Below are 97,799 nucleotides of genomic sequence, written 5' to 3'. Positions count from 1 at the left end.
TGTTCTATAGAATCTATAAAACTCAATTAGAATGGATTTTAACCAATTAATGTTAATGTATACTTTAAACTGATAACTTGTATCTTGTTGTTTACGTATTTTTGCACAACATTTTAACTAGTTTGCTTTGGATAATATTGGTACCACATACAAAAGAGAAGAATTTTTAAATACTATTTCTCATGGTTTAGGAATTATTCTTGGTATTATTGGATTTTTCTTTCTTGTTTTTAAGAATTCTAATAAAAGTGATTATGCTCTGTTTTCAATAATAGTTTATACTTTTTCAATTTTATTATTATATACAGCCTCAACATTATATCATAATGCAACATTACCAGCTATTAAATCTAAATTTAGAATTTTAGATCATATAAGCATTTATTTTTTAATTGCGGGTACGTATACTCCTGTAGCTTTAATAATACTATTAAATGGAAAAGGATGGATGATTTTTACTATTGTATGGGTGATTACGCTCTTAGGAACTATACTAAAGTTATTTTTTACTGGAAAATATGAATTTATATCATTAGCACTGTATTTGATAATGGGGTGGTTAATTATTTTTGATTTTCAAAATTTACTAAAATCCACTTCTGACTTAGGTATTAATTTATTGATGCTTGGTGGCTTCTGTTATACATTTGGAATTATTTTTTATGCAATAAAAAAAATACCTTATAATCATTTTATATGGCATCTTTTTGTTTTAGCAGGTTCAATTTGCCACTGGTTATTTATTTATATTGATGTTGTTTAATCAATTAGCATATCTTCAAAATCATAAAAAAAAGCTTCAAATTTCAGCATTGTTTCATTTAAGAAAATCATAGTTTCCTGCCAAGTGTTTTTGTTATGTATTGATACACCGTCAATGCTAATGTATAAACGTGAGATATCTCTTTGATTATCTAAATAAACATATTCTTGATATGTAACGTTAGCAATATAATCAGTTTCTAAAACAGATTTTAAAGAGGTTAGTTTATCCCATAATTCTATTCTTTTTTCTAAATTTTTATTTTCTATATCCATTGAAACCATTGCTTGAGACTTATCAAAATGAAACTTAAAAGAAAAGTCTTTAATTTTTGTATTGTATAATATCCATTTTCTTGGAAAAGATTTTCCAAAAGATATCCAAAAATCCTGGCGTAATTTTTTTGCTTCTTCTTTACTATACATTTATAAATAATATGCGATAAGTATTCCTATTATAATTACTAACAGTTTTCTTAAATTGAACTTATGACCTTCAGAACTTTCAAATAATATTACAGTTGAGATATGCAAAAATACACCAACAGCTACGGCTGTTAATTCGTTATAATATTTTGATATTATTTCAGTACTAGATGAAAGGTAAGTACCTAAAGGTGTCATTATTGAAAATAGCGATATAAAAAACACTGCTTTTTTTAACCCTAATTTAGATCCCAATAAAAAAATACTTAATATTATTGCAATAGGTATTTTATGTACCAATATGCCGTACAATATAGAGTGGTCATGATCTGCTGGTACGCCTTCTAATAGGGAATGGATAGAAAGGCTAATAAATAATAGCCAAGGGAAGTCATTATTTTCTTTATTAACATGTACATGCCCGTGTTCAGCACCCTTAGAGAAAAATTCTAAAAATATCTGCAAAAGTATTCCGAGCATTATAAATATACCTATAGTTTTAGGCTCATTATTTTTATAAATCTCTGGAAATAACTCAAATATAGTTAATGACAATAAAAAGGCACCACTAAAAGCTAATAGTAGTTTAAAACCCTCTTTGTTTTTTGGTTTTGTGATGTAAACAAATGCAAAGCTTAATAGCACAGCAAGTATTGGTAATAGATAAGTCATGCTTGTTTTTAGGTTTATAATAAATAGTAACCTTAAGGCGTAAAATTAATGTATTTTTGCCGTATTGTTTTAGATACTTATGGATAATAATTTTAAAATGGTCGCTAAGACCATGTTTGGCTTTGAAGAAATTTTAGCAAAAGAGTTGCGTAAATTGGGCGGAATGAACATTGAGCAAGGTGTACGTAGTGTTAGTTTTGAAGGAGATACCGGATTTATGTACAAGGCAAATTTATGTTTACGTACTGCTATTAAAATAGTAAAGCCAATACATTCATTTAATGTTTTAAACGAAGATGATTTATATAATAAAATTTATGCTTTTGACTGGTCTGAGTATTTATCACCGGACACCACGTTCGCGATAGATACTACAATAAACTCTGAAAATTTTACGCATTCATTATATGTGTCTCAAAAAGTAAAGGACGCTATTGTAGATAAATTTAGAGATACTGATGGAGAAAGACCTAATGTAGATATTAAATTTCCAGATATTAGAATTAATATACATATTCAAAAAGACCATTGTAACGTAGCTTTAGATACATCAGGAAGATCATTACATCAAAGAGGTTATAAAACTGCTACCAATATAGCTCCGATAAATGAAGTTTTAGCGGCAGGTATTTTATTGCTTAGTGGTTGGGACGGTCAGTCAGATTTTTTAGACCCTATGTGTGGTAGTGGTACGTTGTTAATTGAAGCAGCAATGATTGCTTGTAATATTCCTGTAAACATAAACCGAAAAGAGTTTGCTTTTGAAAAATGGCCAGATTATGATGAGGAACTATTTGAAAAAATAGTGGATAGTTGTTTAAATAAAACTAGAGAGTTTCATTTTAAAATTGCAGGCTATGATAAAGCGCCTTCAGCAATTAGAAAAGCCCAAGATAACATTGATAATGCTAATTTAGCGGAATATATAAAAGTTGGTCAATTCAATTTCTTTGAGACAGAAAAGTCTATGGAGAATCACCTTCATATTGTATTTAATCCTCCATATGGTGAGCGTTTAAATATTGAGATGGAAGAGTTTTATAAGAATATTGGTGATACATTAAAACAACATTATCCTGGTACTGATGCTTGGTTAATCACGTCAAATTTAGAAGCTTTGAAATTTGTAGGGTTAAGACCTTCAAGAAAAATAAAAGTATTTAATAGCCATTTAGAATCAAGGTTCGTGAAATACAATATTTATTCAGGAAGTAAAAAAGCAAAGTATAATAAAGAACAGTAGATTATGTCATTAAAATATAAAGCTTTATTGTATAATTTTTTAGGCTATGCAATTCTTTTTATTCTTATACGATTTTTTGTTGTAGACTATTTCGCATTAAATCATTTTGTAAAACTTATGATTGCTGCTATTGTGGCAACTTTATTAGCACCAAAATTTGCTGTAGTAAAAGCAAAAGAAGGTTCTAAGCTTGTAATGAAATGGATTTTTGTAAAAGGATTTAAAGAAATGTAGATTAGTTTTGAGGAGGACCACCTTCACTATTTTCTTTTCTTTCTTTATCTCCTTCATCAACATATTTCTCTCTAACTTTTTTCTTTTTTTTGTACAGAGGAATAAGGTATGAGACCGTATAATTGTAACTAGCTCCAAATATAGTATTGTCTGTAACTTTATTAAAACCAGGTATCCATAAGTTAGGGAAATCATCATCTTCTTTGTTACTAACTAAAGCACCAATTCTAACGCTTGCCCCTAAGTAAATATTAGCAAATAACTCGACTTTTGCTCCCATAACAACTTCTAACCAAACAGCGCTACGACCATCAAATTCTTGTGCAGTTGTAATGCTTCCACTTGCATAATCATCAGGATAAAAATACCTGTTTGAACTATATATACTATACTCGTTTAATGTTTGACTAAAACTACTAACTCCAATTCTACCACCTAAGTTTATGATATTAGTCATACCAAACCAATTTTCATAGGTATTGTAATCTACACCTGCTTTAATATAGCTACCAGAGGTGGTGAAATTATACGTGTCTTCTTCAGTTGTTTTTTTTTCATTACCTAATTCAGCAGCCAAATATAAGTTTTGCGATATCCGATAATCACCAACAATCTCTAAACCGGTATAGTTATCATCTAATGATGTTGTAAGTATTTTACTTAAATCAATACCAACTCGAACACCATAAGCTTCAGTTTTCTGTATTGTGTCTTTGGGGCTTACATCTATAGGTCCACTTTGTGCATTAGCAAAAAATGCAATACATAAAAAGGCTATACTAAAGGTATATTTTAACATGGGTGTCATCTTCGTTTTCAATAGTTGTAACTTCAACATCAATTTGTTCTATCCAATTGTCATCATCTTCTGTTAGTGTAGCAATTAAATTATTATAGTAAACTACATAACCACATGCTCTTGATATATATACTTCTTCAGTGGCATAATCAAATGTAACTATATCTTCATTTATATTAGTACCATCATCATCAGAGATTGAAAAGCTATACATTGTTGATAATTCTGTAATTTTTAAAGGAATTTCAATGGAATCAGTATCCACGTTAGCAATAGTATCGCCATAAACTCCATCTGATGATAAAGATCTTACTACTAAATTTGATGGCTCTTCCTCATCATCTTGATCGTCAAAATCATAAAATCCAATAATTAATAACGGGGTATCTCCGTCGACACAAATGTCATCTTTTTCACAAGAATTAAATGCGAAAAAGATAAAAACCATTACAACAATATATTTAAGCTTATCCATATTGAAATTTCTCTTTTAAATAATTTATCGTTTTTCTAAAAGCACAACATTTTCTACGTGATGTGTTTGCGGAAACATATCAACGGCTTGCGTTTTTGTAATTTTGTAATGCTCATTCATTAACTCTAAATCACGGGCTTGAGTTGCGCTGTTACAACTTACATAAACTACTTTTTTAGGTGAAATCTCTAATATTTGAGCAACTACATCTTTATGCATACCATCTCTAGGAGGATCGGTAATAATTATTTCAGGTGTACCATGTTCTTGTATAAACGAAGGTTTAAAAATATTTTTCATATCACCTGCAAAAAATGTAGCATTACTTATATTATTAGCAACAGCATTTGCTTTAGCATCTTCAATAGCTTCGGGAACAGCTTCAATACCCACAACTTTTTTTGCTTTTTTTGAAATAAATTGAGCTATAGTACCTGTACCAGTATATAAATCATATACCAACTCTTCTCCAGTTAAACCGGCAAAATCTCTGGTGATTTTGTATAATTCGTAAGCTTGTTTAGAATTTGTTTGGTAGAATGACTTTGCATTTATTTTAAATTTGAGTCCTTCCATTTCTTCAAAAATATGATCTCTGCCGGCAAAACAAATAATATCTTGATCGTAAATAGTGTCATTCTTTTTTGAATTTATTACATACAATAAAGCAGTTATTTCTGGGAATTTTTCTTTAAGATGATTTAATAGCAACTCTCTCTTTTCAACATTATTTTCAAAGAACTGAACTAAAACCATTATTTCACCTGTTGATGATGTTCTAATCATCATGGTGCGCAATAATCCGTGCTGGTTTCTTGGGTTAAAGAAAGTTAAACCGTTTTTTAAAGCAAAATCTTTAGTTTCTAAACGAATAGCATTAGATGGGTCTTCTTGTAAATGGCATTTTTTTACATCTAAAATTTTATCCCACATACCAGGGATATGAAAACCTAATGCGTTTCTATCATAAATTTCATCGGTAGATTGTATTTCTTCTAATGTGAGCCATCTGCTATCAGAAAAAGAAAATTCCATTTTATTACGGTAAAAGTACTGCTCTTTAGAACCTAAAATTGGTGTGATTTCAGGCAATTCTAAATGTCCTATTCTTCGTAAATTATTTTCTACTTCTTTTTGTTTATAAAAAAGTTGGTGATCATAACCCATATCTTGCCATTTACACCCGCCACAAACACCAAAATGTTGGCAAACAGGATCAACTCTTTTATCAGATAAAGAGTGGAATTTTATAGCAGTTCCTTCAAAATAGGCTTTACGCTTTTTTGTTGTTTGAACATCAACAACGTCACCAGGTACAGTGTTATTTAAAAAAATCACACGGCCATCAGGAGCTTTACCTATGGTTTTCCCTTTCGCACCAGCATCTACAACGGCTACATTCTCAAAAACCGTTCTTGTTTTTTTTCTACGCATAACGCAAAAATAAGTCGTTTTTAATTAATTAGCTCTAAGTTTAATACTTTATAAAGGATATTTAAGGTTTTATAATAGGTTTTCTGAGTTCCAAAAAACTTTAATTTCCTATTAATATTTTGTAATTTTACAGCTCTACAAGGATGATTTCTCTCCCACGCTGAATTTTCGAATCTTCGGAAGGATAAAGGTACAGAAGGAATTGCTAAAGTTTTATTTAAAAAAATTATTATCATGTCAGTTTTAGAAAAAATGACTTCTGAAGATGCAATTGCGTTAGAGGACAAACACGGTGCTCATAATTATCATCCATTACCTGTAGTTTTAAGCAAAGGTGAAGGTGTTTATGTATGGGATGTAGAGGGGAAAAGATATTATGATTTTCTATCTGCTTATTCAGCAGTCAACCAAGGACATTGTCATCCCAAAATTGTTGGAGCAATGATGGAGCAAGCACAAACGCTTACTTTAACATCAAGAGCTTTTTATAATGATGTTTTGGGTGGTTATGAAAAATATGCTACTGAAACTTTTGGTTTTGATAAGTTATTACCTATGAATACAGGTGCTGAAGCTGTTGAGACAGCTTTAAAAATTTGTAGAAAATGGGCATATGAGAAGAAAGGAATACATGAAAATGAAGCTGAAATAGTTGTTTGTGAAAATAACTTTCATGGGCGTACTACTACTATTATTTCTTTTTCAAATGATCCTGTGGCGCGTAAAAATTTTGGTCCTTATACAAACGGATTTATAAAAATTGAATACGATAATTTACAAGCATTAGAAAAGGTTTTAAAAAGTAATACTAATATTGCTGGGTTTTTAGTAGAACCAATACAGGGTGAAGCGGGTGTTTATGTACCTACTGAGGGGTATTTAAAATCAGCAAAAGAACTTTGTGAAAAATATAATGTACTTTTTATAGCCGATGAAGTTCAAACTGGTATTGCAAGAACGGGTAAAATGTTAGCGGTTGATCATGAAAATGTAAAGCCAGATATTTTGATTTTAGGGAAAGCTTTATCAGGTGGTGCTTATCCAGTTTCAGCAGTGTTAGCTGATGATGCTATTATGGGGGTAATTAAACCAGGAAATCATGGTAGTACCTTTGGCGGTAACCCAATAGCGGCTAAAGTTGCTATAGCAGCATTAGAAGTTGTAAAAAATGAAAATTTAGCAGAAAACGCTAATGTGTTAGGAGAATTGTTTAGATCAGAATTAAACAAATTTATACCTACTTCAAATTTAGTAAATGCGGTTAGAGGTAAAGGTTTGCTAAACGCAATTTTAATTAATGATATAGAAGAAAGCTCAACTGCTTGGGATATTTGTATGGCATTAAAAGAGAATGGATTATTAGCAAAACCTACTCATGGTAATATTATTAGGTTTGCTCCACCATTAGTAATGACTGAAAAACAATTGTTAGAATGTGTTTCTATAATCACAGAAACAATACAACAGTTTGAAAAATAATACTTCAATTTAATAAAAATAAAAAATCCCCAAAGAATTTCTTTGGGGATTTTTGTTATACTGATTACTGAATTTGACAACCTTGTAAAGCAAATAATGCAATAAGGTATGCTATAATTGCACCAAAATATATTATAAAAAATAATAAGTACATAGCTGCAATTCCAATTCCTATATATGATAGAATTCTTCCTGTTTTTATATTATCATATCCTGAATATTCTCCGGGATTTAAATTGAAAATGCTTTCTGCTTTTTTCGCTTTAGATAATCCAATAAAACCTAAAATAGCTCCAAATGGTCCACAACAAAATAAAGTAATTACAATTGATAGAATCCCTAATGTTAGTGCATTACTTGCTTCGGGTAAACTTTTATTCATGTTATTGTTGTTGCATTTCTTCGGCCCACTCCATAATTCTTTGTTGCATTTCAGCATCTTTTCCAGTTACTTTCATATAAATATACGTACCAACCAATATTAAACTTAAAACTATACTAATAATTGAAATTATTTTAGCAGTTTTTACTGTTCCAAAATTTGAATATTCTTCTGGGCTTTCGTTGTATAAGTCAGTGTCTTGTTTTACTAAATAGAGTGCAATTCCAGCAAGAATTAATCCTCCAAATCCATTACTGCAACAACAACCAATAAATGATATGATTGAAAGTGTAATTGCAGCTGTTGCTTTTGGTAATTTTTGTTCCATAATTTTAAAGGTTTAGTTATATAAATTTTAATAGGTAATTAACGAGTATTAGTGATATAGTGATAATAGCGGTGCTATTAATTATAATATTAGCATGCTTTGCAGTATAAAAAAAGTTGAATATTAAAAAGCCGAAAAGAAATAGTAAGCTGTAAATTGCAGGGTACATTTTAAAGGCAGCAATGAATTCACCATGCAGAATAAGAGCTAAAGAGCGTTGAATACCACAACCAGGGCAATCAATACCAAAAGTTTGTTTGCTAAAACAAGGCAACATAAACTCTTCTAAATCTACTATAACTGCAACAAATCGCATTTTTTATTCAATTTGAATTTAATTCATGAAAAATACTACTAATTTTAACCAATGAAAATAAAACAAATCATTTATTTTATTCTAATTGTTGTTGGAACATTAACTGTTGTATTTGGGCCACGTTATATGGTTAAAGAATATGCTCTTGCTATAGGTATTGTTTTTTTAATGTTTGGCATATATAGTGTAACAACAACTTATGGGGATAAAAATAGCGAAGAGACAGATTTTGAAGAATGAATTTTAAAGTAGGAGATAGAGTAGAGGCTTTAGATGATACGTTAATCGGTATTGTAGCGTCTATTGACGGAAAAATAATTACTATGGAAAGTGATGATGGCTTTCTATTGAAATACGAACCTGCTGAGCTTATAAAAGTTGAAAGTGATACTATTAGTGTGTCAAATTTTGAGATTGCAAAAATTAAATCAGAAAAAGAACTTCCTAAAAAAAGAAATAAACCTGTTGTTAAAGCTAAAGATAGAAATGCACCAAAAATGGAAGTTGATTTGCATATTCATCACCTAATAAAATCACAAAGAGGTATGTCAAACTATGATATGCTTAATATTCAATTAGATACAGCAAAAAGACAATTAGATTTTGCAATATCAAAAAAAATACAAAAAATAGTTTTTATTCACGGTGTGGGTGAAGGTGTTTTAAAAGAGGAGCTTCGCTATTTATTTGGCCGATACGACAATGTAAAAAGCTATGATGCTGACTATCAGAAATACGGACTAGGTGCTACTGAAGTTTATATTTACCAGAACTATTAAATTTCGGTATAAACAGTTCCGAAATTATCAAGACTTAAGTCGGTAATTCTTTCTCCTTCATCAGTTTCAAAAGTTGAGCTCGTTATCTCAATAAAATGCTCATAAGTATCACTTTCTGTTTCGGATAGTATTGTAGTAATTGTAATACTTGCAGCACTAGCAACAATTTCAGTAGTTACAAGAGGTGTTGAAGGGGTGAGATCATCACAAAAATAATCACTATCTAAGCTATCATCATATATTCTATAAGTTAATGTGGTATCTGTATCATCTGTAATTTCAAATGACTGTTCACCTGCCTCATTTGTTAATACATCTTCATCTAATGTCAAAATAAGCACTTCGTATTCATCGTCATCATCATTAATTTTAAATAAAAGATTAGTTTCTGTAGGGTCTATAATATTATCATCATCACAAGATTCAAGCTCAAAACCATTAAATTCTATAGTATCAATAGTTAAATCTCCGTCATCACATGAAAATAATAAAACTAATAGTGCAGTAAAAAACAGTTTATTCATCTAAAATAATATTTAATAAAATAAAAATACTAAGTTGTTTTATGTGAACTAGTATTAAGTTTCAAATTTACATGATTTAACTTCAATTCTCCTAGAGCTTTAAGTCCAATTTGTGAAATTAGTCCTTATTTTCTTTTAAATTTGCTTTTTTATATTTTTTACAATTATGCGAAAAGTTTATTTAGATAATGCAGCTACAACACAGATAAGACCATCTGTAATAGAAAAAATGCAAGAAGCATTAGCTCATAATTATGGTAATCCATCATCTACACATAGTTTTGGTCGTACTGTAAAAACAGCTATTGAAACTACTAGAAAAACTATTGCGAAATTTTTGAACGCACACCCTTCTGAAATTATTTTTACTTCAGGAGGTACTGAGGCTGATAACATGATTTTAAGATGTTCTGTTAGAGATTTAGGTGTAAAAACAATTATTACATCAAAAATAGAACACCATGCAGTTTTACATACTGTTGAAGAGTTGGAGAAAGAATACGGAATTACGGTTTCGTACGTGAATTTAGACAGTTTTGGTAACCCTGACATTACTCATTTAAAAGAGTTGTTGCAACAAGATGATTCTAAAAAGTTAGTGAGTTTAATGCATGTTAATAATGAAGTAGGCAATATTATTGATATTAATGCTTTTGCTGATTTATGTAAAAATAATAATGCTTTTTTTCATTCAGATACAATACAGTCACTTGGTCATTATAATATAGATGTACAAGAGACCAAAGCAGATTTTTTAACTGCAGCTGCACATAAATTTCATGGTCCAAAAGGGATTGGTTTCGCATATATTAGAAGAAATACAGGCTTGAAACCTTTAATATTTGGAGGACAACAAGAACGTGGTTTTAGAGCAGGAACTGAAAGTTACCATAATATTGTTGGTTTAGAGGAAGCATTTGTAACTGCGTATGAAAATCTTGAAAAAGAGAGTGCTTACATATTAGAAATGAAACAGTATTTTATTAAGCAATTGAAAAATACATTTTCAGATGTTGCTTTTAATGGTCATTCTGCAGACCCTGATAAAAGTACATATACTTTAGTAAACGTCAGGTTACCTTTTGATGAGCAAAAATCTTTAATGCTGTTATTTCAATTAGATATTAAGGGTATTGCATGTTCAAAAGGTAGTGCTTGTCAATCAGGTAGTGATTTAGGTTCACACGTTTTGAGTCAAATACTAACACCTGATGAAATGAAAAAACCATCTGTACGTTTTTCATTTTCGCATTACACTACTAAAGAAGAATTGGATTATGTAATAAATGAACTTAAATTATTTGCAGAAAATTAAAACTAACTAGTTTTCTTTTCTGTTTTTAATACGTTCAGTATCATATGGGAATTTTTTAGTAGCAAGTTTCATCATTCTACTAATTAAATCTTGTGTGTTTTTACCTGTTTTTTTTGTGATTTTCTTTTCGTAACGCCATAATAATTTACCAGAATTACCATCACTAATTTTTATAGCAATACGTCCATAATCAGCATCACCAGTAATGTAATCTAAAAAGCTAAATTCTGTAGGTATGCCATCAGATAATAAAATATTTAAATCAGTCGTACCACTAACTACACCATCAACACCTAGTACATTACATAGTTCTTTTACGCTGTAAATATCAATATTTTCATACGTAATATTGTTTTTGGCTAAAATAGCATTGGTGTTTTTTGTATTCTGAAAATCTACAGTAAACTTCTTTTTCTTCTTGTTTGGCAGTGAAAAGTATTTTTCAAGAGCGTCTTGTACTGCATAGCCTTCTTTTTGTTCTAATGCTTTTTTTTCAGCTTTAGAAAGTGTCTCAGTCAAATCTAAATGCGTTAAAAAAGGCAATATTGCTAACTCTTTATGATTTTGAGAAAGGTTATCGAATTTTGGACTTTCATATATGTTTTTTTGAGCAAATGATAATTGAATACTCAAGAACAATAAGATGGTTACTATTTTTTTCATTTTACTATATTCTAAAATCGCATTTGGATTTTTAAATTCACTAATCGGCTTGTTAAATAATTAGGCACTGCAAATTGCTGGTCACTATTTATATCTCTAACCCATGTATTGGTGATGGAGTTTTGAGTGTTAAATAGGTTAAAAATTTCAAAACCTCCAGAGAGTTCTTTAAAACCATTTAACCAAATAATTTTAGTTGCTTTTTTATTTTCGCTTACAAAAGTATATGAAATTCCTAAATCTGCCCGCTTATAATCTCTTAATCTGTTATTAAAAATGTATGGATCTGCATAATTTGGTGATCCGCCGGGTACACCAGTGTTGTAGACCAAGTTTAAGTACATTTTTACATCAGGAATTGTAGGAATATAGTCTTGAAACAAAATTCCGAATTTTAAACGTTGGTCTGTTGGTCGGGCAATGTAACCGCGATTGTTACTATTTTCTTCTGTTTTTAAATAACCAATACTAATCCATGATTCTGTTCCAGGAACAAAAGCACCATTCAGTCTAAAATCCGCACCATAGGCATAACCTACAGCATTGTTGTTAGCTACATATCGTATTCGTACATCTTCAACGGTGTAGGTGTTTACATTTGTCAAGTTTTTGTAATAAATGTCACTTGTTAGTTTAAACGGACCGTCCCAAAGTTGAAAACTGTATTCATTGCTTAATACTGCATGAAAAGCTTTTTGTGCTTCAACGTTTGTATTTACAACACCTTTAAAATCTCTTAATTCTCTGTAAAAAGGAGGTTGATGGTAAATACCAGTGGCAATTTTAAAAAGCATGTCTTTTTCCCAATTAGGTTTTATGGCAAACTGAGCTCTAGGGCTTAGAATAACGTGAGAATTTGAGTCAGTATTATTTTTTACACTCCAATATTGACTTCGAATACCAAAATTGAAATAAACTTCACTTGACTTCCATTGGGTCTGTTTACTATATTGTATAAAGCCACTTAAGCGATTTGTAGTAACATAATTTGTAGCAAAAATGCTTTCTAGGGCTTCAATAGGCGTATCGAAAGGTTCTTCAGGTTGGTTGTTTGTGAAAATCTCATCACTTGGGCGAACAAAATATCCAATAGAATCTAAAAACTCTGACTCGCGTATTTGATCACGAATATCTTCGTAAGAATATTTTATACCCCATTCAAAAGCGTCTTCATTTTTATCAAATTCACCTTTATGTTCAAGGTTAAATATTAAAGCATCTAAGGTATTTCTGGCTCTGTTGAACTGTGTACCTAATTGAGTAGTGTTGCTACTTTCTTGTGAAATTGGGTCAATATCGCTAAGTTGATATTGTGAAACTACATCAGAGCGTTCTTCTTCAACAGTATGATAAAGTGAAGGTATTAGTTTTAAAACTAAATTATCATTTACAAAATAGCTTGCTTTAAAAGCACCTAGTGCAGTATTAAAACTATTATTTTCTTGTCCGGCGTAGTAGATTGAAATTGTTTTTGGGTTGTTAATAGTTCCAAAATTTGTAGTTCTAGTGTTAGGTTCATTTTTATAATTATTAAGCGCAATGTTCCCTAAAAAACTAAGATGGAATTTTTTTGAAAATTGATAGGTTTCATAAGTTTGAAAATCAACAATTTCAGGTTTTACTGTGGTTTGAGTTTCTTGGCTGTTAATTAATAGACTATTGTTTCGGTACCTAATTCCTGAAATTGAGCTTAATTTTTTGTTTTTACTTAAGGCTTCAACTGTTGTGCTTGCTTGTATTAAGCTGGCATTTATTTGGACACCGAAAGAGCTGGGTTTTTTGTAATTAACATCTAAAACTGAAGATAATTTATCTCCGTATTTAGCTTGAAATCCTCCAGAGGAAAATTTCACGTTTTCTACCATATCGCTATTTACAAAGCTTAAACTTTCTTGCTGTCCTGATCTTACCAAAAAAGGACGGTAAACTTCAATTTCATTTACATAAACAAGGTTTTCATCAAAATTACCACCACGAACATTGTATTGTGTGCTTAGTTCGTTTGAAGATGATACGCCAGGTAATAACTTTAAAATGTTTTCAACACCGGCATTAGCTCCAGGGATTTTTCTTATAATTTCAGGTTTAATGTTTAAGATACCTGTAGTGGCTTTTTCTCCGGTTGCAGTAACAGTAATACCATCAATTTGAGTGACATCAACTTTTAAAACAGGGTTAAATTCAAAAGTCTCATTAGAGTTTAAAATGATGTTTTTTAAAATAATGTTTTCGTACCCAACGTGTGAAAAAGCAATAGTTACTTCTTCATCGGCAGTAATTTGAAGTAAATAAAAACCATTTTCATCTGTTGTGGTGCCCGATAATTTAGAACTAATATTTGTGTTTGAAACAGGGTTGTTGTCAACATCAATAACTACACCAGTTATTACAGCATTTTGTGCTATTATAAAAGTGGGCAATAGTAAAAACAATAATAGTTTAATACATTTCAAGTTTTATTTTCTAAAGAATGTGCTTTTAAAAGTAGTGCTATTTCCAACATTATCAGTAACTATAACTTCTAAATTGCACTCTTTTTGGTCTAAAATTAAATTGTCAAAATTATAGGTAATCGTATTTTTTTTTGGTTCATATTCCATTAAAATCCATTTACCATTTAATGTAGCGCTGTACGTATCAATACCACTCAAATCATCAGTAATTCTTAAGCTTAAATAGTTGTAATTACTTAGCCATTTTTTGTCTTTAAAGTTTTTTGCTACTACTTTAGGTGCTATGGTATCTTTTGCAAGTGTATATGTACCTAAATCACGTGTTCTAGTTGAAAATGAATTACCTCTTTTGTAGGTTGATCTAAAGCTTGGTCTTAATTTATAATCTAAGCGCGCAATAAACATTTGCTTTAAATCATCAGAAGCGTATTTTTTAGTATCGAAAGTAATCGTAAAGTTTTGATGCGCAGGTACTGTGCTATTATGAATCATAACAGTATCTTTTCCTTTTTTTAGGTCAATATAAAAGTTTTCATAAAAAGTATTAGCTGGAAAGTACACTTGTGCGCCATCTAAATTGTAGGTATTTGGTTTTCTAGCAACCAAATAATTCTCAGTTTTTTCACCTTCTTTTTTAATTTTTAAAACTTCTTTTTTGCCTTCCACAGGAATAACAACTTTGGTTACATTGTCTTTAAAATCTTTCATCAAGATTTCAACATTATAACTAAGTCCTTCACTTACATCAATTTTACCATCATTGTATACCTTTTTGTAAATGCTCATGTTATTTCGAGGTGTTTTAAATAAGCGCTGAATACGTCTACGGTATTTTCCAAAATAAGAATAATCAATTAAAGTGTTTATATATCTTGTTTCACTAAAAGAAAAAGACTCAAGATTGTATTTTGTATATGTTTTTCCATTTACAATTTGCTCTACTGAATACAAACCATTTTGGTTTGCGGCCATATCTTGTCGATCAAAAGAATTAATTCCAAAACCAATAGTTCCTGTAGCATTTACTTTTTCAGCTAAATAAGAGCCATCAGCTTGTCTTGAAAACTTAAGCTCTGTGCGTAATTTACTTTGGTTGGCCTCACTTTCTTCTCCTAAAGGGTAAACAAAAAGATTAGACAAAACAGGATCTGTAGCATCACGAACATCATATCCGTATAACAAAGGATTTGTTGGTTTTTCAGAAACACTACTACGAATCTCAAAATGCAAGTGCGGGCCAGAAGAACCGCCAGTATTACCTGTGTAAGCTAATAATTCACCTTTTTCAAGTTTCAGTTCTCCAAAGTCAGGAAAAACCTCTATTTCGTATGATTTTTTAGCATATTGTTTTTTGTTAATATACGCTTCTATTTTAGGAGAGAATTTTTGCAAATGTCCATAAACCGATGTGTAGCCATTAGGGTGAGCAACGTAAATAACTTTACCATAACCCCAAAGTGATACTTTTATTCTTGTTACAGTTCCATCAGCAATAGCATAAGCTTTTAAACCTTCTCTTTGCTGTGTTTTAATATCAATACCAGAATGGAAGTGGTTACTTCTAAGCTCACCGAAGGTTCCAGCCAGTACAATAGGAATATCTAATGGAGACCTAAAGTAATCTTGCGGATATTTTTCTTGTGCTGTAGTTGCTGTTAGATATAAAAATAATAAACCAATGATGGTTGCTCTCATAATTGTAAATACTTGTTGCTACGAAAGTAATTAATAGATGTTAAAAGATAAAAACAATAGTACTCTAAATAAATTTTAAGTACCATATAATTGTAATTAAATTGAAAAACAGCAAATTAAAATAATATTGAAAAAAGAATTGGGAAGTCTTAATATGTGTGTTAACTTTGTGTAAAATGCATTTTGCGTTGCATATGAGTGAATTGGTAGAAATAGTAGATTCTTTAGAAAATAAAGTAAGTAAGCTTTTGCATAGAATAGAACTTTTGCAAAACGCTAATACTAAGTTAGAAGAAGAACTTACCATTGTAAAAAATGGAAAAAATGAAGCTAAGAATTCACTTTTGGTTTGGGAAGAAAAATATAATTCTCTTAAACTAGCAAGCGCTATGCTGGGTAGTGATTCGAATAAAACAGAAGCTAAGCTTAAAATAAATACATTAATTAGAGAATTGGACTATTGTATAGCTCAGTTATCTGAATAATAGTTTGCCATAAGAATGTCTGAAAAACTTAAAATAAAACTTTCAATTGCTGACAGAGTTTATCCATTAACGATAGATCCGAGTCAAGAAGAAGGTTTGCGCAAAGCTGCGAAAAATATTGAACAGCTAGCAAAAAATTTTGAGCAGAATTATGCGGTAAGAGATAAACAAGATGTATTGGCTATGTGCGCTTTACAATTTGCATCAAAAATTGAGCAAAAAAGTATTGAGCAATTAGAAGATACCACTGAAGTTACTGCTAAATTAAAGGCATTGGAACAGTTGGTAAGTGAAAAGCTAAGTGTAAAGTAAAAATACGTTCATTAAAATAAATTAAGTTACTGCCCACATTGGTAATTATTTTTGACAAACTCAACGTTAAATTGTTTAAAAAGGGTGAGTTTAAATTGTAAAAGCAGGCCTTGTAATACAATAGGATCCTTGAGCAATTTGTTAGCCCTAAACCTGTTATTTTGGAGTTTGTACAAAACTCGATCCAATGTGGGTTTTTTTATATAAATAGTTTTAAAATTATGGATAGTTCAACAATAGGAATATTAGCGGCAATCGTAGGCTTAGTAATAGGTTTTGTGATTGCTAAAGTAATGGAAAAAGGGAAAGCCTCTAAAACCATATTAAACGCACAACAAGAAGCAGACAATCTACTTAAAGGCGCAAAAGTAGAAGGTGAAAACATAAAGAAAGATAAAATTCTTCAGGCAAAAGAAAAGTTTTTAGAATTAAAAGCAGAGCACGAAAAAGTAATTACTAGTAAGGATAAAAAAATTGCTGAATCTGAAAAGAGAACAAGGGATAAGGAATCACAAGTTGGTAGTGAATTAGCACGAACAAAAAAGCTTGGTGCTCAGTTAGAAGAAAAAATAAAAGATGCTGAACACAAGAGTGATTATCTTGAGAAAAAGCAATCGGAAATAAATAAGTTGCACAAAAATCAAGTGCAACAATTAGAAGTTATTTCAGGTTTATCTGCAGATGAAGCTAAAACTCAGTTATTAGAGTCTTTAAAAGAGACCGCAAAGTCTGATGCTATGTCATATATGCAAACGACAATGGAAGAGGCTAAACTTACTGCGCAACAAGAGGCTAAAAAAATTATTATAAATACTATTCAACGTATTGGAACAGAAGAAGCAGTTGAAAATTGTGTTTCTGTTTTTAATTTGGAGTCTGATGATGTTAAAGGTAGAATTATTGGTCGTGAAGGTAGAAATATTAGAGCTTTAGAATCTGCAACAGGAGTAGAAATTGTTGTTGATGATACGCCAGAAGCAATTATACTTTCTTGTTTTGACTCTGTTCGTAGAGAAGTAGCGCGTTTGTCATTACACAAATTAGTTACTGACGGTAGAATTCACCCAGCAAGAATTGAAGAGATTGTTAAAAAGACAGAGAAGCAAATTGAACAAGAAATTGTTGAAATTGGTAAGCGTACAATAATCGATTTAGGTATTCATGGTTTACATCCTGAATTAATTAGAGCTGTTGGTAGAATGAAGTATAGATCTTCGTACGGTCAAAACTTATTACAACACTCTAGAGAAGTTGCAAAATTATGTGGCGTTATGGCTGCTGAACTTGGTTTAAATACTAAGATGGCTAAAAGAGCTGGTCTATTGCATGATATTGGTAAAGTGCCAAATACAGAAGCAGAAATGGAAACTCCGCATGCTATTTTAGGTATGCAATGGGCTGAGAAGTTTGGTGAAAAACCAGATGTATGTAATGCGATTGGTGCTCACCACGATGAAATAGAAATGAAAAACTTAATAGCACCAATTGTACAGGTTTGTGATGCTATTAGTGGTGCAAGACCAGGTGCAAGACGTCAAGTATTAGATTCATACATACAACGTTTAAAAGATTTAGAAGAAGTAGCTTTTGGTTTTCAAGGGGTGCAAAAAGCTTATGCAATACAAGCAGGTAGAGAGTTACGTGTAATTGTAGAAAGTGAAAAAGTTAATGATGATAAGGCAGCGGAATTATCTTTTGAAATTTCACAGAAAATACAAACTGATATGACCTATCCTGGTCAGGTAAAAGTTACTGTAATTAGAGAAACTAGAGCTGTGAATGTAGCGAAGTAATCATCTAATTGATTATAAATAATAAAGCCGAACTTATTTGAGTTCGGCTTTATTATTTTTTAAATTGTAGATTAGTTTAATCAACCATGAATAAGGCATTGGCAAAAAACAATTTTCCATTTTCCCAGAAACCTCTGAATATTGGGTTGTCAACCATATAAATTACTTTTCCTCTTCCGATTCTTTCTACACCAAAAACAAGTGTTTCGTTTATCATTTTTTGAGCTTCACTACCCGCAAAGCCAGAAACAGGAGTTATGTTGTTCTCTAAATAAACTACATTACCAGTTTCTAAATACTCATAAGCGTCATTACCAAGTTTTAGTGTAAAATACTCCTGGTTGTAGCCGTAAGCTAAAGGATTGGTGTTGTCAACTTTAGTTTTAAATATAGCGCCGGTAATTAATTTTTTAATTCCTTCACGTTCAGATTCTTCATAAGTGGTAAATTTATCAGTGTCTGTAGCATCTTTTTCTCCTTTTTTTGAGCTTATAGAAAAACCCTTTTTGCCTTCTAAAGCTTTAATTGCACCGCCCATAGCAATTAATTTACCTCCATTAGCAACCCATTTTTGCAAATCTGTAGCTTTTTCTTTATTTAAAAAACTATTGTAGCGTCCGTTAGGCAAAACAAGTACATCATACTTGCTCAAATCATATAAATTAATATGGTCAGCTTCTAAAACTGTTACTGGGTAATTTAATTGTTGTTCAAAAAAATGCCAAACTTCACCAAATTGTAATGTACGTGTTGGAGCTCCAGTTAAAATAGCAATTTTATTTCTTTTGACTGTATGCACTGAACTAGATCCAAAATCATCACCATAATCAACAAAACCTGTTGAGGTAGGCTGCAAGTATTTAGTATGTTTATTTGTTGTGTTAGTTAACTTTTGAATAAAGTTTTTTGTATGTCTATTATCAGATTTAGTGATAATTAAACTTCCTTCTTTAAATTTTTCTCCACCAATACCGAATGATTTTTGAGAGAAACGAACTTTAATATTTTGTTGTAATAAATCAGCTAAAAAGCGAGCATCATTCATGCTATTCCAACTTGTCACATAAGCATAAGTATTTTCTGAAATAACATTATCAAATTCGTCTTTTTCTGACGTTAGGTTGTTGCTTATTTTACTTTCGGATGCTATAGTGTTTAATCCGTATGCATATGGTAGCGACCAAGCAGTAATATCATACGTAAGTGAATCACTCAGCTTTGCACTAGGTTCAAATAAAACTTTAACCAAGGTACCTTTGGGTTGATCGGTTGAAACCACTAAAGCATCAGTTTTATATTTATGAGATTTTATTTTGTTAGAAGCATAATCTAAACCTTTTACAGTAATAGGTTTTGTCCACCCGTATTTAACCTCGTGTTGATCTAATAATTTAGTTAATGTTTCTAAATTATTTATGTTACCGTTTAACACATAACTTTTGTATTTAAATTCTTTGTTATTATAGAATTTTTCAAATTCGGCATTTAGTTTTTCTGTGTTTTTTGCGGCAACTTCAATTGTTGAAATTCCAGTAGTAAAATGGTGATCAATTCTGTCTTTCAGAGTTAAAGTATCTCCTTTTTGAGTAAGTACGCCTAAACCCGCTCTTCCACTACCACCTTGTTCGTAGGTCATACCTATTGCCCCGTTGTACAAAGGGTAGGTGTCGCCATAACTTGGGTATAGTAAATCAAAAACCTCTTTGGTGAAATAATACCATCCGTTTCTATCAAAATAACTTGCATGATTTTTACCTATAGTGACTTGAAAATCGCGTTGAAAATCTGTAATTACTTCATGGTAAGGTTCTGCTGCAGGTGCAAAATAATAAGGGGCTTCAATACCTTGTTCATGAAAATCTACATGAATATGTGGCATCCATTTATTGTACACTTTAATACGTTGTTGACTTTCTATTTGAGTAAGCCATGCCCAATCTCTATTTAAATCAAACATGTAATGGTTTGGCCTTCCATTTAACCAAGGCTCATTATGTTCAATGCTTTTTTGATCGGCATTATAAGTTGCGTTTTTATTTTGGTAATACCAATTCACGTAGCGGTCACGTCCATCAGGGTTTAAGCATGGATCAATAATAATAAGAGTATTATCTAACAAAGCTTTTTGGTTAGTTAATAGCTCATAAATTGTTTTCATTGATGCTTCGGTACTTACACTTTCATTACCGTGAACATTATAACTTAGCCAAACAATTGCTTCTTCTGAACTCCCTTCGCCAATTATACTTTTTAAATGTGATTCACGAATATTTTCTAAGTTGCTTATATTTTTACTAGTTGAAATATAAGTAACGAATAAAGGTCTTTTTTCATTGGTTTCACCGTAAAATTCAATTTTTACTTGGTCAGGAACTTCATTGGCTAAATATTTGTAATAATCTACAACTTTGTGATGTCTTGTAAATTCAGTTCCTAGTTCATAGCCTAAAAAATCAGATGGAGATTGTATGCTTTGACTTTGAATTATGTTGTAAGAAATTAGAATTAAAGCGACTAAAATTTTTTTCATTTAGGAAATTGTTTGGATTTAATCAAAGCTAAGAATAAAAACAGAAAGTCGTATAATGCAATATTTATATTTATTTCGGCTTTAGATATCACAACTTAACGTATTTTTAAGCTACAATAAAATCTAAGAATTTTATATTTACAACCTTTTTTAAATTAGCATATGAAGATTGATGGTGTTCCCTTCAAAAAAACTGGTTATTTCTCTAAATTAATAGGAGACTATTTAGATGAGGTTAATACGCTAGACCCTTTTTACAATCGTTTTCCAAAAATTGAAAATTTTAAATCTCAGATAGAAGAGAAACAACAAAATTTTCCAAAAGAACATAGAGCTATTCTTAGTGAGGCATTGCAAAATCAATATAAAAATTTTGAAGCTAGTGATGCAACATTAGAAAATATAAAAGCTTTAAAATCAGAAAATACTTTTACCATTGTAACTGGGCATCAATTAAACCTGTTTACGGGGCCGTTATATTTTTTATATAAAATTATCTCAACTATTAACCTTACTGAAGAGTTAAAAGAGAAACACCCAGAAAGCAATTTTGTTCCTGTTTATTGGATGGCAACAGAAGATCATGATTTTGATGAGATAAATTATTTTACATTAAACGGTAAAAAAATACAATGGAATGTTGAGGCTTCCGGTGGTGTAGGTAGATTGTCTACTGAAGGTTTAGAAGTGATAGCGTCAACATTAGCATCAGAATTAGGGGCAAGTAAAAATGCTGTATTCTTAACAGAATTATTTAAAAAAGCATATGTGTCACATGATAATTTAACTGATGCAACACGTTATTTGGCTAACGAATTGTTCAAGAGCTATGGTTTGGTAATTGTTGATGGTGATGATAAGGTTTTAAAACAATTGTTGATTCCTTATGTGAAATCAGATTTATTACAAAATACATCATTCAAAAAAGTATCAGAAAGTATTGACAATCTGAATGCTTTAAATGGAAATTATCCCATTCAAGTTAACCCAAGAGAGATAAATTATTTTTATTTAACTGACGGGGTTCGAGAACGTATTATTGAAAAAGATGGTGTCTTTTATGTAAATGATACAGAGCTACGTTTTACTGAAAAAGAAATATTAGAAGAGTTGAATGAGTATCCTGAACGTTTTTCTCCAAACGTAGTTTGCCGTCCTTTGTATCAAGAAATTATTTTGCCAAACTTATGCTATATAGGTGGGGGTGGCGAGTTGGCTTATTGGTTTGAGTTAAAATCATACTTCTCAGAAGTAAAGGTAACTTTTCCAATGTTGTTGCTCAGGAATTCAGTCTTGTTGATAACAGAAAAGCAGTCTGAGAAAATGGAGAAATTAGAACTTAATATTTCTCATTTATTTTTAAAACAGAATAGTTTAATCAATAAAAAAATAAGAGATATTTCTAATATAGATATTGATTTTTCGCCTCAGAAAGAACATTTGAAGGCGCAATTTGAGTCAATGTATGAATTGGCTAAACAAACTGATGAATCTTTTGTTGGCGCAGTGAAAGCACAAGAAATTAAACAATTGAAAGGTTTAGAAAATTTAGAAAAAAGATTGTTGAAAGCTCAAAAGCGCAAACTGAAAGATCATGTTATTCGTTTAACAAGTTTGCAGAATGAATTGTTTCCTAATTTTTCATTACAAGAACGGCAAACCAATTTCTCTGAATTTTATTTAGCTTACGGTGATCAGTTAATCCCTGCTTTGGTAAAACATTTAGATCCTTTGACTACCGAATTTGAAGTTTTAGTACTTTAAATAAAAACCCTTTTCAAAAGCATATTCTATATTATCTTAATATTTTTACAACTTATGAAGTTAGATGATATTAATTTAATTTATTACGCAAAAAATTTTGGTAGAAATGCTTTACCAGAAATCTTTTTTAAAAAAGTATTTAAAAGTATAAAAGAATACGAAGCTGTCTGTGATAAAGAAGAGTTGAATGCTAGGTTAGCTTATTATTTTAAAAGCGATGAAACTTTTGAAGTTCCTGAAGAGGCTGTAGCGGTAAAAGACTTCAAAAAAACAATTAGTACGACCTATTTTTTTGACCTTAAAGAATTCCTTCATTTTTTTAAATCACCTATAAAATTTGCTTTTCACTTTGGTGATGAAACACACGTAAATTCATATCCAACATTATTTAAAGCAAGACCTATTAATGGTGATAATGCAAATTCTATTTTGTTTAAATTAAATAAGCGTAGACATTTTAAATGGGTAAATGACAATTTAAAATTTACTGATAAAAAAAGTAAAATGGTTTGGCGTGGTAAAGCTTGGCATGCTTTAAGAACGGATTTTGTTAAGAAATTCTACAACAATCCGTTGTGTAATGTAGGGCAAGTAAATAAATTGAAAGAAGATAAACCTTGGGTGAAAGGTTTTTTAACTTTAGAAGAACAACTGAAATACAAATTTATATTTTGCCCTGAAGGGAATGATGTTGCGACAAATTTAAAATGGGTGCTATCTTCAAACTCACTCTGTATAATGCCAAAACCAAATTACGAAACCTGGTTTATGGAAGGTACGCTTGTCGCAGGGGTGCATTATGTTGAGGTAGAGGCAGATTGTTCTAATTTAGAAGAAAAGCTTGAGTATTATTCTAAAAATGATGGAAAAGCACAAATTATTATTGACAATGCAAATAAGCATGTGAAGCGTTTTCAAAATAAAAAAATGGAAGATTTACTTTGTTTAAAGGTGTTAGAGAAATATGCTGTACTATCTAACCAAAAAGATTATTTCAAGTTTTAATTGCTTAAAATACTAAGGAGCTCTAGCTTTATAGAAAATTATTAATAGTGTTAAAATTATAGTTAATAAAAAGTACATTTTTAAATGCATAATATAGATATTGAAGTAGTGGAAATGACACTTGATGTCATGAAGTATGTTATCAATCGTATCACAAAAACTTCTCCGGAATTAGGACAACCTAAAAAGGAAGAAGAATTAAAAGCTTTAGTTGGTGATACTATAACAAATGAAGGAATTGGCGGAGAAAAAGCTTTTCAATTGTTTCGTGATGTATTGGTAAAAGCAACAGTGCCAATTGATCACCCTAGAAATTTAGCATTTGTACCTGCTTCTCCTACGAGAGCATCTATAATGTTTGACTTAATAACAGCAGCATCAAGTATCCACGGTTCTTTTTGGATGGAAGGTGCAGGCGGTATTTTCTGTGAAAATGAGGCAATGCATTGGTTGGTTTCTTTAGCAGGAATGCCAAAAGGTGCTTTTGGGGTCTTTACAAGTGGTGGTACAGCTGCCAATTTATCAGCAATGGTTGCTGCTCGTGAAAATTGGAGGCAAAACCCTGAAAATGTTGATAAAAAAGGAGTTATTATAACGTCAAGTGGTGCGCATTCATCTGTAAAAGCAATGGCTAAAGTTATGGATGCTGAAATTCTTTTAGTGCCTTCTGAAGAAAGTATGAAAGTTGAAGAATTAAAAGCTTTATATGTTGATTTACCATCAGAAAAACAGAGTAGAGTTTTTTCAATTGTAGCAACAGCAGGTACTACAAATGCTGGTATTATTGATGATTTAAATGGAGTTGCTGATTTTTGTGAAGAAAATAATTTATGGTTTCATGTTGATGCAGCTTATGGAGGTGGAGCATTACTAGCAGATTCTGTTCGCCATTTATTTAATGGAATTGAAAAAGCAGATAGTATAACTATCGATCCGCATAAATGGTTATTTTCTCCATATGATTGTGGTGCAGTACTGTATAAAAACCCAGAAATAGCAAAAGCAGCACATTCGCAAGAAGGTTCTTATTTAGAAATTTTTAAAGATGAAGGTGCACATGGTTTTAATCCAACCGATTATCAAATTCAATTAACAAGAAGATTAAGAGGTATGCCATTGTGGTTTTCATTAGCTATGCATGGTGTTGATAAATATAAGTGGGCAGTAGAATGTGGTATTACTTTAGCGAATACTGCAGGTAAATTTATAACTGAAGATGAGCATGTAGAATTAGTTCGTGAACCAAGTTTGTCATGTGTGTTGTTTAGACGCATTGGTTGGACACCTGATGATTATAGAAATTGGACCTATGAAAACCATAGAAAAGGTTTTGCATTAGTAACGCCTACAAAATGGAAAAAAGGAGATACTTCTGAAACGGTAGCTCGTTTTTGTTTCATAAATCCTGATACAACTGAAAAAGATATCTTAGATATTTTAGCAACAATGCATTAAGGAACTAGAAAATCATTTTTCCATTCATTGCCTTTTTTTGTGTACTTTATTTTTGCGTGATTAGGTTTATCTAAGCGTAGATATTCAATAGTATTTATTTCAATTGTGATAATGCAAAAATGATTTTCTTCGTTTAAGTATTCAATTTCGGTTTGGTTTTCTATACAGCTTCCTGGAGCTAAACTGGTTGTGTAGTCTTTTTTAGCTTCTTCTGGTGTTTGGTTCCAGTGTTTATTGATGATTTTTTCATTTTTAACGAGATGAGCAGTCCCTTCAATATGTAATTGTATTCTTTTTTCAGGATGATAAAATAATGAACTTACCTTATTGTTTTTATCGATATCGATTACTTTTTGAGATCGTTTGTCAGTAAAGAAACTAATATTCCAATTTTCTGAAAAATCTCGAAATACAACCGTTCGCAATCTTGGGGAATTATTAGCGCTTAAAGTACCAAGGGTGAAAAAACGAAAAGGATGACCATATTCATTAATTCCTTTATTAAGTTCTTCTTTTATTTCTGAAAATATAGTGGAAGTCATATGGCAATTTTTGGTGTAAATATGTTGTATCTGATTAGAAAAGTCAAATATGTTAATAGTTTTGAAAAAAATGTTGAAACATTTAGATAAATATAGTTAAAAGAAGCTTTTCTAAAATTTTCAATTTACTATTTTTGCGGATGCAAAATAACGTCCTGATTTTAGATTTCGGTTCTCAGTATACACAACTTATCGCAAGAAGAGTTAGAGAACTTAATATTTTTTGTGAGATTAAGCCTTACAATAAGCCTCCTGAAGATTTATCAATTTATAACGCAGTAATACTGTCTGGTTCTCCTTTTTCGGTTAGAGCTGAAGATGCGCCGCATCCGGACTTGTCTGAAATACAAGGTAAAAAACCTTTGTTAGCAGTGTGTTACGGAGCGCAATATTTAGCGCATTTTAAAGGTGGTAATGTTTCGCCTTCAAATACGCGCGAGTATGGTAGAGCTAATTTATCATATATAAAATCAGGTGAACCTTTCTTTAATAATATTTCAGAAGGTAGTCAAGTTTGGATGAGTCATTCAGATACCATTAAGGCTTTACCAACTAATGGTATAAAATTAGCCAGTACTAATGATGTTGAAAATGCGGCCTATAAAATAGAAGGTGAAGATACATATGCGATACAATTTCACCCAGAAGTATACCATTCCACAGATGGTAAACAATTATTAGAAAACTTTTTAGTAAATATTGCTGGAGTAACACAAACTTGGACACCAGATGCCTTTGTGGATACTACTGTTGACTATTTAAGAGAAAAAATTGGAGATGAAAAAGTTATTTTAGGCCTATCAGGTGGCGTAGACTCTTCGGTTGCAGCAATGCTTTTACATAAAGCTATTGGTAAAAACTTGCATTGTATTTTTGTAAATAATGGTTTGTTACGTAAAGATGAATTCCCGAGTGTATTAAAACAATATGAGGGAATGGGCTTAAACGTAAAAGGAGTTGATGCTTCGGCACGCTTTTTGGATGAGTTAGCTGGAGAGAGTGATCCAGAAAAGAAACGTAAAATAATAGGTCGTGTTTTTATTGAGGTTTTTGATGATGAATCACACCTAGTAACAAATGCAAAATGGTTAGCACAAGGTACTATTTATCCTGATGTTATTGAGTCTGTCTCAGCAACAGGAGGTCCATCAGCAACTATAAAAAGTCATCATAATGTAGGTGGTTTGCCAGACTTTATGAAACTGAGTGTTGTTGAGCCTTTACGTATGTTATTCAAAGATGAGGTTCGTAGAGTAGGTTCAAGTATGGGCTTAGATCCTTTATTATTAGGTAGGCACCCATTTCCAGGTCCAGGATTGGCAATTAGAATATTAGGAGATATCACTAGAGAAAAAGTAGCTATCTTGCAAGAAGTTGATGCTATTTTTATAAATGGATTAAAAGAAGCGGGGCTTTATGATGATGTTTGGCAGGCTGGAGCTATGCTTTTACCTGTAAATAGTGTAGGAGTTATGGGTGACGAAAGAACTTATGAAAAATGTGTGGCTTTACGTGCAGTTGAAAGTACTGACGGTATGACTGCAGATTGGGTAAATTTACCTTATGAGTTTTTGCAAAAAACATCTAATGATATTATAAATAAAGTGAGAGGTGTTAATAGAGTAGTATATGATATTAGCTCTAAACCGCCAGCAACGATAGAGTGGGAATAAGCAACAAAATCACGAGTGACAACTAGCAAAACAAAAACATTTTTTTAATTAGATGAAAAAGCCAATATTTAAAAATTACCTAACAATTGTATTTGTAATGCTGTTTAGTGTTACCGCTTTTGCCCAAAAATTTACAACACACTCTGTTAAAAAAGGAGAAACTTTAGAAGGTATTTCACAACAATACAAAGTTACTCCTGAGAGCATTGTTGCTTTAAATAGAGAAATTAAAGGTTTAAGTGAGTTGAAATCGAGCACAATCTTAGTAATTCCTTTAGATGCTAAGGCTTCTGAAGTAAAAGACGTAGTTGTTACTAAAAGTAAGTCTAGCTCAGAGAATGTGATTGTTGTACAAGAAGAACCAACAGGTTTTGAAACATATAAGGTTAAGAAAAAAGACAATCTGTATAGGCTTTCAGAGAAATTTAATGTTAGTCAAGATGCTATAAAAAGATATAATAAAGAGTTGTATTCTGTACAATTAAAAAAGGGAATGTATATTAAAATTCCTAAGTACAAGAAAATAATAGCTGAAGAGAATCCATTTGATAGTGGTGATTTTGAAAATTATACGGTAAAGCCTAAGGAGACAAGATGGTCTATAGTTTCTAAATATGGGATTACAATGGATAGCCTTTTAGTGTTGAATCCTGATTTGTCTCATGAAAATACTTATGTAGCAGCAGGGCAGGTATTATTATTACCAAAACTTGCAGGTAGTTCAACTGAAAATCAAACTACACAATTATATACTTCTTATGTTGTGCCAGCTAAAAAAGGATTCTATTCTTTAGAAAAAGAGTTTGGAGCAACTGAAGCAGAAATAAAAGCTTTAAACCCTGAAGTTAAAGAGCGTGGCCTACAAGAAGGAATGGAAATCAGAATTCCTAAAAAGAAAGCTGACCCAACAGCAGTAAACACTGATAATTTTATATTCTATGAAGTTAAAAAAGGTGAAACTGAATATTCTTTAACTAGAAAATTAGGTGTAAAGTATAAAGAGCTTTTAGCTTTAAACCCTGATTTAGAATCGGGTTTTAAAACGGGAATGGTTTTAAAACTTCCTAAAAATAGTGAAGGTGATTTTGAGGTTAAAAATTCATTGGTAATTGAAAACGTGAATTTGATTAATTCTATGAATCTATCTACAAAACCAAATTTGGTTTTAATGTTGCCTTTTAGATTAGATCTTATTGATGTAAACCAAAAAGAAGCTGCAGTTAATTCGATAAATAAGCGAAAAGATGCAAATTATAGTCTTGGTCTGTATAGTGGAGCTTTAGTAGCAATAGATTCAATTAATAAATTAGGATTGTCAGTAAATGTTTCGGTTTTAGATAATGAAAAAAGTGTTTCTAAGACTAAACAATTATTAATGAACTCTGCAGTAAAAAATGCAGATGTAATTATTGGCCCTTTAGATGCGGCTTCATTACAAGAAGTAGCTGTTAGAGTAGGAGCTAAGCAAATACCAGTCGTAGCGCCATTACCTGCTAAAACAGATGTAAGTTTATCAAATGTTTTTTACTCGATACCTTCTGATGAGGTGTTGAGAAATCATATATTTTCTTTTATTAAAGAAAATAGAACTACACAAAATATTGTTGTTATTAATGATGCTGCTCATGCTACTGTGAAAAATTTAATTGTTCAAGAATTTCCTGATGCTAAATCACTTTTACTAGATGAGAAATTCGCTATGAAAAATAAGATTTTAGCACTACTTTCTTCTAAAGAAGAGAATTGGGTGTTTTTAGAAAGCGATATGCAAAATACAGTAAACAGTGTTGTTTCAGTTTTAAATGCTTCAATTAATGATAGAATAAAGATAAGATTATTCACAACCAATAAAGGTAAAACATTTGATGGTGATAAAATTAATCACACACATTTATCCAATTTATCCTTTACATATCCTTCAATAGAAGGTGATGAAAAATATGATTCTTTTGAAAAAGCTTACAAGAGAAAATTCTCAGGTAAAACGCCAGATAAATTTGCACGTCGTGGTTTTGATTTAACTTTTGATGTTTTATTGAAACTGGCATTCAAACAAGATTTATTTGAAGCTTCAAAATTTGTTGGTGAAACAACGTATAGTGCAAATAAATTTGATTATCAGAATAAAGGAGCTTCTGGTTTTTATAATAATTCTAGTTATATTATGGCTTATGATAATATGTGGATTAAAGAAATAAAAGACTAGATATGACGGCAAAAGTAACTTACAAAGGAGAATTACGAACAAGTTGTGAGCATGTGGCTTCAGAAAGCGTTTTTGCAACTGATGCTCCAGTTGATAATAACGGATTAGGACAAGCCTTTTCTCCAACAGATACTGTTGCGACTGGTTTAGCAAGTTGTATGTTAACTATGATGGGAATAAAAGCTACTGGGTTATCTGTTAATTTAAAAGAAACAACAGCTTCGGTAACAAAACATATGGCGACTAATCCTAGAAGAATTTCTAAAATAGAGGTTGAATTACATTTGCCTACTGAGGTTTCTGATAAAGACAAGAAAATTTTAGAACACACAGCAAACACATGCCCTGTACATTATAGTTTGCACCCAGATATTGAAAAAGTAATTTCTTTTAATTGGGATTTGTAAAACTCATTTCAGCAATTCTATTTTGTTCTTTTTTGATATTTAACAATCAAGAAGAAGAAGTAATGTTATGGAATGCGAATAAAAAACTTAAATGGTCCGATTTTAAAGGAGAACCACAAAATAAGAGAGCAGCAGCTGTTACAGCCAGCGGTTTAACGTATCGGTTTTCAACTACAAAAAATAAAGGTCGGGTAGTTTCTGTTGATTTTATAGTGAGTTCTTATTTCTATCCAAACAAATCATGGTACAGACCAGAGGTTTGTGATAGTATAATACTTAGTCATGAACAGTTACATTTTGATATTACAGAAATCTATGCTCAAAAATTTAGAATGCGATTAGAAAAAGCTGAGTTTTCAAATAATGTTAAAGCAGAAGTAAAAGCTATTTATAAGCAAATTAATATTGAACTTAACGATTTTCAAAACCTCTATGACTCTGAAACTAATTTTTCAAGAGATAGAGAACAACAATTATTGTGGAGCAATAAAATAGCAGAAGCTTTAAAAGAATAGTTTCTATTAATAATTAAATAATAAAGCTTTTGCAGATACAGCCTGATAATCGAAAATTAATAGAACTAGCACATTATAAAATGCCTTTTGGAAAGTATAAAGGTCGTTATTTAGTACAGCTACCAGAACCTTACTTAATATGGTTTCAGCAAAAAGGGTATCCTAATGGTAAGTTAGGAGAACTATTAAAAGCAATGACGGAAATTAAAATTAATGGTTTAGAGGGTCTCATTTATAAGATACAGAAAGATTTTCCTAAACAATAGGCAATATTTGTTGTAGCAATTTGTACTTTTGCCTGCGTTAAGAAAACAACCTAACGCTACATGTCACAGACTAAATATATTTTCGTAACCGGTGGGGTTACATCTTCTCTAGGTAAAGGTATTATCGCAGCTTCTTTAGCAAAATTATTGCAAGCTCGAGGATATAGAACTACAATTCAAAAACTAGATCCATACATTAATGTTGATCCGGGTACCTTAAACCCTTATGAGCACGGAGAATGTTATGTAACTGATGATGGAGCAGAAACTGATTTAGATTTAGGGCACTACGAGCGTTTCTTAAACTCTACTACTTCTCAAGCAAATAACGTAACTACTGGTAGAATTTATCAAAGTGTTATTGAAAAAGAGCGTAGAGGTGAGTTTTTAGGTAAAACTGTACAGGTTGTTCCTCATATTACAAATGAAATAAAAGATCGTATTCAAATACTTGGCAAAAATGGCGATTATGATATTGTTATTACCGAGATAGGTGGTACTGTAGGTGATATAGAGTCATTACCATATATTGAAGCTGTTCGTCAGTTATTATGGGAATTAGGTGATGATAACGGAATTGTTATTCATTTAACATTAATTCCATTTTTATCAGCAGCGGGTGAGTTAAAAACAAAACCGACACAGCATTCTGTTAAAACATTAATGGAAAGTGGTATTAAAGCTGATATTTTAGTTTGTAGAACTGAACATGAAATTTCTGATGAGATTCGCCACAAATTAGCACTTTTCTGCAATGTAAAGCGTGAAGCAGTAATACAATCTATTGATGCATCTACTATTTATGATGTGCCAATTTTAATGCAACAAGAAGGTTTAGATACTGTAACCTTACAGCGTTTAGCTTTACCAGATACTACAAGACCAAACTTAGAGCAATGGAATCAGTTTTTAAATAAACATAAAAATCCTAAGCATGAAGTTACTATTGGTTTGGTAGGTAAATATGTAGAGTTGCAAGATTCATACAAATCTATTTTAGAATCGTTTATACACGCCGGTGCAGTTAATGAAGTTAAAGTAAATGTACGTTCAATTCACTCTGAGCATATTAGTGATAAAAATATTGAATCAAAATTTAAAGGTTTAAACGGAATTTTAGTGGCCCCTGGTTTTGGTGAAAGAGGTATTGAAGGTAAAATAAAAGCAGTTCAATTTGCTCGTGAAAACAACATTCCTTTTTTAGGTATTTGTTTAGGTATGCAAATGGCAGTTATTGAATTTTCAAGAAATGTATTAGGTTTTTCAGATGCTACTTCTACCGAAATGCAGGAAAGTACAGATCACCCTGTAATTAATTTAATGGAAGCGCAAAAGAATATCACGAATATGGGTGGTACTATGCGTTTAGGGAGTTGGGGTTGTGAACTTAAAAAAGATAGTTTAGTAAGTCAAATTTATAATGGTGATTTAGATATTGAAGAACGTCACCGTCATAGATATGAGTTTAATAATGATTATAAAGAGCAAATAGAAAAAGCAGGTATGCTTGCTTCTGGTATTAACAAAGAAACTGGTTTGGTTGAGGTTGTTGAAATACCAGCACACCCGTGGTTTGTAGGTGTACAATACCACCCAGAATATAAGAGTACAGTTTTAAATCCGCACCCATTATTTGTAGGATTTGTAAAGGCTGCATTAAACAACAAAATATAAGATTATATGCCACTATGGCATAAACACTATAATTGGGGCTATATTTGTAATCATTTTTACACTAGCTACTATTATTTATTACAAAGATATATTTAGAATACTTAAATGGAAGAAAAAAAATTAGACGTTAATTCAATCATAGGATTTGTATTAATTTTTGGAATACTGCTTTTTATGTTTTGGCAGAACCAACCAACGCAAGAAGAGCTTGAGGCAGAAAAAGCAAAGCAAGAACAAATTGATGCTACTGCAGCTAAAGAAAAAGAAGCTAATGAAACAGTTAGTAAGCCTTCAGAGACCACAGCAATAAATTTTCAAGATTCAACAGCAGTTGCTAATTACAAGAGTTCAATAGGTTCTTTTGGTTTTACACAAGCTTCTGATGCAGTTACAGTTTTAGAGAATGATCTTGTTGAAATGAAAATCAGCAATAAAGGGGGGCAAATTATTGAAGCTAGATTAAAAAAGTTTAGAACTTATGATTCTGTTCCTGTATATTTAATTAAAGATGGTAATGCATCGTTTGCATTAACTTTTTCAACTTCTGATGATAAAGAGTTAAATACTAAAGATTTGTTTTTTGAACCTTCATTGACTAAAAGCGGTTCAAACCAAGTGCTTTCAATGAAAGCTAAAGTAGCTGCGAATCAGTTTTTAGAATATCGTTACGAAATGAAACCTGGTGACTATTTAGTTGATTTCTCAATTAAATCTCAAGGTTTAAGTGGTATAATAAAAAATGATCAACCAATTAATTTAGATTGGAAATTAAAAGCAATTCGCCATTCAAAAAGTATAAAATATTCCAACAGATATTCAAGATTAACTTACAGTCATGAAGATGGAAAAATTAGTAAGTTATCTGATAGTAGTGATAAAGATGAAGAAACTGAAGAGGAAGTAGAGTGGTTATCATACCGACAGCATTTTTTTAGTTCTATTTTAGTGACTGATACTCCTTTTACATCAGCAAATTTATCTTCTGAAAATTTAGTTGAAGAAGAAAGTCACACTCAAAAATATATGAAAATATACAATTCTGAAGTTCCTTTAGAATTAAAAGGTGGTGAGCTTTCATATAATATGAACTGGTATTACGGACCAACAGATGTTAAAGTTTTAGCACAGTATAAAGAATTAAATTTAGAAGATTCTATTCCTTTCGGATGGGGAATTTTTGGATTGATAAATAGGTACGTATTTACACCGCTATTTACATTCTTAAGTTCAATGCTACCTGCGGGTATTGCAATTATTGTAATGACTATATTGGTGCGTTTAGCAATGTCACCAGTAACTTATAAGTCTTATTTATCTCAAGCAAAAATGAAGGTTTTAAAACCTGAAATTGCAGAGATTAACGAGAAGTATAAAGACAATGCGATGAAAAAACAACAAGAAACGATGAAGCTGAACAACAAAGCAGGCGTTAGTCCGCTAAGTGGTTGTATTCCGGCTTTGATTCAAATGCCTATATTCTATGCATTGTTTAGTTTTTTTCCAACATCTTTTGCGCTACGTCAAAAACCATTTTTATGGGCAGACGATTTATCTTCTTATGATGTAATCGCACAGTTGCCATTTAATGTTCCATTTTATGGTGATCACGTAAGTTTATTTCCAATCTTAGCATCAATTGCTATATTCTTTTATATGATGATGACTACGGGTCAGAATATGACACAACAGCCAGGAATGCCGAACATGAAATTTATCATGTACCTTTCTCCGTTGATGATGTTAATTTTCTTTAATACATATGCAAGTGGCTTGAGTTTGTATTACTTTGTATCTAACTTAATTACCATATTTATTATGTTAGCAATTAAGAACTTTATTATTGATGATGAGAAAATACATGCTCAAATTCAAGAGAATAAAAAGAAGCCTAAAAAAGAAAATAAGTTTCAGCGTAAGATGCGTGAAATGATGGAGCAGGCTGAAGAGCAAAAAAAGACAGGTAAAAAGTAGTTACCTAATTTATAAAAATTAAAAAGCTCCTTTGTAATTTACATTACTTAGGAGCTTTTTTAATTTAGGTTTAGTTTGATAAGATTTGGGACTCCAAAGATGCAACTAATAAACGCTTTTTATAAATAATAGTTGTCAAACATCAAAAAGTGTATTTTAAAAAGTAGTATTCTGTTGTTTGTTAATTTTCGTCTTTTTTCCTACAGAAAAAAACAACTAAAAATATTTGACTAAACCATAAAGTAACTTTAACTATAGTTCTTGTTATCTATAGAGAAGCTAACGACCAATAGTTTTGAGCTTCAAATTTTGTATTTTTGTATCCTTATTTTTAAGTAAAATGAAAAAAGTAGTAGTAGGCCTTTCAGGTGGTGTAGATTCTAGCGTTGCAGCTTATCTTTTAAAAGAGCAAGGTTATGAGGTTATAGGTCTTTTTATGAAAAACTGGCATGATGATTCCGTAACAATATCTGATGAGTGCCCGTGGTTGGAAGATAGCAATGATGCTATGATTGTAGCCGATAAATTAGGAATTCCTTTTCAAACTGTAGATTTAAGTACTCAGTATAAAGAGCGTATCGTTGATTATATGTTTAATGAATACGAAAGAGGAAGAACGCCAAATCCCGATGTTTTATGTAATAGAGAAATCAAATTTGATGTCTTTATGAAAATTGCATTGCAATTAGGAGCAGATTATGTAGCAACGGGTCATTATTGCCGAAAAGGAACTATGGTAAATGAAGATGGTTCTGAAACCTATCAGTTATTAGGTGGTAAAGACGGGAATAAAGATCAATCTTATTTTTTATGCCAATTGAGTCAAGAGCAATTAGCAAAAACATTATTTCCTATAGGTGAGTTACTAAAACCAAAAGTTCGTGAAATAGCTGCAGAGAATGAATTAATTACTGCCGATAAAAAAGACTCTCAAGGTCTATGTTTTATAGGTAAAGTTCGTCTGCCTGATTTTTTACAGCAAAAATTGAAACCTAAAAAAGGTGTTATTGTTGAAGTACCATCAACGGTAAGTCAATATAATGATAATGGATCTGAATTCTCTACAAAAGCTGAGGAGTTGGCGTATTATGCTAAAAAACCAGTTTATGATATTACTGATGGTAAAATTGTAGGAAACCATCAGGGAGCACATTATTTTACAAAAGGGCAACGTAAAGGTTTAGATGTTGGTGGAACTAAAGAACCCTTATTTGTAATCGAGACTGATGTTGATGATAATGTAATTTATACAGGTCAAGGAAAGTCACATCCTGGATTGTATAGAAGAACATTATTTGTAACCGATGAAGAGTTACATTGGGTACGACCAGATTTAGCAATAAAAAATGATGAGTCTTTACAAGTAATGGCGCGTATACGCTATCGTCAAGAATTACAAAAAGCTACTTTGTATAAAATTGAAGGTGGTATTTATGTAGATTTTGAAGAAAAACAATCTGCTATAACTGAAGGGCAATTTGTAGCTTGGTATATAGATGAAGAGTTGGTAGGTTCAGGCGTTATTTCATAATATGAAAAACAGAATAACATCACTATTCGCTATTAAATATCCTATTGTTCAGGGTGGAATGGTATGGGCTAGTGGTTGGAAATTAGCTTCGGCAGTTTCTAATGCTGGTGGGTTAGGTGTTATTGGAGCAGGATCAATGTATCCTGAAGTTTTAAGGGAAAATATACTTAAATGCCAAAAGGCAACAGATAAACCTTTTGCAGTGAATGTGCCTATGTTATATCCTAATCTTAATGAGATTATGAATATAATTGTAGAATTAGGCGTTGAAATTGTTTTTACTTCAGCAGGAAATCCGAAAATTTGGACAACTTTTTTTAAAGAAAAAGGAATTGTAGTTGTTCATGTTGTCAGTAGTGTGAAATTCGCTATAAAGGCAGAAAGTGCCGGAGTAGATGCTATTGTTGCAGAAGGTTTTGAAGCGGGTGGGCATAACGGACGAGATGAAACTACAACACTTACTCTTATTCCTTCAGTAAAAGAAAAAATTAAAATTCCACTTATTGCGGCGGGTGGTATTGCAACTGGTGATGCTATGCTAGCAACTATGGTTTTAGGTGCTGATGCTGTTCAAGTAGGTAGTAGGTTTGTTGCTTGTACTGAAGCTTCATCACATCCATCATTTAAAAATAAAATTGTATCAATAGGTGAAGGTGATACCCATTTAACTTTAAAAGAGTTAGCGCCTGTGCGTTTAATAAAAAATAAGTTTTATAAAGATATTCAGTCTTTATATGAAAATGGAACAAATATTAATGAATTGAAGAATTTATTAGGAAGGGGCAGAGCTAAAAAAGGAATGTTTGAAGGTGATATGGATGAAGGAGAGCTTGAAATAGGCCAAGTGGCATCTATGATTCATGATATAAAATCCGCAAAAGATATTATTAATGATATGATGCGTGAGTTTGAAGAGGCAAAAAAAAGAGTTGTAACTATTTAAAAAGTAAAAACAAATATGAATTCTCGTAAAAAACAGTTAGAAGCTTTTGATAGGTTGTTAACGATTATGGATGAGTTAAGAGCTCAATGTCCGTGGGATAAAAAGCAAACTATGGAAACACTTCGTCATTTAACTATTGAGGAAACATATGAATTAGGTGATGCTATTTTAGATAATGATTTACAAGAGGTAAAAAAAGAGCTTGGTGATGTATTGCTTCACATTGTTTTTTATGCGAAAATTGGGAGTGAAACTAATGATTTTGATATTGCTGATGTCGCAAATGAAATTTGTGATAAACTAATACACAGGCACCCACATATTTACGGTGATGTAAAAGTGGAAGATGAAGAAGAGGTAAAACGCAATTGGGAAAAACTTAAGCTAAAAGAAGGAAAGAAAAGTGTGCTAGAAGGTGTGCCCAAAGGATTACCAGCTTTGGTAAAATCAAGTAGAATTCAAGATAAAGTTGCAGGTGTTGGTTTTGATTGGGAGAAGCCAGAACAAGTTTGGGAAAAGGTAGAAGAAGAACTCCAAGAGTTTAAGGATGAAGTTGATGTTAATGATAAAGATGCTATGGAAGCAGAGTTTGGAGACGTTTTATTTTCATTAGTAAACTATGCACGATTTTTAAAAATAAACCCAGAAAATGCTCTGGAGCGTACAAATAAAAAATTTATAGGCAGGTTCCAGTATTTAGAGCATAAAGCCAAACAATTAGGTAAAGACCTAAGTGAAATGACTTTAGCTGAAATGGATGTTTTTTGGGAAGAGGCAAAAAAACAGTAGAAATTAATTCTGAAAATTACATTTCATAATTATTTAATAAATCTGTTAATTCATTTGGGCTTATTGGTTTAATGAGATAATCAGAAACTTCTCGAATACTTTTAGCTCGTTTGATGTCAGTAGAATCTATTGATGAAGACACCATATAAATCACTATCTCTTTACCTACGGTAGGTTTAATTTTTACATATTCTTCCATAAACTGAAATCCATCCATGATAGGCATGTTAATGTCTAAGAAAATTACATCGGGTAGGTTTTCATTTTTATTAAGATTGTCCATCATAAATTCAATAGCTTCTTCACCATTAGAAAAAGTAATAATTTTTCTAGTCAGCTCTTGATTTTTAAGGGTTCTTTTTACAGAGTATTTGTATATATCATCATCATCAACAATACAAAGAATCTTTTTACTATTCATTTCAATTAATTTAGGAGATTAAAAAATTGATTTTCTTACTTAAAATACCATAGTCTCATTCAAATGTAAGTCAAAACTTCTAATTTTATATTAAAATAAACCTAATAAGTTTCTAGCTTAAAAAATCAATTAAAAGTTCTTAAAAAACTATATTTGATGCTTCTAAAAACAACGTCTTGCTATCACAATATACTAAAGAATTTAAATACAACTTAACCCTATCAATACCCGTTATTATGGGTATGCTTGGTCATACTTTTGTAGCATTTGCTGATAATGTTATGGTAGGGCAAATTGGTACAGCAGAACTTGCAGCAGTATCATTAGGGAATAGTTTTGTTTTTATAGCAATGTCACTAGGCATTGGTTTTTCAACGGCAATTACTCCTTTGGTTGCAGAAGCAGATGCAGCAGGTAAAGTTGAAAATGGCAAAAGTGCATTAAAGCATGGTTTGGTTCTATGTACAGTTTTAGGCTTGGCTTTATTTGTGGTTATATTATTAGCGAAGCCTCTAATGTTTTTAATGAAACAGCCAATTGAGGTTGTTAATTTAGCCATGCCTTATTTAGATTTGGTAGCATTTTCATTAGTTCCTTTAATTATATTTCAAGCTTTCAAGCAGTTTTCAGAAGGGTTATCGCAAACAAAATATCCAATGTATGCTACGATTATAGCTAACGTTGTAAATATATCACTGAACTATGTGTTAATTTTTGGGAATTTTGGTTTTCCTAAAATGGGAATTGTTGGTGCAGCAATCGGGACATTAATATCTAGAATTGTGATGGTTATTTTTATTTGGTCATTATTACGTTATAAAAAGAAATTCAGTGTTTATGTGTCTGGTTTTAATTTTAGAGTAATTGAGAAAAAAGTAATTCAAAAAATTATTAGTCTTGGTTTTCCATCAGCTTTGCAAATGTTTTTCGAGGTAGCAATTTTTACTGCAGCAATATGGTTAAGTGGTGTTTTGGGTAAAAATCATCAAGCAGCAAATCAGATAGCGTTAAACTTGTCTAGTATGACCTTTATGGTAGGTATGGGTTTAGGTGTAGCGGCAATGGTTAGGGTTGGTAATCAGAAAGGTTTGCTCAATTTTAAAGAACTGAGACGTATTGCTTTTTCAATCTTCTTTTTAACCTTTTTGTTAGAAGTGGTTTTTGCTTTAATATTTTACTGTTTTAATAATTGGTTACCTACTATTTATTTAGATACAAATGATGCGTTAAATAAAATTGATAATCTAGAGGTAATAATTATAGCTGCTCAGTTATTGGCAGTTGCTGCTTTTTTTCAAATATCAGATGGTTTGCAGGTGGTTATCTTAGGAGCTTTACGTGGTTTACAAGATGTGAAAGTGCCTACTTTTTTAACCTTTATTGCGTATTGGTTAATTGGTTTTCCTACGAGTTATTATTTGTGTTTGCATACTAGCTTGAAAAGTACAGGAATTTGGATTGGTTTATTAGCTGGTCTAACAGCTTCGGCAATATTGTTGTATTTGAGGTTTAATAGTTTAACCAAAAAACTGATAAAAGAATCCTAATTCAGATTCATAATCTTCCTGTAACTTGGTTAATAATTGTATTTTTGAAACAAGAAAATGCAACATATGGAGTTTCCTAAGTTTTTATTGGGTGATAATACAGATTATCCTACAGCAATTTTTATTATTCATACACATTACCCGAGGTTTATAATTAACCTTGAGAATGATGAGGTTGAATGGTTGGAAGATTTTACTCGAGATGATGAAAAAGAACTTGAAGTAGAAGCTGAAAACTTAATAGAACAAGCGACTGCTTTTTACGATAGAGAAGTTGAAAGGTACGAAGAGTAAGGCGAATGTTAGATCAATTACTACAATACGATAAATCGCTTTTTCTATTTCTAAATAATTTAGGTACGGATAATTGGGATTCTTTTTGGATGTTTGTTACCAATAAGTTTAATTCAATCCCTGTTTATGTAGTTTTAGCGTATTTGTTTTTTAAAACTTACGGTGTAAAAAAGCTGTTATTAGTTTTAGTATTTATAGCGTTACTTATTACGGTTTCAGATCAATTAGCTAATTTTTTTAAATACGGTGTACAGCGTTTACGACCTTGTCATGACGAATCTTTGAATACATTAATGAGATTAGTAAAAAAATCCTGCGGAGGAAAGTTTGGTTATTTTTCTGCACATGCCTCTAATTCTTTTGCGGTAGCTTTATTTTTTACTAATATGTTGAAAAAAAACTATAAATATATTGGTGCGTTTCTGTTTGCTTGGGCTTTTATAGTTGCTTATAGTCGAATATATATTGGCGTTCACTTCCCATTAGATATTTTGACAGGGACACTTATAGGGCTGTTTTTTAGTTGGTTATTCGTAAAGTTATATATATTTGTAACCCAGAAAATTAATTTATGATATCTAATACTAGGTATTGGTTTTTAATACTTCTTATTGTGGCTGTCTATGTAATAGGCATGTTTTCTGTATTGTTTGAAAACGATTCAGCGCAATTTGCAGTGATGGCAATGCGAATGTTTCAAGAAAATGATTTCGTAAACCTTTTCAAGGGTCCGAATGAATATTTAGATAAACCGCACATGCATTATTGGCTAGCTGCATTATCATATAAAATATTCGGATTGCATGATTGGGCTTATAGAATTCCAGGGATTTTAGCCACTTTTTTAGGTGCGTATAGTTGTTTTGGTTTAGGGAAACTTCTGTATAATAAAGATGTTGGCCGTATTGCTTCATTAATATTTTTAACTGCGCAAACTATTGTTTTGTCTGTAATAGATGTGCGTACTGATGCAGTATTAACGGGTTTTACTATATTTAGTTTATGGCACCTTACAGCATATGTTAATACTAATTCATTAAAGCGTATTATTTTAGGAGCTTTTGGAGCCGGAATTGCTTTTTCAACAAAAGGACAAATAGCATTAGTGGTAATAGGGTTGCCAATATTATGCCATATACTATACAATCGAAAATGGATGTCTTTTGTTAATTGGAGGGTTTTAGTTGCAATTTTAGTTTTTGCAATTACGATAACTCCAATTTTATATGCCTATTACCTTCAGTTTGATTTGCATCCTGAAAAAATTATTAGAAATAGAGACCACCGTAGTGGTGTATTTTTTATTCTATGGGAACAGAGCTTTGAGCGTTTAAGCGGAGAAGGAATAGGGAAAAATAGTAGTGATTATTTTTTCTTTTTTCATACTTTTTTATGGGTCTTTTTACCTTGGACAGTAATTGCATTAGTAGCTTATTACACGAAATTAAAATCTATATTTGAGAATAAGTTTAAGGAAGCACCCAAATGTGAGTTTTTAACTTTTGGAGGTATAACACTTATTTTTTTATTAATAAGTTTTGCACAGTTTAAATTGCCCCATTATTTAAATATTATTATACCATTGTTTTCAATTTTAACAGCATTTTATTTATATAAACTGCAACAACTTTTAAAAGTAAAGTCTATAAAAACAATGTTAGGGGTACAGTATTTTATATTGGCAATTGTATTTATAGTTTCAGCTTTATTTTGCTTTTTTGTTTTTAAAATAGAGAGTATATATGTTTATATATTATATGCTGTAGTAGCTGTTATTACAGTTGTTTTTGTGTTGAAAAGGGAAGACTACTCAAAGAGAATTGTAACCATTGGCGTGATAACCTCGGTGTTATTAAACTTTGTAATGAACATGCATTTTTACCCTAATTTGTTGAAGTATCAAGCAGGTTCTGAAATGGCTAAAATTGCAAAAAAGAACAATATTCCTGTAGAAAAAATTTACAAATTATCAGAAGAACATACTTGGGCTCTTGATTTTTATAATCAATATCCGGTACAGATAACATCACTTGATAGACTAGACAAACAAAAAGATGTTTGGGTTTATGTTTCTGACGAAGAATTAACTTTAATTCGTGATTCTGGTCGCAATTGGGATAAACAATTTATGGTTGATAATTTTAGAATATCAAGATTACAGCTTAAGTTTTTAAACCCTGTAACAAGAAACAAAACATTAAGACATAAGTATTTAATTCACGTACTTTAATCTTCTTTCTTTTCAATAATTAATTTTGGTTTTTTAAAATGGTAGTAAATGCCAAAAAAGGAAACGAAAGCTGTTATTAAAAAGAAAACCATACTTACGCCAATTGATGTGCTTTCATTTAAATTAAGCAGCGATGCACCGTAGTAAAAGGTCAATTCTCTACTTCCAATACCTCCAATTGTTAAGGGTATTACGGATACTATTGATGATATTAAGAATATGAATAGGTAAGCAATACTATCAATTTCAATTGATAAAGCTTGTAATATTAAAAAGATACTTACGAGTTGAAATAGCTGTACAAAAGCGGAATGACAAAATGATTTCCAGAAAATAGGTAAAACGTAATTGAAAAAACGCTTGTTTAGAACCCAGAAAACAACAATACTAGCTATTACCGCAGAAATGGCTAAAACTTCTTTATACGGAATAACATTTTGTTCTATGAATATGAATAAAACACAAGAATAAATAAATAATAGTAGCAAACCACTTAAACGGTCTAAAACTAAAACAGCTACTACTTTTTTTGTGTCTATTTGAAACTGTTTTTTTATAGTATACCCTTTGTATGCATCACCACCAATACCACCTGGTAAAAACAAGTTGTAAAACATGCCAAGTAAGTATAATTTTAAATTACTTACTTGAGTTAAGTATATTTTAAGCTGATGAAAATAAAGGTTGACTCTGTAAGAAGCAATAACTTTTGAAAAAACAAAAAACACTAGAGCTAGAAATAGATATAGCGGTTTAGTTTTTTTTAAAGTCTGTAAAACATCTTCAAAATTAATTTTAGTAAATACAAAATAGATTAGTACTAAACTAATAATGATTTTTATTACCGTTACGAGTTTCTTATTTGGTTTTCTCACCTATAGATACTTTTTTAATTCGGTAAGGTCTTTTTTGTTGCGATTCATAATAAGTACGTATTAAAAGCTCCATGACAATACCAATGGTAAAAAGTTGAATACCAGCTAAAATTAGCATCATGCCAAAAGTTAGTAAAGGTCTGTTGCCTATATCTTCACCCAAAGCTTTCACAACTAGTAGGTAAATGTTTATTAATCCACCAACTAAAATCATAAGCACACCAAAAATACCAAATAGGTGAATAGGGCGTTGGAAATATTTACGGATGAAAAGTAACAACATCATATCTGCAATTACTTTAAATACACGTTCTAAACCATATTTAGAAACACCTGCATGTCTCGCATGATGTTTTACGGGCACTTGTTTTATTTGAGCGCCTTCAAGGTGTGCAAGTAATGTAATAAAACGGTGCATTTCACCATAAAGATTTAAATCTTTAGCAATATCTTTTGTAAAAACTTTTAAAGCACAGCCATTATCTTTAATATCAAGTTTAGTAACTCTTCTAACTAAAAAATTAGCAATTTTAGAAGGTATTTTTTTAACTAATGAATCCTTTCTTTTTTGGCGAATACCGGTAATTAAATCGTATTCACCTTCAACAGCATAGCTCAACATTTCAGGGATATCACTTGGGTCATTTTGTAAATCACCATCCATAGTAATGATATATTCCCCTTCTGCATAATCAATACCTGCAGCAAGAGCTAAACTTTGTCCATAATTTTTCTTTAATTCAATTAAATGAACAAGCTCGTCATTCATTTCCTTTACAACCTTACGTGTTGCGTCTTTTGAAAAATCATCAATATATATGATCTGGTAATTGTAACCAACTAAGCTTTCGTGTATTTTTTCTGTAAGTAATACCACATTATCTTCCTCGTTATATAATGGTACAACAATAGAAAGCAGTGAATCTGTAATAACAGCCATAATATATTTTTTGTGCTTGCAAATTTATGCTATTTATTTAAGTTTTTGATGAAAACCTAATTGTTGTTCGATACGAATAAATAAAATATTTATTTGATTATCGTACATTTTTCAGGAATACTTAATTAATATAACTTGTTTTGATGTAATAAATAAAAATTAAATAATGAATTAAGAAACTATGTTAAAGATTCACACAAATTTAATAATTCATTCTTCGTAAGTTGTGTATCAATCACTATATTAAACCTATAATTAAGTTAATTTAAAACAGAATTTATGAAAACGATATTTGAATCAAGTGCAACAAATAAAGGAGGTAGAAGCGGACATGTGACTACAGAAGGAGGCTTAATAGATTTAGATGTTAAAATGCCTAATAATACTGATGCTACAATTCAAGAAAAATATACAAATCCAGAACAATTATTTGCAGCAGCATACTCAACATGTTTTGCAGGTGCATTAGAAGCAGTTGCTAAAGAAAAAGGAATTGATGATTTAGGTGATTTCAGTGTTTCGGCAACTATAGGATTTGTAAAAGATGACGATGGTTTTAATATTGAAGCTACTTTAGATTCTTATTTACCAACAGTAGATAAAGAAAAAGGTGAGGAGTTAATTAATGCTGCTCATGAAATTTGCCCTTACAGTAAAGCAACACAAGATAATATTACAGTAACTCTAAATTTATTATTAGAAGAGTAATATAATATTAAGGTAATTAAATAAAAATCCCGTCACTTAAATTTAAGTGACGGGATTTTTTATACTGAAAATGTAAAAAATGATTCGTTAAAATACTTTTCTCCAGGTTCTAATTTACTAGAAGGGAAATTGTTTTGATTTGGAGCATCAGGGAAATTCTGAGTCTCAAAACATATAGAACCAGTTACAGGAGGTGTATAAACGATTAATGCTGGTTGATTTGTCGTCACTTCCATTGTAATGCCAGTTACTTCAGAGTTAACTGATGCTGCTTTAGTTCTATTATGGTCTATCTCAAATGGTGTATCTAATTTAATGTCGTTAATTTTTTTCTTTGTTCTAAAATCGTAAGAAGTGCCTGCAATATTCACAAAATTACCAGACGGTAATAGCTTGTCATTAGTTTCTAACTTCCGAGAGCAACCAAGTTCTAAATTGTAATTACTTACCGTTGGTTGGTTGTCTAATTTAAAGTAGGCGTGATTTGTTAAATTTAGTACCGTAGTTTTATCTGTAGTGGCTTCATGTGTAATTTTTAAACTATTACCAATAAGAGCATATGTAACCATTACTTTTAAGTTTCCAGGATACCCTTCTTCTAAATGTGGACTTAAATAGGATAGCTTAATAAAGGGTTCTTCACTTTCCTTAACCTCTTCAATAGTAAAGTATTTTTGGTTGAAACCTTTTTTACCACCATGCAAATGAATTCCGTTATCTTCAAATAAAGTATAATCAGTGCCATTTAATGAAAATTTTCCATCGGCAATACGACCAGCATACCTACCAATACATGCGCTTAAATACATGTCATCATTTAAATAATCTTCTGGTTTATCATGGCCAATTACCATGTTATTAGGAATACCATTTTTATCTTTAACGATTATTTTTTGAATAATAGCTCCGTAATCAATTACGGTAAGAGTTATGCTATCGTTTTTAATTGTAATTTGATTCAAAAGATTTGATTTTAGACCGTAAAATTAAACTTTTTTAAAGTGATTAAATTAAAGAAAACTAAAAACCTCATTTACTTTTAAAATAAATGAGGTTTCATATGAATTTTTTATACACTTGCTTAATTTTAATTTTTAAAATAAGAAATGGTTATATAGGCGTTTTAGTGGTGAGCATCCTTTTTTAAAAGTTCAGGATAGCTTTTTTGAAAACGTTTTAAGCGAGGTACTGATACTGCTTTAATATAAGATTGGTTCGGGTTATTTTTCTCAAAATCTTGGTGGTAATCTTCAGCATCGTAAAACTTAGTAAATTTCACAACCTGTGTAGCCAAAGGTTTACTATATATTTTACTAGCTTTAATTTTAGCCATGTAGCTCTCAATACTTTTTTTCTCATTTTCATTTTTATAAAATGCTATTGAACGGTATTGCTTTCCCATATCAGGACCTTGACCATCAACTGTGGTTGGGTCATGAGAACCAAAGTAAACTTTTACTAGATCATTAAAAGAGATTACTTTTGGATCGTAATATACCTTTACAGCCTCGGCATGAGTAGTTTTTCCATAACTTACTTGTTTGTAAGTAGGGTTTTTTTCTGTTCCGCCAGAATAGCCAGAAACCACTTCTTTAACACCTTTTACACTCTCAAAAATAGCCTCAACACACCAAAAACAACCACTAGCAAAATAAGCAGTTTCGTACTTTGATAAATCTTGATTAGTTTGGGTAATTGGCTCAATAGCTTTTTTTTCTACTTTTTTATTTTTTGAATTGCAACTTGTTGTAACTAAAGTTACCAGTGCTAAAAAACTTATTTTGATATATTTCATTATATTTTTTTTATGTTAGTAGTTTTACTTTAAGACAACTTACGTAGCTATTATTTAAAAGTTGTTAATAATATGATAAAAGCATTGTTTCAGATGAGAAAGTAATTTAATACTTTAACCTTATGAATATATTCGAGCATTATTTATTTTCTTTATCTGAAGCACCAATTTCTATCTTAGATAATGGCATTCCTTTAAATAAATATACGAGCTTAGATTTATCTGAAACTAATAAGGAATTAAAAGGTGTTAAAATTACCAATCCTGATGCTTGTCAAATATATATTGAAGAGGAGGTCCTTAATAAGGATAATGCTTTAGTTGCTTATGGTGGTTATTTAGAGAAAAGAAACATCTATGCGGATAAGAGTAGTTTCTCTGGAAATGAAGAAACAATCCGAAACATTCATTTAGGTATTGATTATTGGGCAAAAGCAGGAACAAATGTAATTGTTCCTTTAGAAGGGGTAGTACATAGTTTTAAAAATAATAATACCAGTGGTGATTACGGCCCTACTATAATTTTAGAACATAATTTAAAGGGTGAGCAGTTTTATACTTTATATGGTCATTTATCTATAGAATCATTAAATAATATAGTAGTAGGAGAACTTCTTACTAAAGGGGATGTGTTAGCTCAACTAGGCACTCCAGATATAAATGTAAACTATGCTCCGCATTTGCATTTTCAAGTTATAAAAGATTTAGGAAACTATAAAGGGGACTATCCAGGAGTGTGTAATCAAAAAGACACCACTTTTTACCGTAATAATTGCCCTAATCCTAATCTATTAATAAAATTGTAATTTAAATTCGTATCGATGAAATACACATTGATTCGACCACCGATTTTTAGCTCAAATTCCGTTATCGAGCATTAAATACACTTTGTCTGTTTTTTGTTCAGATAGCGAAAAATAGGGGTTTTTGAGCGATTTTTAAATTTAAATACTTGTAACTGAAGGTACCTTTACAAAAAGAAAACCCCAAGTTATGAAAGCTATTGTTACTATTATATTTGTTTTATTTATCGGTCTTTTTGCTAATGCACAAGACAATGCTAAAGTTGAATCTAATCCAGTTAAAACTGAGCAAGTAGTTATCGCAAATGAAAATGTAACAAAAGAATTAAACACTACTGAAAATTCTGTAGCTCGTTTATATATGGATAGAAATTACAAAGTAAAAAAAGAATTAGCTTTTAAAACTAAAGCTAACAAATCTAAATTAGCATAATAGTGTTAACGCTTTTAGTTCTTATACTTATTATTTCAGTAGTCTTTCAATTACTTTATTTTAATCAAAAAGATTAAAATACTTTCAAAGCTTTCTTTACTGCTCTTTTACTTTTTATTTCATTCGTTTAAATACCAAAAAATTCGGTAACCTATATTTAAGTTTTTTGCAGTTACCGAGCAATTATAACACTTTGTCTGCTTTTAATTCAGACAGCGAAATTTAATGGGTGTTAAGCGAATTTACAATTAGAATACTTGGTCTTAATACTACCTTTACAAAAGAAAAACCCAAGTCATGAAAACTATTTTAACTATCACATTTGTTCTTTTTATCGGTCTTTTTGCTAATGCACAAGAAAATGCAGCATCAGTAAAAGAAGCGGCTAAAAAAGAGAATATTGTGTTAGTAAAAGAAGTAATGACAAGTAATGAAACTGAAGTTGCTCGTTTATATATGAACAAAAATTATAAGGTTTTAAAAGAATTATCTTTTTCAACTAAAATTAAGAAAACAAAATTAGCTTAAACAAGTTTTATTTTACGAGTTAGTTTTGAAAGCGTAAAATGGGTTAAATAAAGGAAGTTAATTATTCAGCGACCGACAGATACATGTCGCTGAGCGACTAGGTGTAAAATATATTTCTTTTAAGTAATATATTTACAGAAGAATACCCCAAGACATGAAAGCTATTTTAACTATTATATTTTTTCTTTTTATAGGATTTATCGCTAAAGCTCAAGATAAACCTGCTTTAGTTGTAAAAGCGTGCGAAGTAAAAAGCACAGTTTTAATAAAACAGAGGTTAATTAAAAGTACTGATGTTAAAACTGTTCGTTTATATAAGACAAAAAATCACGAAGTTTTAAAAGCATTGTCTTTTGAAGCAACATATAACAAAATTAAATTAGCTTAATTATGATGACTTTAATAGTAGTAGCTTTGTCTCTAGTATTTAGTACAATTTTTTTGATTTACAATAATTATAAAAAAAGAACATTAAAGATAATTAAAGTTAGAGTGAAAAAGTAAATAAATTACTTCTTTATTGAGCCGGGTGAAAAGTCTGGTTAATTTCTTTGAAAGTAATAATATAATTAGTTCCTTTTTTAGTAGCGTCTTTTAATATGGAACCTTTTAATTGTCGTGTTAAATTGTAAATTAATTTTAGACCTAAAGATTTTGAATTTTTAGGAGTAATAGTTTCTGGATATCCTTCACCATTATCACCTATATTCAATACATAATCATTTTCAGTTTCTTTTTTAAGAGAAATATTTATTTCTCCTCCAGTGTTTTCTTTTATACCGTATTTTAATGAATTTGTAATAGCTTCATTAATTAGTAAGCCAAGTGGTATAGCAGTGTCAATTCCTAAATTGATATCAATAATATCTATATCTACTTTAATTCCATTATCAGTACCCTTTATAGATCTTACAAGGTATTCACTTAATTCTTCCACATACGATTTGTATTCAATTTTAGATAAATCTTCGCGCATGTATAGCATTTCGTGAACCATAGCCATGGAGTTTACTCTATTTTGGCTACTTTTTATCATGGTTTTAATTTCTGTGTCTTTTATACTACGTGCTTGTAAACTAAGAAGACTACTTACTGTTTGTAAATTGTTTTTAACTCTATGGTGAACCTCTTTTATTAAAGTATCTTTTTCTTTTACTTTTTTCTCAAAAGCAACTTTTGAAGAATATATTTCACTTTGAGCTTTAATTAATAATTTACCAAATACAGCACCAAGTAAATACATTGCAAATAATACACTTATAAAACTAAACCAGTTTTTAGAAGCATCAGGCACTTCATTTGTTATAAATGAAGGTTCAAAAATATTAGCTAAAAATAATAACGTTATTATTAAAAATGTCAAGTATAAGTAAAACGCTCCGAGCTTTTTGGCATTTATATAACTTGCAAAAACTATAAGCCCGAGCATGAAAATAAATGGACTATTAATACCACCACTAAATAATGTAATTATTACAGTGCTGATTAATGTAAATATTGAGGTTAAATTATAGGTGATAGTTATTCTCTTGTGTTTTAAAAATAAAAGAATATTTATAATATTAAGTAAGCTATAGATTAATAACGTAGTAGGTATTACTACTTTTATGTTTAATAGAAAATAACATGCAAATGCAAATAAAGCGCATACTGCTGAGGAGATATAGGTTACCTTTAAAAATAGGTTGGTTTTATACTTTAGGCGTGCTCGGTTTGCCATTAGGTTTTTTTAACTTTTAATCAAGTTAATAAAATTATTTAGTTTTATAAGAAAACCCTTGTTAATATTTACTTGATAAACTTTGTTGCTTACTGTAAAGCTAACCATGTTTTTGAATAAAACAAAAACGACAGCAAAAAAAAGCTGTCGTTTTATTCTAATTGGTATTATTTTTTTTCTATTCTTGAGTAATAACCCATTCTCCTTTAGTGATTAAAGGCTCTGCTTGTTTGAATTTCACAGTTTTACTTTCACCAGTCATTACGTTTTTAATAGTTACACGGTCATTTCTTCCAATTTTTGGAGCTTCTCTTGTAATTGTTTCGGTAACTTGAGGTTTGTTATTCCCTTGATTTTGACCCACAGCTCTATTCTGTGCAGCGAGTTCATCACTATTTAAAACTTCTTCTTTACTAACGTTTAACTTTTCTTTTGGGCGACTTGTTGTTCTAGCTTCTTGTATGTTAGTATCATTACCATTTGGTATTTCACCTTTATATAAGAATGAGATAACTTCTTTGTTTACTTTTTCAATCATTCTTTTGAATAATTCAAAAGCTTCAAACTTGTAAATTAGAAGAGGATCTTTTTGTTCGTGAACTGCAAGTTGAACAGATTGTTTTAATTCATCCATTTTACGTAAATGAACTTTCCAAGAATCATCAACAATTGCTAATGTGATATTTTTTTCAAAATCATTCACCAGTTGCTTCCCATCACTTTCATAGGCATCTTTTAAGTTGGTAACAATATTAAAAGTTTTGATGCCATCAGAAAAAGGAACAACGATACGCTCAAATTTATTTGCTTCGTCTTCGTAAACGCTTTTAATAACTTTATAAGCTGTTGTAGCACTACGCTCCATTTTTTGCTCATAGTGAGCGAAAGCTTCTTTGTAAAGTATGTTAGCTATTTCAGTAACATTCTTTTTAGCAAACTCATCTTCAGAAATAGGAGAGGTGATTGCAAAATATTTAATTAATTCGAATTCGAAATTTTTATAATCACTTGCATTTTTATTGTCTTCGGCAATAACTTCACAAGTATCATAAATCATGTTTGCGATATCTACTTTTAAACGTTCGCCTTGTAATGCATGACGACGTCTTTTGTAAATAACTTCCCTTTGTGCATTCATTACATCATCGTACTCTAATAATCGCTTACGAACACCAAAGTTATTTTCTTCAACTTTTTTCTGTGCACGCTCAATAGATTTGGTCATCATTGAATGTTGAATAACTTCACCATCTTCTAACCCCATCTTATCCATCATCTTAGCCACTCTATCAGAGCCGAATAAACGCATTAGGTTATCTTCTAAAGAAACATAAAATTGAGAGCTTCCAGGATCTCCTTGACGACCAGAACGACCACGTAACTGTCTATCTACACGACGAGAATCATGACGCTCTGTACCAATAATAGCTAAACCACCAGCATTTTTAACTTCAGTTGATAATTTAATATCGGTACCACGACCAGCCATATTGGTTGCTATTGTTACAATACCAGCTTTACCAGCTTCTTCAACAATATCAGCCTCTTTTTTATGCATTTTTGCATTCAGTACATTGTGTGGTACTTTTCTAATGCTAAGCATACGTGATAAAAGTTCAGAAATCTCTACAGATGTTGTACCAATTAAAACTGGTCTACCTGCAGCAGAAAGTTTTGTGACCTCTTCTATAATTGCATTATATTTTTCACGCTTAGTTTTATAAATTAAATCGTTTCTGTCATCACGAGCAATTGGTCTGTTAGTAGGAATTTCCATAACATCTAACTCGTAAATTTCCCAGAATTCACCTGCTTCAGTAATTGCAGTACCTGTCATACCAGCAAGCTTGCTGTACATTCTAAAGTAGTTTTGTAAAGTTACCGTTGCAAATGTTTGTGTTGCAGCTTCAATCTTCACATTTTCTTTAGCCTCAATGGCTTGGTGTAATCCGTCAGAATAACGACGACCATCCATAATACGACCAGTTTGTTCATCAACAATCATTACTTTGTTATCCATTACTACATATTCCACATCTTTTTCAAAAAGAGTGTATGCTTTTAATAATTGGTTTAAAGTATGAATTCGTTCACTTTTTACGCCAAATTCTTTAAAAAGCTCTTCTTTTAATTCAGCTTCTTCTTCAACTTCAAGATTTTGGTTTTCTATTTTTGCAATTTCACCACCAATATCTGGCATCACAAAAAACTCCCTGTCTTGTTCTCCAGAGATGTGACCAACACCTTTTTCAGTAAGTTCAATTTGATTGTTTTTTTCATCAATAACAAACCATAATGCCTCATCTATTTTAGGCATTTCACGGTTATTATCTTGCATATAGAAATTTTCAGTTTTTTGAAGCAATTGTTTAACCCCTTCTTCACTTAAAAATTTAATTAATGCTTTGTTTTTTGGTAAACCACGGTGAACACGTAATAGTTGAAAACCACCTTCTTTTGTGTCACCTGCGTTTATCAACTTTTTAGCTTCAGCTAAAACACCTGTTAAATATTGTTTTTGTAAATGAACAATATCATTCACTTTTGGTTTAAGTTCATCAAATTCGTGAATATCACCTTTTGGTACAGGACCAGAAATAATTAAAGGTGTACGAGCATCATCAACTAAAACAGAATCGACCTCATCGACAATTGCAAAGTTATGTGGACGTTGTACCAAATCACTTGGTGCATGTGCCATGTTATCTCTTAAGTAATCAAAACCAAATTCGTTATTAGTACCGTAGGTAATGTCTGCATTGTAAGCAGCACGTCTACCTTCAGAGTTCGGTTGGTGATTGTCAATGCAATCAATTGTCATTCCGTGAAATTGGAATAAAGGAGCCATCCATGCGCTATCACGTTTTGCAAGGTAATCGTTAACTGTTACTAGGTGAGTACCGTTACCAGTTAAGGCATTTAAATATAAAGGTAATGTTGCAACTAAGGTTTTACCTTCACCAGTTTGCATTTCTGCAATTTTACCTTCGTGAAGTGCAATACCACCAATTAATTGAACATCATAATGTATCATGTCCCAAGTGACTTCTTTACCAGCGGCGTTCCATGAGTTTTTCCAAATAGCTTTATCACCTTCTAAACTAACATACTCTTTAGTGCCCGATAATTCTCTATCAAATTCTGATGCTGTAACTTCTAGTGTTGGATTGTTTGCGAATCGTTTTGCAGTTTCTTTAACTACTGCAAAAGCTTCTGGGAGGATCTTTTTTAACGTTTTTTCTGATATTTCATAAACTTCTTTTTTAAGCTTATCAATTTCAGCATAAATATCTTCATTTTTATCAATGTCTTTTGAAGCTTTTACTTCTTCTTCTAAAACATTAATTTTGTCGTTTATTGCTTTACAATCTTCTTTTATTTGTTCTTTAAAATCGATTGTTTTCTGCCTTATCTCATCAATAGTTAAAAGTTCTAGCTCTTTTTCAAAAGCATGTATTTTATTTATTATTGGTTGTAGTACCTTAACGTCTTTTTTTGCTTTATCGCCTACAAAGACTTTTAAGACAGAATTTATAAAACTCATATTTATAATTTATTTTTTAAATATTATGCCATAACCGTACCAAAGCATTTTTTGATAACATTGCATGACAAAATGGAATTGAACTTAAATAGCTGTAAAGTACTATTACAGCGTGTAGGTTCAAAATTAAGTAAAAAAAAAGCCTCAGATGAGACTTTTTTAATGTTATTCAGTTAATATTTAATATTCGTCCTCATTCCAGAGGTAATCTTCTTCCGTTGGGTAATCTGGCCAAATTTCTTCAATAGATTCGTAGATTTCGCCACCTTCTTCTTCCATTGATTGTAAGTTTTCTACAACCTCTAGTGGAGCACCGGTTCTAATTGCGTAATCTATAAGCTCATCTTTACTGGCTGGCCAAGGCGCATCACTTAAGTAAGATGCTAGTTCTAAAGTCCAATACATATGTTAGTGGTATTATTTTATTTTTTTTGCAAAAATAAATTTAAAATTGAAAAAACCAAGTTAATTCGTGTTTATTATAAAATTAATTACAATTTAATAACTTGAAAATAAAAGTTTTAGTATTTATTTTTTTTAGGAATCCATTTAATTTCATCTGCATTCAAATCTGATGTTAGTTTTCTTGATAATACGAAAAGATAATCAGAGAGTCTGTTTAGGTAAACTAATACATTTTCTTCAAAAGGCTCATCCTCATTTAATAATGATGAAATTCGTTCAGCTCTACGACAAACTGTTCTGGCAATATGACAGTATGACACTATTGTATGTCCGCCAGGAAGAATAAAATGCGTCATTGGAGCTAAATTATCTTCCATATGATCTATTTCGTTTTCCAATAATTGAATTGCAACATCATCAATCTTATTAATATTTAAGCGTTCCTTACCATTCTTCAAAATTGCTTTATCGGGCGCAGTGGCTAAAATAGCTCCCACGGTAAATAAATGATTTTGAATTGTAGTAAGTATTTCTTTATAATGAATATCTATTTGCTGATCGCGAATTAAGCCAATCCAAGAATTTAGTTCATCAACAGTACCATAACTATCAATACGAATGTGATGTTTTGGTACACGCGTACCACCAAATAATGCTGTTGTGCCTTTATCTCCTGTTTTGGTATATATTTTCATATTATTTGCGATCCATGAATTTGCGATCTTTTCTTTTTTTTGAACGCTTTTTGTTGTCCATAAGATTCTTAATGAAAATTATGGCTAAAAAAGCACATATTATGTATATGATGTAATCCATTCGAGTTGCTTTTATTTAAAAATACTAGAATATATTCTAATTTTAAAATTCTCTTTAGCTTGTTCTTTTCTAAAAAATAAGATGCCACAAAAAAACAAATTAATGCTAATAGTAATTTTTTTGTCTTTAATTAGGTCTTGCCAAGTATTAGTATACTTATGAAGATTATGAATAAAAACAATACTATCATTCTTGGTTGATATATTTTTTATTTTACCTACTTCATTTAAGTTTTTAAAATAGAAAAATTCAGACGATGAGCTATCAAATTTGATATTCGGGAAATTACTCTTCACCGTTTGTTGAAGTAATATGTTTTCTGAATCTATATTTATTGACGAAATTTTAAAATAGATTAAGGTTTTTAAGAGAATGTTTTCTGACTTTTTAGCACTAAATTTTTCTTTACTATAAATGCCTTTTGTAATGTAATTATATACAAAAGGGGAGTGCACACCATGTTGATTAGTGGCAGTAATTAAAAAATTAAGGTACTTAAAAAATTGCATTAGGTTTTATTATAATAAAGCAGAAAGCTCAAACCAACGTTCCGTTTTCGCCTCAATAGCATCTTCAATTTCTTTTAATTCAATCGAAAGCTCTTTTATCTGATCTCCTGATAATGAAGTGTCGGTGAACTTTTGCTGTGTTTTTTCTTTTTTAGCTTCTAATTTTTTAATCTCACGTTCTATATTCGTGTATTCTTTTTGTTCTTGAAAAGAGAGTTTTTTCTTTTCTTCTTTTTTCCAAGAGCCTTTGTCATTAGTTTCAGAACTTTCTTGAGGTTTTTCTTTTTTTGCAGCTCTGCTTTCTAAAACAGCACTGTCTTCGTAAGATCTGTAATCAGAATAGTTACCTGGAAAATCTTCAATCACAGCATCACCTCTAAAAACAAAAAGGTGGTCTACAATTTTGTCCATAAAATAACGGTCGTGAGATACAACAATTAAACAACCAGGAAAATCCATTAAAAAGCTTTCTAAAACATTTAGTGTTACAATATCTAAATCATTAGTAGGCTCATCTAGAATTAAAAAGTTAGGATTCTGAATTAAAATTGTACACAAGTATAAACGTTTGCGCTCACCACCACTTAATTTGTCTACAAAATCATACTGTTTTTTACGATCAAACAAAAAACGCTCTAACAATTGTTGTGCAGATATTTGACGGCCTTTTGCAAGTGGAATATAATCACCAAACTCACGAATAACATCAATAACTTTTTGCCCGTCTTTTATATTTATTCCTTTTTGAGTGTAATACCCAAATTTTATAGTTTCACCAACAACAACTTTGCCACTGTCAGGTTCTTCTTTGCCACTTAAAATATTTAAGAATGTAGATTTCCCGGCACCGTTTTTACCAATAATACCTATGCGTTCACCACGTAAGAAATTATATTCAAAATCATCTAAAATAGGCTTATTAGGGTATGATTTTGAGATTTTGTGTAACTCGATAATTTTGGTGCCCATACGCTCCATATTTATCTCAAGTTCAACCTCATTCTCATTCCTACGTTTGTTGGCTCTCTCTTTAATTTCGTAAAAATCGTCAATTCTTGATTTAGATTTTGTAGTACGTGCCTTTGGCTGTCTACGCATCCAATTCAATTCTTTTTTAAATAGAATTTTAGATTTATGCTGTTCTGTAGCTTCTTGCTCAATACGAGCTTCTTTTTTCTCTAAATAATAAGAATAATTTCCCTTGTAAGGATACAAAACACCTTCATCAAGTTCTATAATTTCATTACACACACGCTCTAAAAAGTAACGGTCGTGCGTAACCATAAATAGCGTCATATTTTCTTTAGCAAAATACTGCTCTAACCATTCAATCATCTCTAAATCTAAATGGTTGGTAGGTTCATCTAAAACTAATAAATCAGGTTTATTGATCAAAGCATCAGCAAGAGCTAAACGTTTCTTTTGTCCACCAGAGAGTATATTAACTTTTAAGTTTACATCGTGTAAGTTTAGTTTTGAAAGTATTTGTTTGTACTGAGTTTCAAAATCCCAAGCTTGAAAACGCTCCATGCCTTCAAAAGCTGTTTGGTAAGCATCAGCATCTTCCGGGTTTTCTAATGCTTTTTCATAAGCACGAATCACTTTTAATACCTCATTATCTGAAGCAAAAATAGTTTGTTCAATAGTTAATTCAGGATCTAAATTTGGTTCTTGATCTAAAAAAGAAACTCGTATTCCTTTTCTATAATTTACTTGACCAGAATCAGGGGTGTCTAAACCAGAAAGTATGTTTAAAATAGATGTTTTACCACTACCATTTTTAGCAATTAATGCAATTTTTTGGTCTTTATTTATCCCGAATGAAATATCAGAGAATAAGACATGTTCGCCATATGCTTTGGCTATATTTTCTACAGAGAGTAGGTTCATGTAACGTTGGTGTTAAGTCCGCAAAGTTAATGAACTCTAGCAGACCTTTGTTTATAAATTAAAAATGAATACCTGATTGCTAATAAAATAACGATTGGAAGTATTAATATACTAAAATCTTGAACTTTAAATATCCAGATAATCATTGCTAAAACTAAAAATCCAATAAGAGTATATAAATATGTAGTTACCCATTTTGGTAGGTTATCTTTTAAAATAAAAAATGCAAGTACTATGTTTAATGGGAATGTCCATAAAAAGTTAAAATTATTGGCTGTTGCTTTATGGTCGGTTCCTAACCAAAGAAAGACGATCAATAAACCTGCAATTCCTGTGATAAAAAAGATTATAAAATCTAGCCACTTACTACGCGTGTCGTTTTTATAATCTAAATACGTGATTAGAGCTACTAAGTTTAAAAAAATAGCAAGTACAACTAAAGGTGATGTGATAAAATTATCATTATTTTCTCTGGGTTTAACACCTAATAAATACTTGTCACTAGTTACAATATTTTTACCTCCCACTTCGGTGTAAGGTAATTGTTTGTAAACATATATAGGTAAAAACAAATGCTCCCATGGTGTAGCTTCTCTATCTATTACTGAACCAAGTGCAAGATCAATACCAAAATTTGACCATGAGTTTACTTCAAGGTTTTGCTGTAATAATTCTCTAAATGTATATTGTTTGGTTAGGTGAGAGTAATCAAAACTTAATTTGTCACCTAAAACGGTTTTTAATGCATTGGGTATTCTTGTGGAGCAATTGTCAAATAAAAAATCATATTTATAAAATCGATTGTCAGGCTTGTAGTTGTCTTCTAAAAAAGCAAGAAAGTCATTTTTTTCTTTTAAGGTTAGGTTCAATTTTTGCTCTTTCACCCATCTGTTTTCTACTTCGTAGCTGTACATAAATCTAGAGAATGAACCTCTCGATAATTCATAAAGTAATTTTCCGCGTGTAAACTTATAGTAAAAATTAGGTGTATTAAAGTCGAAATGGCCATAGTTGTACACCACATCAATACCTAAACTAGGATCTTTAATGCGAATAGCACTGTGACCAAATTTTGCATATAATTCATCGGCAGTACCAACAGTTAAAATGCTAATGGTTGATTTTGTAGTTAACTTTGGTTGACAATAACCAATTACAGAAACGGTAAAAAATAAAATAAAAAAGAACGATTTTAATTTCATGATTTTGGGTCTAGCTAAGTAGTTCGCATAACAAAGATGCAAAGAATTTTTTGTTCAGAATTATTTCAAAGAAAATTATCCTACTTTTACATAAAGCTTAACAATTATGAAAAAATACATACCTAATTTTATTACACTTTTAAATTTATTTTGCGGTTGTATTGCAATGGTATTTGCAATTCACTGTGTGTTTGAAATGGTAGCTCTTTTTGTGTTTTTAGGTATTGTTTTTGATTTTTTTGATGGATTTTCAGCTCGCATTTTAAATGTAAAAAGTGAACTTGGTTTGCAGTTAGACTCTATGGCAGATATGGTTACTAGTGGTGTAGTTCCGGGTGTAGTAATGTTTAAGCTTTTAGAAATGTCTTTTTCTGGTGGCTGGAGTTCTGATTTACATATTGAAAATGGCTCATTTTTAAATGGCTTAGAAATATCATCCTTAATACCGCTTTTAGGATTTGTTGTGACTTTGGGTTCAGGATATCGATTAGCAAAGTTTAATATAGATGAAAACCAAACAGATTCATTTGTAGGTTTGCCAACACCTGCTAATGCATTATTGATCATTTCATTGCCATTAATATTAATGTATCATAATAATGATGTTTTAAATGGAGTGATTTTAAATCAATGGTTTTTATTAGGTACAACATTTTTCAGTGCGTTTCTGCTAAACTGTAATTTAGAATTATTTGCATTAAAATTTAAAAGCTGGAATTTTAAAGATAATGCTGTTCGATATATTTTTATCTTAATTTGTTTAGTGTTGTTAGCAACCCTGAAGTTTTTAGCAGTACCAGCTATAATCATATTTTATATAGCACTTTCAGTATTTAATTCCGTCTCTAGTAAAAACCCTTAATAATTATGGCCTTACCAAACATTTTTACCAAAGAAGTTTCAAATAAAGTTATTGAGCGTACAAATATTTTAACACCAACTACACAAGCCAATTGGGGTAAAATGGACGTTAGTCAAATGCTGGCGCATTTAAGTGTTATGTATGAAATGGTTTATGAAGATAAACATAAGAAGCCTAACGCTTTTATGAAATTTATACTTAAATCATTTGTAAAAAACACGGTGGTTAATGAAAAGCCTTACAAACGAAATTCTCAAACAGCGCCTGCTTTTATAATTAAAGGTGAGCGAGATTTTGAAGCTGAGAAAAACAGACTTATTGCATATATAATTAAAACAGAAGAATTAGGTGAAGCTGGCTTTGATGGTAAAGAATCAAACTCTTTTGGTAAGTTAAATAAAACAGAATGGAATAATTTGTTTTACAAACATATTGACCATCACTTAACGCAATTTGGAGTGTAGTTTTTTAAAAATCTAATTTCTTCTTACGAAGCTCAAAATTCTGACCTAAATATACTTTACGTACCATTTCATCAGCAGCAAGATCTTCAGGTATACCTGATTTTAAAATACCACCTTCAAACATTAAATAAGAACGCTCAGTAATAGCAAGAGTTTCTTGTACGTTGTGATCGGTAATTAAAATGCCAATATTTTTGTTTTTAAGTTGCGCTACAATTCGCTGAATATCTTCAACAGCAACCGGGTCAACCCCAGCAAACGGTTCATCAAGAAGTATAAATTTTGGGTCAGTTGCTAGTGCACGAGCAATTTCAGTACGTCTACGCTCACCACCAGAAAGTAAATCTCCACGGTTTGTACGTATGTGACCAAGACTAAATTCTTCAATAAGCGATTCCATTTTCATTTCTTGCTCTTTTTTACTGAGCTTGGTTAATTGTAATACACTTAAAATATTATCTTCAATACTTAATTTTCTAAATACCGAAGCCTCTTGTGCTAAGTACCCAATACCATGTTGGGCTCTTTTATACATGGGGAATTTTGTAATTTCAGTATTATCTAAATATATATTACCGCCATTAGGTTTTACTAAACCAACAATCATATAAAAAGAAGTAGTTTTACCAGCTCCGTTAGGCCCCAAAAGGCCTACGATTTCACCTTGGTTTACCTCAAGAGATATACCTCTTACTACTTGTCGCCCTCTGTAGGACTTCATTATATTATCTGCGCGTAACTTCATTTAAATGAATTTCTGTATGGTTAAATTCGTATCAAATCTAAACTTAAAAGCTTATCAATAAAAGTAATTAATTGTTTTTTAACCATTTTGAAACGGTTAGTATCAACTTTTTAAAATTATTTAGCCTTTTGTTTTTTTAATTTAGCTTCCTTTTTTGCTTCTTTTCGAAGTACATAACCTGAGATGTAAATACTCACTTGGTACAATATTATAATAGGTATTGATACAACAATTTGGCTAGCAACATCAGGAGGTGTAATTACAGCTGATAATATAAGTACAACAACAAGTGCAATTTTTCTATATTTCTTTAAAATTTCAGGAGTAACTAAACCAATTTTAGTTAAGAAAAAGATGATAATCGGTAATTCAAAAATAATTCCACAAGCGATTACTGAAGATCGTAATGTTGAAATATAGGAGCTTAAATCAAATTCATTTAAAACTGTTTCACTTACTGAATATGTGCCTAAAAAGTTTATAGATAACGGAGCAACAATATAATACCCAAATAAAACACCTAAAAAGAATAAAAACGAAGCAATAACAATAAAACCTTTAGAGTTTTTACGTTCTTTTTCATACAAACCAGGACTTATAAATTTCCACATTTCAAATAAAATGTAGGGAAATGCTAAAATAACTCCAGCCCAAATTGAGGTCCAAATATCAGCAGAAAACTGCCCTGCCATAGTTCTACTTTGTATGGTGAATGGTAATTTATCTGCACAAAAATCAGACTCCATATTAAAAAAAGTAGCGATATTACAGAAGAACTCATAGGTTGCAAAGTCCATTCTACTTGGTGCAAAAATAATATTGTCAAATATAAAACCACTTACAGCAAAAGCAACACATCCAATGATAACAACTGCTAAAGTTGCACGTATTAAATGCCAGCGTAATTCTTCTAGATGGTCTAAAAAAGACATCTCATTTTGAGTTTCTTTCATCTTTGTTATAAAATTCCTTCAGTTATTAAATTATGAATATGAACTACGCCCATATAAGTGCCGTTGTCAACGGCTAATACTTGTGATATATTTTTTTCTTGCATTAATTCTAATGCCTTTATAGCTAATGTATTATTTGCTATAGTTTTTGGGTTTGAGCTCATAATATCTTTAGCAGTAAGCCCGCCAATAACATCATGCTTGTTTAGCATTCTTCTAATATCACCATCGGTAACAATACCAACAATTTTATCATTCTCTAGTACAGCAGTGACGCCAAGCATTTTTTTAGATATTTCAACAATAACCGTTTTTACATCAGCATTAATATCTACCTGAGGTTTTTGATTTTTTTCCGCAATATCAGAAACGCGTAAATACAAACGTTTGCCTAATGTGCCACCAGGGTGGTATTTTGCAAAATCTTTACTACTAAAACCTCTTAATTCTAATAAACAAACAGCAATCGCATCACCAATAACTAATTGAGCCGTTGTACTTGTGGTTGGAGCTAAATTATTTGGACAAGCTTCTTTTTCTACATAAGTATTTAAAACAAAATCTGATTGTTTTGCTAGAGCAGAATCTAAATTACCTGTCATTGCAATTAATGTATTACCGCCTTTTTTAATGAGCGGTATTAACATTTTTATTTCGGGTGTATTACCACTATTTGATATGCAAATTACCGTGTCATATTCTTGAATAGTTCCTAAATCACCATGAATAGCATCTGCAGCATGCATAAAAATGGCAGGAGTTCCTGTTGAATTTAAAGTTGCAACTATTTTTGAAGCTATAAGTGCACTTTTGCCAATCCCTGAAATGACAATTCTACCAGATGAATTGATAATGTGTTTTACAGCGTTAGAAAATTTATTATCTAAAAGGGAAGAGAGGTTTTGAATTGCATTTGCCTCATTTTCAATGGTTCTCTTGGCGATTTTTAGTATTGCAGTATCGTTTTCCAATGTTATTTTTTCAATTATCTAATTGTATTCCTAAAAGAATGTCTTATATTTAGTTACAAAATTACATAAACTATATGTTATAGTATATTTAAAATTATTTAAAGTAACTTTTTGTTTTTAGAATAATTTTTATCTTGCTGCAAGCGTTAGTGAAATAGGTTAGTTTTTACTAATTTAATTGTAAGCCATATTAATAGTTTAATACATTATGAGTTTGAGTGATATTAATTTGCATTCCTCACTAAAAAAATATTTTGGTTTTTCTAAGTTTAAAGGACTTCAAGAGAGTGTTGTTAAAAGCATTCTTGATGGGAAAAATTGCTTTGTGATAATGCCCACAGGGGGCGGAAAATCTCTTTGCTACCAATTACCAGCCTTAATGCAAGAAGGTACAGCAATTGTTGTTTCTCCTTTAATTGCATTGATGAAAAATCAAGTTGATGCCATTCGTGGTGTTTCATCTGAAGTAGGTATAGCTCATGTTTTAAATTCTTCGTTAACTAAAACGGAAATAAAGCAAGTAAAAAGTGATATTACAAGCGGTATTACTAAATTATTATATGTTGCACCAGAGTCATTAACTAAAGATGAGTATGTTGAATTTTTACAATCTGTAAAAATTTCATTTGTTGCGGTTGATGAGGCTCATTGTATATCAGAATGGGGACATGATTTTAGGCCAGAATACCGTAATTTAAAAACTATAATCGCTAGGTTAGGCGATAACATTCCGGTAATTGGTTTGACTGCTACGGCAACTCCTAAAGTTCAAGAAGATATAATTAAAAACTTAGGTATTGGTGATGCAGATTTATTTAAAGCATCATTTAACAGGCCAAATTTATTTTACGAAGTACGACCAAAAACTCAAAATATAGAATCTGATATTATTCGTTTTGTAAAACAGAATTCGGGTAAATCTGGTATTATCTATTGTTTGAGTAGAAAAAAGGTTGAGGAATTAGCACAAGTATTACAAGTAAATGGAGTAAGTGCAGTGCCTTACCATGCAGGTTTTGATACTAAAACACGATCTAAATATCAAGATATGTTTTTGATGGAAGATGTTGATGTTGTAGTGGCTACCATTGCCTTTGGTATGGGAATTGACAAGCCTGATGTTCGGTTTGTGATTCATAATGATATTCCTAAAAGTATTGAAAGTTACTACCAAGAAACGGGTAGAGCAGGTAGAGATGGTGGTGAAGGCCATTGTTTAGCTTTTTATTCGTACAAAGATATTGAGAAGCTTGAAAAATTCATGTCAGGCAAACCAGTAGCAGAGCAAGAAATAGGTAATGCATTGTTACAAGAAATGGTTGCTTATGCCGAAACATCTATGTCTCGTAGAAAATTTATTCTTCATTATTTCGGAGAAGAATTTGATGAGATAAATGGTGAAGGAGCTAAAATGGATGACAACACTAAAAATCCGAAAGACAAAGAAGAAGCTAAAGATGATTTAATAAAAGTTATTCAGGTGGTGAAAGGCACTATGGAAAAATTTAAATCAAAAGAAATTGTAAAAGTACTTACAGGTAAAGTAAATGCTATTATATCATCACATAAAACCAATGAAAAACCATTTTTTGGTATTGGTAAAGATAAAGATAACGAGCATTGGATGGCTTTAGTTCGCCAAGCTTTAGTAGCGGGTTACCTTAAAAAAGAAATTGAGCAATACGGAATTTTACATGTTACAGATAAAGGAGCTGCGTATTTAGAGAATCCTATTTCTTTTATGATGACTAAAGATCATGTTTATAATCAAGCTACAGACGATGCTATTGTAAGTGCAGCAAAAACTAGCGGTGGTGTTGCCGATGAAAAACTGCTAAAAACTTTAAAAGATTTACGTAAAAAAGAAGGTCAAAAATTAGGTGTACCACCTTTTGTTATTTTTCAAGACCCATCATTACAAGATATGGCACTCAAATATCCGGTTTCTGTTGAAGAGCTGGTTAATATTCATGGTGTAGGTGAGGGGAAAGCTAAAAAATATGGTAAGCCTTTTGTTGCTTATATCAAGCAATATGTTGAAGACAATGATATTATTAGACCTGACGATTTAGTAGTTAAAAGTACAGGTGCAAACTCTGCATTAAAATTATATGTAATACAGAATGTAGATCGTAAACTACCTTTAGATGATATTGCTTCAGCTAAAGGACTTGAAATTCCTGAATTAATTCGTGAGATGGAACAAATAGTTTATAGTGGTACAAAATTAAATATTAGCTATTGGATTGATGAGGTTTTAGATGAAGACCAGCAAGAAGAGTTACACGATTATTTTTTAGAAGCGGAATCTGATAAAATTGATGTTGCCATTGAAGAGTTTGATGGTGATTATGAAGATGAAGAATTACGTTTATACCGAATTAAATTTATTAGTGAAGTAGCAAATTAAAACCTACTTAGATAAAAATATTTTTATTAACTTTACAAAGTAAACTTTAGGGGTGTTCCTTTTTAAGGAACTGAGAAATACCCTTTGAACCTGATACGGTTAGTACCGTCGAAGGGAAAAGTTGAAAAACACTTTGCAATAAGTGTTTGCAATTTTTTACATATAGTATATTTCAGTCTTAGAAGTAAAACTATAATTTCAAAGAAACATTTCTACAACTTTTAAAATTTACAGGATATTTAAAATATACTGTATCATGATTTCTATTGTTGTAAACGAAAAACAAATGCACATTGAAGAAAAAACAACTGTGCTCCAATTACTTGAAAAAGTAAAATCTTCCAAAAAGGGCATAGCTCTAGCAATTAATAATGAGGTAATTTTAAAAGATGTATGGGACACACATCTTATCTCTAATAATGATACAGTTTTAATTATTCAAGCTTCACAAGGAGGTTAATTTTTAATCAATTCAACTCCTAAATAACCGATTAATAAAAATTGTAAAATGAAAATTAAAGACACAGCTCCAAAAACAAATCAAGTTTCAACCAAACCTTTTCCGAAATCTAAAAAGGTTTATGTGCAAGGAAAAATTCACCCTCAGATTAAAGTGGCAATGCGTGAAATTTCTTTGAGTGGCACGACAGACTCGATAACAAAAAAGAAAACACCAAACGAACCTGTTACTGTCTATGATACCTCTGGGCCATATACAGATCCTAATAAAAACATTAATGTACATAATGGCATTGAGAGAATAAGAGAACAATGGATTTTAGATCGTGACGATGTTGAAAAGCTAGATGCTTTTAGTTCTAAATATTGCAATGAGCGTTTAAATGACAAAAATTTAGATCATATGCGTTTTGATTTAAAGCATAAACCTAAGCGCGCTAAAAAAGGTCAAAATGTTACTCAATTACATTATGCTAAAAAAGGAATTATTACTCCAGAAATGGAATACATAGCAATTCGTGAAAATCAGCGAATTGATGAAATGACCCAAATAAGAAAACAGCATAAAGGAGAGCATTTTGGAGCTTCAATTCCTGAAAAAATTACTCCAGAATTTGTACGTAGTGAAGTGGCAAGGGGTCGTGCAGTAATTCCTTCTAATATTAACCATCCTGAAGCTGAACCTATGATTTTAGGGCGGAACTTTTTGGTTAAGATAAATGCTAATATTGGTAATTCAGCAACAACTTCATCTATTGAAGAAGAAGTAGAAAAAGCAGTGTGGGCTTGCCGTTGGGGAGCAGATAATATTATGGATTTGTCTACAGGACAAAATATTCACGAAACTCGTGAGTGGATTATCCGTAATTCGCCAGTTCCTGTGGGCACGGTTCCAATTTATCAAGCATTAGAAAAAGTAAATGGAGTTGCCGAAGATTTAACATGGGAAATATTTAAAGACACTTTACTAGAACAAGCGGAGCAAGGGGTAGATTATTTTACTATTCATGCAGGTGTTTTATTGCGTTATGTGCCAATGACCGCAAAACGTGTAACTGGTATTGTTTCTCGTGGTGGTTCAATTATGGCTAAATGGTGTTTAGCACATCATAAAGAAAGTTTTTTATATACTCACTTTGAAGAAATTTGCGAGATTTTAAAAACGTACGATGTTGCGTTTTCGTTGGGAGATGGATTGCGTCCAGGTTCAGTTGCTGATGCAAATGATGAAGCTCAATTTTCAGAATTAGAGACTTTAGGAGAATTAGCGAAAATAGCTCGTAAGCACGAAGTACAATGTTTTATTGAGGGTCCAGGTCATGTGCCAATGCATATGATTAAAGAAAATATGGAAAAGCAAATTGAAGTTTGTGATGAGGCGCCTTTTTATACATTAGGCCCTTTAACTACTGATATTGCTCCGGGTTATGATCATATTACTTCGGGTATTGGTGCGGCTATGATTGGTTGGTATGGCTGTGCAATGTTGTGTTATGTTACCCCAAAAGAGCATTTAGGTTTGCCGAATAAAGAAGATGTTCGTGTAGGAGTGGTAACTTATAAGTTAGCAGCGCATGCGGCCGATTTAGCAAAAGGTCATCCAGGTTCACAACATAGGGATAATGCTTTAAGTATGGCTCGTTTTGAATTCCGTTGGGAAGATCAATTTAATTTAGGATTAGACCCAGAACGTGCTCGCGAGTTTCACGACGAAACTTTACCAGCTGATGGAGCAAAAGTTGCTCATTTTTGTTCTATGTGCGGGCCAAAATTTTGTTCTATGAAAATTTCTCAGGAAGTAAGAGATTTTGCGGCCGAAAACAAAGTAGAAGGTGATGAGGTGTTTTCTAAAGGAATGGAAGAAAAATCAAAAGAATTTATAGAAAAAGGTTCTGAAGTTTATTTATAAATTATGATTGTAGTTATTAGTCCGGAGAAGGATGTGAAAAATGAAATTGGTATTCTAAATCAGCTTTTTAAAGCTGGTTTAGAATACTATCATTTTAGAAAACCAGATAAAAACTTACAACAACATTGTGATTATTTGAATCAGGTTGAAGAGATATACCATAACAGAATTGTTTTGCATTGTTTTCATGAATTAATAAATGATTTTAATTTAAAAGGCATACATTTTCAAGAACAAAAGCGTAAAGATCATATAGATAATCCAGGTCGGTACTTTAAAAACTTGAAGATGTATGGTAAAACAATAAGCTCATCTTTTCATGAACCAGAAGAGCTTGAGGATTGCTATTTCGAATTTGATTATCATCTGTTAAGTCCAGTTTTTAATTCAATATCTAAAGTTGGTTATAAAGGAAGAATTTTTGATGTTAATGGGATTGATAAAACTATTATAGGAATGGGAGGTGTGAATTTTAAAACAATTCCTGAGGTTCTAAAATTAGGCTACAATGGAATTGGTGTTTTAGGTGGTGTTTGGAATAATGAAAATCCATTAGAGAGTTTCATTGAAATAAAAAACCAGTTTGAAAATCATTCAAACATTTGAATAGTTTACGAGCCATTATTAGAAACTCATTATATAAAATTAAAAAATGAAACAAAATTTAACAATAGCAGGTAAAGAGTTTACGTCTCGTCTATTCACTGGAACTGGAAAATTTAGTTCTTCTGAGTTAATGCGAGAATCTTTACTAGCTTCTGAAAGTGAATTAATTACTGTAGCTTTAAAAAGAGTTGATGTTACTAATGAAAATGATGATATTTTAAAACATTTAAATCATGAGCGTATTAATTTATTACCAAATACTTCGGGGGTAAGAACTGCAAAAGAAGCCATTTTTGCAACGGAATTATCTCGTGAAGCCTTAGAAACTAATTGGGTTAAATTAGAGATTCATCCTGATCCGAGGTATTTATTGCCTGACCCTATTGAGACATTAAAAGCAACTAAAGAATTAGTGAAACTTGGTTTTGTAGTAATGCCTTATATTCACGCAGACCCTGTTTTGTGTAAGCGTTTAGAGGATGTTGGTGCGCAATGTGTAATGCCACTTGGGGCTCCGATAGGTAGTAATAAAGGTTTGAAAACCTTAGATTTTTTAGATATTATTATAGAACAATCTAATGTTCCTGTAATTATTGACGCAGGAATTGGGAGTCCTTCTCATGCGGCACATGCAATGGAAATTGGTGCTGATGCTGTATTGGTAAACACAGCCATTGCAGTATCTCAAAATCCTGTTGAGATGGCAAAGGCGTTTAAAATGGCGGTTGAAGCTGGTAGAATTGCATATGAAGCAAAATTAGCACCAGTAAAAAATCAAGCAGAAGCTAGTAGCCCATTAACTTCATTTTTAGATTAAAGAAAAAAGATGAGCACATTTACTACATTATTCGATACTTATAATTGGGATGCTACCTTGAGTAGCATTTTTAATAAAACAACTTCAGACGTTGAGCAGGCTTTGGTAAAAGATAAAAGAAATTTAGAAGACTTTAAAGCTTTAATATCACCTGAAGCTAAACCATTTTTAGAACAAATGGCTCAAAAGAGTAAAGCACTTACTAAAAAACGTTTTGGAAATACCATACAAATGTATGCCCCAATGTATTTAAGTAATGAGTGTCAGAATATTTGTACGTATTGCGGTTTTAGTCTAACTAATAAAATTGCTAGAAGAACTTTAACAAATACTGAAATTTTAAAAGAAGTTTCTTTTTTAAAAGCTAAAGGTTATGATCATATTTTATTAGTTACAGGTGAGGCAAACCAAACAGTAGGGGTAGATTATATTAAAAATGCAATTCAATTAATTCGTTCTCAATTTTCTAATATTACAATTGAAATACAGCCTTTAGATCAAAATGAATATGAACTATTGATAGAAAGCGGATTGTATGCTGTATTAGTTTATCAAGAAACTTATCATAGAGAAGAATATAAAAAACACCATCCGAAAGGGAAAAAATCTAATTTTAATTATCGTTTAGAAACGCCTGATAGATTAGGAAAAGCAGGTATTCATAAAATTGGTTTAGGTGCATTATTCGGGTTAGAAGATTGGCGTGCAGATAGTTTTTTTACAGCCTTACATTTAAAATATTTGCAAAAAACATATTGGAAAACAAAGTATTCTATTTCTTTCCCTCGTTTGCGTCCGCATTCTGGAGGATTAGAACCAAAAGTAGAAATGACAGATGCAGATTTGGTGCAACTAATTTGTGCATTTCGTTTATTTGATGAAGATGTAGAGCTCTCTATGTCTACAAGAGAGAGTGAGGTTTTTAGAGATAATATAGTAAACCTAGGCGCCACATCTATAAGTGCAGAATCTAAAACGAACCCAGGAGGTTATACGGTTGATCCGCAATCATTAGAACAATTTGAAATTTCTGATGAACGTAGTACGGAAGAAATTGTACAGATGTTAAAAAATCAAGGTTTAGAAGTAGTCTGGAAAGATTGGGATAAAACGTATTTTTAAAAATTAAGAAACAGCATTTTCTAACAACTCTATCGTCATGGTGTCAGCATTAAAAGTTGCTTCAATACCTATAGGAAAAGTGAAATTGTTGGTTACGTGACCAAAACTCATTCCGTATGCAGAAGGTAAATTTAAATGTTGAATTCTATTTAAAATAACTTCTTTTAAAGTAAAGCTTCCTGGTTTAGGTTTTTTATCGCAACCACTACATACACCTATTACAATGGCGCTAGCATTCTTAAATGTTTTGCCTTCGATAAGTTGGGTAAGCATACGATCAATCCGGTATGGTGGTTCTTCAACATCTTCAATACATACAATTTTATTGGTAAAATCTATTTCATGTGCTGTACCAATTAATGCATTTATAAGCGTAAGGCTACCTCCAACAATTTTTCCTGTAGCAGTACCTGGTGTAATTGTATAGCGTTCAAACTCAGGGTTACTTAATTCTTTTCTGTCAGCCTTTAACACTACATTTTGAATCAGAGTTTTATTTTTAGGATTTACTAAAATATTTTTAAGTTGTTGTATCGAATATTCATCATCTAAAGTACTGCCAACAGGTCCATGGAAAGTAACTAAGCCAGTTTCTTGATAAATCCCGTTTAATAAAGCCGTAATGTCACTAAAACCAATTAAAATTTTTGGATTGTTTTTTATTGAATCATAATCTATAAGTTGCATTATTCTAGTACAACCATAACCACCACGAGCACATAGAATAGCATCAATATTTGGGTTTGCAAACATCTCATTTAAATCATCAGCTCTTTCTTGGTCAGTATTGCTAAAATAACCATGATTCCATTTAATTCTATCTGTATGAAAAGGAACAAACCCCATTTTTTTTAATGTAGCTTTAGCGTGTTCTAAAACTTCATTTTTCACAGCGTAACCAGGTGCAATTAAACCAACGGTAGCTCCCTTTTTTAATCTTTTTGGTTTAATTATAGGATTATTTGTACTGGTGTTTTTTGTAGTTGCCATCGCAGTAACGGGTACTAATGTAGCAACTGAAACGCCTAAAAGGTTATTAAAAAAGTTTCTACGAGATTTTACTTTATGGTTGCTCTTATTCATAATTTAAACTTCTTTTAATGTTAATTGAAGAAAATGTAAGTCTAGCCATTTATCAAACTTAAAACCTACTTCTTTAAAAACACCTACTGTTGTGAAACCAAATTTTTCATGAAATTGTACGCTTGCTTTATTTGAAGCATCAACGCCAGCAATCATAACATGATAATTTTGTTTTTTTGCTGTTTTAATAAGATGAGCTAAAAGTAATTTTCCAATTCCTTTACCGCGACCATCTTTATGAACATATATTGAATGTTCAATACTATATTTAAAACCTTGAAAAGCTCTAAAGGTTCCATAAGTTCCGTAACCAATTACATTTTCATTGTTAGTAGCAACAAATACAGGAAACCCGTCTTGTTTTTTCTTATCAAACCATTTTAGTTGCGTCTCGTATGTTCGAGTATCATAATCGTAAACAACGGTAGCATTTAAAATTTCGTAATTGATGATTTCTAAAATCTTCTGAATATCTTTTTTTTCTGCTTCACGAATTAGGATTGCCATTATTTTTTAATTGAAGTGAGAGGTTTAAAAATACAAAACTTTATTATTTAAAATTTTCGAATGTTTAATCTAAAATGCGAATTTGATTATTAAAAAGATAGTAATAATTGTAATGAGTATTGCTAAGAAAATAAGCGTATTGGTATCATAACCAGAACTCCAAGTTTTTATATTTTGAGATTTATAAAAATCATCTTTACCTAAACCATTTCCTTTTTTAAATGTAGTGTTATCATGTTTGTAGATAAGAGAATCGTTTGGTAACATTTCTTTATAGGTTTGAAAATGTTTGGCATCAGTTAACAATGCTCTAAATTTTTCCATGATTTCACTACCTGGTTTTCTTTTATAGCTTTTTCCGAAAACAGCTTTAGTTACTGCGCGCATATACAAAGGAGGTCCTAAATGAAATACACCTCTAGGGTTAAGTAATAGCCTTTTTTTTAAGTTGCGTTCAATTACTTTTTTAAAAATAGGATTGCCTTTAGCACTGATCATAATATCTTGAGAAAAATCAACATTAGCATAAGTTGGTAAAATACATTTTGTACCCTCTTTAATAATATCGTTAAAGCTAATGTTACAATAGCGGTCAATATCTACATAAATACCACCTTCATTATATATTTTGAGTAAACGCCATAAATCTACTTTTTCTACAATTTTTTTGTTTTTAATTTTAATATAATCCCAGCTTTTTAAATTTTCTTTTAGATAAACTTCAATATCATTATCATCACTGATTTCTAAAATATAATTAGGATTCAATTTTTTTAAATTAGAGACACCATTTAAAATTATAGGAGATTGGTTGTCTAAAATATCTTTAGTTTTCCAAGAAACATAAATTATTTTTGGTATAGCATCGAGTGTTGATAGATCTATTTCAATGGCTATTTGGTTGTGTGTACTCATTAAATAATCCGCTATAAATTGTATTCTATTTCAATCATTTTCTTAACCTTAACAGCTTTTTCAAAATGATTGAGTTGATGCGTTTTTATCCACCATGAAGCTACTTCCATCAATAATTCAGGGTTGTCATTTTTATTAGCAAAAAAAGCATAAAAAGAGAGACCTACTTGCTCTCCTTTTTGCTCAATTTTTTTATTACAAACTGAAATAATTTTTTGACACATGGTGTGGTCCATTTTTAAGTATTTGATAATTAGTTTTCAAATGAACTAAAATAGCTTTGAATATTAGCTATGTGTTTATCTTTTTCAGTATTACTTAACCAACTACCAACAAAAGCATTTATAGCTAATTGTTTAATTTGGTTAACGCTTAAGTTTAAGCCTTTGGCCGTTTTGTAAAAATTTTCATTCATATAACCACCAAAATAAGCTGGATCGTCAGAATGTATAGTTGCCAAAATACCTTTGTCTAGCATTTTAGCAGCAGGATGATCTTCCATTTTGGTAATCACTTGAAGTTCTAAATTGCTAAGCGGACATAGTGTTAGCGGAATTTGTTCTTTTACGAGTCTTTTAACTAATTTTTCATCATCTAAACAACGGTTACCATGATCAATACGAACAATGTTTAGCAAATCAAGTGCTTCCCATATATATTCTGATGGACCTTCTTCACCAGCATGTGCAACTAGTTTGTAACCTTGTGCTGCACTAGCTTTAAATACTTTTTCAAATTTACTAGGCGGGTTACCCATTTCAGAAGAGTCTAAACCAACACCGTGAATCCAATCTTTAAAAGGAATTGAAGATTCTAATGTTTTAAAAGCTTCTTCTTCGCTTAAATGGCGTAAGTATGACATGATTAGTTTGTAAGTAATGCCTAGCTCATCTTTTGCTTTTTCTAATGCTTTGTAAATTCCAGAAATAACAACCTCAAAAGCAATACCTCTGTCTGTATGCGTTTGAGGATCAAAAAATACTTCAACATGTTTTACATTCTGACTGTGAACTTTAGTTAAGTAGGCCCAAGTTAAATCAAAGAAATCTTGTTCGTGAATTAATACCTGCGCTCCTATATAATATATATCTAAAAACTCCTGAAGATTATTAAATTTATATGCTTTTTTTAATGATTCTATAGAATCATAATCCATAGCAATGTTATTTCTTTTAGCTATTTCAAACATAAGTTCAGGTTCAAAACTACCCTCTATATGTAAGTGTAATTCTGCCTTTGGTATACCTTCTATTAATTGTTTTAGTTCAGATGAATTCATATATAATATCTACTATTTAAATTTTAATGTATTCTATTCTATAAATATAGAGAATTTGAGATTACTTAAATTCTATTTAGGTAATCTTTATAGTTTTTGAACCCTTTTTAAGCAAGTGAAACCTAAGTTTTTCGCTATTAAAGAACAGCTGTTATTTGTTCTGCTATTTTTTCAATTAAAGTTGTTGTAACAGAGTTACCCGCTTGTTTATATAACCTACCGTTAGCTAGATTAGGTAGAATATAATTTTTCGGGTAGCCTTGAAAACAAAAACATTCTCTCGGTGTAAGCTTTCTAATACCAAAATTATCTTTAATTAATGGTACATTATGGCCGCCAGTTCCCATATTTGCGGTCAGTGTAGGGCATACATTATTTTTATTTTCACGTACATAAACACGTCTCCATTGATAAACAGTATCTTTTGAAGTCATTGTTTTTACTAATTCAGGGTAATATTGATGATCTTTTTTGTAGTAATATTTATCATCTTGTTTTTCACTACCTATAATATCATGAATAGTTTTAGTTAGTGGTATTTTTTCTGGGAATGTAAATTTTGAATAATTTTTTACTTGTTTTGGGTCAAAAGCAACTATGAATATACGCTCTCTGTTTTGAGGAATGTTTGCATGAGTTAAGGAGTTTAATACTGTATGATAAATTTTATAACCTAGTTTTTTTTCTAAAATTTCAAGTATAACTTTAAAAGTTTTCCCGTTATCATGAGTTACTAGATTTTTTACATTTTCAAGAAATACAGCTTTTGGCCTATGTTTGGTTATAATATCTTCTACATCAAAAAACAATGTTCCTCGCGTATCAGAAAACCCTTTTCTATGCCCCGCAATTGAAAATGCTTGACAAGGAAAACCAGCACATAGAACATCAAATTTTTCAGGAATGTAATTTTTAGTATTCTCTTTTGTTATGTCGCCAAAAGGAACTTCTCCAAAATTTTTTTGATATGTTTTTTTAGCATAATTATCCCATTCACTTGTATACACACATTTACCGCCAATATTTTGTAGTGCTAATCGAAAGCCACCTATACCAGCAAATAAATCTATAAACTTGAAATGAGTGTTTTTAGGAGTTGGAAATGGAATGTTTTCTATTTCTTTTTCTAAAACGTCCAATATATCTGTCACTGTGGTTTTGGTGCTATCTACTGTTTTTTGTTTGCAAAAACCTTTTGCAACCTGCAATGCATCTTTTTTGTAATGCGTTGCTATTCCATTATCTTTATTGTGTAAATAATGAGTGATAACTGCCTTGTCTTCTAATTCAGAAAGGGTGTTTTGATAGCTTTTATGATCAAAATCATCAATGCTAATTTTATGTGGGTTTTTTGACAAAATTGAATAATGCTAGAATGCAAAAATAGACATTTTTTCTTTCTATACTGTTTTGTTAATAGCCATTAAAATGTAAAAACTAGAAAGGTGAAAATTACATAAATTTTAAAATTAATTATTTTACAATTTGATTTGGACTCCAAACTTTTTCTTCAGCGGTATTATTTTGTAATACTTTTTTAAATTGACCTATAGTATTAAAGTTTTTGGTTATTGTACTTGCAGATGCAAGGCCGTATATGCCTGTTTTTAATAGTTGTGAAGCATCATCAACAGTAATGCCACCAATTGCAATTATTGGTATAGTAGTATCTAAAGTTTCTATAATTTTTTTGTAACCGTCTAAACCTAAAATTGGGCTCAAACTTTCTTTTGTTTTTGTAAAATGAAAAGGACCTAAACCAATATAATCAACTTTTTTATCAAGCATTAGTTCACAATCTTCAATAGTATTTGCTGTGCCACCAATTATTTGCCAGCTTTCTAAATGTTTTCTTGCAATTAATGGGCAAGTGTCTGTTTTACCTAAATGTACACCATCAGCCTTAATTTCTTTTGCAACTCTATAGTGATCGTTGATTATTAGCCTAGTTTGGTAGTGATCGGTGATTTTTTTTGCTTCAATAGCAAATTTTAAAACTTTTTTAGGACTTATGTTTTTTAATCTTAATTGTACTAAAGTTGCGCCAGCAGAACATGCATTTTTAATATTGTTTATATGTTCTTGAGGAGTTTCTCCTTGAGAAATATAATGTAAATTTGGTAGTTGCATTCGAAGTTTGTTTGTTAAAGGTTATTTTCATTTTATTACTGGCTGAATTAATTATTAGTACTGTTAATAATAAGGGTGAGAGTGGGACTGTTCCAATTTCCCTATAATACACCTAAAACTTTAAAATTTAATTATGTAAACTGAGTAGACTATAGCTTATAGTGTCTCTCATTTAATAATGTTCTAATTATTCTATTTACTTAAAAAAATACGACCACTGTATGTTATCTTGTTGATATTATTGTAAAAATAGAATTTAATGAGCGATAGTCAAATTCAAAATTACATTTTTATGAATCTTTTTTTTCATTTTTTGAATATGTCCAAAATTCTTTTAAAAGATTAGATTTAAATGAGTTATTCTTAATTTTCAATAAAAATGTTACAAAACAAAAAAGGTCGCAATTTGCGACCTTTTAATTTGGTTTATAATAATTTATGGGTTTGGATATGTCATTGCAACTGTACCGCCAATTTTATCTTTTTTTAATTGTCGTTGAATTTTTTTAATTGCAGATTCAATAGATTTCTCAGGTTCTATAATATTGTATTTGCCCCAAAAATCAGGGTCAGAAAATCCAATAGCTTCATCACTCAAAATAATGTTATGACTTAATTTTTCATTATTTTTAAGTTTGGTTTTCTTATTTTTTTTCCAATCTGTTACTGCCATTTCACAATTCATAGTATAAAGTGAATTAAATAAACGATCATCCCAATTTATTTTAAAGGCTAGTTGAACATTACTATACCCATAATACCATTTATCATCTTTTTCACGGTAATCTATTCGATATGCAACATTAGTAGGGTAAACATCTGCGTTGGCAGGTTTGTGCCTTACAAACATTTTAGAAGCTAAATACTTATTAGTTATTTCAAGGTTATAAATAGCACTTGTCAATATTTTATTATTGGCATCAATAAAAAGTTGCCCTTTGTACATTTGATCTTCTATGTGAGCTTGTTTTTTAAAATTGATTACGTAAATTAATCGATCTTTAATTCTTATTGAACGTTCAAATGTATAATCATATAATTCTAGAGTGTTTTTAGTAAAAATATACTCCGGATACTTCATCATATCAATAAATAAAGTGTTAAAAGGCCCGCCTTGTAATTTTAAAGTTAAGGTATCTAATTTAGAATAATCAGTGCTTTTACGAGCTTTATAAAGTTTAACGGCATCTTTTTGTGTAGATGAATAAGGTGTTTTATGAATGTTTACTACTGCCTCTGATAATGAAATGTTCTTTTTCCTTTTTTTTATAGTCTCTCTGTAAAAAGCAGTCATAAGTGTATGATCTTGAAAATAGTTTTTTCCTTTTTTTTCAAAAGTTTCAATTACTAATTTCTTTGCATTTTTTGGGGCTACAATATCAACTTCAGTTAATGCTAAAACTGATGGTTTTAAAACAATTTTGTTCTTGTCTTCTTGTAACGTTGTTAATAGAATGTTTTTAGTTTTGTAGCCTAAAAAACTTACGGTGACACTACCGCTATCCATTGAGTGTGGAACTTTTAAGGAAAATTCACCTTCTGTATTTGTTACGGTACTAATATTTGTACCATCAATTGAGAGTGTTGCAAAAACTAGACTTTTTTTAGTTTTTGCTTCTATAATTTTTCCTTTGTAGACTTGATACTCGTTTTGTATTTCTTGTGCATCTACTGTTGTTGTTACCCCAGTGATTAATAATAGCATCATTATTATCACCAAGGATTTGTTCGAGAACTTTAATAATTTATATATCATTTGGTTTTATATTGAGTTGAATCTCTTATAAGTTAATGATAATTAATTGTATAACATGTTAAAATTTGAATTTTAATACCAACTAAAAAAGCCATCAATCTTCAAATATTTGAAAATTGATGGCTTTTAATTAAATTATTTAATACTACTCTTCAGAAGTTTCTTCTGTCTCTTCTTCCTCAGATTCTTTAGTTAAATTATTTTTTAAAATGTTTAGCTTCTTAAGTTTAGCTTTCCAAGTTTCTAAAGCTTCTTTATGAGTATTGATTTTTTTAATAACATCTTTTACAACGGGACTATCTTCTGATGCATTTGAGAAAAACTGTAAGTTATTTTCTAGCTGACGCACTTCACTCTTACTCTCATCAATTTTACGTCTTATAAAAGTACGTTCTTTTTGTAAAGCATACTCAGTATCTTCACCTTGAGAAATTTGCTCAATTTTATTGCCATATTTCATTAACTCACCTTCTTGGCGGTCAACATCTAATTTTTTAAATAAGGCATCTAAAATTTTATTGAATTTTACGTTTATATTCTTTTTGTTAAAGGGAACTCTTCCGTAAGTTTTCCATTCAGCTATAAAGCCTTTAATAGCTTCAAGGTCAGTAGCTCTAGTGCCTGTTAATTCAAAAGCTTGTAAACGAGCAAGACATTCGTTTTTCTTTTCTAAATTTTCAAGTTCATCTTTTTGAGCTTCATTTTTGCTGGCATGTAACCTATTGAAATAGTGATTGCAAGCATCTTTAAATTGCTTCCAAATCTTATCAGAAAATTTTCTAGGTACATGACCTATTTTTTTCCATTCATTTTGAATGCGTTTCATTTCAGGAGTAGCCATGGCTAAATCTTCACTATCTTTAAGTGATTCGGCTAAAGCAAGTAATGCTCTCTTTTTATCAAGATTTTCTTGTTGTTCTTTCTTTTGATCTTTGTAAAACCCGTTCTTTTTTCTATTGAATTCACGAACACTTTCTTTAAATGAAGCCCAAGTTTTTTCATTTACTTTTTGTGGTACTTTGCCAGCTTTAAAAAAGGCTTCACGTAATGTTTCAATTTCTTTAATCTGTTGCTGTAAGCCTTTATGGTTTGTAGCAACTTTTATAGCAATAGCATTTATTTTTTCAATTATTTCATGTTTTTTAACAAGGTTAGCTTCGTATGTTTTTTCAAGCGCTGCATAATAACCTTGACGTTTGTTATGTAATGCTTTAGTTGCATTACTAAAACGTTCCCAAATAGCTTCTCTATGATCTTTGCCAACTGGACCTATATCTTCTTTCCAAATTTTATGAAGTGTTTGTAACTCTTGAAAAGCAACATTCAAATCTTCAACTTGTTCTAGAGCTTCAGCACGTTCAACTATTTTTTCTTTTTCTTCTAAATTTCGTTTGAAATCTAAATCTCTTAACTCTCTATTTAAATGAAGAAAATCGTAGAAAATTTCAATATGATGATGGTACGTACGCCAAACATCATTATAGTTGTTTCTAGGAATAGGACCAGCATTACGCCATTTATCTTGTAAGTCTTTAAAGTTTTTATATGTTGTATTTATATCTTCTTCAACATTTACAAGGCCTTTTAATTCATCAATAATTTGAAGGCGTTGCGCAAGATTATCGTTTAAGTTTTTTTCTAAGTTTTTGTAGTACTGATTTCTTTTTTCTCGGTACTCATTATAAACTTCATTGAAATCTCTTTTAGTAACTGAATTGTAGTGAAAATCAATTTCATTACCTCCATTACTAATAAATTCTTCTTTTTTATGTTCTAAAAACTCTTGAAATTTTAAATCAAATTCAGATTTAATACCATCAACATGGTTTTTAATGGCTTGTACTTTTTCGTTTTTTACTAAACGTTGTAATTCACCTACCAAATTTTCCATAGGCATAGCATGGTAATCTAAAACAGGAATAACGTGCCTTTGAACATTGTCGGCATCTTCAGCATCTTCCGCATTAGAATCGTCAATTTCATTTAAAACCTCATCATCTGAATTAACTTCGGCTTCGTTTGTAGTACCAGTAGTTTCTTCAATTTTAGAATCTTCAGTTTCTGAAATTTCCTGAGGAGCTACAGCTTCGTTAGCTATTTCAATATTTTTTTCATCACTACTATCTACAGATAGATTGTCATCTTTCTCGTCCAACATTATGTACGTATTTGGCTTTTTTTGCCTATTTCATCGGTAATATAGTAACAACCTAGTACATACCAAAAAAATGATGGTGAAAACTTGTACTTAACGTGTGGAAATTTGAGTTAAAACTTTGTTTGTTGCTGTAAATGAGACTTTAACTGTTCCAAATCTCCCAAGACTTTTCAGCCTGAAGTTCTAACATTTTGTCGCCGTTTTTTATTTGAGCACCACGAGATTTCCCCTCTAAAAGAAAAGCAGTTTTTTCAGGATTGTAAATCAAATCAAATAGCAGGTGATTTTTGTTTATGTATTGATAAGGAATATTTGGTTTTTCATCTACTTTAGGAAAAGTTCCTAAAGGTGTACAGTTTATTAATACAGTGTGATTTCCTATAATTTCTTCATTCAAATCGTTATAAGTGAATTGATTTTCTTTAGCAGTACGTGAAACAAATTTAAAATCGATACCAAATTCATTTAAAACAAATGCAATTGCTTTAGATGCACCACCAGTACCAAAAATTAAAGCTTTTTTATGATGTTTTTTTAAAAATGGTTCAATAGATTTTTGAAAACCGTAGTAGTCTGTATTAAAGCCCTTAAGGCCATCTTGTGTGAATTTTATAGTATTTACGGCACCAATTGCTTCCGCGTTACGGTCAATACTGGTGAGAAATTTCATTACATCCTGTTTGTATGGAATGGTGATATTAAAACCATGAATATTTTTCTGTTCTTTTAAAACAGCATGTAGATCTTCAATACTTTGAAAATCAAAATTTACATATTCATGATTGTTTAAACCTAAATCTTTAAACTTTTGCGTGAAATATGCTCTTGAAAAGGAGTAATCTATATCTTTTCCTATTAAGCCAAATCTAATTTTGTTTTCTTTTTTTTCCATACCAATCTAAACCTAAAAGTATTGTAATGCCAATGATAATAAAGAAAAACGCCCACCATGTTTCTGTATTAGAGAAGTTAGGTATGTATCTTTCATAGTTAGCAATAATATTATTTCCGTTGGAATCAAGGATTAAATTACCATCTGATCCTGTTTTAAAAACCGTTTTTTTCCAAGGCCAAACAACGCCTAGTGAACCCGTAATAAAACCAATTATTACTGCTGTCGTAATATGCTTAAAATGTTTCAATAAATAAGATAATAGATGTGATAAAGTAACCAAACCAACTGTTGATCCTGTTGTGAATACAGCAAGAATTTTTAAAGTATCAAGTCTTTTTGAGTTTTGAGTAAAGCTAAAATCACCTTTTATTATTTCGGAAAAAGTGTCATATAAAGCATTTACTGAATCTACTAAAAGTAGTACATAATTACCCAATAACATTAAAATAAAAGAACCAGATAAACCTGGTAAAGTCATACCTGATACACTAATCATACCACAGAAAAAAATGAAAATTAAATTATCATTTTGTGTGGCAGGATTTAAGTAACTAATGGCAATACCTATGAGTAAGCCAATTATACCAGTCGGAATTGTTTTTTTATTCCAGTGTTTAAAATCTTTTGCGATATAGTAAATGGAACCTAAAATCATTCCGAAGAATGATGACCAGACATAGAGTTCTTTTTGTTCTAAAAAGTAATCTAGAATTTTAGAAACGCTAAAGTAACTTACTAGCATCCCAAAAATTAAAAGTACTAAAAATTGACTATTGGTATATTTATAAAAACTTTTAAACCTTCCGTTAAACAAAAGCTTAAATGCTTTAATATTTATTTTTTGAAGTGAATAAATAAACTCTTCGTAAAAACCACCAACAAATGCTACAATACCACCAGACACTCCAGGAACTTTATTTGCAGCTCCCATGAATAAGCCTTTAATAACTAGCCAAAATTTGTCAGATAATGTACGTGGTTCATACATAAAAGTGGAGTTACTTTTTTGATGCTAATTTTTCTAATAATAAAATTAGAGAAAAACCTATAATTGCTAATACAATAGCAAAAACTAATTTGTTGTCACCTTCAAAATTAAAGGGAGAAACACTTTCTTCAGCTACAGTAATTATTTTATCACCAAACACTTTTGTCTCTAATACTTTTTTCCAAGGCCAAATTTTATTTAAAGAACCTAAAATAAAACCAGTAAGTACCGCTAAAGTTAAATCTTTATAATGTTTAAACATCCATTTTAAAATTCGTGCAAAACTTAACAGGCCAAAAATTGCTCCAAGACCAACGGTAGCTATTATTTTTAAATCTCGTTCATGTACAGCCTCTAAAATTACTTTGTAAGAGCCCAAAAGAACAAGTATAAATGCTCCTGAAATACCTGGTAAAATCATAGCGCAAATGGCTAAAGCACCTGATAAAAACAAAAATGGTAGACTATCTGTATTTTCAGAAGGAGGTAAGGTTGTAATATAATACGCAACTCCTGTACCAATGATTAGCATTACTATTGTTGATGCATTCCATTTTTCAATAGATTTACCTACAAACAATATGCTGGCTACCACAAGACCAAAAAAGAAAGACCATAAAAGAACGGGTTGGTTTATTAGTAACCAACTAATACCTTTTGCTAACGAGACGACACTAATTCCGATACCTAAAAATAGCGCAAGTAAAAAATTACCATTTACTTGTTCCCAAAAAGATTTAAATCCTTTTTCTTTTAAAGTTTTAAATAAAGATATATCTACTTTGTTAATAGAATCTATTAACTCTTCGTAAATACCAGATATAAAAGCTATTGTTCCGCCAGATACACCTGGTACAACATCAGCGGCACCCATAGCCATACCTTTTAGTGTAATAAAAAAATACTGTAATACGTTTCTGTTTTCCATAATCTAAAAAAACAAAAATAGTTTTTTTATTTGGAAGCTTTTTTATAAAGTTCTATAATGTTTTCCATCCAATCAGTATTAGAAAAGCCAGGGTACTTAGCTTGAAAATTTTTAAGGCTATCTGCGTTTAAAAATTTAGCTTTTGTAATGTATTTTGTTGCTTTTGGTATCTCTGATAATAAACTGTAAGCTCCGGATAATTTTAAAAGTATTGCTGTTTCTTCTGGGTGAAATTCACGCCCTTGTTTTAATATTTGAATAGCAGCTTCAACTTCTTTGTTTTTTTGAACTACATCAGCCCAAAGAATCCAAGTTTCTAGTTCGTAATTTCCTAAGTCAACAGCTTGTTTAAAAGCAAAATCAGCTTCATCATAATTTTTTAAAGCAGTATTTATTTTACCGCTTTTTTTCCAGTACAATGCATTTTCACCGTCAATATTGATTGCTTTATTAATATAGTAAGCTGCTTTTTCAAAATCTTCAATCTTATAATAAAAATTTGTTATCGCTAGCCAGCCTTTATCTAAAAGCGGATCTTCATGAACGGTATGGTAAAAATAATACTTAGCCATATCCATATTTCCTAACTTTTCATGACATTTTCCTATTCTTAGGTAAGCATGTGAAGTTGGGTCTTCAATAGCAATTGTAGTTTCGTAATTTTCTATGGCTTCATTGTACATGCCTAACTTTTCAAGCACTTTGCCTTTCTCAAAATAAGCCCCAATAAAAGTATCATCAGAAATAATAGCAAAATCAAAAGCACTTAAAGCTTCTTTATGCATGTTTTTTGCAATGTATTGTTTTCCTAATTGATGCCAAGCTACTTCACAATAAGGTCTATTTTCTAAATAATCATTTAAATAAACTATTGCTCCATCAAAGTCTTCTAAAAATTCAAAACAGTAGATAACGTTGTATAGTGAAGAGTAGTCTTCATTATCAAACTCTACGCATTTCATGAAATTTTTCTTTGCCATTTCAAAGTCATCCATAAAAAGATACTCCATACCCAAGAGAGAATGAATGTCAAGACCATCATCAGTTAGGTCTAAAGCCTTTTCTAATAGGTTGATAGCCGTAGTGTGATCGTCTTTTTTTGAATAGATGTTTGCTCTTTGAATGTAAATTTCTTCATTGTGAGCATCTAATTGCTGTAACTGATCCAGCATTTTTTCAGCATCGTCTAAATTATTTTCAAATACAAAAACTTCTATTTGTAACAATTTAAGCTCGGTTGAACCAGGATGTTGTTGCAAACCAATCTTAATAGCTTTTTTAGCTAAAGAAATTTTCCCGTTGTTTAGATAGTGATGAATAATATCTTCAAAATCTTCTGCGTCAAAGAAATAGACATCGTCAGTCTTTAACATAGATTCAAACTTGGTAATTGGTTGGCTTGGTCTTTCTTCTGCATTAAACGCCATAGGCCTTATCTATTTTGTGTATTTTAAAAATAGTATTTACTTACGATAGTTGTGTTGTTACTTAATCTATATTATTAACAAATTAGTTAACAGTCTAACTCTCGTATGTATCTAATATACTAATTATTTGTTCGCAACCAGCAATAATTTCGTTGTTTGAGATGGTTAAGGGTGGTGAAATGCGTACTGCTTTTGCTTCAAATAGTAACCAGAATAGAATTAACTTTTCTTTTGCTGCGTTTAAAATGAGGTGGTTAGCTATGTCTGAATTTTTCATTATAAGGGCAAGCATTAAGCCTTTTCCTCTAATTTCTTTAATGAATTTATGTTGTAAATATTTTTTAAATAGGGCTTCTTTTTCTAATGTTTCAGGTATTAAGTTTGAAGTAGTTATTTCTTTTAGGGTAGCTAAGCTTGCTGCTGCTATAACAGGATTACCACCAAAAGTAGTAATATGACCGAGTTTTGGAGCATCTTGTAATTGTAGCATCAAATTATTCGAAGCAACAAAAGCACCGACTGGCATACCGCCAGCCATTCCTTTGCCAATTACTAAAATGTCGGGCGTGCAATTGTAATGTTCAAAAGCAAAAAGTTTTCCTGTTCTTCCAAAACCTGGTTGTATTTCATCTAAAATAAGTAATGTGCCAACTTGGGTACATTTGTCTCGTACTTTTTTTAAATAGTTCTTTGTAGGTTCAATAAACCCTGCGCCACCTTGTATGGTTTCTAAGATAACTGCAGCAGTTTTTGTAGTTATTTGCTTTAAATCAAGTTCCTTATTAAAATGGATAAAACGCACATCGGGAATTAAAGGTCTAAATGCACCTTTTCGTTCTTCAAAACCCATTACACTTAAGCTTCCCATAGTATTTCCGTGGTACGCTTTATGAGCAGCGATTATTTCAGTTCTACCGGTTGCTCGGCGGGCTAATTTTAATGCGCCTTCAATAGCCTCAGTGCCAGAATTTACTAAATATGTTGTTTGTAATTCTGCAGGCAATAATGATGCTAATAATTTGGTGTAATCTACAGCGGGTTTCTGAATGTATTCGCCATAGACCATAACATGCGCATAAGAATCTACTTGATCTTTAATAGCTTTTGTTACTTTTGGGTGGCAATGCCCCAAACTACAAGCTGATACTCCAGCAACAAAATCTAAATGTGCATTACCATCCGTGTCATAAATATAACAGCCTTTTGCATGTGAAATCTCTAATGCTAAAGGATGTGGTGATGTTTGTGTTTGGTATTTGTAAAAGTCTTTTTTCATGTAGACTTATTCTTGCTCTTTAGATTTTTCTTTTGTTGTCGTTTTTGGTGGTGGAATATTATTCACAGGATCAGAACTATTTTGACTCCTTTTTTCTTCTTCAGCGTCAATATCTATAGGGTTCTCTATTCCTTGAATAACGGGAAGAACAATATTATTGTCATCTTCGTCAAAAATATCGTCTTTAGTTTTTATTCGCTCATCACCACGCCAGAGCATTCCTTTTAATATCCTGCTGGCGGGTGGTATATCCGCTTCAGGAAATAAATCACCATCAGGTTGGGTAAAGAATGTTAATTCTTCAATATCATTATTGGCCATTTTTATATTTATTTTACTACAGATAGTTTTATCTATTCCAATAAGTTCAGCATCGTCATTGTACGACCAGTAAATAACTTCAGTGTTTTTAATTAAATCTATTTCTCTCAATTCATTTTCAATAAATTTACCGTATAAATTTTTGCCTTTTGCTTGGTTGTATCCTGTTTTGCTTATTGTATCTAATGATACAATAAAAGCATTATTTAATACTTTTAAACTGTCTAATTTTTCGGTAACAGTATCTGATATTAAATGAATACTATCACCAGTCATTTGATTTTCTACATTCCATATTACAGGATGGAATTTTGACCATTCGGCTTCTTTTAATGTGGAGTCAATTTTTTTACCAATAAGTTTTGTTATTCCAGTTACTTCATCAATATGAATAGAGTCACTTTTACCACTCATATCTGTTTTGTAAAACTTTGCATTTCTAAACGCTCTAAGAATTCTATGTTCTGGCTTTCCTGTAATCATTAAAGTATCACCATGCATATACAATGAGTCGTTTTCAACTAAATTAATGGCAACAGCTCTTTTAGTTGCAAAAACAGAATCTTTTTCTTTGAAAACTTCAGCGTAATGCGCTCTAATTATTCCTTTGTTTACAGTATCAGTGATAACAATATTATTTGTTGCTGATGCAAATTTTTTAAATTTGTTGAAGTAGACGCTGTCACCTTCTATAATCCGGTCATTATAATCAATTCTAGTATTTTTAATACCGTAACCACTTTCTATTTTAGTATCATAAAAACCACGTTCGCAATATATTTTATAGGTTTCACCTGTAATAGTTGAAGGACCATACATATATGCATTTTTTGATGATGTGTAGTAGTCTAGTTGTTTAGAATCTACAGTATACTGTTCATTATCAATATGCACGCTATCTAAAAACTGGTATTTTTTACTTTCGGTATAATACCTTCCTATTTGACTAGTAAGTGTATTTGCAGAATCTATTACAGTACCAAAATCTTGATAATAAGCTTCTTGTTTTTCACGATCAAAACGTAAGGTGTCAGTCTCAAGGCGCATGCCTGGTGTTTGTTCTAAAATAACATTGCCCCATGCTTTTGCTAACTTTGTATCACCATAATAATCAACCTTATCACTAGTCATTTGAATAGAGTCACCTTGTTGTAACCTAATATTACCTATGGCTTTAAGTCTATTTTCTTTTTGATAAAATATAGCATAGTCACACCAAACATCAGCACCTTGGTGTTCAAATTGTACTTGGCGTTCATCTTTACTAAAAATTGATGCACCAGGGGCTTTGGCTTCATCTTTTGAAAAAGTACCACCGTAAATGATGTTAATTTGTTTGTTTTCAGGAGGTTGTTCTTGGCAGAATCCTGTATTTGTAATAATAACAAAAAGTAAAAAATATAAAAGCTTTTGCACTAGTGTAATTTTTTTATCAAAAATAACGAATTTTAGAGCAGAGCTGAGTTGATTTAGATAAATTTAAGTTATAGAAGTAAAAAAGCCACTCGAAAGTGGCTTCTAAAATTTATCTGTAAATTGTTTGTGTTCTGTCAGGGCCAACTGAAACAATTTTAATAGGCACTTCTAATTCCTTTTCAAGGAAATCTATATACTTGTTTAAAGTTTCTGGTAATTGATCTGAACTACTCATCTTAGTAAGATCTTCAGCCCAACCATCCATTTCAGAATAAATAGGAGTTACACTTTCTTCTTCAATATTATAAGGGAAGTGTGTTATAGTTTTGCCTTTATATTCATAAGCAGTACATACTTTAAGTGTTTTGAAGCCACTAAGCACATCACCTTTCATCATCATTAACTCAGTTACGCCATTAATTTGAACAGCATATTTTAATGCTACTAAATCTAACCAGCCACAACGCCTTGCTCTACCTGTAGTAGCGCCAAACTCGTTACCAACTTTGGCCATTATTGCGCCATCTTCATCAAAAAGTTCAGTAGGGAAAGGCCCACTACCAACACGGGTTGTATATGCCTTAAAAATACCTTTTACGTCACCAATTTTATTAGGGGCAACGCCTAAACCTGTACAAGCACCAGCTGCAGTAGTATTTGAAGAAGTTACAAAAGGGTAAGTTCCAAAATCAATATCTAATAATGAACCTTGAGCACCTTCAGCAAGTATTTTTTTACCTTCACGTTGTGCATTAAATAAATATTCTTCGCTATCGATAAAAGTAAGTTTCTTTAAGGTTTCAACAGCTTTAAAGAAATCTTCTTCTAATTCTTTTAAATCATACTGAATATCAACATCGTAAAAGTTAATCATAGCTTCATGCTTATCAGCTAGGTTACGATACTTTTCTTTCCAATCAGAAAACTCTAAATCACCAATTCGCATACCATTACGACCAGTTTTGTCCATGTATGTTGGGCCAATACCTTTTAAAGTAGAGCCAATTTTAGCTTTTCCTTTTGATGCTTCAGAAGCTGCATCAAGTAAACGGTGTGTTGGTAAAATTAAATGTGCTTTCCTTGATATTAATAATATAGATGGAATATCTAAATTAAACTTTTCAAGATTGTCAAGTTCTTTTTGGAAAATAACCGGATCTATTACAACACCGTTACCCACAATATTTATGGCACCTTTGTGAAAAATACCAGAAGGAATTGTGTGTAAAACATGCTTAATTCCGTCAAACTCTAATGTATGACCTGCATTTGGCCCACCTTGAAAACGAGCAATGATATCATAATTTTGAGTTAGTACATCAACTATTTTTCCTTTTCCTTCGTCTCCCCATTGAAGCCCGAGTAGTAAATCTACTGCCATTATTGTATTCGTTAATTATTTGTATTTTCTTCTTTATTTCTTGTTCCGTAGAAGTATAGTGAGTGTGTGTTGATTTTTATATCAAAAACCTCTTCTATTGTTTTTTTTATTGACTGTATTCGAGGATCGCAAAACTCAATAACCTCACCAGTATCTGTTAGTACAACATGATCATGTTGCCTATCAAAATATGATTTTTCATACTGAGCTTGGTTTTTGCCAAATTGGTGCTTACGTACCAACTTGCAATCTAAAAGTAGTTCAATAGTGTTATACAATGTAGCACGACTTACACGATAATTTTTATTTTTCATGTTGATATAAAGACTTTCTATATCAAAATGCTCTTCACTATCGTAAATTTCTTGGAGTATAGCGTACCTTTCGGGAGTTTTTCTGTGCCCGTTTTCTTCTAAAAAATTGGTAAAGACATTTTTTACGATGTCTTGGTTCTTGTTTTCGCTCATAAGAACTTATGCATCTTTACTTAATTACAAAGGTACATCTAAAATTTAAATTCTAGTCACTTTGTCAATACCGTTAATCTTCTTTAAATTGTTTATAACTTTTTTAAGTATATCATTGTTTTTTACAACAACTGTTATAATTCCTTTAAATGTACCGCCATCAGTACTAAAATTAATGTTACGCATGTTAACATGCATATTTCCTGAAATAACATCAGTAATACTACTAATTAACCCTAAGTTATCAATGCCTGTAAGTCTAATTTCAGAAGTAAATTCTTGCTGGCTTGAATCAATCCATTTTGCACTTATTATACGGTATGCGTAGTTGGATTGTAGTGAAATTGCATTAGGGCAGTTCTTTGTGTGTACTTTTATACCTTCATTAATACTCACAAAACCGAAAACATCATCACCCGGAATGGGGTTACAACATGGTGATAATTTATAGGGTAATTTTTCTTCTTCCTTACCAAAAACTAATAAATCGTACTTAGAAGTGATTTCTTCTTTGTCAATATCTTCGGGAGTTTGCGTTCTTCTAATTTTATTTTTGAAGAAATTCATGATAGTGTTACTATCATTGGCTGCGTACTCTTTTATTTTTTGATTATCAATAGCACCAATACCTACGCGGTAAAATAAATCTAAACTAGTTTTTAGTTTAAAATACATGACCATTTTATTGATGGTATCTTCACTAAAATTAATTTTTTGAGACCTTAATTTTCTACGTAAAATCTCTTTTCCTTCTAAGGCAACACCTTTTTTCTCTTCCCTTAATGTAGATTTTATTTTAGCTCTTGCTCTTGCTGTAGTTGCGTAGTCTAACCAATGCTGGTTAGGCCTAGCGCTCTCCGAGGTCATTATCTCCACCTGATCACCACTATGTAATGTAGTGTTTAAAGGTACAAGTTTACCATTTACTTTAGCGCCACGAGTGTGCATACCAACTTCTGTATGAATGTTAAACGCAAAATCTAACGGTGTAGCATTTTTTGGTAACGATTTTAATTCTCCTTTTGGGGTAAATACAAATATCTCTTTAGAATATAAGTTTAGCTTAAATTCTTCAACAAAATCTACAGCATTTGTATTGGCATTTTCTAAGGCCTCTTGTAATTTATTTAGCCATTCTTCAATACCAATCTCTTTATCACTTCCGTGCTTGTATTTGTAATGAGCAGCATAGCCTTTTTCTGCAATCTCGTGCATGCGCTCACTACGTATTTGTACCTCAACCCATTTTCCCATTGGCCCCATTACAGTAATGTGCAAAGCTTCGTAACCAGTTGATTTCGGAGAAGAAATCCAATCACGTAAACGTACAGGGTTAGGGGTGAAGTGATCCGTAACTATAGAATATATTTTCCAAGCTAAGAATTTTTCATTTTTTTTATCGGACTTGTAAATAATTCTAATTGCAAACTTGTCGTAGATTTCATCAAACGTAACATTTTGCGCAACCATTTTTTTACGAATAGAAAAAATGGATTTCATTCGGCCTTTTACAGTATAGTGCAGGCCTTCTTTATCTAAAGATTCTTTTATAACATCAGAGAAATCTTCAATATACTGAACTTGTTCCTCTTTAGTTTCTTCTATTTTACTAAGAATATCTTTATAAACTTCAGGCTCAGTATATTTTAAACTTAAATCTTCTAATTCTGTTTTTATATTGTACAGTCCAATTCTATGTGCAAGTGGCGCATAAATATATAACGTTTCAGATGCTATTTTTACCTGTTTGTATTCAGGCATTGAATCCATCGTAAGCATATTATGGTAACGATCTGCTATTTTTATAATGATAACTCGTATGTCATCATTAAGCGTTAAAAGCATCTTTCTAAAATTCTCTGCCTGTTGTGATATGTTCATATCTTTTTTCAGGTGAGCAATTTTTGTCAGTCCGTCAACAATTCTGGCGACAGTTTCGCCAAACATACGCTCAATATCATCAAGGGTGTATTCGGTATCTTCAACAACATCATGTAATAAAGCAGAAGCAATAGATACAGCATCAAGTCCGATTTCTGAAGCTACAATTTTTGCTACAGCTATTGGGTGAAAAATATAAGCTTCGCCAGATTTTCTGCGTTGTTCTTTATGCGCATCAACAGCAATATCAAAGGCAGAGCGTATTAATTTTTTGTCTTCATCGGTAAGCGTTTGATAGCTGATACGAAGTAATTCTTTGTATTGCTTTGCTATCTCTTTATTCTCTTTTTCTATAGCTTCTTCAGTCATCATCTATTAAAAATAATATAATACTAGCAACTATCCTACAAATACTATGCCTTTAAATTTTTTATGCGAGCAATTAAAGGAGGATGAGAATAGTGCATAAAAACATATGCAGGATGTGGGGTTAAGTTGCTTAAACTGTTTTTAGACAATTTTTTAAGAGAAGTTATAAGGGGCATTGCTGCAAATGTGTTTTTAGCATAATCATCTGCTTGATATTCAAATTTTCTTGATATATAATTCATTATTAAGCCAGTAAACTCTGAAATAGGACTGTATAGTATTCCAAAACTAATTAATGCGGCATGAAAACTTGGTTTTGATACGCCAATTGCTAGAGATACTTCAGGTGTGTTAATAAAAAGAGAAAGTATAAAAAGCGTAAAACCTGTTAATAAAATACTGCTAATTAAATTAAAAATGATGTGTTTTCTTTTGTAATGGCCAACTTCATGCGCCAAAACAGCCACAATTTCATCTTCTTCTAAATCATTAATGAGTGTATCATAAAGAGTTACGCGCTTTTCTTTTCCGAAACCAGAAAAGTATGCATTTGCTTTTGTTGAGCGTTTAGAACCGTCAATTACAAATATATTTTTAAGTTCAAAACCTACTTTTTGCGCATAGCTCTCAATTTTATTTTTAAGAGTTCCGTCGCTCAATGGAGTTTGTTTGTTAAATAAAGGAACGATTAGTTTACTGTAAAATAAGTTTATTAATAAGGAAACTACAGCAATCACTGCCCAAGTATAAATCCAGAAATTACTATTGGCCCAATTGAAAAACCAAATAATAAGTGTTAGAATAATACCACCAAGAATTGTGGTCATTAACCAACCTTTCAATTTATCCATGAAGAATAATTTTGTGGTTGATTTATTGAAACCAAACTTTTCTTCAATAACAAAAGTTGAATAGTAAGAAAATGGAGTGGTAATAATATCGCTTCCAATCATAATAATTCCAAAAAAAATAAGTGCAATTACAATATTATTGTCGGTATAACTTCTCGCAATTTGGTCAACCCATCCAAAACCACCAAATATTAAGAATAATAAAGTAAGTGTAAATGAAAATGTAGAAGTTGTTAAAGCAAATCTATAATTTGTTTTTTTATAATCTTGAGATTTTAAATACTCTTCTGTGTCAAAAACATCATTTAACTCTTCAGGTACTGGCTTGTGATAGTTTTTTGCATTAAGGTAATCCAGTATAGTTTCTGTAAAAAACTGTATAGATAAGATTCCAATGATGATGTAAAAGAGTGGTTGGTTGCTCATAGGTTTGTTAGTCTTACTATGCTATAACGTAAAGTTAAGAATTTCGTTGCCTTTTAGCCTCAAAAATGATGATTGCGGCAGAGACCGAAACGTTCATTGAGTCTATTTCGCCTTCCATTGGTATGATAATATTTTGTATTGAGCTTGCTAGCCACTCATCGGATAGGCCAGTGGCTTCAGTGCCTACAACAATAGCTGAGCTAGTATTATAATCAATTTTGGTATAAGGTTTTGATGCTGTTAAAGCGGCGCAGTAAATATTAATATTTTTTGCTTTTAAAAACGAAATAATCTCTTCTGTGGTTCCTGTAGCGATAGTATTTGTAAAAACACAACCAACACTTGATCTAATTATGTTTGGGTTGTATAAATCACTTTTTGGATTTGCGATAATAACAGCGTCTAAATTAGAGGCATCAGCAGTTCTCAGTAAGGCTCCAATATTCCCTGGTTTTTCGGGTGCTTCTGCAATAAGAATTAATGGTGTTTTGTTTTCAAAATTTAAAACATCTAAACTATGAGTTTTACTTTTTGCAATCGCTAAAATGCCCTCGGTGGTTTCGCGGTAGGCAATTTTTTGATAGACCTCTTTTGAAACCTGAATTAGTTCAGGTTGGGAATTTAAATTCTGTGTAATTTTTTCAATTTTTTCTGTGGAGATTAAATCTTCATAAAAAAATAAAGTCTGAATTTCATAAGCACCTTTTAGCGCTAAACTAAATTCACGAATTCCTTCAACTACAAATTGTTGTGTTTTTTTTCGCTCTCTAGATTTATCTTTTAGTACTAAAACCCTTTTAATCAAAGCGTTTTGTAAACTTGATATTTGCTTTATGTTATTCATTACTGCAAAAATAAGACAAACATATAATATGTCTTATTTAATTTTAAAGTGTATGAATACTAAATTTAGCATTTAGTTAAGATTAATTTTGTAAAGTATTGTGATATTTAGAGACTGACAAATAATTAACAAATTTGAAAACAACTAAAATGAAATTAATTCCCTTAGTATTAGCCCTAATTTTTTTATCGTCTTGTAAAGAAAACAAAAAGACAGAAGAGAAAGCAGAAGAGAAAATAGAAGAAGTAAAACCAATAATGGCGGAGAAAGCTTATCCTGAAGCTCTAGTGAAAGTGTTTGAAGCACACGGAGGTTTGCAAAATTGGAAAGCACAAAAAACATTGTCTTTTGATAAGCCAGGTAAAAGTGGTGTAGAGAATTATACTATTGACATACCTACAAGAAAAGAAAAAGTACTAAGTGGTTCAATAGAAAGAGGTTTTAATGGTAAAAATGTTTGGGTTTTAGATACTGAAAATACATTTAAAGGCGATGCCGTATTTTACAATAACTTATATTTTTATTTTTATGCAATGCCATTTGTTTTAGCTGATAATGGTATTATTTATGGTGAAACTGAAAGCGTAACTTTTGAAGGTAAGTCATACCCAGGTGTAAAAATGAGTTTTAATGAAGGTGTAGGTTCGTCATATAAAGATGAGTATTTTATTCATTACAACCCAGAAACATATAAAATGGAATGGTTAGGGTATACTGTTACTTATAGATCAGGAGAAAAATCAGATAAGATTAGCTGGATCAACTATAGTGATACACAAGAATTATCAGGACTTGTATTACCAAAAACATTAACTTGGCATAAGGCTGAAGGATTAGTTATAGGAGAAGCACAACGTACTGTAAATTTTGAAAATGTAAAATTAACTACGGAAGCAAAACCAGCTAGTTTTTATGCAAAACCAGAAGCAGCAAAAGTTGTTACAGGTAAAAAGCAATAGAAATATAACAAGTTTAGATTTTTATTGCCATTGAATATGCGTAACTTTCTCCTTCAAAATTTTTGAAATGAAAGTTTTATTATTCGGTATAGCAAAAGACATTATAGGAGCTTCAGAGTATGAAGTTCCTGCGCAACCAAAACACCCTTCAACTGTAAAAGAGTTAAAGGATGTTTTGGTTGTTTTGTTTCCAGAGTTTAACAAATTGTCTTCGTTGGCAATAGCTGTTAATAGTGAGTATGCAGATGAAAATGTTTTTTTGAAATCAAATGATGAAATAGCAATAATTCCCCCAGTAAGTGGTGGGTAATTTTATGAAGTATATAGAGATTGTAGATGATATTGATACGGCAGAAGTTTATAAAGACTTGTCTCACCCAAGTAGTGGTGGTATATGTGTTTTTGTAGGTGCTGTACGCGATTTTACAAATAATGCAAGTGTTGTTTCTTTAGAGTTTGAAACCTATAAAGCAATGGCATTAAAGGAAATGACTAAAATTGCTGATGAAGCAATTGAAAAATGGCAATTAAATAAAGTTGTTATTCGTCATGCAGTAGGTGTGAAGCAAGTTGAAGATCCTGTGGTAATTGTTGGAGCTTCTTCTGCGCATCGTGATGCTTGTTTTGAAGCATGTAGATATTTAATAGATACGTTAAAAGAGCGTGTTCCTATTTGGAAAAAAGAATTCTTTAGTAATAAATCTGTTTGGGTTTCAGCACATCCATAAATTATGTTAGTAGACAATCATAATAGAACTATTAATTACCTGCGTTTGGCAGTAACGGACCGTTGCAATTTGCGTTGTAATTACTGTATGCCATCTGAAGGAATAAATTTTGCTGAAAATAATAAGCTGTTTACGATTGATGAGTTAACAAAATTAAGTCAGATTTTAGTAGATCAAGGCGTAAATAAAATTCGAATTACAGGAGGAGAGCCTTTTGTTCGTAAAGATTTGATGGTGCTACTCCGTAATTTATCTAAAATGGATGGTTTAGATGATATTTCAATCACCACAAATGCAACAGTAATTGGTCCTTATATAGATGAGCTAAAATCGTTGGGAATTAAAAACCTTAATATTAGTATGGATGCTATTACTAAGGAGACTTTTAAAAGAATAACAAGGCGTGATCAATACGATACAGTGTATGAAAATATCATTAAACTAATTACAGAAGGTTTTAATGTGCGTATTAACTTTATAGCACTTGATGGGCAAAATACAGATGATATTATCCCGATGCTAGATTTAGCAAAGCATCACAATGTTTGTGTTCGATATTTAGAAGAAATGCCATTTAATGGCGGAACAAAATCTTTTGAAGCAATTACTTGGGATTATAAAAGGATTTTAGAACATATAGCTGATAAATATCCTGATTATTATCAGCTTAAATCACCAAAAACATCAACTTCTGTAAATTACAAGATCCCTGGTTTTGTGGGGTCTTTTGGAGTAATACCTTCCTTCACTAGAACATTTTGTGGTTCTTGTAACCGATTGAGAATATCGGCAACTGGTGATGTAATTACTTGTTTGTATGCAAAAGCAAGTAGTAATTTAATTACCGCAATGCGAAGCGATAATTCAGAAGAAAAAGTAAAAGAAAATATTTTAAAAGCAGTGGGTAGTAGGGCCAAAACTGGTTTTGAAGCGCAGGAAAAATATATAGGAGTTTTTTCAAACTCAATGACTTCAATAGGAGGATAATGGAAAATAAATTATCGCATATAGATGATGCCGGAAATGCGTCAATGGTTGATGTTTCTGAAAAAGAAATTACTACTAGAACAGCAATTGCGACTGGGCAGGTAGTTTTTCCGCAAGAAGTATTTGAAACACTTGCTGGTCAAGATTTTTTAGGAAAAAAAGGGAGTATTATTCAAACAGCTGTAATTGCCGGTATTCAAGCGGTTAAAAAAACTTCAGACTTAATTCCGCTATGTCATCAATTAGCAATATCAAAAATAGCAATTGATATACAGCCAAAAGGGAATAGTTTGATTATAACCTGCACCGTAAAATGTAATGAACGAACAGGGGTAGAGATGGAAGCTTTAACAGGGGTCTCAGTTAGTGCTTTAACCATTTATGATATGTGCAAAGCATTATCACAAGATATTACTATTACAGATGTGCAATTGGCAAAAAAAACGGGAGGAAAAAGTGACTTCAATAGATAAAATATACGGTTTAGTTTTGTCGGGCGGGAAAAGCACCCGAATGGGAAAGGATAAAAGTGTGATTGAATATCATGGCATACCGCAGCGCGACTATATTTATAATTTGCTCGATGAGGTTTGTGATGAAACTTTCATTAGTATTCGAAAAGATCAAGAAACAGAAATACCTAAAGATTTTCAAGTAATTATTGATGAAGATAAATTCAGAGGGCCTTATAACGGAATTTTATCAGCACACGCGCAACATTCAAATGTAGCATGGTTGGTTTTAGCTTGTGATTTACCTTTAATTAATCTAAAAGCATTAAAAGAATTGATAAAGGCTAGAGATACTAGTAAACTGGCAACATCATTTGCTTTACGAGAAAACCCATTGCCAGAACCATTATGTGCAATTTGGGAAGCAGATAGTTTGAAAAAATCTGTTGATTACATGAATAGCCAGCAAGGTAGTTGCCCAAGAAAATTTTTAATTAATAATGATATTGCTTTAGTTTTTCCTTCAGATGAAAAAGTATTAATGAATGCCAATTCTGTTACCGAATATGAAGAAGCTTTAAAAATAGTTGGAAACTAATGAACCTGGAACGCTATTCTCGACAAACACAATTAAAAGAATTTGGTTTTGAAGCACAAAAAAAACTTTCTGAAGCCAAGGTTTTGGTTGTTGGTGCTGGAGGGTTGGGAGTTCCGGCTTTAACTTATTTGAATGCCATGGGCGTTGGCACTTTAGGAATTATGGATAACGATGTAGTCAGTTTATCCAATTTGCACCGACAAGTAAGTTACTATGAAAGCGAAATAGGACAATCAAAAATTAATAAACTTATAGAGAAGCTTGAAGCTCAAAACTCGAATACAAAATTAATACCGTACCATACTTTTTTAACTAAGGAAAACGCTTTAGAAATAATTTTAAATTATGACGTTGTTTTAGATGCATCTGACAATTTTGCAACACGTTATTTAGTTAATGATGCTTGTGTAGTTTTAAATAAGCCTTTTGTTTATGGAGCATTGCATAGTTTTGAAGGTCAAGTGAGTGTTTTTAATTACCAAAACGGACCAACGTATCGTTGTATTTTTCCGACTATGCCAAATCCATCTGAAATCCCAAATTGTAATGAGAACGGAGTTTTAGGTGTTGTGCCAGGTATTATTGGCAACTTGCAAGCCTTAGAAACTGTAAAAGTTATCACAGGAATAGGCGAGGTACTCTCAGGAAAATTTTTGTTATTTGATGGTTTACATCAGAATTATCAAAAAATAAATTTTAAAAAAATAGTTGGAAATGATCAAATTACCAAGTTGAAAGATTCATATGATTTTAGTTGTGAGCTTGAGCAACAATCAGTTACTACAGATGAGTTACTTGAAATAATACAATCTAAAAATGTACAATTGTTGGATGTACGTACTCTTGAAGAATTTAATCTATTTCATATAGATAATTCATTGCATATTCCTTTAGCAGATTTAGTAGATGAGCTTGAAAAAGTGAATTTTTCAGAAGAAGTTTATGTTATTTGCCAGTCA

At 31.1% G+C, this 97,799-nt stretch carries 96 protein-coding genes, 1 other RNA gene and 1 riboswitch (1 of these 98 cut by a window edge); of the genes, 48 read left to right on the top strand and 49 right to left on the bottom strand.

The features are described from left to right. The first annotated feature begins 127 nt into the window (after positions 1 to 127). Complete coding sequence (gene trhA, locus KO500_RS09215; RefSeq protein ID WP_215956240.1) at positions 128 to 763, top strand: PAQR family membrane homeostasis protein TrhA; 636 nt, start codon at positions 128 to 130, stop codon at positions 761 to 763. On the opposite strand, the gene KO500_RS09210 is transcribed toward trhA, so the two are convergent. Both KO500_RS09210 and KO500_RS09205 read right to left on the bottom strand, forming a co-directional pair. Continuing rightward, positions 760 to 1,188, bottom strand: a complete 429-nt coding sequence (locus KO500_RS09210) for a DUF4268 domain-containing protein (protein ID WP_215956239.1) — start codon at positions 1,186 to 1,188, stop codon at positions 760 to 762. The two genes, trhA and KO500_RS09210, sit on opposite strands and share 4 nt — an antisense overlap. After that, positions 1,189 to 1,860 (bottom strand): ZIP family metal transporter, encoded by a 672-nt coding sequence (locus tag KO500_RS09205; protein WP_215956238.1) that lies wholly within the window; start codon positions 1,858 to 1,860, stop codon positions 1,189 to 1,191. It lies immediately after the preceding gene. Positions 1,861 to 1,939: 79 nt separating this feature from the next. Between KO500_RS09205 and KO500_RS09200 the strand changes: the two genes are divergently transcribed. Both KO500_RS09200 and KO500_RS09195 read left to right on the top strand, forming a co-directional pair. After that, positions 1,940 to 3,103: a THUMP domain-containing class I SAM-dependent RNA methyltransferase gene (locus KO500_RS09200; RefSeq protein ID WP_215956237.1), complete on the top strand. Its 1,164-nt coding sequence runs from the start codon at positions 1,940 to 1,942 to the stop codon at positions 3,101 to 3,103. Positions 3,104 to 3,106: 3 nt separating this feature from the next. Next, positions 3,107 to 3,337, top strand: coding sequence for a hypothetical protein (locus tag KO500_RS09195; RefSeq protein ID WP_252732465.1), 231 nt, complete (start codon positions 3,107 to 3,109; stop codon positions 3,335 to 3,337). A 1-nt stretch (position 3,338) separates the two neighbouring features. On the opposite strand, the gene KO500_RS09190 is transcribed toward KO500_RS09195, so the two are convergent. The 3 genes from KO500_RS09190 to rlmD are packed head-to-tail and all read right to left on the bottom strand — an operon-like array spanning position 3,339 to position 6,045. Beyond that, entirely contained in the window at positions 3,339 to 4,136 is a 798-nt protein-coding gene (locus KO500_RS09190) for a DUF6048 family protein (protein WP_215956236.1), read from the bottom strand. Further along, complete coding sequence (locus KO500_RS09185) at positions 4,117 to 4,611, bottom strand: DUF6452 family protein (RefSeq protein ID WP_215956235.1); 495 nt, start codon at positions 4,609 to 4,611, stop codon at positions 4,117 to 4,119. The genes KO500_RS09190 and KO500_RS09185 overlap by 20 nt, the downstream gene beginning before the upstream one ends. Positions 4,612 to 4,635: 24 nt before the next feature. Then, positions 4,636 to 6,045: a 23S rRNA (uracil(1939)-C(5))-methyltransferase RlmD gene (gene rlmD, locus KO500_RS09180; RefSeq protein ID WP_215956234.1), complete on the bottom strand. Its 1,410-nt coding sequence runs from the start codon at positions 6,043 to 6,045 to the stop codon at positions 4,636 to 4,638. 234 nt (positions 6,046 to 6,279) lie between these two features. On the opposite strand from rlmD, the gene rocD reads away from it, so the two are divergent. After that, a complete protein-coding gene (rocD, locus tag KO500_RS09175; RefSeq protein WP_215956233.1) occupies positions 6,280 to 7,524 on the top strand; it encodes an ornithine--oxo-acid transaminase in 1,245 nt (414 codons plus the stop codon). A gap of 64 nt (positions 7,525 to 7,588) precedes the next feature. On the opposite strand, the gene KO500_RS09170 is transcribed toward rocD, so the two are convergent. From KO500_RS09170 to KO500_RS09160, 3 genes are read right to left on the bottom strand one after another with little or no spacing between them, the layout of a single operon-like run. Next, complete coding sequence (locus KO500_RS09170; protein ID WP_215956232.1) at positions 7,589 to 7,906, bottom strand: CCC motif membrane protein; 318 nt, start codon at positions 7,904 to 7,906, stop codon at positions 7,589 to 7,591. Position 7,907: 1 nt separating this feature from the next. Then, positions 7,908 to 8,234: a CCC motif membrane protein gene (locus KO500_RS09165; RefSeq protein WP_252732464.1), complete on the bottom strand. Its 327-nt coding sequence runs from the start codon at positions 8,232 to 8,234 to the stop codon at positions 7,908 to 7,910. 16 nt (positions 8,235 to 8,250) lie between these two features. Further along, positions 8,251 to 8,550 (bottom strand): DUF2752 domain-containing protein, encoded by a 300-nt coding sequence (locus KO500_RS09160; RefSeq protein WP_215956231.1) that lies wholly within the window; start codon positions 8,548 to 8,550, stop codon positions 8,251 to 8,253. Between the two features lie 51 nt (positions 8,551 to 8,601). On the opposite strand from KO500_RS09160, the gene KO500_RS09155 reads away from it, so the two are divergent. Then, entirely contained in the window at positions 8,602 to 8,790 is a 189-nt protein-coding gene (locus KO500_RS09155; protein ID WP_215956230.1) for a hypothetical protein, read from the top strand. Continuing rightward, a complete protein-coding gene (locus tag KO500_RS09150; protein ID WP_215956229.1) occupies positions 8,787 to 9,329 on the top strand; it encodes a Smr/MutS family protein in 543 nt (180 codons plus the stop codon). Before KO500_RS09155 ends, KO500_RS09150 begins: the two co-directional genes overlap by 4 nt. Here the strand turns inward: KO500_RS09150 and KO500_RS09145 are convergent. Further along, entirely contained in the window at positions 9,326 to 9,853 is a 528-nt protein-coding gene (locus KO500_RS09145) for a hypothetical protein (RefSeq protein ID WP_215956228.1), read from the bottom strand. The genes KO500_RS09150 and KO500_RS09145 overlap by 4 nt on opposite strands. Positions 9,854 to 10,019: 166 nt before the next feature. On the opposite strand from KO500_RS09145, the gene KO500_RS09140 reads away from it, so the two are divergent. Continuing rightward, positions 10,020 to 11,168, top strand: coding sequence for a cysteine desulfurase family protein (locus KO500_RS09140; RefSeq protein ID WP_215956227.1), 1,149 nt, complete (start codon positions 10,020 to 10,022; stop codon positions 11,166 to 11,168). Positions 11,169 to 11,174: 6 nt separating this feature from the next. On the opposite strand, the gene KO500_RS09135 is transcribed toward KO500_RS09140, so the two are convergent. Genes KO500_RS09135 through KO500_RS09125 form a run of 3 tightly spaced genes read right to left on the bottom strand, consistent with a single transcriptional unit; the run spans position 11,175 to position 15,979 of the window. Further along, positions 11,175 to 11,831: a hypothetical protein gene (locus KO500_RS09135; protein WP_215956226.1), complete on the bottom strand. Its 657-nt coding sequence runs from the start codon at positions 11,829 to 11,831 to the stop codon at positions 11,175 to 11,177. 11 nt (positions 11,832 to 11,842) lie between these two features. Further along, positions 11,843 to 14,284 (bottom strand): TonB-dependent receptor, encoded by a 2,442-nt coding sequence (locus KO500_RS09130; RefSeq protein WP_215956225.1) that lies wholly within the window; start codon positions 14,282 to 14,284, stop codon positions 11,843 to 11,845. A gap of 3 nt (positions 14,285 to 14,287) precedes the next feature. Beyond that, entirely contained in the window at positions 14,288 to 15,979 is a 1,692-nt protein-coding gene (locus tag KO500_RS09125) for a M23 family metallopeptidase (RefSeq protein ID WP_215956224.1), read from the bottom strand. Between the two features lie 194 nt (positions 15,980 to 16,173). Between KO500_RS09125 and KO500_RS09120 the strand changes: the two genes are divergently transcribed. The 4 genes from KO500_RS09120 to rny all read left to right on the top strand — a co-directional run bounded on the left by KO500_RS09120 (position 16,174) and on the right by rny (position 18,569). Continuing rightward, positions 16,174 to 16,464, top strand: a complete 291-nt coding sequence (locus tag KO500_RS09120; protein ID WP_215956249.1) for a hypothetical protein — start codon at positions 16,174 to 16,176, stop codon at positions 16,462 to 16,464. A 15-nt stretch (positions 16,465 to 16,479) separates the two neighbouring features. Then, complete coding sequence (locus tag KO500_RS09115) at positions 16,480 to 16,776, top strand: cell division protein ZapA (protein WP_215956223.1); 297 nt, start codon at positions 16,480 to 16,482, stop codon at positions 16,774 to 16,776. Between the two features lie 58 nt (positions 16,777 to 16,834). Continuing rightward, positions 16,835 to 16,946: non-coding RNA, 6S RNA (gene ssrS, locus KO500_RS09110), on the top strand. Positions 16,947 to 16,997: 51 nt separating this feature from the next. Next, a complete protein-coding gene (gene rny, locus KO500_RS09105) occupies positions 16,998 to 18,569 on the top strand; it encodes a ribonuclease Y (RefSeq protein WP_215956222.1) in 1,572 nt (523 codons plus the stop codon). Between the two features lie 76 nt (positions 18,570 to 18,645). On the opposite strand, the gene KO500_RS09100 is transcribed toward rny, so the two are convergent. After that, on the bottom strand, positions 18,646 to 21,099 hold the full coding sequence (locus KO500_RS09100) for a M14 family metallopeptidase (RefSeq protein ID WP_215956221.1): 2,454 nt from the start codon (positions 21,097 to 21,099) through the stop codon (positions 18,646 to 18,648). A 162-nt stretch (positions 21,100 to 21,261) separates the two neighbouring features. Here KO500_RS09100 and bshC point away from each other — a divergent pair, with 162 nt between their 5' ends. The 3 genes from bshC to KO500_RS09085 all read left to right on the top strand — a co-directional run bounded on the left by bshC (position 21,262) and on the right by KO500_RS09085 (position 25,323). After that, positions 21,262 to 22,863, top strand: coding sequence for a bacillithiol biosynthesis cysteine-adding enzyme BshC (gene bshC / locus KO500_RS09095; protein WP_215956220.1), 1,602 nt, complete (start codon positions 21,262 to 21,264; stop codon positions 22,861 to 22,863). A gap of 54 nt (positions 22,864 to 22,917) precedes the next feature. Then, the gene (locus KO500_RS09090) at positions 22,918 to 23,868 is read left to right on the top strand and encodes a glycosyl transferase family 90 (RefSeq protein ID WP_252732463.1); all 951 of its coding nucleotides are present in this window, start codon (positions 22,918 to 22,920) and stop codon (positions 23,866 to 23,868) included. An 84-nt stretch (positions 23,869 to 23,952) separates the two neighbouring features. Further along, entirely contained in the window at positions 23,953 to 25,323 is a 1,371-nt protein-coding gene (locus KO500_RS09085) for a pyridoxal phosphate-dependent decarboxylase family protein (protein ID WP_215956219.1), read from the top strand. Here KO500_RS09085 and KO500_RS09080 read toward each other — a convergent pair. Further along, entirely contained in the window at positions 25,320 to 25,865 is a 546-nt protein-coding gene (locus tag KO500_RS09080; protein WP_215956218.1) for a pyridoxamine 5'-phosphate oxidase family protein, read from the bottom strand. The genes KO500_RS09085 and KO500_RS09080 overlap by 4 nt on opposite strands. A gap of 140 nt (positions 25,866 to 26,005) precedes the next feature. On the opposite strand from KO500_RS09080, the gene guaA reads away from it, so the two are divergent. The 10 genes from guaA (at position 26,006) to mazG (ending at position 37,840) form a co-directional block, all read left to right on the top strand. Then, positions 26,006 to 27,538: a glutamine-hydrolyzing GMP synthase gene (gene guaA, locus KO500_RS09075; protein ID WP_215956217.1), complete on the top strand. Its 1,533-nt coding sequence runs from the start codon at positions 26,006 to 26,008 to the stop codon at positions 27,536 to 27,538. Between the two features lie 52 nt (positions 27,539 to 27,590). Further along, positions 27,591 to 29,744 carry a LysM peptidoglycan-binding domain-containing protein gene (locus KO500_RS09070; RefSeq protein ID WP_215956216.1) on the top strand — a complete coding sequence of 718 codons (2,154 nt, stop codon included), beginning with the start codon at positions 27,591 to 27,593 and terminating at the stop codon, positions 29,742 to 29,744. A gap of 2 nt (positions 29,745 to 29,746) precedes the next feature. Next, complete coding sequence (locus KO500_RS09065) at positions 29,747 to 30,151, top strand: OsmC family protein (RefSeq protein ID WP_215956215.1); 405 nt, start codon at positions 29,747 to 29,749, stop codon at positions 30,149 to 30,151. Between the two features lie 32 nt (positions 30,152 to 30,183). After that, complete coding sequence (locus KO500_RS09060; protein WP_252732462.1) at positions 30,184 to 30,666, top strand: DUF922 domain-containing protein; 483 nt, start codon at positions 30,184 to 30,186, stop codon at positions 30,664 to 30,666. Positions 30,667 to 30,695: 29 nt separating this feature from the next. Then, the gene (locus tag KO500_RS09055; RefSeq protein WP_215956213.1) at positions 30,696 to 30,932 is read left to right on the top strand and encodes a DUF3820 family protein; all 237 of its coding nucleotides are present in this window, start codon (positions 30,696 to 30,698) and stop codon (positions 30,930 to 30,932) included. Positions 30,933 to 30,992: 60 nt separating this feature from the next. Continuing rightward, positions 30,993 to 32,606 carry a CTP synthase gene (locus tag KO500_RS09050; protein WP_215956212.1) on the top strand — a complete coding sequence of 538 codons (1,614 nt, stop codon included), beginning with the start codon at positions 30,993 to 30,995 and terminating at the stop codon, positions 32,604 to 32,606. Between the two features lie 105 nt (positions 32,607 to 32,711). After that, positions 32,712 to 34,577 (top strand): membrane protein insertase YidC, encoded by a 1,866-nt coding sequence (yidC, locus tag KO500_RS09045; RefSeq protein ID WP_215956211.1) that lies wholly within the window; start codon positions 32,712 to 32,714, stop codon positions 34,575 to 34,577. A 340-nt stretch (positions 34,578 to 34,917) separates the two neighbouring features. Beyond that, positions 34,918 to 36,108, top strand: a complete 1,191-nt coding sequence (mnmA, locus tag KO500_RS09040) for a tRNA 2-thiouridine(34) synthase MnmA (protein ID WP_215956210.1) — start codon at positions 34,918 to 34,920, stop codon at positions 36,106 to 36,108. Position 36,109: 1 nt separating this feature from the next. Continuing rightward, positions 36,110 to 37,051, top strand: coding sequence for an NAD(P)H-dependent flavin oxidoreductase (locus KO500_RS09035; RefSeq protein ID WP_215956209.1), 942 nt, complete (start codon positions 36,110 to 36,112; stop codon positions 37,049 to 37,051). Positions 37,052 to 37,066: 15 nt separating this feature from the next. Beyond that, a complete protein-coding gene (gene mazG / locus KO500_RS09030; RefSeq protein WP_215956208.1) occupies positions 37,067 to 37,840 on the top strand; it encodes a nucleoside triphosphate pyrophosphohydrolase in 774 nt (257 codons plus the stop codon). A 16-nt stretch (positions 37,841 to 37,856) separates the two neighbouring features. Here mazG and KO500_RS09025 read toward each other — a convergent pair whose 3' ends face one another. Beyond that, positions 37,857 to 38,261 (bottom strand): response regulator, encoded by a 405-nt coding sequence (locus tag KO500_RS09025; protein ID WP_215956207.1) that lies wholly within the window; start codon positions 38,259 to 38,261, stop codon positions 37,857 to 37,859. 176 nt (positions 38,262 to 38,437) lie between these two features. Here KO500_RS09025 and KO500_RS09020 point away from each other — a divergent pair, with 176 nt between their 5' ends. The 4 genes from KO500_RS09020 (at position 38,438) to KO500_RS09005 (ending at position 42,332) form a co-directional block, all read left to right on the top strand. Further along, the gene (locus KO500_RS09020; protein ID WP_215956206.1) at positions 38,438 to 39,808 is read left to right on the top strand and encodes an MATE family efflux transporter; all 1,371 of its coding nucleotides are present in this window, start codon (positions 38,438 to 38,440) and stop codon (positions 39,806 to 39,808) included. Between the two features lie 66 nt (positions 39,809 to 39,874). After that, the gene (locus tag KO500_RS09015) at positions 39,875 to 40,102 is read left to right on the top strand and encodes a hypothetical protein (RefSeq protein ID WP_215956205.1); all 228 of its coding nucleotides are present in this window, start codon (positions 39,875 to 39,877) and stop codon (positions 40,100 to 40,102) included. Between the two features lie 5 nt (positions 40,103 to 40,107). Further along, complete coding sequence (locus tag KO500_RS09010) at positions 40,108 to 40,677, top strand: phosphatase PAP2 family protein (RefSeq protein ID WP_215956204.1); 570 nt, start codon at positions 40,108 to 40,110, stop codon at positions 40,675 to 40,677. Then, positions 40,674 to 42,332: an ArnT family glycosyltransferase gene (locus KO500_RS09005; RefSeq protein ID WP_215956203.1), complete on the top strand. Its 1,659-nt coding sequence runs from the start codon at positions 40,674 to 40,676 to the stop codon at positions 42,330 to 42,332. The genes KO500_RS09010 and KO500_RS09005 overlap by 4 nt, the downstream gene beginning before the upstream one ends. Here the strand turns inward: KO500_RS09005 and KO500_RS09000 are convergent. Both KO500_RS09000 and KO500_RS08995 read right to left on the bottom strand, forming a co-directional pair. Further along, a complete protein-coding gene (locus tag KO500_RS09000; RefSeq protein WP_215956202.1) occupies positions 42,329 to 43,207 on the bottom strand; it encodes a lysylphosphatidylglycerol synthase transmembrane domain-containing protein in 879 nt (292 codons plus the stop codon). The two genes, KO500_RS09005 and KO500_RS09000, sit on opposite strands and share 4 nt — an antisense overlap. Continuing rightward, positions 43,191 to 44,147 carry a glycosyltransferase family 2 protein gene (locus KO500_RS08995; RefSeq protein WP_215956201.1) on the bottom strand — a complete coding sequence of 319 codons (957 nt, stop codon included), beginning with the start codon at positions 44,145 to 44,147 and terminating at the stop codon, positions 43,191 to 43,193. The genes KO500_RS09000 and KO500_RS08995 overlap by 17 nt, the downstream gene beginning before the upstream one ends. A gap of 279 nt (positions 44,148 to 44,426) precedes the next feature. Here KO500_RS08995 and KO500_RS08990 point away from each other — a divergent pair, with 279 nt between their 5' ends. After that, the gene (locus KO500_RS08990) at positions 44,427 to 44,855 is read left to right on the top strand and encodes an Ohr family peroxiredoxin (protein WP_215956200.1); all 429 of its coding nucleotides are present in this window, start codon (positions 44,427 to 44,429) and stop codon (positions 44,853 to 44,855) included. Between the two features lie 59 nt (positions 44,856 to 44,914). Here KO500_RS08990 and KO500_RS08985 read toward each other — a convergent pair whose 3' ends face one another. Further along, a complete protein-coding gene (locus tag KO500_RS08985) occupies positions 44,915 to 45,817 on the bottom strand; it encodes an aldose epimerase family protein (protein ID WP_215956199.1) in 903 nt (300 codons plus the stop codon). A 161-nt stretch (positions 45,818 to 45,978) separates the two neighbouring features. Beyond that, positions 45,979 to 46,650, bottom strand: a complete 672-nt coding sequence (gene msrA, locus KO500_RS08980; RefSeq protein ID WP_215956198.1) for a peptide-methionine (S)-S-oxide reductase MsrA — start codon at positions 46,648 to 46,650, stop codon at positions 45,979 to 45,981. A gap of 122 nt (positions 46,651 to 46,772) precedes the next feature. Here msrA and KO500_RS08975 point away from each other — a divergent pair, with 122 nt between their 5' ends. From KO500_RS08975 to KO500_RS08960, 4 genes are all read left to right on the top strand, one after another. Beyond that, the gene (locus tag KO500_RS08975; RefSeq protein WP_215956197.1) at positions 46,773 to 47,456 is read left to right on the top strand and encodes a peptidoglycan DD-metalloendopeptidase family protein; all 684 of its coding nucleotides are present in this window, start codon (positions 46,773 to 46,775) and stop codon (positions 47,454 to 47,456) included. Between the two features lie 187 nt (positions 47,457 to 47,643). Next, positions 47,644 to 47,886, top strand: coding sequence for a hypothetical protein (locus KO500_RS08970; RefSeq protein ID WP_215956196.1), 243 nt, complete (start codon positions 47,644 to 47,646; stop codon positions 47,884 to 47,886). Between the two features lie 297 nt (positions 47,887 to 48,183). Beyond that, complete coding sequence (locus tag KO500_RS08965) at positions 48,184 to 48,414, top strand: hypothetical protein (protein ID WP_215956195.1); 231 nt, start codon at positions 48,184 to 48,186, stop codon at positions 48,412 to 48,414. Positions 48,415 to 48,568: 154 nt separating this feature from the next. Continuing rightward, entirely contained in the window at positions 48,569 to 48,802 is a 234-nt protein-coding gene (locus KO500_RS08960) for a hypothetical protein (protein WP_215956194.1), read from the top strand. A 129-nt stretch (positions 48,803 to 48,931) separates the two neighbouring features. Here KO500_RS08960 and KO500_RS08955 read toward each other — a convergent pair whose 3' ends face one another. The 7 genes from KO500_RS08955 to KO500_RS08925 all read right to left on the bottom strand — a co-directional run bounded on the left by KO500_RS08955 (position 48,932) and on the right by KO500_RS08925 (position 58,500). Further along, positions 48,932 to 50,134 carry a sensor histidine kinase gene (locus KO500_RS08955; protein ID WP_215956193.1) on the bottom strand — a complete coding sequence of 401 codons (1,203 nt, stop codon included), beginning with the start codon at positions 50,132 to 50,134 and terminating at the stop codon, positions 48,932 to 48,934. Positions 50,135 to 50,312: 178 nt separating this feature from the next. Further along, positions 50,313 to 53,678 carry a preprotein translocase subunit SecA gene (gene secA / locus KO500_RS08950; protein ID WP_215956192.1) on the bottom strand — a complete coding sequence of 1,122 codons (3,366 nt, stop codon included), beginning with the start codon at positions 53,676 to 53,678 and terminating at the stop codon, positions 50,313 to 50,315. A 180-nt stretch (positions 53,679 to 53,858) separates the two neighbouring features. After that, entirely contained in the window at positions 53,859 to 54,083 is a 225-nt protein-coding gene (locus KO500_RS08945) for a DUF2795 domain-containing protein (protein ID WP_010520089.1), read from the bottom strand. Positions 54,084 to 54,199: 116 nt separating this feature from the next. Next, positions 54,200 to 54,778 carry a cob(I)yrinic acid a,c-diamide adenosyltransferase gene (locus KO500_RS08940; protein WP_215956191.1) on the bottom strand — a complete coding sequence of 193 codons (579 nt, stop codon included), beginning with the start codon at positions 54,776 to 54,778 and terminating at the stop codon, positions 54,200 to 54,202. 132 nt (positions 54,779 to 54,910) lie between these two features. Then, the gene (locus tag KO500_RS08935) at positions 54,911 to 55,408 is read right to left on the bottom strand and encodes a hypothetical protein (protein ID WP_215956190.1); all 498 of its coding nucleotides are present in this window, start codon (positions 55,406 to 55,408) and stop codon (positions 54,911 to 54,913) included. Between the two features lie 9 nt (positions 55,409 to 55,417). Continuing rightward, positions 55,418 to 57,298 (bottom strand): ABC-F family ATP-binding cassette domain-containing protein, encoded by a 1,881-nt coding sequence (locus KO500_RS08930; protein ID WP_215956189.1) that lies wholly within the window; start codon positions 57,296 to 57,298, stop codon positions 55,418 to 55,420. A gap of 26 nt (positions 57,299 to 57,324) precedes the next feature. Next, positions 57,325 to 58,500 carry a lipoprotein N-acyltransferase Lnb domain-containing protein gene (locus KO500_RS08925; protein WP_215956188.1) on the bottom strand — a complete coding sequence of 392 codons (1,176 nt, stop codon included), beginning with the start codon at positions 58,498 to 58,500 and terminating at the stop codon, positions 57,325 to 57,327. 106 nt (positions 58,501 to 58,606) lie between these two features. Here KO500_RS08925 and KO500_RS08920 point away from each other — a divergent pair, with 106 nt between their 5' ends. Further along, positions 58,607 to 59,362, top strand: a complete 756-nt coding sequence (locus tag KO500_RS08920) for a CDP-alcohol phosphatidyltransferase family protein (protein ID WP_215956187.1) — start codon at positions 58,607 to 58,609, stop codon at positions 59,360 to 59,362. A 5-nt stretch (positions 59,363 to 59,367) separates the two neighbouring features. Continuing rightward, a complete protein-coding gene (locus KO500_RS08915) occupies positions 59,368 to 59,826 on the top strand; it encodes a DUF1569 domain-containing protein (protein ID WP_215956186.1) in 459 nt (152 codons plus the stop codon). Positions 59,827 to 59,830: 4 nt separating this feature from the next. On the opposite strand, the gene lptB is transcribed toward KO500_RS08915, so the two are convergent. From lptB to KO500_RS08900, 3 genes are all read right to left on the bottom strand, one after another. Beyond that, positions 59,831 to 60,571, bottom strand: coding sequence for an LPS export ABC transporter ATP-binding protein (lptB, locus tag KO500_RS08910; RefSeq protein WP_215956185.1), 741 nt, complete (start codon positions 60,569 to 60,571; stop codon positions 59,831 to 59,833). 116 nt (positions 60,572 to 60,687) lie between these two features. Further along, positions 60,688 to 61,524: a twin-arginine translocase subunit TatC gene (tatC, locus tag KO500_RS08905; RefSeq protein WP_215956184.1), complete on the bottom strand. Its 837-nt coding sequence runs from the start codon at positions 61,522 to 61,524 to the stop codon at positions 60,688 to 60,690. 5 nt (positions 61,525 to 61,529) lie between these two features. Then, positions 61,530 to 62,495: a KpsF/GutQ family sugar-phosphate isomerase gene (locus KO500_RS08900; RefSeq protein ID WP_215956183.1), complete on the bottom strand. Its 966-nt coding sequence runs from the start codon at positions 62,493 to 62,495 to the stop codon at positions 61,530 to 61,532. A 208-nt stretch (positions 62,496 to 62,703) separates the two neighbouring features. On the opposite strand from KO500_RS08900, the gene recQ reads away from it, so the two are divergent. From recQ to thiH, 6 genes are all read left to right on the top strand, one after another. After that, positions 62,704 to 64,905, top strand: coding sequence for a DNA helicase RecQ (gene recQ, locus KO500_RS08895; RefSeq protein ID WP_215956182.1), 2,202 nt, complete (start codon positions 62,704 to 62,706; stop codon positions 64,903 to 64,905). A 38-nt stretch (positions 64,906 to 64,943) separates the two neighbouring features. Beyond that, positions 64,944 to 65,039: riboswitch (TPP riboswitch) on the top strand. 122 nt (positions 65,040 to 65,161) lie between these two features. Next, entirely contained in the window at positions 65,162 to 65,365 is a 204-nt protein-coding gene (gene thiS / locus KO500_RS08890; protein ID WP_215956181.1) for a sulfur carrier protein ThiS, read from the top strand. Between the two features lie 48 nt (positions 65,366 to 65,413). Beyond that, positions 65,414 to 67,273 (top strand): phosphomethylpyrimidine synthase ThiC, encoded by a 1,860-nt coding sequence (gene thiC, locus KO500_RS08885; protein WP_215956180.1) that lies wholly within the window; start codon positions 65,414 to 65,416, stop codon positions 67,271 to 67,273. Between the two features lie 3 nt (positions 67,274 to 67,276). Continuing rightward, a complete protein-coding gene (locus KO500_RS08880) occupies positions 67,277 to 67,879 on the top strand; it encodes a thiamine phosphate synthase (RefSeq protein ID WP_215956179.1) in 603 nt (200 codons plus the stop codon). Between the two features lie 46 nt (positions 67,880 to 67,925). Further along, positions 67,926 to 68,696: a thiazole synthase gene (locus KO500_RS08875; protein ID WP_215956178.1), complete on the top strand. Its 771-nt coding sequence runs from the start codon at positions 67,926 to 67,928 to the stop codon at positions 68,694 to 68,696. A gap of 9 nt (positions 68,697 to 68,705) precedes the next feature. Beyond that, on the top strand, positions 68,706 to 69,818 hold the full coding sequence (gene thiH / locus KO500_RS08870) for a 2-iminoacetate synthase ThiH (protein WP_215956177.1): 1,113 nt from the start codon (positions 68,706 to 68,708) through the stop codon (positions 69,816 to 69,818). 3 nt (positions 69,819 to 69,821) lie between these two features. On the opposite strand, the gene KO500_RS08865 is transcribed toward thiH, so the two are convergent. The 20 genes from KO500_RS08865 to KO500_RS08770 all read right to left on the bottom strand — a co-directional run bounded on the left by KO500_RS08865 (position 69,822) and on the right by KO500_RS08770 (position 93,116). Beyond that, positions 69,822 to 70,901, bottom strand: a complete 1,080-nt coding sequence (locus KO500_RS08865; RefSeq protein ID WP_215956176.1) for a S66 peptidase family protein — start codon at positions 70,899 to 70,901, stop codon at positions 69,822 to 69,824. 3 nt (positions 70,902 to 70,904) lie between these two features. Next, a complete protein-coding gene (locus KO500_RS08860; protein WP_215956175.1) occupies positions 70,905 to 71,408 on the bottom strand; it encodes a GNAT family N-acetyltransferase in 504 nt (167 codons plus the stop codon). Between the two features lie 69 nt (positions 71,409 to 71,477). Next, positions 71,478 to 72,323: a glycosyltransferase family 32 protein gene (locus KO500_RS08855; RefSeq protein WP_215956174.1), complete on the bottom strand. Its 846-nt coding sequence runs from the start codon at positions 72,321 to 72,323 to the stop codon at positions 71,478 to 71,480. A gap of 11 nt (positions 72,324 to 72,334) precedes the next feature. Continuing rightward, complete coding sequence (locus tag KO500_RS08850) at positions 72,335 to 72,559, bottom strand: DUF6500 family protein (RefSeq protein ID WP_215956173.1); 225 nt, start codon at positions 72,557 to 72,559, stop codon at positions 72,335 to 72,337. 17 nt (positions 72,560 to 72,576) lie between these two features. Continuing rightward, positions 72,577 to 73,602 (bottom strand): adenosine deaminase, encoded by a 1,026-nt coding sequence (locus tag KO500_RS08845; protein WP_215956172.1) that lies wholly within the window; start codon positions 73,600 to 73,602, stop codon positions 72,577 to 72,579. A 137-nt stretch (positions 73,603 to 73,739) separates the two neighbouring features. Next, complete coding sequence (locus KO500_RS08840; RefSeq protein ID WP_252732461.1) at positions 73,740 to 74,960, bottom strand: DNA cytosine methyltransferase; 1,221 nt, start codon at positions 74,958 to 74,960, stop codon at positions 73,740 to 73,742. Between the two features lie 115 nt (positions 74,961 to 75,075). Next, entirely contained in the window at positions 75,076 to 75,732 is a 657-nt protein-coding gene (gene thiE / locus KO500_RS08835) for a thiamine phosphate synthase (RefSeq protein WP_215956171.1), read from the bottom strand. A 436-nt stretch (positions 75,733 to 76,168) separates the two neighbouring features. Next, complete coding sequence (locus KO500_RS08830; RefSeq protein ID WP_354668437.1) at positions 76,169 to 77,440, bottom strand: carboxypeptidase-like regulatory domain-containing protein; 1,272 nt, start codon at positions 77,438 to 77,440, stop codon at positions 76,169 to 76,171. A 193-nt stretch (positions 77,441 to 77,633) separates the two neighbouring features. After that, positions 77,634 to 79,646 (bottom strand): DUF349 domain-containing protein, encoded by a 2,013-nt coding sequence (locus tag KO500_RS08825; protein ID WP_215956169.1) that lies wholly within the window; start codon positions 79,644 to 79,646, stop codon positions 77,634 to 77,636. 142 nt (positions 79,647 to 79,788) lie between these two features. After that, the gene (locus KO500_RS08820; RefSeq protein ID WP_215956168.1) at positions 79,789 to 80,538 is read right to left on the bottom strand and encodes a shikimate dehydrogenase family protein; all 750 of its coding nucleotides are present in this window, start codon (positions 80,536 to 80,538) and stop codon (positions 79,789 to 79,791) included. Continuing rightward, complete coding sequence (locus tag KO500_RS08815) at positions 80,513 to 81,529, bottom strand: DUF368 domain-containing protein (protein ID WP_215956167.1); 1,017 nt, start codon at positions 81,527 to 81,529, stop codon at positions 80,513 to 80,515. Before KO500_RS08815 ends, KO500_RS08820 begins: the two co-directional genes overlap by 26 nt. 10 nt (positions 81,530 to 81,539) lie before the next feature. Continuing rightward, the gene (locus tag KO500_RS08810; RefSeq protein ID WP_215956166.1) at positions 81,540 to 82,457 is read right to left on the bottom strand and encodes a DUF368 domain-containing protein; all 918 of its coding nucleotides are present in this window, start codon (positions 82,455 to 82,457) and stop codon (positions 81,540 to 81,542) included. A gap of 26 nt (positions 82,458 to 82,483) precedes the next feature. Further along, on the bottom strand, positions 82,484 to 83,884 hold the full coding sequence (locus KO500_RS08805) for a tetratricopeptide repeat protein (protein ID WP_215956165.1): 1,401 nt from the start codon (positions 83,882 to 83,884) through the stop codon (positions 82,484 to 82,486). A 94-nt stretch (positions 83,885 to 83,978) separates the two neighbouring features. Continuing rightward, positions 83,979 to 85,160: an aspartate aminotransferase family protein gene (locus KO500_RS08800; RefSeq protein ID WP_215956164.1), complete on the bottom strand. Its 1,182-nt coding sequence runs from the start codon at positions 85,158 to 85,160 to the stop codon at positions 83,979 to 83,981. Between the two features lie 6 nt (positions 85,161 to 85,166). After that, the gene (locus tag KO500_RS08795; RefSeq protein WP_215956163.1) at positions 85,167 to 86,897 is read right to left on the bottom strand and encodes an OstA-like protein; all 1,731 of its coding nucleotides are present in this window, start codon (positions 86,895 to 86,897) and stop codon (positions 85,167 to 85,169) included. A gap of 109 nt (positions 86,898 to 87,006) precedes the next feature. Further along, positions 87,007 to 88,278 (bottom strand): adenylosuccinate synthase, encoded by a 1,272-nt coding sequence (locus tag KO500_RS08790; RefSeq protein ID WP_215956162.1) that lies wholly within the window; start codon positions 88,276 to 88,278, stop codon positions 87,007 to 87,009. Positions 88,279 to 88,289: 11 nt separating this feature from the next. Beyond that, on the bottom strand, positions 88,290 to 88,745 hold the full coding sequence (locus KO500_RS08785; protein WP_215956161.1) for a Fur family transcriptional regulator: 456 nt from the start codon (positions 88,743 to 88,745) through the stop codon (positions 88,290 to 88,292). 45 nt (positions 88,746 to 88,790) lie between these two features. Then, on the bottom strand, positions 88,791 to 90,995 hold the full coding sequence (locus tag KO500_RS08780; protein ID WP_215956246.1) for a RelA/SpoT family protein: 2,205 nt from the start codon (positions 90,993 to 90,995) through the stop codon (positions 88,791 to 88,793). A 44-nt stretch (positions 90,996 to 91,039) separates the two neighbouring features. Then, complete coding sequence (locus KO500_RS08775; protein ID WP_215956160.1) at positions 91,040 to 92,272, bottom strand: M48 family metallopeptidase; 1,233 nt, start codon at positions 92,270 to 92,272, stop codon at positions 91,040 to 91,042. A gap of 34 nt (positions 92,273 to 92,306) precedes the next feature. Further along, positions 92,307 to 93,116 (bottom strand): TrmH family RNA methyltransferase, encoded by an 810-nt coding sequence (locus KO500_RS08770; protein WP_215956159.1) that lies wholly within the window; start codon positions 93,114 to 93,116, stop codon positions 92,307 to 92,309. A 149-nt stretch (positions 93,117 to 93,265) separates the two neighbouring features. Between KO500_RS08770 and KO500_RS08765 the strand changes: the two genes are divergently transcribed. The 7 genes from KO500_RS08765 to KO500_RS08735 all read left to right on the top strand — a co-directional run. Then, entirely contained in the window at positions 93,266 to 94,075 is an 810-nt protein-coding gene (locus tag KO500_RS08765; protein WP_215956158.1) for a DUF6503 family protein, read from the top strand. Positions 94,076 to 94,142: 67 nt separating this feature from the next. Beyond that, positions 94,143 to 94,385, top strand: coding sequence for a MoaD/ThiS family protein (locus tag KO500_RS08760; RefSeq protein WP_215956157.1), 243 nt, complete (start codon positions 94,143 to 94,145; stop codon positions 94,383 to 94,385). 4 nt (positions 94,386 to 94,389) lie between these two features. Next, entirely contained in the window at positions 94,390 to 94,803 is a 414-nt protein-coding gene (locus KO500_RS08755; RefSeq protein WP_215956156.1) for a molybdenum cofactor biosynthesis protein MoaE, read from the top strand. Between the two features lie 3 nt (positions 94,804 to 94,806). Beyond that, complete coding sequence (gene moaA / locus KO500_RS08750) at positions 94,807 to 95,790, top strand: GTP 3',8-cyclase MoaA (RefSeq protein ID WP_215956155.1); 984 nt, start codon at positions 94,807 to 94,809, stop codon at positions 95,788 to 95,790. Continuing rightward, on the top strand, positions 95,790 to 96,263 hold the full coding sequence (gene moaC, locus KO500_RS08745) for a cyclic pyranopterin monophosphate synthase MoaC (RefSeq protein WP_215956154.1): 474 nt from the start codon (positions 95,790 to 95,792) through the stop codon (positions 96,261 to 96,263). Before moaA ends, moaC begins: the two co-directional genes overlap by 1 nt. Then, entirely contained in the window at positions 96,172 to 96,840 is a 669-nt protein-coding gene (mobA, locus tag KO500_RS08740) for a molybdenum cofactor guanylyltransferase (RefSeq protein WP_354668436.1), read from the top strand. Before moaC ends, mobA begins: the two co-directional genes overlap by 92 nt. Next, positions 96,840 to 97,799, top strand: partial view of a HesA/MoeB/ThiF family protein gene (locus KO500_RS08735; protein ID WP_215956152.1) — the 5' portion only. It continues 111 nt past the right edge of the window; the window shows 960 of its 1,071 coding nt (coding positions 1-960); the start codon lies at positions 96,840 to 96,842; its stop codon lies beyond the right edge, outside the window. Before mobA ends, KO500_RS08735 begins: the two co-directional genes overlap by 1 nt.

The organism is Cellulophaga baltica (genome assembly GCF_018861125.1).
Classification (GTDB): Bacteria; Bacteroidota; Bacteroidia; order Flavobacteriales; family Flavobacteriaceae; genus Cellulophaga; species Cellulophaga baltica_A.
Note: the sequence above shows the minus strand (reverse complement) of the source record. Positions and strands in the feature narration are given on the sequence as shown.

Bases quoted from the DNA above. Each gene is read 5' to 3' on its own strand.
- KO500_RS09210 (WP_215956239.1), bottom strand. From the start codon at position 1,188: ATGTATAGTAAAGAAGAAGCAAAAAAATTACGCCAGGATTTTTGGATA.
- KO500_RS09205 (WP_215956238.1), bottom strand. From the start codon at position 1,860: ATGACTTATCTATTACCAATACTTGCTGTGCTATTAAGCTTTGCATTT.
- KO500_RS09200 (WP_215956237.1), top strand. From the start codon at position 1,940: ATGGATAATAATTTTAAAATGGTCGCTAAGACCATGTTTGGCTTTGAA.
- KO500_RS09195 (WP_252732465.1), top strand. From the start codon at position 3,107: ATGTCATTAAAATATAAAGCTTTATTGTATAATTTTTTAGGCTATGCA.
- KO500_RS09190 (WP_215956236.1), bottom strand. From the start codon at position 4,136: ATGTTAAAATATACCTTTAGTATAGCCTTTTTATGTATTGCATTTTTT.
- KO500_RS09185 (WP_215956235.1), bottom strand. From the start codon at position 4,611: ATGGATAAGCTTAAATATATTGTTGTAATGGTTTTTATCTTTTTCGCA.
- rlmD (WP_215956234.1), bottom strand. From the start codon at position 6,045: ATGCGTAGAAAAAAAACAAGAACGGTTTTTGAGAATGTAGCCGTTGTA.
- rocD (WP_215956233.1), top strand. From the start codon at position 6,280: ATGTCAGTTTTAGAAAAAATGACTTCTGAAGATGCAATTGCGTTAGAG.
- KO500_RS09170 (WP_215956232.1), bottom strand. From the start codon at position 7,906: ATGAATAAAAGTTTACCCGAAGCAAGTAATGCACTAACATTAGGGATT.
- KO500_RS09165 (WP_252732464.1), bottom strand. From the start codon at position 8,234: ATGGAACAAAAATTACCAAAAGCAACAGCTGCAATTACACTTTCAATC.
- KO500_RS09160 (WP_215956231.1), bottom strand. From the start codon at position 8,550: ATGCGATTTGTTGCAGTTATAGTAGATTTAGAAGAGTTTATGTTGCCT.
- KO500_RS09155 (WP_215956230.1), top strand. From the start codon at position 8,602: ATGAAAATAAAACAAATCATTTATTTTATTCTAATTGTTGTTGGAACA.
- KO500_RS09150 (WP_215956229.1), top strand. From the start codon at position 8,787: ATGAATTTTAAAGTAGGAGATAGAGTAGAGGCTTTAGATGATACGTTA.
- KO500_RS09145 (WP_215956228.1), bottom strand. From the start codon at position 9,853: ATGAATAAACTGTTTTTTACTGCACTATTAGTTTTATTATTTTCATGT.
- KO500_RS09140 (WP_215956227.1), top strand. From the start codon at position 10,020: ATGCGAAAAGTTTATTTAGATAATGCAGCTACAACACAGATAAGACCA.
- KO500_RS09135 (WP_215956226.1), bottom strand. From the start codon at position 11,831: ATGAAAAAAATAGTAACCATCTTATTGTTCTTGAGTATTCAATTATCA.
- KO500_RS09125 (WP_215956224.1), bottom strand. From the start codon at position 15,979: ATGAGAGCAACCATCATTGGTTTATTATTTTTATATCTAACAGCAACT.
- KO500_RS09120 (WP_215956249.1), top strand. From the start codon at position 16,174: ATGAGTGAATTGGTAGAAATAGTAGATTCTTTAGAAAATAAAGTAAGT.
- KO500_RS09115 (WP_215956223.1), top strand. From the start codon at position 16,480: ATGTCTGAAAAACTTAAAATAAAACTTTCAATTGCTGACAGAGTTTAT.
- rny (WP_215956222.1), top strand. From the start codon at position 16,998: ATGGATAGTTCAACAATAGGAATATTAGCGGCAATCGTAGGCTTAGTA.
- KO500_RS09100 (WP_215956221.1), bottom strand. From the start codon at position 21,099: ATGAAAAAAATTTTAGTCGCTTTAATTCTAATTTCTTACAACATAATT.
- bshC (WP_215956220.1), top strand. From the start codon at position 21,262: ATGAAGATTGATGGTGTTCCCTTCAAAAAAACTGGTTATTTCTCTAAA.
- KO500_RS09090 (WP_252732463.1), top strand. From the start codon at position 22,918: ATGAAGTTAGATGATATTAATTTAATTTATTACGCAAAAAATTTTGGT.
- KO500_RS09085 (WP_215956219.1), top strand. From the start codon at position 23,953: ATGCATAATATAGATATTGAAGTAGTGGAAATGACACTTGATGTCATG.
- KO500_RS09080 (WP_215956218.1), bottom strand. From the start codon at position 25,865: ATGACTTCCACTATATTTTCAGAAATAAAAGAAGAACTTAATAAAGGA.
- guaA (WP_215956217.1), top strand. From the start codon at position 26,006: ATGCAAAATAACGTCCTGATTTTAGATTTCGGTTCTCAGTATACACAA.
- KO500_RS09070 (WP_215956216.1), top strand. From the start codon at position 27,591: ATGAAAAAGCCAATATTTAAAAATTACCTAACAATTGTATTTGTAATG.
- KO500_RS09065 (WP_215956215.1), top strand. From the start codon at position 29,747: ATGACGGCAAAAGTAACTTACAAAGGAGAATTACGAACAAGTTGTGAG.
- KO500_RS09050 (WP_215956212.1), top strand. From the start codon at position 30,993: ATGTCACAGACTAAATATATTTTCGTAACCGGTGGGGTTACATCTTCT.
- yidC (WP_215956211.1), top strand. From the start codon at position 32,712: ATGGAAGAAAAAAAATTAGACGTTAATTCAATCATAGGATTTGTATTA.
- mnmA (WP_215956210.1), top strand. From the start codon at position 34,918: ATGAAAAAAGTAGTAGTAGGCCTTTCAGGTGGTGTAGATTCTAGCGTT.
- KO500_RS09035 (WP_215956209.1), top strand. From the start codon at position 36,110: ATGAAAAACAGAATAACATCACTATTCGCTATTAAATATCCTATTGTT.
- mazG (WP_215956208.1), top strand. From the start codon at position 37,067: ATGAATTCTCGTAAAAAACAGTTAGAAGCTTTTGATAGGTTGTTAACG.
- KO500_RS09025 (WP_215956207.1), bottom strand. From the start codon at position 38,261: ATGAATAGTAAAAAGATTCTTTGTATTGTTGATGATGATGATATATAC.
- KO500_RS09015 (WP_215956205.1), top strand. From the start codon at position 39,875: ATGGAGTTTCCTAAGTTTTTATTGGGTGATAATACAGATTATCCTACA.
- KO500_RS09010 (WP_215956204.1), top strand. From the start codon at position 40,108: ATGTTAGATCAATTACTACAATACGATAAATCGCTTTTTCTATTTCTA.
- KO500_RS09005 (WP_215956203.1), top strand. From the start codon at position 40,674: ATGATATCTAATACTAGGTATTGGTTTTTAATACTTCTTATTGTGGCT.
- KO500_RS08995 (WP_215956201.1), bottom strand. From the start codon at position 44,147: ATGGCTGTTATTACAGATTCACTGCTTTCTATTGTTGTACCATTATAT.
- KO500_RS08990 (WP_215956200.1), top strand. From the start codon at position 44,427: ATGAAAACGATATTTGAATCAAGTGCAACAAATAAAGGAGGTAGAAGC.
- msrA (WP_215956198.1), bottom strand. From the start codon at position 46,650: ATGAAATATATCAAAATAAGTTTTTTAGCACTGGTAACTTTAGTTACA.
- KO500_RS08975 (WP_215956197.1), top strand. From the start codon at position 46,773: ATGAATATATTCGAGCATTATTTATTTTCTTTATCTGAAGCACCAATT.
- KO500_RS08970 (WP_215956196.1), top strand. From the start codon at position 47,644: ATGAAAGCTATTGTTACTATTATATTTGTTTTATTTATCGGTCTTTTT.
- KO500_RS08965 (WP_215956195.1), top strand. From the start codon at position 48,184: ATGAAAACTATTTTAACTATCACATTTGTTCTTTTTATCGGTCTTTTT.
- KO500_RS08960 (WP_215956194.1), top strand. From the start codon at position 48,569: ATGAAAGCTATTTTAACTATTATATTTTTTCTTTTTATAGGATTTATC.
- KO500_RS08955 (WP_215956193.1), bottom strand. From the start codon at position 50,134: ATGGCAAACCGAGCACGCCTAAAGTATAAAACCAACCTATTTTTAAAG.
- secA (WP_215956192.1), bottom strand. From the start codon at position 53,678: ATGAGTTTTATAAATTCTGTCTTAAAAGTCTTTGTAGGCGATAAAGCA.
- KO500_RS08945 (WP_010520089.1), bottom strand. From the start codon at position 54,083: ATGTATTGGACTTTAGAACTAGCATCTTACTTAAGTGATGCGCCTTGG.
- KO500_RS08940 (WP_215956191.1), bottom strand. From the start codon at position 54,778: ATGAAAATATATACCAAAACAGGAGATAAAGGCACAACAGCATTATTT.
- KO500_RS08935 (WP_215956190.1), bottom strand. From the start codon at position 55,408: ATGCAATTTTTTAAGTACCTTAATTTTTTAATTACTGCCACTAATCAA.
- KO500_RS08930 (WP_215956189.1), bottom strand. From the start codon at position 57,298: ATGAACCTACTCTCTGTAGAAAATATAGCCAAAGCATATGGCGAACAT.
- KO500_RS08925 (WP_215956188.1), bottom strand. From the start codon at position 58,500: ATGAAATTAAAATCGTTCTTTTTTATTTTATTTTTTACCGTTTCTGTA.
- KO500_RS08920 (WP_215956187.1), top strand. From the start codon at position 58,607: ATGAAAAAATACATACCTAATTTTATTACACTTTTAAATTTATTTTGC.
- KO500_RS08915 (WP_215956186.1), top strand. From the start codon at position 59,368: ATGGCCTTACCAAACATTTTTACCAAAGAAGTTTCAAATAAAGTTATT.
- lptB (WP_215956185.1), bottom strand. From the start codon at position 60,571: ATGAAGTTACGCGCAGATAATATAATGAAGTCCTACAGAGGGCGACAA.
- tatC (WP_215956184.1), bottom strand. From the start codon at position 61,524: ATGAAAGAAACTCAAAATGAGATGTCTTTTTTAGACCATCTAGAAGAA.
- recQ (WP_215956182.1), top strand. From the start codon at position 62,704: ATGAGTTTGAGTGATATTAATTTGCATTCCTCACTAAAAAAATATTTT.
- thiS (WP_215956181.1), top strand. From the start codon at position 65,162: ATGATTTCTATTGTTGTAAACGAAAAACAAATGCACATTGAAGAAAAA.
- thiC (WP_215956180.1), top strand. From the start codon at position 65,414: ATGAAAATTAAAGACACAGCTCCAAAAACAAATCAAGTTTCAACCAAA.
- KO500_RS08880 (WP_215956179.1), top strand. From the start codon at position 67,277: ATGATTGTAGTTATTAGTCCGGAGAAGGATGTGAAAAATGAAATTGGT.
- KO500_RS08875 (WP_215956178.1), top strand. From the start codon at position 67,926: ATGAAACAAAATTTAACAATAGCAGGTAAAGAGTTTACGTCTCGTCTA.
- thiH (WP_215956177.1), top strand. From the start codon at position 68,706: ATGAGCACATTTACTACATTATTCGATACTTATAATTGGGATGCTACC.
- KO500_RS08865 (WP_215956176.1), bottom strand. From the start codon at position 70,901: ATGAATAAGAGCAACCATAAAGTAAAATCTCGTAGAAACTTTTTTAAT.
- KO500_RS08860 (WP_215956175.1), bottom strand. From the start codon at position 71,408: ATGGCAATCCTAATTCGTGAAGCAGAAAAAAAAGATATTCAGAAGATT.
- KO500_RS08855 (WP_215956174.1), bottom strand. From the start codon at position 72,323: ATGAGTACACACAACCAAATAGCCATTGAAATAGATCTATCAACACTC.
- KO500_RS08850 (WP_215956173.1), bottom strand. From the start codon at position 72,559: ATGGACCACACCATGTGTCAAAAAATTATTTCAGTTTGTAATAAAAAA.
- KO500_RS08845 (WP_215956172.1), bottom strand. From the start codon at position 73,602: ATGAATTCATCTGAACTAAAACAATTAATAGAAGGTATACCAAAGGCA.
- thiE (WP_215956171.1), bottom strand. From the start codon at position 75,732: ATGCAACTACCAAATTTACATTATATTTCTCAAGGAGAAACTCCTCAA.
- KO500_RS08830 (WP_354668437.1), bottom strand. From the start codon at position 77,440: ATGATGCTATTATTAATCACTGGGGTAACAACAACAGTAGATGCACAA.
- KO500_RS08825 (WP_215956169.1), bottom strand. From the start codon at position 79,646: ATGTTGGACGAGAAAGATGACAATCTATCTGTAGATAGTAGTGATGAA.
- KO500_RS08820 (WP_215956168.1), bottom strand. From the start codon at position 80,538: ATGGAAAAAAAAGAAAACAAAATTAGATTTGGCTTAATAGGAAAAGAT.
- KO500_RS08815 (WP_215956167.1), bottom strand. From the start codon at position 81,529: ATGTATGAACCACGTACATTATCTGACAAATTTTGGCTAGTTATTAAA.
- KO500_RS08810 (WP_215956166.1), bottom strand. From the start codon at position 82,457: ATGGAAAACAGAAACGTATTACAGTATTTTTTTATTACACTAAAAGGT.
- KO500_RS08805 (WP_215956165.1), bottom strand. From the start codon at position 83,884: ATGGCGTTTAATGCAGAAGAAAGACCAAGCCAACCAATTACCAAGTTT.
- KO500_RS08800 (WP_215956164.1), bottom strand. From the start codon at position 85,160: ATGAAAAAAGACTTTTACAAATACCAAACACAAACATCACCACATCCT.
- KO500_RS08790 (WP_215956162.1), bottom strand. From the start codon at position 88,278: ATGGCAGTAGATTTACTACTCGGGCTTCAATGGGGAGACGAAGGAAAA.
- KO500_RS08785 (WP_215956161.1), bottom strand. From the start codon at position 88,745: ATGAGCGAAAACAAGAACCAAGACATCGTAAAAAATGTCTTTACCAAT.
- KO500_RS08780 (WP_215956246.1), bottom strand. From the start codon at position 90,995: ATGACTGAAGAAGCTATAGAAAAAGAGAATAAAGAGATAGCAAAGCAA.
- KO500_RS08775 (WP_215956160.1), bottom strand. From the start codon at position 92,272: ATGAGCAACCAACCACTCTTTTACATCATCATTGGAATCTTATCTATA.
- KO500_RS08770 (WP_215956159.1), bottom strand. From the start codon at position 93,116: ATGAATAACATAAAGCAAATATCAAGTTTACAAAACGCTTTGATTAAA.
- KO500_RS08765 (WP_215956158.1), top strand. From the start codon at position 93,266: ATGAAATTAATTCCCTTAGTATTAGCCCTAATTTTTTTATCGTCTTGT.
- KO500_RS08760 (WP_215956157.1), top strand. From the start codon at position 94,143: ATGAAAGTTTTATTATTCGGTATAGCAAAAGACATTATAGGAGCTTCA.
- KO500_RS08755 (WP_215956156.1), top strand. From the start codon at position 94,390: ATGAAGTATATAGAGATTGTAGATGATATTGATACGGCAGAAGTTTAT.
- moaA (WP_215956155.1), top strand. From the start codon at position 94,807: ATGTTAGTAGACAATCATAATAGAACTATTAATTACCTGCGTTTGGCA.
- moaC (WP_215956154.1), top strand. From the start codon at position 95,790: ATGGAAAATAAATTATCGCATATAGATGATGCCGGAAATGCGTCAATG.
- mobA (WP_354668436.1), top strand. From the start codon at position 96,172: ATGATATGTGCAAAGCATTATCACAAGATATTACTATTACAGATGTGC.